This window comes from Rothia amarae (assembly GCF_042677725.1).
GTDB lineage: Bacteria > Actinomycetota > Actinomycetes > Actinomycetales > Micrococcaceae > Rothia > Rothia amarae.
The window spans coordinates 57672-173014 of sequence record NZ_JBHUCN010000015.1 but is presented as its reverse complement, the minus strand read 5'-3'; the positions used below and the strand labels follow the sequence as shown (position 1 = coordinate 173014).

Sequence of the window (115343 nt, the reverse complement as noted above, 5' to 3'; positions counted from 1 at the left end):
TTTGAAGAACTCTATTAACTCTTTCCTCTATTCCATCGCTTCGCAGGTCGATCTCTGTGGCGTCCAAGAAACTGCTAAGGATTTGCACGTATTCACGGGTAGCCCCGGAGAGAAAGTAGCTTACGACCCTAAGAACCTCTCCGGATTGATTGGTGCACAGCCAGCCTCGCCGCTCACGATGGCATCTGCATTTGCTACCTTCGCTAATGAAGGAACCTATTGCGAGCCTCAGGCAATCAATGAGGTAAAGGATCGTCGGGGCAATACCATTCGCAAATTCAACGCAAATTGTGAAAAAGCAATGGATAAGGATGTCGCTAACGGCGTCAATTATGTGCTCAAACAGGTTTTGGTCGACGGTTCGGCGTGGAGGCGCGGTATCGGCCTGGAAGATGCTTCGGCTGCCAAGACTGGTACTACCGATAATTCCACTCAGACCTGGACTGTAGGTTACACCCGTGGTCTTTCCACAGCTTCATGGGTAGGCAATCTTAACTTGGGCTCTCGCTCACTGAACAATCTTTCTATCAACGGTAAGCGCTTGGACTACGTTGACGGCGCTACCTATGCAGGTGGTCAGTGGCAGGAATTCATGCAGGCCCAGGCCAAGAAGTACAACACCAAGAAATTCAATATGCCTTCGGAGAAGGTTCGAGGGACCCAGTCCTAACGAGGAGAAAATATATTCATGGTGAATTCCACCAATGTGGCGGCTTCTGCTGTTTCTGTGGCTAAGGGCGTTGGCGCCCTGACCGCTGCGGGATCTTTCGCGGGGGCCGCCACCCTCGCTTATGCTCACTTTATTGAGCTCAACAATTTCCAGGTACGGCACGAGACTTTGCCTCTTTTGCCTGCGGGGTCTGCTGACTTCACTATCTTGCATATCTCAGATATGCATATGGTTCCCGGTCAAAAGAAGAAGCATGAATTTATGCATTCGCTGGCTGAAATCAATCCTGATTTGGTCATCAACACCGGTGACAACCTCTCACATATGAAAGCTCTGCCCTCTCTGCTGAATGCGTTGGATCCGCTGTTGGATTTCCCCGGCGTCTATGTGCCAGGGTCTAACTGCTACTACGCGCCGGTTTTCAAAAACCCCGCACGGTATCTGTGGAAAGAATCTACTTCTGATGAGGGCGTGGACCCTTCTAAGGAGCGCCTACCAACCCAAGATATGCACGACGCTTTTGACGCTCGCGGCTGGGTAGGACTCATCAACCGCTTCGACACATTGACCCTCAATGGGTTGCGTTTAGAGTTCTCCGGTGTGGATGATCCCCACCTGGAATTCGACCGTCACCCGGGGTTCTCCCCCACTGCTTTTGATACAGAACCTGCGCCGTCTGTTCGTTTGGGGGTGTGCCACGCACCCTATATGCGCACGCTCACTCGGTTTGTGGACGACGGCGCTCAAGCAATCTTTGCCGGGCACACCCACGGTGGGCAGGTTTGCCTACCCGGTGGAAAAGCCCTGGTTTCAAACTGTGATTTGGATCCATCCCGCGCGAAGGGAGTGTCCCTGCAGTCAGGCGTACCCGTGGAAGTTTCTGCGGGTTTGGGCACCTCTCGCTTTGCTGCAATTCGCTTGTTCTGCCCACCAGAAGCAGTGGTAGTGACGCTTACCGCTGCGCGTCAATAAACCAGCAGAGAAACACAAACTGTCATCAGGCTCATAGGGGTAAAGTAAATCCCTATGAGCCTGATCCACACCTCTCATCTGCCCGTTCCTCCTCCCACCGTTGTTGATCAGCCGCAAAACCTTACGCTGTGGCAGTATATGAAGCCCATTCGCGCCAAGTGGCTGACAGGTGTGGCGGTTGCGATATGCGCGTCGGTTATTGGTATTTCCATTCCGCAGGTTTTGGCGTGGATTGTGGATCATCTGGTGGCACACGAAAACCCGTCAGGTTCCACGGTGTGGGCCGGTGGTTTGCTGATGATTGGGCTCGGGCTACTCCAAGCAGGTCTCATTTATGTCCGCCGCATGCTGGTGATTGACCAGGCCTCGACCGTCGAAATGAGCATGCGGATGTCTCTCTTCGACCACCTCATGCGTATGCCTGCAGCTTTCCATGACCGCTGGCCGTCGGGGCAGTTGCTGACCCGTTCAACCTCAGACCTGTCATTGATGCGCCGCTGGATAACGTTTGGTTCTATTCAGTCCATTTCTTCCACCGTGATGCTTGCGGCTGGTCTGTTTTATCTGTTTCGAGGCTCCTGGCTGTTGGGACTGATATACCTTTGCTCAGTGCCCCTTATGTTGCTGACACTGTGGTTGTTTGTGAGGACGATGAAGAGCCTGACCCGCAGCGTACAGCAACAGTCGGGTGATTTGGCAACGTCCGTTGAAGAATCGGTACAGGGTATCCGCGTGCTGAAGGCACTGGGGCAGGGGCGAAACTCGCTCTCCCGTTTCACGGCGCAATCTGCAACTCTTATGAATACCGAAATCGCCCGCTCTCGAGCGGTGGGTAGCATGCTGGTGAAAACTATCAGCATCACAGCAGTCACTATGGCGATTTCGCTCTTTGTGGGTATTCATCAGGTGGCGCAAGAGAAAATGTCCCTCGGCGAACTCACCGCGTACTTTGCCACGACCGCAGTATTGACTCCCCAGATTCAACGTGCGGGAATGTTCATTAGTATGTGGCTGGACTCCAAAGTTGCCATGGAACGTCACCGCGAAATTATGCAGGAACCTGTGGGCGAGGATGTTCTTCTGGTCAGCGGAGTTACTACCCCGCAGGTGAGCAGGCACGATGCCGCAGGTGTAAAGTTCGAGCATGTCAGCTTCACTTTTGGCAGGGATGAGAAAGATGTTCTTCACGATCTGACCCTCGACGTCGCCCCCGGCGAAATTCTCGCGCTGGTGGGTTCTACCGGCAGCGGAAAGTCCACGGTTTTACAGCTCATCCCCCGCCTATATGCACCCACCCAAGGGAGGGTACTGCTGGATGATACCGATATCTCAACTATTTCTTTGCCTGAGCTACGCGCGCAGATGGCTATTGCTTTTGAAGAGCCCGTTCTCTTTTCCTCATCGGTTCGCAAGAATGTTCTCATGGGGGTTGAGACCGAAAAATTCAACTCTGAAGAACTGGAGTCTATCGTCGCCACAGCCTTGCGCGTGTCCGCTTCAGATTTCGTAGACGCACTGCCCGACGGCGTCGAGACTCTCATTGGCGAAGAAGGTATGAGTCTATCTGGCGGTCAGCGGCAACGCCTCTCTCTGGCACGCGCTATTGCTTGCGATCCGCGCGTCCTACTCTTAGACGATCCGCTTTCAGCGCTCGATGTGAACACAGAAGAAGCAGTGGTGGACATGCTCAAAGAGCAACTCAAGAATACGACGACAATCATTACCGCCCACCGCCCCTCTACGGTTGCGTTAGCTGATCGAGTGGCGCTCCTCGATGAAGGACGGATTGCCGCGATAGGAACCCACAGCGAATTGATGAAGAACCCTGCCTATGCCCGGTTGATGTTGCTGAACCCCAACGATTCAACAGCGAAAAACCATACTTCGCAGAATCAGGAGGTGCTCTAATGCCTCACGGTTCAATGGCTCCGCTGGCGGAAGACCGCGTGAAACTCTCGGCGCAGGAACAAAAAGAGGTTCGGGCGCGGTCGATGGCGCTTTTGAAATCCGTGCTGACGCCACTGAAGAAGGAACTGATCTGGACGATTGCGCTGGTAGTCGTCTCGGAAATCCTCTCCACCGCCATGCCCCTGCTCCTTTCCTACGGAATCAACCGCACTATTACGCCGCTGGTAGAAGGAAACGGTGCGCCCGCCACAACAGTTGTTGTGATTTATTTTGGGGTGGCCGCCGTCTCGGCTATCACGCTCTATTTCAATACCGTTTTGACCGCCCGCGTTTCTCAAAAGGCGCTCTTTGACCTGCGACAACGCATGTTTGCCCAGGCTCAAACCCTCTCTGTTGGTTTTCACGAGACATATACCTCGGGGCGGGTAGTCTCACGATTGACTTCTGATCTCGATACGCTCAAAGCCTTTCTCGATTCGGGGCTCTCGCAGGTTGCATCAACCCTGCTCTACATGTGTTTTACCGTTGTTGCTATCATTCTGCTGGACTGGCGGGCAGGGCTCGGTTTGCTCGTTGCTGCCATTCCGCTGTTTTTCCTGACGAAATGGTTCCGCAAGCATTCAACCCTTGCCTATCGTGCTCAACGAGTAGCTAATGCCCGGTTGATTGGTCGCTTTGTCGAAACATTCACCGGAATCAGCGCGGTCAAGGCATTCGGTTCAGAGGCAGAATCACGCGAGAAATTCGGTGTTGAAGCCGAAGACCTCCGCGTGAAAGTCATGGACTCAATCAAACTCAATGGCATCTACATGCCCACTCTGATTGCGCTGGGCAATATCTTTGTGGGAGCCGCCCTGATTATTGGTGGGTATGCTGTGCTCGGTGGCAGTATGCAGGTAGGTACGCTACTGGCTCTGACCATTTATTCAACCCGTGTTTTCGAACCTGTGGTGATGCTCTCTGACTTTTACAACATGTTCCAGTCAGCGGTCTCCGCATTGGAAAAAGTCTCAGGTTTCTTAGCCGAAAAACCAACGGTAGCTGATCCTGAGCATCCGATTGAACGCAGAAGCCCAGCTCAAGGAGAAGTTGTTTTTGAGAACGCTTCATTTAGCTACATTGAAGGTCGCCCGGCACTTTACCCCTTCAACCTCACCGTGCCTGCGGGGCAGCATGTCGCGCTCGTCGGGAAAACCGGGGCGGGTAAATCAACCGTAGCCAAACTCGTTGCTCGCTTTTATGACCTGACCGAAGGCAGGTTGCTACTGGATGGCGTCGATATTAGAGAGCTCCCTGATGCGCAGTTGCGCCAGGAGGTAGTGATGGTGACGCAAGAGGCATTCCTCTTTCAAGGCACGGTTGCCGATAATATCCGCTTAGCACGCCCCGACGCCAGCGATGAAGAAGTAGAAGAGGCCGCTCGCAAAGTAGGCGCCCACGACTTCATCATGTCTTTAACGGAGGGTTATTCAACCAATCTGGCGCAGCGCGGCGGACGTGTTTCTGCTGGTCAGAGACAGCTGATTTCCTTTGCCCGGGCATTCTTAGTGAATCCTGCGGTGCTCATTTTGGATGAGGCGACGGCATCGCTGGATATTCCTACCGAACGACTCGTTCAAGAAGGATTGGCAAAATTACTGGACGGGCGCACCTCGTTCGTTATTGCCCACAGGCTCTCTACCGTTCTGGATTCGGACAGAGTCTTGGTGGTGGATGACGGACGCATTATTGAAGACGGCTCTCCGGCGGAATTGACCGCTGGCACCGGCAAATTCGCCCAGATGGTTCAGGCATGGGACGACGCCATGGCAACGTAGAAATACCTATTCGGGCATATGAAAATGGCTTAATAATTCTCCATTCTCTTCCTCAAACGGGCTAGAGTGAAAGAAATATCCCCTAGTTTGCGAGGTCAATTATGCCCACCGTGACTCATACTCCTGATGCACTCAAAAATGGAGTGCAGGAGGACTTTATCAAGCTCACCTCGGCGTTGCAGGGTGCGGTGGATGAAAAGAACTTTTCGGGGCGAGAGATTGACCGGTTAGCGATTGCCCACGATGCCTCGCATTATCTTTTGGTGCCCGGCGGTATTATTCGGCCCGAAAATGCCCAGGACATCGGTAAAATTTTCGCTGCTGCCCGCGAGCATCAGATTCCTCTAGCTTTCCGTTCCGGGGGTACATCGCTGTCTGGTCAATCTTCTTCTGACGGTATTTTGCTGGATACCCGCAAGCACTTCAAAAAGATTGAAGTACTTGATTCAGGTCGGCGAGTCCGGGTTGCACCCGGTGCTACGGTCATGATGGTCAACAACCATTTGGCACCCTATGGCTATAAATTAGGGCCCGATCCGGCGTCCTGGTCCGCATGCACCATCGGTGGAGTGGTCGCTAACAATTCCTCGGGAATGAGTTCTGGCACCGAGTTCAACACCTATAACACGCTGGATTCTATGGTGTTCGTGCTGCCATCTGGCACCGTTATTGATACAGCAGACCCCGATGCCGACGCCCAGTTACACGAACAAGAACCGGAGATTCACGAAGGACTTATTCGTTTGCGCAAGCGGGTAGTAGAAAATCCTGCCTCTGTCGATAAAATCCGCCAGCAGTTCTCTATGAAGAACACCATGGGCTACGGCATCAATGCTTTTCTGGATTTTGAAAAACCTGTGGATATTCTGGAACATCTGCTGATTGGCTCAGAGGGAACCCTAGGATTTATTGCCTCGGCGACCTATCGAACCCTCCCCATTTTGCCAGCTGTCACCACGGGTTTGTTGGTTTTCAAAAATCTGATTGACGCCTCTGAGTCCATTCCTGATTTGATAGCTCACGGCACAGCTACCGCAGAATTGCTGGATGCCACCTCTATCCGGGTAGCTCAGCGAACCGGTTTGGTAGCCGATGCGCTGGCACAGATTAATGTAGAGAACCACGCGGCAGTGCTCGTAGAATTTCAGGGGCAAACCCAGGGGGAGATTGATGAGCTTTCCCACCGCGCCGAACCGCTCTGGAAATCGCTTGATTTAGCGTCTCCGGTAACAATGAGCTCGAACCCAGCAGAGCGCAATAAGCTCTGGGCTGCCCGCCGCGGGCTCTACACCACGGTTGCGGGCAACCGCCCCTCAGGTACCAACGCGCTGCTTGAGGACGTCGTCGTGCCCGTCCAACAGCTAGGAGAGACCTGTAGAAATCTCAGCGAATTGTTCGACCAGCACGGCTACCGGGACTCCGTCATCTTCGGCCACGCGAAGGACGGCAATATTCATTTCATGCTCAACGAGCAGTTTAATGATGCCGCCCAACTCAGCCGCTATCAAGCCTTTACCGAGGACATGGTAGAACTGATTCTCGGAAATGCTGGCTCGCTCAAAGCAGAACACGGAACGGGTCGGATTATGGCTCCGTTCGTGCGCCAGCAGTACGGGGATGAGCTCTATGAAGTCATGGTAGCTATCAAACGCCTCATTGACCCCACCGGCATGCTCAACCCCGGTGTGCTCATCAACGAAGATAAGCAATCACTAGTTCAGAACCTCAAGGTTGCAGAAGAAGTAGAAGATACCGTCGACCGTTGTGTGGAGTGCGGATATTGCGAGCCAGCATGCCCGTCCAAGGACCTCACGCTGACACCACGCCAGCGCATTGTGATTCGGCGGGAAATGAAAAATGCTGAGGCAGCCGGGGATACCGAGTTACTGAACCGGCTCCAGCATGACTACCGTTACTCGGGTATTGAGACGTGCGCGGTTGATGGTATGTGCCTGACACGCTGCCCCGTGCACATCAATACTGGTGACCTCATCCGAGACCTGCGTGCCAAAAATCAAAACCCTGTGGCTGCACAGGGGTGGAAGGTAGCGGCTCAGGGGTGGGGAGCTCTCGCCCCTGCTGCCTCTCAGGCGCTCAACCTCGCTCATCTGATGCCGTCGCTCCTCCCCCGCACAGCCACCCAAATCGCCCGCAAAGTGCTCGATGAAGATACGGTTCCCCAGTACAACGCACAGTTACCTGCCGGTGGACGGCGGCGCCAGCCCCGCGCGAACCCACTGGCGGAAATCGTGTTCTTCCCCGCGTGCGTCAACGCAATGTTTGGTGGCGTTGACCACCGGGGCAAGGCAGATGAAACCAATGCTTCCCAGGCTTTCGAGCTGCTGTGCGAGCGGGCAGGAATTGAGTTCAATATCCCCACAGGTATTGAGGCGATGTGTTGCGGCACGCCCTGGAAATCCAAGGGTTTTACCTCGGGATATCAGGTGATGAGCGATCGAGTCTTGCAGAATCTCTGGTTGGCGACGCGCGGTGGACGGCTACCGGTGGTATGCGATGCAACGTCCTGTACCGAGGGTCTAGAAACCATGAAGGCTAAGGTCCGCGCAGCCGCGGAGTATCAGACAGGACGTTCCCTAGACGCCGATGAGCCCGATTTCTCTCGTATTGAGTTCATAGATGCTGTAGCTTTTACTGCCGAGCAGATACTTCCCCGATTAGAGGTCAAGCATAAACTCGATTCGTTGGTACTTCACCCCACCTGTTCCATGACTCACCTGGGCATTCAGCCCCAGTTCGAGATGATTGCACAGGCACTGTCTGAGGACGCCGTCGTCCCCTTGAACTGGGGGTGCTGCGCCTATGCTGGCGACCGTGGAATGCTTCATCCTGAACTGACCGCTTCGGCTACTCGCGCGGAAACTGCAGAAGTCAATGCCCGAGAATATGCTGCCTATGCTTCTTCTAACCGCACCTGCGAGCAGGGAATGACCGAAGCTACCGGGCATACTTATCAAAATATTTTGCAGCTGTTGGAGCGCGCTACGCGCTAGCTCACACACCCCATTCTTTGCGCAGTGTGCACTTTGCGCTAAAATAGAACAGTTGCTTGCAGATTCTTCTGTGAAGTTAACAATCGGGATGTGGCGCAGCTTGGTAGCGCGCGTCGTTCGGGACGACGAGGCCGCAGGTTCAAATCCTGTCATCCCGACAGAATAGAAAAACCCCAGAAACATGAAGTTTCTGGGGCTTTTTCTTTGTCTCTGAGAGAACGGCTAGTTAGCGCACCTCGGGGCGGTCAAACTCGTTGGGAGAAACGCGCTCCTCCTTAGACAGGCGAGAGGGCCACCAAACCTTGCGTCCAATATCTTCTACTAGCGCGGGGACGAAGAAAGCTCGCACCAGCGTGGCATCGAGTAGCACGCCAAAGGCAACGATAAACGCTAGCTGCACCATGAACATCAGCGGAATTACTGCCAATGCCGCGAAGGTTGCCGCCAGCACGATACCCGCTGAGGTAATCACACCGCCGGTAGCAATCAAACCACGGCGCATACCGGGGCGCGTGCCTATCTTGAGCGATTCTTCTCGCACGCGCGTCATCAAGAAGATGGTGTAATCAATACCCAGTGCTACCAAGAAAACGAACCCGTAGAGAGGTACTGAGGGATCTGCACCGGGGAATTTGAACAGGTGGTCAAAGACCAAAGTAGCGATACCCAAAGTGGCCAGGTAAGACATCAGGGTGATGACAACCAGCAGAATGGGCGCCACGATGGAGCGCAGTAACAACATCAGAATCAGCGTAATGACAACCAAAACGATGGGGATAATGACTACTCGATCACGCTGAGCCGAAACAATCGTGTCGTGATCTGAAGCGGTGTCTCCACCCACGAGTGCATCGGGTGAGACGCTCTTTAGCTTCTCCCGCATCTGCACCACGGTATCGGTAGCTGCCTGGGAGTCAGCGGGGTCGGATAAGGTTACCTGCATTAAGATGCGACCATTAGATTCAGTAGGTTGTGCGTTAGCAATCATGGGTGGCACGTTCTTGGCGCTCTCCCCCACCGGGATGGTGCCCGACGGCGAATCTTGCGAAACTACCGCAACGGAGGAGACACCTGCAAGCTGCTCAATGGCGTCCACCGCTTTGTCTTCATCTGCCGCAGGCAGAATCACGTTAGCCGGTGTACCTGAGCCGCCGGGGAAGTGCTCAGCCAAAACTTCCTGTCCAGTTGACGCTTGGGAACCGCCCAAGACCAAATCAGACTGGCGAACACCCTCAGCTTTGAAGCCGGTGGAAACTACCACAAAAATCGCGAGCCCAACAAAGCAAACTATCCAGATGGGGCGGGGTTTTGCTGCCACAAAATCTGCAATCTTGGTCCACAGCTTCGAGTCATGTTCCACACCGTGCTCAACGGCATGGCAGTCGAATCGAGGACGCGCGGGCCAGAACACCGCGCGTCCGCACAGGGCGAGCGCTGCGGGGAGGAAGGTCAAAGATGCCAGCATTGCCAGCACAATACCGGTAGCCGCTACAGGGCCCAGTGCCTTGTTGGAAGCAAGCTCGGAGAAAAGCAGGCACAGCAAACCGGCGATGACGGTACCGCCCGATGCTGCAATGGGCTCAATCGAACCGCGCCATGCTGCCTTGGTAGCGGCAAAACGATTCTGGTGGGCGATGAGTGCCTCACGGTAGCGCGCCACGTAGAGCAGGGCGTAATCGGTGGCGGCGCCTACCACCAGGATAAGCAAAATGCCCTGAACCTGCCCGTTGATTTTCACCCAACCAGCATCTGCCATATGCCAGACCACAAAGATTGCGCCAGAGAGCGCGACCATGGAGGACATCAACACGATGAGGGGCAAGATAGGTGAGCGGTAAACAATGAGAAGGATAACGAAGACTACGGCGAGGGCTACCAGCAGTAAAATGCCATCGATGCCGGCAAACGCCTGCGTGAGATCAGAGGCGAAACCGGCAGGTCCCGTCACATAGCCTTCTAGACCTTCGGGTGCGTTCTCGATTTCCGAACGGATGGTCTCGACGTTATCTGCCAGCGCCTCAGGGTCACTTAGCGGAATGACGATTTGCGCGGCTTTGCCGTCCTCAGAGGGGATTACCGGGGACGCCTGGTCAAAGGCTACTCCGGCGTCCTTAAATTTTTCAGGCAGGGACTGCAGATAGGCGTTCTGCTCCTTGCTCAGTTTCTGATCAGATTCAAACAGAATGATGGCAGGGGCAGAATCTGAATCATAAAAGTCAGTAATCTGCTGGGCAACCTTCGTGGAATCCGAGGAAGCGGGGAGAAAGTCCGTGGAAGAGTTGGTGGAGACTTCGGAGATTTTGCCAAAGTAAGGTCCGCCAGTACCAGCTACGCCGATCCATACAATGACAAGAGCGGCGGCGAGAAGTACACGTAACCAGTTCTTCGGCCTTTGTTGAGTAGGGGCTGAGGTACTTGAAGAGGGCATGAAAAGCCTTGGTGGGGAAGACGACGATGGTTACCCTCCACCCTATACAAAGTTGGGGTATCTTACCTAGCGGCGTCCGGAAACCCATCCCAAAACGGTCTCCACAGGCCCTCGGGCTGCAAAGGTCCCACCGAGTAAACGGTGCCAAAGGTTCGCAAAGACGAGGGCGAAGATGATGAGCCCTGCCATGACCCACCATGAATCGTCAGTACCTCCCCAGCTTTTCTCTTGCGCCAGCTTCACATACCCCGCCAGCAAAGCCAGTTGAGCGAGATAGAGGGTGAGGGTCATTCGACCGGTGACAGCTAATGGTTCTAGAGCAGACGGCCGGGAGCTGAAGATACGAGCAAGGAGGGAGCACCAGCAGACGATGGCTACCGCCAGGAGCATATCGAACCCCACTTCCCAGCGGTTACCGGTATAGGGGAAGAACTCGAACTGTTGGCTGGCATACCACCACGTAGAGCCCGCCGCCAGGGTAAAGACCAGAGCGCCGGCTATGTCACCGACGGCTCCCCACCGGTGCATCAAACGAATCAGAACAATTCCAGCGCACGCCCACCCCAGCATGGTAAAGACACGATAAGAAGACCCTTCGAACATCCACAGGGTCAGATAGTGCATCCATGAGCCCGACTGATAAAGCTGCACATGCAGCTCCTCAAAAGCAGTGATAGCCCAGGGAGTAAACCACCAAAAAAGAAGGGCCAACACCGCTAGCACCACCGTCGGTAAATAAACCAAAAGAGCCGCAAAAAGACTCAACACCCCCAAATAAGGCAGAACATTATCAACCTGCGCGCCCCAGGTATCAGACCATAATCCGAGAAAAATCAGTGCGAGAGCTCTCACCACCGAACCGGCAAAAAGAGCAGAAAATGTCATGCGGTCGGCAGAAAGATCAGCAGACACACCCACTAATAGGGCAAAAAGCGCTACGGTAAGAAACTCTGTGAGATTCAGGACGCCGGCGGGACCGGGGGAAGGCGCGGTATGCGCTACAAACATACTCAATAGCGCCACACAACGTGCTATATCGATACCGATGAGTCTGCCGCCTGGGGAAAATGCAGCGGTCATTCATGGCTCCTCATAGGGTGAAACAGGGGTGACGAGGTACAGCCTACCTTGGGTGCCTCCACTTTGGAGGCAACCCGCAAAAGAGAATAGAATGTGCAGGTCTTCTCCCCGAACTCAAGGAACTCATTGTGAACACTGCTTACGCTGTCTCTCACGCTGCGCTACTCGCCAGCTCTGAAACGGCAAACACCAGCGCTTATATCTCAATGTTCTGGATTGCGCTGGCTGCGATGCTCTCGCCCTTGATTTCTTCCATGACCGGTAAGAAGTTACCCGACGTCGTCATCCTTCTAGTACTGGGCATTATCATCGGCCCCCACGCGCTAGGACTGGCAGATACGTCCAACGGTGTCTCTCTGCTGAAAGATTTAGGGTTAGGCATTCTTTTTCTTATTGCCGGTTATGAAGTCAATGCCAGCGCCCTCAAAACGCGCCAGGGCGGATTTGCTGCGGGCACCTGGTTGGTGAGTTTTGCCCTGGGGCTGGTAGTTGGCGGGGTAGTCACCGGTTGGGCGGAAGGCATCGATGAGATGGCGGTGTTTGCTATTGCACTCACCTCTACTGCGCTGGGCACTATCTTGCCGATGGTGCGTAATAACGGTAAGACGGGCACTCGATTAGGTGATGCTATCTTAATTCACGGCGCCATCGGTGAGGTACTTCCTATCTTTGCTATGGCGTTGCTCCTCTCCCGCCATAACACGCTAATTTCCGTGCTCATTCTGCTGGGTTTCATGCTGGTGGCTTTTATTACCGCAGTAGTTCCTCACCGCGCTTTCGAGCATATTCCGGGATTACGCCGCACAATGGCGGCAAACGCCAGCGCCACCACCCAAACCATGTTGCGCCTTGCCATGCTTATTTTAGTGACTCTGATGATGGCCGCTGCGGTCTTTGAACTCGATGTAGTGCTGGGGGCATTTGCTGCGGGCATCATATTACGCTCTCTCACGCCTCACGGTGCCTTTGAGCCTTTCTCTAAGCGTCTTGACGTGCTGGGGTTCAGCTTCCTCATCCCACTATTTTTCGTCTGTTCCGGCATGGGTATCAAGGTTTCAGTCCTCGCCGAAGAACCACTCGTGCTCATCGGAATCGTCTTTGCGCTCTTGACAGTGCGCGGGCTTCCCGTCGTCCTCTGCGAAATCTTCTTTAATACCCACTCCGGTTTGGAATCTACCCATGAGCGGGTTCAGCTGGGGCTCTACGCAGCGGCGGGACTGCCCATTCTGGTGGCAGTCACCAACGTAGCGCTCCATAATGCACTCATTTCAGAAAAAGCCGCCTCACTGTTGGTAGCAGGCGGGGCTCTGACCATCCTTATTTTTCCCTTGCAGGCAACAGCAATACACCGAATTTTTGGATCAACGGTTAAAGAACCACAGGTGAGTAGCACTAAAGAGAAAATTAATCGGAAAAAGAGTGAGCGCACGAAAACCGTACGCACGGTAACTTCTACGATACCGGTGGTTAAGCCTTCGAAGGCTACTGAGAAGACCAACTAAGAACCCTACTTTTTAGTTGGACTAACTACTGGTGAAAAGTACATGACCCTGGTAAAGATTTACATGTAATTATGTATCTTTACGAGGGTCATGTACTTTCACAAGATTTGTTTTACAAGCAGGTCAACCGGGGTGGTCTTGCTACTTCGCTACGCATCGCTTAAGCAAAAAGAATTCAAATTATTGGAGAATAATGACGTCCAAAGTACGCGGACCATGGACACCCTCCACACGAATTAATTCGATATCGCTTGTTGCCGAGGGACCAGAAATCATGGTCACTGGACGTTTGTAATCGATACGTTCAAACGCTTCAGGAATAAGTTCAACAATAGTGTCTTCCTTTACCACGCAAATATGATGGTCGGGAACCAAGGTAATTGCTCGACGTCCCTCATCAGAATTGGTGTTCAGGAAGATAGTGCCTGTCTCAGCGCAAGAAACGGTGGAGTTAGTCACCACAGCATTGACACTGTCGAGTTCACGAGTGGATAGAGTACCTGCCTTCTTGAGGTTACCAGCGTCAAAGATTCTCGATCGACGCGCGGTATCTTCAGGCAACCATGACTCCTTGATGCCCACAGGAACAACATAGCGGCTGGCGTCCTGTAAGAGCTCGTCAATCCGATGAGCGATGGTTTCCTCGGTAGCGTAGAAAACATTCGCCTTGTAATCAATCAGGCGATCCACCAGCATCTCCAAAGTTGCTTCTTTGGAGAGCTTGCTAGTTCGGCGATAGTTACGAATTGGCTCAGGGGGTGAAGGATGATCGCTCAATGATGAACGTATACGCCCTAAAATATCTTCTTTCGCGGTGCTCATTATTGTTCCTTCTCCTCTGCGGGGTGTGCGATGGTCTGCCCCCGTTGCTCGGCCTGCTGGTGAGCCTCCACGACTTTGCCCTTATTCTGTTCGATGAGAGCCTGGATGTCCACGCGCTCTGATGAATCACGTCGGGAAGCCTTGGGAGCTTCCTTCTTCCACCAGTTGCGGAATGATTCCTTGGGTGGCTCAGGAATATCACGATATTTAGTCCATCCACCCACCAGACCAGGGAATTTAGAAATCTTGTGGTCCTTACCAGTAACCAGCTTAGACATAGGAAGTCCCTTTTCAGCTAGAGACATGAGTTTGCCTGAGCTAAACAGTTGCTTGGCTCCAAACATCATGGCATCCATCTGGTAATGAGGGTCTTTCTTTCCGCCCTTGAAGTCACCCTGAGCTTTCTCATGGTCTACCGCTTTGCCACGGAGGTGGACGAGAACATCGGGAATATTAATCTTCACAGGGCATGCGTCATAGCAGGCGCCACACAGTGATGATGCAAAAGGCAAGGAGGAGTTGTACTCATTTTCGATACCACCGAGTTGGGGGGATAGAATCGCGCCAATAGGACCGGGGTAGGTCGATCCGTAGGCGTGTCCGCCTGCTCGCTCATAAACGGGGCAAACATTCATACATGCTGAGCATCGAATGCAGTGAAGAGCTTGACGACCAACCTCATCGTCAAGTACTGCAGTACGCCCGTTATCGATAAGGATGACGTGCATGTTCTGGGGTCCGTCTCCAGGGGTTACACCTGTCCACAGGGAGGTGTAGGGGTTCATGCGTTCACCTGTAGAAGAACGTGGCAGCAGCTGGAGGAAGACTTCAAAATCTTCGAAAGAAGGCAAAAGTTTCTCGATGCCCATGAAGGAAATCAGAGTATCTGGAAGGGTGAGGCACATACGTCCATTACCTTCAGATTCGACAATGCTTAAGCTACCGGTTTCTGCGATGCCGAAGTTAACGCCAGAGACAGCAACCTTGGACTGGAGAAACTTATCGCGCAACCGGATTCGGGAAGCTTCCGCAAGATCGGCAGGATCATTGGAGAGGTCAACACTCACTCCATCAATCTTTTTCAGGAAAATATCGCGAATCTGGGTGCGGTTGAAGTGGATTGCCGGTACCAAAATATGCGAAGGTCGATCATCTGCTAGCTGGACAATTTCTTCAGCCAAGTCAGTTTCGATAGCCTCAACGCCATTTTCACGCAGATACTCATTGAGTCCGGTTTCCGCGGTTGCCATGGACTTAATCTTGATGACTTCATCTACACCTTCCGCACGAATCAAATCGAGGGCAATCTGGTTAGCCTCTTCCGCGTTCCGTGCCCAATGTACGTGTCCACCGGCAGCAGTGAAGTTCTTCTCGAACATTTCAAGATATTCGGGAAGGTTTGCCATAACACGCTGTTTAATCATAGAACCCGCAGTACGCAAACCCTGCCAGTCAGGTAATTCACCGACCACGTGTTCACGCTTAGTGCGAATCTTATGGGTGGCAAAGCCCAGATTGGCACGGAGCTGTTCATTCGTCAGCTCTTTCGCAGCATACTTGGGGAATGCTTCGGTTTCGAAGATGTTGCCCTCACCGTGATAAACGCGGGGCATTCCAAGAGATACAGCTGTCATGGTTATTTTCCTCCTGCGATACTCAGTGAGACAGGTCCATCAATTTTTAGCGGGCTTTCCTTCGTGGAGGCAAGGATTTCAGCAAAGTGTAATGTGCGAACATCTGACTTCTTACGAGAGAGTGCTCCACCGATGTTCATAAGACAGGAAACGTCGCCTCCAGCACACACGCTGGCCCCTGTCTTTTCAATATGCATAACCTTATCGGCAACCATAGCGCCAGATGTATCAGCATTTTTGAAGGAAAAAGTTCCGCCGAAGCCACAGCACTGATCAATATCTTCAATTTGGGTGTATTCCAAACCTTCAACGGTTCTCAACAGGTCCTGCTGGCGAGTTCCTAAGTGGAGAAGGCGCATACCGTGACATGAACTATGGAAAGTTACATGGTGGGGGAAATAGGAACCTAGCTGCTCGGAAGCATTGGTGATGCCCAAAACGTCAATCAGCAAGTTTGAAAGCTCAAAAGTGCGATCGGCCAACATCTCTGCTCGTTTGGCGAGATCCTCATTGCCACCGTGACGGGCAATCATTGGCTGTTGGTGACCTAGTGAAGCTACGCAAGATCCCGAGGGAGCCACGGCTACATCAAAGTCCCATTCTTCAAATGATTCCACATGGTTCTTGACGATGGGGTAAGCGTCATCAAAGTACCCGGAGTTCACATGCATCTGTGAGCAACAAGTCTGCCCTTGGGGATACACAACTTCGTGGCCAAGACGTTCGAGGATATCAACAGTTGCCTTCGCAACTTTGGGATACATACCATCTACGATGCACGTTGAAAAGAGTGCTATTCGCATTGACTCGCTCCATAACTACTGCGATTTTGGCTTCAGCAGCGATAATTTGGACCATATTCTGTCGTAAGTTAATGTACTCATGACAAGAATTAATGAATTTACTTTTCATCTATCTAAACATGCTTGAAAGCGTACTTACGAATGCAATAAGCGCATTTTTTCTTAACTTATTAAAGACTTCAGCATGAAATGCATCAAAAAAGCTGACTTGACCGCCAAAATTGAAGAGGTTTTCACCTTCCTTCACCGCCTCTCGGTGAGATAGGCTACAGTAAACTATTCACAGATTTTCTGGTCTGACCACATCACACATCAAATAGCACCTTCGCGGAATCGCGAAGACCCCTCTCCTAGGAAAAGTATGAATACTTTCTTCGCTGAAACTGACGCGGTAGGTGGAAGCCTTGGGCTTTCCGCAGCGGTAGCAGCTCTGCCCTTAGTCACCTTCTTTATTATGTTGCTGGGTGTAAAAGCCCGTGCACACGTCGCTGGTTTAGTGTCGCTTATCGTTGCGATCTTAGTCGCAATCTTTGGCTTCAGCATGCCGTGGGATTTGGCAGGTATGTCCGCTATTCGCGGTGGACTTTACGGTGCTTTTCCCATCGTCTGGGTTATCCTCATGGCAATTTGGTTTTACCAAATTACTGTTCTCTCTGGACGCTTTGAAGATCTCCGTCGAACCTTTGATGCTATTGGCGGTGGAGATTTACGTATCCAGGCAATTCTCATCGCTTTCTGCTTCGGCGGCCTGCTGGAAGCTCTCGCTGGCTTCGGCGCACCCGTTGCAATTACTGCCACCATGATTTTGGCCCTGGGCGTTAAACCCCTTAAAGCCGCTATTACGGTTTTGATTGCTAATACCGCTCCGGTAGCTTTTGGCGCGGTGGCAATCCCTATCACTACTGCTGGCGAAGTTGGTGGCAAAGATGCAGCAACTATCGGTGCTATCGTTGGCCATCAGGCTCCTTTCTTAGCATTTTTTGTTCCCCTCATTTTGCTTTTCATCTTGGACGGAATGAAAGGCGTTAAGGATGCTTGGGTGCCTGCGGTCATCATTGGTGCTTCGTTTGCCGTTGCCCAGTGGTTTACTGCGACCTATTTCGCTTACCAACTGACCGACGTTATTGCTTGCATTGTTTCCCTTGGCGTAGCTGTAGTCTTCCTTCGGTTCTGGAAACCTCGTGGTGTTGCCGGGGTGCGCGAGCGCTACAACCTACCGCCCTTGGATATAAACGCTAAGAGCGACCTCACCCCTATGCGGGTATGGATGGCTCTTATGCCCTATGCCATCGTTGTACTCATCTTTGGTATCGCTAACCTGGCAACCGGGGTTGCTACCTGGCTCAAGACCACCAACGTTGCCGTGCATATGCCTTTGCTCAAAGAGCGACTGGTGACTGCGGCCGGTAAACCAGTCAAGTCTGATTATTCTTTTACTTGGTTGAATAACCCCGGTTCCTTCCTGCTTATCTCGGGCATCATTGTGGCTATTCTCTACATGATTTTCAACGAAAAGGGTCGCTATGCCTTGCGCTTTGGCGATGTCATTCAAGAAATCGGACGCACCGCGTATCGTATGCGTTATTCCGCTCTGACGATTGTTTTGGTTCTTGCTCTCGCTTATGTCATGAACTACTCTGGCCAAACTGTAGCCATGGGTGAATTTGTTGCAGGTCTTGGACCAATCTATGCCTTCCTAGCCCCCTCGCTAGGTTGGATTGGTACCGCAGTAACAGGATCCGACACCTCAGCGAACGCTCTCTTCTCTAAACTCCAGGTAGCAGCTGCAGATAACCTAAGCCACCAGGGCGTCACCGGAGTAACTCCTGAGCTTTTGCTAGCTGCGAACACCACGGGTGGTGTTGTCGGTAAGATGATTTCACCCCAGTCCTTAGCTATTGCGGCTACCGCAGTGGATATGGAAGGTAAGGAGTCTGAGATTTTCAAGGCGGTTTTGCCCTGGTCCATGGTGTTCCTCCTTGCGGTCTGCACCCTGGTCTTCCTCCAAACTAACGTTTTGCATTTTTTGGTTACCGGGCACTAACTCATATATTTAGTAACGCTAACCACTTCAGCGGCATTCACCCATGCAGGGAGATGCCGCTGAAGGACTTTAAGAACAAAAAATATACGCGGTAAATACACACGGCAAGGCTCAGATTACGATTATCCGGGAGTCGGAATAAGAGCTACAGTGAAAAAGCGTGGCCACTTCACGAAAAGACCCTCCAACACCAGCACAGAAATATTCTGGCTGCTGTGGAGGGTCGTGATGCTCAAGCCGCCCAAGAGGCAGTCCAAGAGCATATTTTATGGTTCTACCGACTGACCAATATCCAAAAATAAAGGCAAAATTACACCGGATTTATGCTTTGAAAGTCTCACCTGTCAAACGCTCGAAGGCTTCAACATACCGCGCGCGGGTCTTCTCAATAATCTCCTCAGGTAGCGAGGGAATAGCTCCCTTGCCGTCCCAACCTGACTCGTCTGACTTCAGCCAGTCACGGATGAACTGTTTATCAAAGCTAGCCTGTGACTGACCGGGGGCATATTTTTCTGCGTCCCAGAAACGGGATGAATCAGGGGTGAGAACCTCATCGCCCAAAGTAATTTCGCCACGGTAGGAATCAAGCCCGAACTCCACCTTAGTATCGGCAATAATAATGCCGCGCTCCCGAGCAATCTTCTCTGCAGTGGAATAAACATACAGGGTGAGCTCTTCAAGGCGCTCGCCAATGGGCTGACCTACTTCTTCGTAGAGCTGCTCGTAAGTAATCTGCTCGTCGTGTTCTCCGACCTCCGCTTTCCCGGTAGGGGTGAAAACGGGCGGGTCGAGGCGGGAGCCATCCACTAAACCAGCGGGAAGGTGAACATTGGCGATGCTGCCGGTTTCGTTGTAGCTCTGCAAGCCAGAACCGGTCAGGTAACCGCGGGCGATGCACTCTACAGGAAACATATTGAGCGACTTACAAATCATTGCTCGACCAGCAACGACGTCGGGCACGTCGGTGGACAGCACGTGGTTCGGTACGCCGTCAAGCTGCTTGAACCACCACAGCGAAAGCTGCGTAAGAATCTTGCCCTTATCAGGAATATCGTTAGGAATTACCTGGTCGAAGGCACTAATACGGTCAGAAGCAACCACCATGACAGAACCGGCGCGCAACTCCGCGTCGTCTTTGACGCAGATACCCGTGACATCGCTAGCTCCCTCATTCGGCACGTACAATTCGCGTACCTTACCCGAGTAAACGTGAGTCCAGCCGGGAATCTCAAGTGGGGTATTTCGAGAGCTCATTATTCTCCTGTGTGTTCAGTGTTGTTGAAGTGGGATAAGGAAAAAAGATAGAAGCGAAATCAGCGACCACCCTGTATGGGTAGCCACTGAAGTTTAGTGAGATGAAGTATCTGGAACGCGAATCTTGTTTTCTGCTGCAGCTTGGGCGATGTCGGAGCGGTACTGCGCGCCGTCCCAGCTGATTTTTTCGACCCCGGCGTAGGCTGCCTGGCGGGCTTCGATGAGGGTATTGCCAAGGGCAACGATAGCAAGTACGCGTCCCCCTGCGGTGATAATTTCGCCGTCTTTCTCGGCGGTGCCCGCATGGATTACGTGAACGTTTTCTAGCTCATTAGCCTCTTGTAAGCCTGAGATTACATCACCTTTTTGCGGGGTATCCGGGTAGTTCTTAGCAGCCATGACCACATCGAGGGCGGTCCGAGAATCCCACTCCAGCTCGCCTTGGACATCAAGTTTGCCACGAGCGGCTGCTAGCAAGAGTTGCCCCAGAGGGCTCTTGAGGCGGGAGAGAACTGCCTGAGTTTCGGGGTCTCCAAAACGAGCATTAAATTCAATGACGCGGATGCCGCGTTTAGTCACTGCCAAACCGCAGAACAAAACGCCATTGAAAGGAGTTCCACGCCGAGCCATCTCACCGATGGTGGGGCGAGCTACGCGTTCAACGACTTCTTCAACGAAACCTTCAGGCAACCATTCCAAGGGAGAATACGCACCCATGCCGCCGGTATTGGGGCCTTCGTCGCCGTCGAAGATGCGTTTGAAGTCTTGGGCAGGTGCTAGAGGTACAACGTTTGTACCATCAGAGAGAACAAAGAGGGAGACTTCGGGGCCATCAAGGTATTCCTCAATCACAACTGATCCACCCGCTTCAAAGCAGGCCTCAGCATGAGCAATCGCGGCGGCGCGGTCTTCGGTGACCACCACACCCTTACCTGCTGCCAGTCCGTCGTCCTTGACCACATAGGGAGCGCCAAAGGTGTCTAGAGCCTTGATAGCTTCATCGGCATTCGTTGCCACATACGCCAGGGCAGTGGGAACATCCGCTGCCGCCATAATCTCCTTAGCGAAAGCTTTAGAGCCTTCCAGCGCAGCGGCGTCCTGATTCGGACCAAATACATTGATGTCTTTCGCGCGGAGGGCATCGGCCACACCGGCAACCAAAGGAGCTTCGGGGCCAATTACAACTAAATCGACGCCAAGATCCTGCGCCAGCGAAACAGCTGCTTCAGGATTATTAGCGTCGATTTGATGTACAGGTACATCTTGGGAAATGCCCGCATTACCGGGTGCGCTGTGCACCTCTTGAACCTGTGGATCTGCAAGTAATGCTCGGATAATTGCGTGTTCGCGCCCGCCGGGACCAAGTACCAAAACCTTCATCCTCATAGGCTACCCCGAAAGAAGGGGTTTTGGTACTTGGTCGGCTAGCCTCTGCTAGTGCTTTTCGCGTTCTAGCTGGGTGCCTTCGACGTCAAGATCGGGGAGGATTTTATCGAGCCACTTGGGCAACCACCATGCCCTATCACCGAGCAGGTACATCAGCGCGGGGATGAGAGTCATACGAATCACAAATGCGTCGAACAAGACACCTGCAGACAGCGCGAATCCGATGGATGCCATCATGGGATCGCCAGCAAAGACAAAGCCGATAAATACACCCGCCATAATCAACGCCGCAGCAACCACAACGCGAGCGGAATGGTTATAACCCACCACCACTGATTTCTTACCGTTTCGACCATGCGAGTATGCCTCGCGCATGGACGAAACCAGGAATAGCTGGTAATCCATCGCCAAGCCAAAGAGCACGCCTACGGCAATAATCGGCAAGAAAGAGAGGATAGGTCCGGGGGTCGTTACCCCAAAGAGACTAGCTGCCCAACCCCATTGGAAGACGGCGGTGGTCGCACCGAATGCCGCAGCGAGGGAGAAGAGGAACCCCAGGGTTGCAGTGAGCGGAACCCAAATGGAGCGGAACACCAGAATCAACACCAGCAGGGACAGCCCAATCACAATAGCGATGTAAATGGGGAGCACCTTTGCCAGGTTCTCTGAAATATCAATGTTCATTGCGGTCTGTCCGGTCACACCAAAGGTAACTTCGCCGTCGTCCGTATCCAGCTTCAAGTCGCGGATATTCGAAACGAGATTTTCCGTGGACACCTCAGATGGTCCCGCATCGGGGGTGATTTGGTAGAGCAGAGTGGAATTATCTTTAGAAATCAACGCGGGTATAACCGCTTTGACATCGTTTTGTTCCAGGAGCTTCTGCCCTACTTCAACCTGCAAATCCTTAGCCTGATCTTCGGTAGTTCCATCGGGCAGGTTCGCCGCAGCGATGATGGTACCGTTCTGACCTTCGCCAAAGTTTTCACTAATTGCTTCGTAAGTTTGGTGAGCAGGGGTATCTTCCTTCTGGCTTGCACCGGTGGGAAGGCCCAAACGCATGTCGCTCACAGGAAGCGCCACAGCGCCCAGCGCAAGCACCACAGCAATAATAGTCACTACCGGCTTAGCCAAAATCGCCTTCAGCCAGCCAGTGGGGCGCTCTTCTTTCTCGGTAGCGGCAACATGCGCAGCTTCAGCGGTTTCAGCGTCGTCGGTATGAAGAGCCGAGCGACGGTCAATATCTACCCACCGCTTCTTGCTGATAATGCGGCGTCCTACCAGAGAAAGGATGGCTGGCGAGAGCGTGACCGCTACGGCAACCGCCATGAACACGGCAAACGCCGCAGCGTTACCCATGACCGAAAGGAAGGGAATTCCCACCACATTGAGAGCAAGCAAAGCGATAATAACCGTGGTGCCCGCGAAGAGAACAGCGCCGCCAGAGGTGCCGGTTGCCAGAGCAATCGACTTCTTCATGTCCATGCCCTGCGCCAAGTTATTACGATGGCGGTTCAAGATGAAGAGGGTGTAGTCGATTCCCACAGCCAGACCCAGCATAGAGCCGAGGGCCGGAGTAGTCGACGTCATATCCACTACGCCAGAAAGGGCCAGAGTACCCATCATGGCACCAGCAACACCAATGACCGCCATCAAAATAGGCAGACCAGCAGCAATCAACGTGCCCAGCATGACGAAGAGAATAATCAGAGCCAGAGCAATACCAATCATTTCACCGGTCATGCCCATTTCAGGCCGCTGACCAGAGAGGTTGGTATCGTACAAGACCTTAACACCGTGATCTTCTAAAGAAGAAAACGCGTCGCGAGTATTCGCCAGATGTTCAGGGCTCACAGCCATAATGTCATCGGTAAAAGAAACTGTTGCAATAGCTGCTGAACCGTTCTCAGAGATAGACGCCGCATCCGAAGTCATATCCAGAAGAGCCTGGTTTCGATCCAGTTCCTTCTTCGCCGCATCAAGTTCGGGGCGCTTCTTCTCTAGCTCAGTGCGACCGTCGTCAACCTGCTTCTGAGCATCTTTAATGAGAGAGCCATCTTCAAGCTTTGCTTTCTGAGCATCAAGCTCTTTCTGGCCTTCTTCAAGCTTCTTCTGCCCCTCTTCAAGCTGCTTTTTCTGCTCCTGCATGTCGGGAGTGAGAGGCAGGTGAAGGGTTTCAGCCATCTGAAGTTGCTGCTGGCCACCTTCAAGTTTTTGACGGTTTGAATCGATATCAGCCTGACCTGCTTCAATCTTGGCGCGAGCCTCAGATTCAAGTGAGCCATCATCGATTTTTTTCTGCGTATCGTCGAGCTGCTTCTTGGCATCAGCCATCTGCTTCTCGCCGTCGGCAACCTTGGTCTTGCCGTCTTCTAGTTGCTTCTTGCCGTCGGCAATTTTCGCAGCGGTGGCAAACGGATCAGTTACGGAATCAACCTGATCAACCCCCTCAGCACGAGAGACGGCATCAGCAACTGCCTTCTTCTGATCCTCAGTGAAAGCAGAACCATTCTCGGTCTCAAGAATCGCCTGACCAAAACCAGCAGTGGTGTTCGTATCAAACTTCTCCGAAAGAGTTTCCTGAACCTGCTGAGCTTCGGTACCGGGGATAGTGATCTGGTTAGTCATTTCACCGCGGAAAGCGGAAAATGAGCCGGCTAAAAGCGCGATAATCACTGCCCAGAGAGCAACAATAGTCCAGGCCTTTCTCGCGGCAAAATAGCCGAGCCGATACAAAAATTTAGACATAATCTTCTAACTCTTGTGAAATTTATAAGGTTCTAAAACTTCGGACGTCCGGTGCTCACCTGGGTGACTCCCCACATCATGTTCTGACGAATTTCCGAATTTGAGTACTGCGAAGGATTCTCTTGCAGCTGTGGATTTTCGTACATATATCGCACCATGCCAAAGAGCATCCCCGTGAGGAGATTCTGCAGATACAGAGCCAGCTCAACCACTCGCAAATCATCTTCTGCGAGGTAAAGTTCTTGCACATGCTGGCAGAGCGCCATACTCATGCTCTGCACGGTGGCAAAGACTTCTTGCCCAATGCTCTCCCCTATGTCTTCTGCGGAACCAAAAGTAGCCGCGAGATTGACGAAGTGGTCAAGAGCTTCAGCGCTTCGCTCCCCCTGTAAGCTTTGGATGAGAAAATCCTCGCAAGCCTGAGGCAGTTGAGAAAGCCCCACCTGAGCAGGGAAAGCATTGACATCTACCAAATCAGCCAGGTGTTGACCCAGACTGGTCAGCAAAATAGCGTCAATGTTTTCAAAGTGATTGAAGATAGTTCGCTCGGAGACTTCAGCCTCAGCCACCAACCTCTTGGTGGTGAGAGCCTGCCGCCCCTCTCGCAGAGCGAGTTCTTCTGCCGCCTGCAAAATGGCTTGATGCGTGGCGGCAGCACGGGCTTTTCGCTTGTCAGAAAAACCCTCTCGCTCGTCCGCACGTATGCAGGAATGTAGAAACTTCATAAATTTACAGTAACTGCAACAATGCAGAAACTGCAATTACTTTCGGGAGTAGTTTGTGCCACATTAATGCAGAAACTGCACAAAGTTTGAGTATCCATGCCCTTACCCTCCGCTCGGCACAGCGTCGGCAAGCGATCCTTCTCGCATGGCTCGCTAGCGCTCGCAAATGCGATTCATGCCAGACCCAGCCAGCTTGCCTCCCGCTGCGCCGAGCTATCCGTGCAAATCCTATGGAATACTTAAAACATGCAGACCTTTTCAGCCTCTGACGCCGTAGAACTCGCCCGCATCGTCCGAAGCGGATTCGTTGAATCCCGCCACGTGGGCTCCGCCGTCGCCCTCTCCCCCGAAGGCAAAGTGGTTGCCGCTCTCGGTGACGTCACGACCCCTATTTTTGCGCGCTCTGCGCTCAAGCCGTTCCAGTCGATTGCCTCGATGAACGCGGGGGCTGAACTACAGGGTGCACAGATTGCTTTGGCGTCGGGATCCCATACCGGCTCTTTTGAACATATGAAGGTGGCGCAGTCGATCCTTCAAGAAGCTTCCCTCGACGCTTCCGCTCTTCAGTGCCCCGCCGCTTGGCCCAGTGATGAGTCGAGCCATCACGCGCTGGTTTCCGCCGGACACCCCAAGCAAAAACTTGCCTTCAACTGTTCCGGTAAGCATGCGGCGTTTTTGTGGGGCTGCAAGAAGCGCGGCTGGCCGGTTGAGACTTATCTGGATGCCGAGCATCCCCTCCAAAAACTTACGTTAGAAACTATCAGTGAGTATGCGCAAGAGGAAATCTCCGCAGTGGGTGTTGATGGTTGTGGTGCCCCCGTTGCCGCCATTTCCCTCACCGGTTTAGCTCGCGCTTACTCCACGTTGGGAGCGGCTGTAGAAAACATTCGCGCCGATGCCCGCGCTGCCACGGTCGCCACCGCAATGGTGGATTATCCCGAGTTCGTGCAGGGGCATGGGGAGCCGGTCACTGTTCTCATTGAAAAACTGGATGCCGTGGTGAAGAACGGCGCCGAAGGCATTTTGGCGATTGGTCTGCGCTCGGGTGCTTCGGTGGCAGTAAAGGCTTTAGACGGTTCTTCGCGGGCAACTTCGCTGGTGGCTGTGCGACTTTTGGAAGCGTGCGGTTATATTTCTGCCGCCCTTGCCGATGAGTGCGTTGATGCGGTCGTCAGACCCATTTTCGGTGGCGGTGAGCCCGTCGGTTCGATTGAGCTAGGCTTGACAGTTGAAGAGTTGAAGGAGTCTTTGGGAGCTGATTTCTAATGGCGATTCGGCGCAGAATTTCTGAGGACGACGGTGCAGCAGCAATTTCTGCGGTTCGTGCAGCGCTATCCTCAGATTCACCGGAAGCTTCTTTTCAGGCACTTTCGCGCAACCAGCGCGCCACTGCGGTGCGCTATCTTTTGGAGGAGTTAGCCACTCTCTCCCCCGGCAACTCGGTGGAAGTCCGGGTGCCGCCTTTCGGCGTCACACAGTGTATTGCCGGTCCGCGACATACACGCGGGACCCCACCAAATGTGGTGGAAACCGACGCTTTCACCTGGTGTTCGGTTGCTTTGGGGGTATCTACGTGGGAAGAGAACGCCACTAAGATTTCCGCTTCAGGGTTACGTTCGGATTTATCAGATCGGATGCCGATTCTTTAGGACGTACGGCACCCCGCCGTCGCTACCTATGCCGCCGTCGAGAACACACCATTTGTCCACCAAGACAGCTAAAAACCGTGTGCTGTGGGCAAATGGCGAGCTTTCGATTTCGGGCACAAACCCCTGGCCAGTCTCATACGGTAACGTTAAGACCCATGAGCACCGAGCAAAATACCAGCCCCACCTCGCGCACAACACACCAGGACGATCACGGCGATCAGATTGTCAGCATTCGCCGTGCACCCTCCATCACCGCATTTGGGATTACCGGCGGAGTCATCGGACTCATTGTGGCTACCATTTTGACTTTCGCCTTTACCCCCACCGATATGTTCACTCTTGACTACTCACGTTCGGCCGTCTTCGGCGTGCTTGCAGTTGTCATTGGGGCAATTGGGGCAACTATTGGCATCGTCATTGCTCTCATTTTGGACCGTCGCTCGGCAAAACACCCCGAGACTCTGCGCGCAGTAGAAACCCCAGACCAATAAGACCACAGCTCAGCCCGCAATATTTCTCCATACGGCAGGCGCTATCAGATACACTTATTAGCGTCTGAGCAAACAGAATATAAATACTTTCTGCGAGCTTCTACCGCACCCCACAAACTCGAAAAGATGGCATTCATTGGTTCGTCCTGACGGAAAACTCACACACGATCTCGACCCAATCGACCACGGCCCCAAAGACGAATGTGGTGTCTTTGGTGTATGGGCACCGGGCGAAGACGTCGCAAAACTAACCTACTATGGTCTCTACGCTCTGCAGCACCGAGGTCAAGAATCCGCTGGTATTGCAACCAGCGATGGCAACCGCATTAGCGTGTACAAAGATATGGGTCTCGTTTCCCAGGTTTTTGATGAATCAACGCTCGCTCCGATGAAGGGGCATATGGCGGTTGGTCACTGCCGTTACTCCACCACCGGTGCTTCCCACTGGGCTAATGCGCAGCCTACTCTGGGCGATATTCCTTATGGCACGCTGGCGCTTGCTCACAACGGCAACATCACTAACTCTGCTGAACTCTACGACCGTCTGCTGGAACGCAACGGTGGTGACGCTCCGCTGCGTGGCGAGCTGGCGCAGGGCAACACTACCGACACCGCCTTGGTAACGGCACTTCTTGATAACAGCGATTTTGGTTCGCTCGAAGACGCCGTCCTCGATTTACTCCCCTCGCTTCAGGGCGCTTTCTGCCTAACGTTTATGGACGAGCACACCCTCTACGCCGCACGCGATCCGCAAGGGGTTCGCCCGCTGGTTCTCGGCCGTCTTGAACGCGGCTGGGTAGTGGCATCTGAAACTGCTGCGCTGGACATTGTGGGCGCATCGTTCGTCCGCGAAATTGAACCGGGCGAAATGATTATTATCGACCGCGAAGGTGGTCTCCGCTCACGCCGCTTTGCCGAAGCAAAGCCTGCCGGGTGCGTCTTCGAATACGTGTACTTGGCTCGCCCTGATACCACCATCAACGGACGCTCGGTCTATGAGTCTCGTGTGGAAATGGGTCGCCAGCTCGCCCGCGAACACCAAGTTGAGGCTGACCTTGTGATGCCTACCCCTGAATCCGGTGTGCCTGCAGCGATTGGCTACGCCGAAGAATCAGGTATTCCGTTTGGTAACGGTTTGGTGAAGAATGCCTACGTGGGGCGAACCTTTATTCAGCCCTCGCAGACCATCCGCCAGCTCGGCATCCGGCTCAAACTCAATCCGCTCAAATCAGTGGTCGAAGGCAAGCGTCTCATCGTCATTGACGATTCGATCGTTCGCGGCAACACCCAGCGCGCCCTGGTCCGCATGCTGCGCGAAGCCGGCGCTGCCGAAGTGCACGTTCGTATTTCATCGCCGCCCGTTAAGTGGCCTTGCTTCTACGGCATCGACTTTGCGTCCCGCTCCGAGCTCATTGCAAATGGGCTGGCAGTGGAAGAGATTTGCAATTCGCTCGGCGCTGATTCGCTGGGTTACATCTCTGAAGAGGGCATGATTGCCTCCACCAAGCAGGAACGCAAAAATCTGTGCACCGCATGCTTCACCGGCAACTACCCTATTCCGATTCCCGAGCGAATCGGCAAGAATCTCTTTGACACCAAGGACGGCTCTGCGGGCCCGCTTTCTAGCTCCATTGCCGAGGTGACCGTTGAGCGCCCCGTCGCGCACAAGCCCGAACATGCCCACGCGGTTTCGGTAGAGACCCGCCCCGGCACCGAAGAGCTGGAAAATAAGTTAGCTACCGAGCCTAACACCGCCGGTTCCTGCGAGCCCGGCCCCGATTCTGATTTAGAGAACCTCGTTCTGCCCGAAGATAAAGAACCCGCAGATCAAGCAACCACTGAGAAGGACAACTCATGAGTGAAACCCCCAACCCAGTAACTTACGCCTCCGCAGGTGTGGACGTCGAAGCCGGCGACCGCGCGGTCGAACTCATGAAAGACGCCGTCAAAGCAACTCACGGCCCCGGAGTTGTGGGCGGAGTAGGTGGCTTTGCCGGTCTCTTCGATCTCTCTGTTCTCAAGGATTTCAAGAAGCCTTACTTGGCGACCTCTACTGACGGCGTCGGCACCAAAGTTGCTATTGCGCAGGCACTCGATATTCACCACACCATCGGTCAAGACCTGGTGGGTATGGTGGTAGATGACATCGTAGTTACCGGTGCTCGCCCTCTCTTCATGACCGACTACATCGCTACCGGCAAGGTAGTTCCCGAACGCGTGGCTGATATTGTGCGAGGCGTTGCAGAGGGTTGTTCGCTCGCTGGAACCGCTTTGGTAGGTGGGGAAACCGCCGAGCATCCCGGTCTTTTGGCAGAGAACGAATACGACGTCGCAGGTGCGGCAACCGGCATTGTTGAAGCGGACGAACTGCTGGGGCCAGATCGTGTTCGTGAGGGAGATGTTCTCATCGCGATGGCATCTTCAGGCATCCATTCCAATGGCTATTCGCTGGTGCGCAAGGTGATCAACGTGGCAGGCTGGGGTTTGGAGCGTCAGGTAGACGAGCTCGGTCGCACCTTGGGCGAAGAACTGTTGGAGCCAACCCGTATTTACACCGCAGACTGCCTTGATTTGATGGAGGCTTTCCCCGTCAACGGTGAAGATGGTCAGACCGGGTCCGGTATTCGTGGATTCTCCCACGTAACCGGTGGCGGATTGGCGGCTAACCTGGCGCGCGTCCTCCCGGTAGGAACTGTTGGTTTGGTTGATCGTTCCACGTGGGAAATTCCCGCGATTTTCCGTCTCGTCGAAGAGCTCGGCGGGGTGCCCCAGGCTGATCTGGAACGCACGCTGAACCTGGGTGTAGGCATGATTGCCGTGGTTGATCCTTCAGTTGCCGATGCCGCTGTTGCGCGCCTGAATGACCGAGGGCTTTCCTCGTGGATTCTAGGTACCGTGCAAAAGGACGACGGTTCGTACTCCTCGAACTCTGATTATGTTCAGGGCGCTAAGGGTGTGGACGGCGGCGCGGCGGTTCTGCTGAACCAGTACCGCTAGGATTTTACGTTCCAACCGGTTCCCTCCCGTTGAGGTGTAAGAAAGGGTCAACTTTTCGTGAAAAAGTTGACCCTTTCTTGTACCTCAACGCTTTAGAGGCGGAGAGGCAAGATCGGGTTTCGGCGCCCGCCCCGCCACTTTGACTGTACCTAGCTAACATGCGCCCAAACCTACCCTACAGATTCGCGACGTCAACGCTAAAGCTTGGTACACACAAAAATCATGAGCGGTTGTTGAGAACCCGGAACGAACTCCGTCTTATCCCACTGTGAATACACGTGGTTCATACCGAAACCGTGCTCTTCTAGCTGGGATGATATCTCTTTATAGGTTCTGAATTGCAACCTTAACACAGTGCTGAAGTTAAGATTTTGAGTGACAAAAAAATTCTCAGATTTCAGGCAAACTACACCATTCTGGTCTGGCTGAGTCACTGATGCAGTTTCTTCAAGAAACCCTACCGATGTCTGTCTCTGATACTTTTCGTGACCCCACGATTCCCAGGCTTTTGCCTCTGGGTTTCTCGTTTCGAAGGCGAGGGTCCCACCTTTCTTGAGACCTCGTGCTATATCCGCCAATGCATTGTGCCAGTCTTCACCCAAGATATGCATGACGGCGTTCCCACTCAGAATTGCAAAATCAAACCTGTTAGTCTCAATATTTTGAGAAGTTCCTATCCTCCATTCAATTCCGCTCTCTTGAGGGCGCTCTCGCGCAATATTGAGCATTGATTCGGATGGGTCTATACCCACGATTGACCGCCCCTGTTGCGCAAATGTCACAGTAAGAATTCCTGTGCCGCACCCTAAATCTAAAAGATTTTTAGCGCTCTCCTCATCCGCCAGTTCCCGGTAAAAGTCGTGGTCCGGCCCGTCAGGATTATCTTCGTCGTAGATTCGGGCAAGCAAATCTTCATAAGGCTGGGAATCTGTCATCCGGTCTCCTCTAGATTTGTTCAGTTATTCCCATTATGGCCAGTTATTTGGCCGCCACTCCCAAATGTTTCTGACCGTCGTAGCGTGTTTTGACCAGGTATATCTGGTCAAAACACGCTACGGCGGTCATTTGTTTCTTCCAAGAAAGTATTTATTTCGCCCTGGCTAGGGAAAACCTCGCCGTAACCGTAGGATAAACCACATCCTACTTCTTCAGAAAGTGAAGTATTCCCCATGCTACGCCCCGGTCCCCGATATATGGTCTCGGTCTTATCTTTCGGTTTCTTCCTCATCGGAGGTCTCCTCACGTATTTTCAACTGCGTGCTGACTCATTTCCGCTGGCGGGCATTCTATTTCTGTGCGCCGGTATCGCGTTCACGTTTTTTGGCTTCAGGTTCTTGAAACAGAATAAGCAGGACACCGGTGGATCTTACGGTCAGCTGTCCATGCAGGGCGCATTTTCTAAAATTAATAAACCACTCTTTATCGTCACGATTCTGACGGCTATCCCCGGATTTATTCTGATTGGCGTCGCTCAAGGCATCAATAATCTGTTAGGGATTCTCGGTATGGTCCTTTTTATGATTGGGTTCGTGTGCCACGGAATTAACGTGGTTCGGGCGATGAGCCGGTAAGTTCCTGGCCCGCGCGTCGATGTCAAGTTTAGGCGCCCGCCCTGGCCCCGACCCATTACTGCTAGCTAAAGCGACGTTCTGCGCTCCATTTTTGCGCCCCAGAACGCCACTTTGACTGTACCTAGCTAACTTTCGCCCAAGCCTAACCCACTAACTCGCGACGTCGACGCGCGGGCGGCAGCTCCCCCTGCGAGGCTGCGACCGGGGCGCGGGTAGCAAAAGATGCATCCGGTCGTAAAGTTTCCAGTGCTGTCTCACGCTCGCCAAAAACCCATCGCTTCTGCGCCGCGAAACTCAGGGGAACCAGGGTAGCCTCAACCAGCACCTTGGCAACAATGAGTGGCAGACCAGCCCAGGTGAGAAGTTCCATCAGTCCAGCGTTGGTAGCGAGAATACCCGCCGCCAAAAGCCCGTAACGCACCAGGGACGTGCGGGTTGCAGGTGCCGCGCCGCCGTCGTGCAAAATCACCCGATTCAAGGCGAAATTGCATAGAGCAGATACCAAACGCGCACAGATTACCGCTGGAATCACGTGTATTCCCAACGCTACGAAACTCAGCAAAGCGACCGTATCGATAGCGAATCCAGCCAGTGAGGTAGCCAAGAACCCCAGCAGGGGAGCATAGATTTTTAAGGAATCGCGTACCGGCCGGAAATGGCTGGTGGGATTACCGGGCTCGTAAACTTTTGTAATCGCCACCTGCTCAATCAGCATGTCGGTGCGAGTGGCTCGCAGCAGCATGGTGAATTCATAGTCGTAGCGGTTTCCCGGAATCATATCGAGCCAGGGCAGCAGCTCGGGGGTAAAACCGCGCAAACCGGTCTGTGTATCAATTACTTTTTGCCCGGTAGCGAGTCTAAAGAATGCAACCGAAATGGCGTTGCCCCATCGAGAGCGCAAGGGCGCTCGGGCAGGCTCAGGTGCCAGTGGATCATCTACCGTGCGCACACCCAACACCATTGCTGAGAGACCCTGTTGAGCGCGTAACTCTGTTGCCACGCCCACCGCAAGGATGTCGGCGGCCAGGTGCTGGCCATCGGCATCGGCGGTAATGACGCACTGCCCCGCCCGGTTTTCCCGGCACCAGATGAACCCCGCGCGCAGCGCCGCGCCTTTGCCGCCGTTTTCTGCCAGGGTAAGGATGCGAACCCGGTAGCTGAGGGCTTCGGCCACGCGGAAGATGGGGCTATATTTTTCGCCTGAGCCGTCGTCCACAATGAGTATCTCAATCCGCGACTGACTTGAGGAAACGCGAGAAATGAGTTTCTTGCACAGCTCGACGAGCGATTCGTCAGGGCGATAAGCAGGAATCAGGATGATCATGATGCCGCTCCTGCAATATAGAGAATGTCGCTGGTTCCGCGTTCTTCGCCCTTGCCCAGTGGATTATTGACGAGCGAGCCGTTGAAGACCATATCGGTTGAGCCACCACCGTCGATGTTGTAAGCGGTGGTACAGCCGAGATCGATGAACATTTGGGCAAATTCGGTCATGGTGACGCCGCGGGAGTAACCTTCGGAACGCCCGTCTACTGCAAGAACCATCAGGTGGTTATCGCCGATGACGCCGATGCCCGTGCGAGGCTGCTCTCCCTGAATCGAGTGGTTGCCGAAGTTTGTATCCACTTCATAATCTTCGATACCGCTGGCAACTGCGCCGTCGCTTATCAGAGAGGGACCGAAGGAAAGAGTGTTCCAGACTCCTGCATCGACCAGGGTTTGAGCGTTTGTGGTGGTTTCATCGTAGACCTTGACCGAGCCGTCGCGGTAGAAAGCGAGACCTTCGCGAGCGCTGGCGTCACGGTATACGACGCCGTTGCGGATGACGATTCCCGTTTCGCGGAAGCCGTAGTAGTCGCCGTTGATTGCCCAGATTGCATTGTGTTCGGCGGCGATGGCGGTGGGTACGTCGATGATGTTCAAGCCGAATTCGTTGTTGGCGAAAGCCGATTTGAGAAGGGTGGCATCGTCGAGTTTGATTTCGGCGGAGAATGCGGTGACGGTATCGCTACCTGAGCCGTTGACGATTTTGTTGATGGCTATGGAACCGTTATCTGCGGTAAGTCCGCTGTCTGTCACCGAGACGTTGGTGAGCTCGGTTGTTGCAGCTTTGGTGCTCCCTGAGGATGCCGTTGCGGCGGCTTCGTAGGCGGCGACGTCGGAGATTTCGGTGTGTTCGGCGAGGTAGCGGTTGTATGCCCAGCCACCACCCAGGCCTGCTGCGGCAAGTGCGCCGACTCCTCCGAAGAGGGCTGTGCGGCGGGTGGTCTTTTTCTGCCAGAAACCGCGGTTTTGGTCGACGGCGGTGGAGCCAGTGGCTGGTTGTTGCTGGGTAAGGGGTTCAGTGGGGTGCTGTTCGGTCTTTGTCATGGTTTAAGCATGTGGTGCGTTCCCATGTGCAGGATTTGCCAAACCTATGCCTCTCCTGTGAAACACGGAAGCCTACTCTCAAGTGAGGAACACTCCCAGTTCGGCGCGGCGTCGGCAAAAGCACCTGAGCTAAATTTTGTTAAACAAAACAGCCCCGGCGCGTTGCCGAGGCTGTCTTGTGATGTGCTGATTGCCTACTATCCGGTTTCCCGGTTAGCGGCGGCGATCGGCGTAGTCGTCAGTGTACTTGTCTGCGTACGCTGAGTAGTCATCTTCGTCGTCATAGGTTGACGCCGGAGCTGCACTTGATGAATTTTTTTTGGCACTACTGAGCTCACGTTCAAGCGCAGTGTAGTCGGTCTCGGGGCTGTAGTACTTCATTTCCCGAGCCTGCCGTGTTGCTTTAGCCTTTTGACGGCCGCGCCCCATGGCGTGACCCCCTTTATCCGTCGGGTCCGCTTTTGGCTACCGTGCAGGCGCACGTAAGCCACCGGAATGCTTACAGTTTTCTTTTCTTAAGCGTACATGTTTTTAGCGTTATATGCAGATTGATATCCCGCTGGGCGAAAATTCACCTGAAGTTTTTTTGAAGCTGACCCCGAAAAATGCAGAGAATCTACACTTTTCGGGGCCAATTTATCTTTTGTAGTTACTTCAGCATGTGTTGTAAAGAACCTTAGTTATTCCAATATTCAATACATTCGTGAATTACTGAGCCGTAACGGTGCCAGCATCTTCACCATTGACCTGCAAGGTATAAGTTTCACCCGAGGTAATTCCTTCCGCAGAGGCGAAGAAAAGTTCAGTTCCCTTATCGGTAACCGTGTAGGTTGCCACGGTCTTGCCTGAAGAATCCACCACGGTCACGGTGTCACCTTCTGAAGTGCTCAAATCGGTTGATTTGATATATCCCTGGCCGTCCGCGGCGGGCGCCACGAACATATCCGAGGTTCCACCAGCCAGAAGTGTTCCGCCCGTTAGAGTAAAGTCCCCGGCGGTATCAAAGACGCCATTGCCGCCTCGTGAGGGACCGTTGACAGTCAGAGTACCTCCGCTCATGGTGGCAGTACCGTTAGAGTCGAAGCCATCGCCTTCAGCAGTCACATTGATGGTGCCGCCGGTAACAGTAATGCTGGCGTCTTCAACGGTGTCCATGCCACCGCCACCGCCCATGTCACCGCCGGGTGCCTGACCACCCATGTCACCGCCGGGTGCCTGACCGCCCATGTCACCTGAAGGCATCTGTCCCTGCTGCTGATCGGTAGTACTTGAATCGGTTGAAGTTGAGTCAGTATCAGTATCGGGCACGCTGGCGTTGACACCATCATCGTCTGATGCCACTGTGATTTCACCGCCGGCGAAAGTAATGTACTGCGCTTCAATACCTTCATTGGACTGGCTGATGGTTAGAGTTCCGCCGTCAATCTCAAGTTCCTTTTCAGCCTTGAAACCGTCATCGCCGGCAGAAATTTCTACGGTACCGCTCTGAAGACGAGTCCAGCCTCGCCCCTCTTCGTCCGAATTAGTGGCCTTGATGCCATCGCCTTCGGTAGCGGTAACCTTCACGGTGCCATCGAGAATATCTACATAGTCTTTACCCTTGATACCGCTGTTTTGAGCGGTTACATCAACGGTGCCTGAGGCAATAACGAGGCCGTCTTTGGAGGTAATACCATCATTGTAGTTGCCAGTGACGTTGAGTGTTCCCTCGCCAGCCAAGGTCAAATCTGACTTAGAGTAAATCGCTGCATCAGGGTCGTCCTCTCCCGTTGAGCTGTACTCGGAACCATCGCTAATAGTGTTGGTTGTTCCTGAATTGGAGTACAGCAGAACTTCGTTAGCGCTTTGAATATTGATTGTTGAACCGTCAGAATTCGTAATCGACGCGTTATCGAGAATCAAGCGAACCATATCTTCATCGCCTGCAGAAACTACAATCTGCCCGTCTTCAAGAGTGCCGGTGAGCTTATAGTTACCAGCGGCGGTAATGGTGATGACACCGTCCTTGACCGTCACGCCATCGGTCGCTTCAGGATTAGAGAGATCGATGGTCTTGACCGAAGAATCGTCCCAGCTCAAATCGCCCTGGCTGAAATGGGTGTCGTAGGAGAGCGTGCTACTTGAGCTAGAGGAAGCAGATGAACTTGACGAAGCAGTGGAGCTTGCTGAACTTGCGCTTACGCTCGTGGTAGAGGATGTGCTGGATGTTTCTTGAGCGGCGCAGCCCGAGAGCCCGATGATTCCTACAAAGGCGAGGGAAAGAGCTGACTTGGAGAATTTATTCTTGAGTTTCATGGTGTTTTTGCTTTCGCTTGGAGTTGTTGGAGTAAATCTGGGGACGCTGTTTAGGCGGCAAAATGAAGGCTGCGGGTTTTCTCGGTGGGGCTCAAATGGATGTTCCGACGAATCGTCCGCCGCCATTTGTTAGCGGGGAGCTGGGCGTTGAGAGCTGCCATTCCCGTAGCGAATTTGGAGATTTTTGTCGGTCTAATTCCTGCCTGCCACAGGTGTTTATCCGCTACCGAGGGGGCGGAGGAAGATTTAGTTTCGATAATCACCATCCCCTCCGCCACATAGTGCTCACCCACTTCAAAAGGTGTTGCCGGTGAGAGCGCCAGTTCGCTTAGCGGCGTCCAGGTCAAAGCGCAGTCAATGGTCATTCGGGAGTTCACCGGATTGTTTTCTGCCTCTGGCAGGAACACCGTGGTGCGGCGGTAGTTGGTAGCCAGTACCGGTTCAAAGTCGGTGACCGGGCATTCAAGCATGTCGCCCAGGGCTTCGTTCACGTATCTGCGCCCTTCGGTATTCAGACGAGCGCGATCAGCTATCTGATAAGGAATTCGTTCTTTGACCGTGACAGCTCGTGCGCCTTCGGTCTTGACTTCAAGAAAAGTATCTCCGGTATCGCAGTAGGTGCGTGTTCGGATTTTGAAGCGGTTGCGTCGCCCGTGGGCTGCTAGCCGGTAGCTTTGTAGCGCCGGGTTATCGAAGTACACCGAGTCGTAGGCGAAATCGCGTTTGCCATCCATCGTAAGCACCGCCGCCTGTGCGGGGAGCGTAGCCAGCACCTTCTGAGCCAGCTTCGCATCCACAATATATTTGCGGTCTACGCGAGTTTGCATGGCAGCCTGTGCATTGAGTTCTTCGAGGTTGATGGGGCGCCAGTGGGAGGGAACAATGGACGCCGGCGCCGCTTCATGTTGGTTCGCGAAGGTCAGGGGCTGAAGTTTGAGGGTGTTTTCATTCATGGTTTTCTCCTTAGCGATGTTGGGCAGGGGAGGTCAGAGTGGCGGTATTCGGGGTGAGGGGATGCTGGTCGGAGTAGAGCTCGGGATGATCGGGAGTATGAGGGACAGTTGCTTTATCTGCGTTGAATCGGATATCAGCTACCGTCTTATCGTTGATAAGGTCAAGTTCTAGAATGTTCACGGTTTCAATCACGTACCCCAGCTGATCTTGTAGGTAAGTGCGCAAGATGTTTTCATCGCTGATGGCGCGGTCGACCGTCACGGTTTGCGAGCGGAGGTTTGCCATGACCTGAGGCGAATCCACGGCAAGCATCGCTATCAGTAGCACTGCCATCAGCGCTATAGCCAGGCCTACAGGCTCAAGACCGATTCCCGCAAGCAGACCTAGGGCGAGTGCGGCGAAGAAGTAGGCTACCTCGCGCTGGTCCAGCTCGGTGGAACGGAGCCTGATAATCGAAAGCACACCGAAAAGTCCCATTCCCATGCCTGCGCTGGTGGCGTCGGCGTTGGCGAGAGCGACCGTCACGGCAAAGACGCCCACGTTAATCACCAGGTATGAAACCACCAGGTCGCGACGGCGATGGCGGCGAACGTACATGGCGCAGAGAGCGAGGATGGCGGCTAGGTCAAGCGCGGCGAATGCCAGAGTGAGGTACATTTTCAGGTCTTTCGAATCATGGGGAATTTGCGTTATTTATAGATTCGTACCTGTAGCTATGTTTAAGCTGTGCTGGATGTAGGGCTAACTTAAGCGTTTAAAATATGTTGTAAGGAGTCGACATCGAGATACTAGAAAAGTTCATCAGGTACCGTTTCGAGGCGGTATCTCATTCATCTTTCTGGTATCTCGCAGACCTGGAGCTATTTCAACCCGTGCCGTTGCCCCCTCTGTTCGAGTGAGGGCAGTACCCTAAGGATTAGCTGTTCTCCAGCGCTTGAAGGTTTTTCTGCCTATGATCGTTATTATTTCTATCGTTCTCGCTCTGGCGGTTATCGCCGTGGTTGCTTCCCTCGAAAACCGGGTTCGGGTTACCGCGCCTATCCTGCTCGTTTTGAGAGGTACCCCAGAGAAAGCATTGGTGTCGGAAGAACCCTCAGCCGCAAGATTTTGAGTCGGTGTCTGAACGCTCTCAGCAGCGTCTTTTCCGCAAGCAGGAAAACATGATTAAGCGCATTCGACGGGTAGGAACCACGGTTCGCTACGAGGGGGAGCGCCCGCTGACGTGGCAGCACTCGGTTATTTTGGTGCGGGCAGGTATGCGCGGTGCGGTTACCCTGGCTGCGGTGCACACCCTTCCCGAAGGAACTCCGCAGCGTTCCTTACTGATTTTTATCGCCTTTCTCGTGGCGCTTCTTTCGCTGGTTATTCAGGGCAGTACTCTCAGCGCAGTGGTGAGCTGGGTCTAGCCTGAGGGTGAAGACCCTGAACTGGTGCAGAAAGAAGCTGCGGCTTTGCTGGATGCACGCGAAATTAGCTCCTTCTCGTCCGAGGCTCTTTCACATGAGCTAGAGCGGCTCGATGCTTTCGAAATTAGCTACAACCTTTCGTCCCCTGACCGCTAAGAGTTCCGGGCTCAGAGAGCAGAATTAAAAGAGTAGAGCTCAGAAAAAAGCCGTTCACCATTTTTCGGTGAACGGCTTTTTGTTCGGAGCTAGATCAGTTGAGCTAGCCCTGCTGCTACTTCAGTGCGCCAGAGGTAATCTGCACGGGTGTCCGCGCGTCCGGGGCCACCATTCATGACGCCGATGGGTTTGCCCTGCTTCTGCGCGTCTAGCACGAGCTTGTACCCGCTCATCACCGCTACCGAACTACCCACAATGAGCAGGGATTTCGAGTCAGCTTTCATCTCTGCGACTGCAGCCTTGCGTTCGGCGGGCACGTTTTCGCCGAAATACACCACATCAGGTTTCAGGCGGGTGGAACCGCAGTTCTCGCACCCTGCCATTTTAAAATCGCAAATGAAGGTGTCTGAAAGTTCGACGTCGCCGTCGGGGTTTACCTGCAGTTCTTCACCTTCTAACCGCGCAAGGTAGCCGGGGTTGATAGCGTCGATGCGGGTGTCCATATGTGCGCGGTTTTCTAGGTGCCCGCACATCAGGCAAATCACCCGGTCAAGATCACCGTGGATCGCCACGATATTTTTTGACCCTGCCCGTTGGTGCAAACCATCCACGTTTTGAGTCACGAGACCGGCTAGCGTGCCTCGCTCTTCAAATTTAGCCAGTAGGTAGTGAGCTGCGTTAGGTTCTGCACGGCGCATATGCCGCCAGCCCACGAACGAGCGTGCCCAGTAGCGCTGGCGAGCGCCGTCGTCGTATCTAAATTCCTGATAGGTCATGGGGCGGTGTTTCTTGAGCGAACCGTTGGGACCGCGGTAGTCGGGAATTCCCGAACCGGTCGAAACTCCCGCCCCGGTGAGCACCAGCACTCCCCCGCCATCCAACATTGCCGCGATACCCTCACGAGCAAAAACTGGATCGTGAGGTGTAGCCGTTTCACTGACCACCCGCTCAATCGAGCGAATTGCCGAACGGTGCGCCATCGCAATATCGGGGCGGGCAATACTTTCCGCATCAGAAACATACGAAGACGCGCGGGAGGATGATTCAAAGTTCACCCCTCTATTATTACAAGTCATAGCAAGGCAAACATCAGCAGGCATAGAATAAAGGAATGTTAAAGATTGCAGTTGCTGGCGCCACCGGCGCTATGGGAAAAGTTATTGTTGAAAAAGCTGAAGCAGCAGGTCATGATATCGTCAAGATTTGCCGCTCCGAAGGTGTAGATTTGCTCGCTGGCGAGGGCATTCTGGAGCAGCTCGACGGCGTTGACGCTGTGATTGATGCTTCTCAGGTGGGCGATCCTGCTTCTGACGATCTGATTACCCCTATCCTCGACGACGCTAAAAACCTTATCGACGCCGCAGAAAAAGCTGGCGTTCACCGCCTCGTGATGCTTTCCATTAACGGCGTAGAAAAGCCCCAGCTCCAGGAATTCCCCTTCTACAAGGCACGCTTCGAGCAGGAACAGCTCGTTCAGAAGGCGGAGCTCGAATCTGTCGTGGTTCGCTCGGTGCAGTGGTTTGAGTTTGTGCTCAATCCCGCTGGCTCCGAAGTTTCCGATGATGAGGTGAAGGCACAGAACTGGGCTATCCAGCCAGCCCCTATGGGCGCCGTCGCAGATTTCTTGGTAGAAGCCGCGGAAGGTAAACACGGGGAAGGGCTCATCACCGTTGCAGGCGGCGAACGCCTCACCTTGCCTGAGCTGACCGAGCGCTATCTCGCAGCTACGAACGATTCCCGCAAGGTCACCACCGTGGACGCCGTCCTGCCGGCGCTTGCCGATGGATCTCTCTACGCACCGGTCGACGCCATCATCCTCGAACCCACCCTCGAACAATGGTTGAGGCAGCAGTAATCTGCTTGGATTGAGTAAAAAGCTGAGCCTAGCAGTGTTACGCGCCCCAGCTCATCTCGTGGTGGAGTGCAGGGATAAATGCGCAGGCGAGTTATAAGAGGAGGACGCCCCCCTCAGCTCCCTCGGACTAAAAGTTCCGTAAGAGCCGACCGGGCGGCGTCCTCCTCTTAATGTTTGAGCTCAAGCGTTTGTCCCTGACGAAGCCGCGACCTAGCTAGAGCGAAATATCACATAGCTCAGCCAAGCAACATTACTCAGCCGTCACCGTCAGCCCATCGATAGCAACATCGGGGTTCACATCTACCTTTACGGTATCGCCATCGTGGATGGCGCCGGAGAGGATTCCTCGTGCCAGACGGTCGCCCACTTCGGTTTGCACCAGACGGCGCAACGGACGAGCACCGAAGGCGGGGTCGTAGCCAGCAAGTCCGAGCCATTCGCTAGCGGCATCTGTAACGTTCAAATTGATGCGGCGGGCGCCCAGGCGCTGTGCCATCGCGTCAATCTGAATGTCCACAATCTTAGAGAGATCCTGAGCCGAAAGAGGATCGAACATGATGATGTTGTCCAAACGGTTGAGGAACTCGGGCTTGAACGAAGCGTTGACTACGTTCATAACCGCCTGCTTCTTGGCGTCTTCTTCCATGTTCTGATCAACCAGGAACTGTGATCCCAGGTTAGAGGTAAGAATCAGGATGACGTTGCGGAAGTCTACGGTACGCCCCTGACCGTCGGTAAGGCGGCCATCATCGAGTACCTGCAAGAGGATGTCAAAGACTTCCGGGTGAGCCTTTTCCACCTCATCCAACAGCACTACGGAGTAGGGACGACGGCGGACCGCTTCGGTGAGCTGACCGCCCTGATCGTAACCAACGTATCCGGGAGGGGCACCCACCAGACGTGAGACACTGTGCTTTTCAGCAAATTCGCTCATGTCGATACGAATCAGTGCCTTTTCATCGTCGAATTGGAATTCGGCGAGTGATTTGGCGAGTTCGGTTTTGCCGACGCCGGTTGGGCCAAGGAAGAGGAAGGAACCAATCGGACGGTCGGGGTCAGAAATGCCTGCGCGTGAACGACGCACGGCATCGGCTACGGCGGTGACCGCCTGCTTCTGTCCGATGAGTCGCTTGCCCAGCTCGTCTTCCATGTTCAAAAGTTTCTCTGATTCGCCCTGGAGCATCTTGCCAGCAGGAATACCCGTCCAAGCAGAGATGACTTCGGCGATTTCGTCGGCGGTTACTTCCTCAGAAACCATCGATTCTTTGTCAGCATGTTCAGCTTCAGCCTGCTGCGCAGCATGCAGTTCGGCTTCCAGCGCAGGAATTTCGCCGTAAAGAATACGGGAAGCATCGGCAAGATTTCCTTCACGCTGCGCCATGTCAGCTTGCGAGCGCAGTTCATCAATTTTGTTCTTGATGTCGCCGACTCGGTTAAGTCCTGCTTTTTCGGCTTCCCAACGTGCGTTGAGAGAGTCGAGTTCTTCTCGTTTGTCTGCCATTTCAGCACGAAGGTGTTCCAGGCGCTCTACTGAGGCTGGGTCGGTTTCGTTCTGAAGTGCCAGTTCTTCCATGGTCAAGCGGTCTACCTGGCGCCGGAGCATGTCAATTTCTTCGGGTGCCGAGTCGATTTCCATGCGTAGGCGCGAAGCAGCTTCGTCGATGAGGTCGATTGCCTTATCGGGAAGTTGACGCGAGGGAATGTAGCGGTGGGACAGCGTTGCCGCAGCGACCAAAGCCGAGTCTGCAATGGCTACTTTGTGGTGCGCTTCGTAGCGTTCTTTGAGTCCACGCAGAATACCGATGGTGTCTTCCACGCTGGGTTCACCCACGTAGACCTGCTGGAAACGGCGTTCTAGAGCGGCGTCTTTCTCAATATTTTCACGGTATTCGTTGAGGGTGGTAGCGCCAATCAAACGCAACTCACCGCGCGCCAGCATGGGCTTGAGCATGTTTCCGGCATCCATCGAACCTTCGGAAGCGCCAGCACCGACGACGGTATGAATCTCGTCAATGAAGGTAATAATTTGGCCTTCGGACTTTTTGATTTCATCCAAAACAGCTTTGAGGCGCTCTTCGAACTCACCACGGTATTTCGCACCGGCAACCATTGAGCCAAGATCCAAAGAGATGAGGGTTTTACCGCGCAGAGACTCAGGAACATCGCCTGAGACCATGCGCTGAGCAAGACCTTCTACCACAGCGGTCTTACCTACACCTGGTTCACCGATAAGAACGGGGTTGTTCTTGGTACGGCGAGAAAGTACCTGCACGACGCGACGGATTTCTGAGTCACGACCAATCACAGGGTCTAGTTTGCCCTCGCGAGCAATCTTGGTGAGGTCGGTACCAAATTTTTCAAGCGCTTGGAAAGTGCCTTCGGGGTCTGGGGTGTCCACGGTGCGATCTCCTCTTACCTGCGGAATGGTCTGAGCGATGACGTCGGCGCTAGCGCCGTTATCCGCCAGAGCTTTCGCTGTAGCGTCGTCGTTTGATGCAAGCCCGAGCAAAATCATTTCGGTGGAGATGAAAGTATCCCCGAATTGCTCTGCTTTGGTTTGAGCGGTTTGAATTGCACGCAGTGCGTTGCGGCTGAATTGTGCTTGCGCTACCGATGAGCCACTGCTCTTGGGCAGCTTGGCGATTTCATTGGAGGCAGCAACGGAGACGGCGTCGATGTCCACTCCTGCAGCTTTGAGTACAGCTACAGCCACGCCGTCGCGCTGATCCATGAGCGCTTTGAGTAAGTGGGCAGGTTCGATGCTGGGGTTCCCGGCGGTTTGCGCGTTCATGTTCGCGCTACTAATGATTTCTTGTGATTTAGTGGTGAATTTTTGTTCCATGAAAGTCTTCCTTTCGAGTTGAAGTTTTCTCTGTTAAAGACTGAGAAATACGGGATTTAGACCCAACCCCTGCGTTTCTATTTATCTATTAACTTGAGTCTACTCCGCTCAACTTGTTAAGACAAGAGTTTTCCACAGAATAAATTACAATAATTTTGCTTGAGAATATTCACGTGAAATGGTCCACTCGCGGGATAAAGCGAGGGGTCCACCAGGCCATGCACCATACCAACCCAAAGAAGCACCGTCAGAAATACACCTCAAAGGAAAATTTCATTTCCCCGAGGGCGTATGAAATTTGCTTTTGAGGCCATGAAAACTCAACCTTGCAAGGTTTATTCCATCTCATCCAAAAATTCATACTCGCTGTACTGACGGGCAATGAGCTCTTCGTCTTCTTCACTCACTCCTGCTGCACGTTTACGCGAGCGCCTGTTCTCACCCCACGCCACAAAGAACACAGAGAATGCTGCCACGAACGTCAAAATTCCTGAAGTATTGCCAAACCCTGCAGAGAGTCCAATAAAGTCTTCACCCAAAATTTTCGACGCCGCAGAAACGGTCTTACCATCCACCACGTCTGGGCAGAGCATTCCAAAAATGAAAGCAATTGCCCAGGTCACCAGTTGCAGAACTGCTAACGTCGACGTCGTCCCCGCCGATCCTTCGTACCGCTTGGCGTCGTGCCACATCCACCATGCAGCAACCCCCAAGATAGCCAAAAGCGCCGGACCAAAGCTGATGGCAAAAATACCCACCAGCGAACCGCCGGCGCCAAACAAAGCTCGTCCGGCAGTAATCCACAGGGCGCACAGCAAGGCGCCGGGTACTGCGGCCCAGAGCATCAGGCGCTGAAAAGCGGACGATGGACGGTGCAAAATCTGTTCAGATGACTGGTTATCCACACTGTAATAGTAGGTCATTGCCCCCTAAAGATTCAGTTCAGGATAGGCTGGAATTATGAGTAAAAATGAGAGCACATCGAACTACCCTGCAGCTATTCTCTTTGACCATGACGGCACCCTAGTGGACACCGAACCCCTCTGGGAAGCAGCCAAGCAGCGCATTGCAACTGAGCACAATGCCACGTGGACTTCTGAAGACACCCTGGCGGTGTTGGGTTATTCGATTCGCAAGACTCTTGAACAGCTCCAAAAGGTAGGTGTGAACTTGCCACTCTCTGAGCTGGAGGAAAAGCTCATTTCCTACATGATGGAGGAATTTTCACGAAGCTCTTACGATTTCCTCCCTGGCATTCGCCCGCTACTCGATGAGATTCATCAGGCAGGAATACCCATGGGTATTGTCACCAACGCGACGACGGCGGTTGCCCAGCGCACGTCCGAACTCGCGCCCGGTTATTTCACCGCTTTGATTGGCGACCAACAAACGACTCACCCGAAACCTAACCCCGAACCATACTTATTGGGAGCCAAGAAGCTCGGCGTTGATCCAACCCAGTGTGTAGCTGTTGAGGATTCCCCCTCCGGCGTGCAAAGCGCACTAGCAGCAGGAATGAAGGTCATTGTGGTTCCCGGTGAAGTGCCCGTACCGGAAGATTTAGGGCATGCTCGAATGCAACATGAAGAGCTCACACTAGCCAAAATCCTTAATATGAATAATTCAAAATAATCTTGACTTTGGGGATGCGCTTACTAAAATGGTAAGTGAACGCAGGTTCCAAGATATTACTGCGTATGTGTAATAATTTCCGAGCTCAGAAAAGGATTGAACATGCCTGCCACCAATGCACCTTATACCGTTCCTGGACTTACTGAAGCGACCGGTCATCAAGTAGGTGAACTGCTTCAAATGCGCCTGCACGCGCTCAATGACCTTCAGCTCACCCTGAAGCATGCTCATTGGAACGTCGTCGGTCCCTCTTTCATCGGGGTACACGAAATGCTTGACCCTCAGATTGAGCTAGTCCGCGGCTTTGCCGATGAAGTCGCAGAACGCATGGCAGCCCTGGGTGTATCCCCGGTGGGCACTCCCGGCGATTTAGTAGCTAAACGCTCCTGGGAAGACTACTCGGTAGGCCGCGCAGACACCACCGTACATCTAGAAGCTATCAACAAGGTTTACGACGGCGTCATTGAGGATCACCGCGCCGCTATTGCAAAAGCGGGAGAACTCGACCCCGTAACCGAGGATTTGCTCATTGGACAGACTGCCGAGCTTGAAAAGTTCCAGTGGTTTGTACGTGCGCATCTTGAAAATTCAAAGGGTGACATCAAGTAAGCGTCGTCGCTTATACCCATCCTATTTTCTCAATCTGCCCCGATTCCCCGGGGCAGATTATTTTTTGTCCCCTAAACCACCTAATAAAACCTCGATTTGGGGTAACCTGAATCGGTACCCATCAGCTTCGACTCCCCCGAAAGCCCTCCCCCCCTTGAAAATTTCACATCGCACTCCCAAAATCGTATTCGCATCGTCTCTTACTGTCCTGCTGACTTTAGGATTAACCTCCCCTGCAATAGCGGCCCCCAAAGGCGCGGACACTTCCGCACCTCACTCTCAAGGTGACCCATCGCTTACCGCAGGCACTCACGCAGAAGCCAGCGTGAAAAACGCTCCCACCGTTGAAGAAGATACCGATCAGGTGGTCGTTAAATTCAAAGAGGGCACCGCCGAAGACACCAAAGCGAAAGTTCTAGAGTCCACCGCAAAGAAATCGGCACTGGATGACTCCACCACCGAAGTAGTAAGCCAGACCGTCGCTTCAGCCGACGTCGTGAAATCTACTGCGGAGCTCTCCCCCAGCGAGCAAACAGAGGTAGTCAAGACCCTGAACGCCAATCCTAGCGTGGAATACGCTGAGGCAGATTTGCGCATCAAGAACACTGACGCCGGATATGCTCCTGTCACTCCCACTGACCCCCTGTGGTATCTGCAGTGGAACATGCGCGCCATTAACGCTCCTCAAGCTTGGGAAACTAACGTGGGCGACGGCGTGGTCATCGGCGTCGCCGACGAAGGATATTCCACACACCCCGAGTTGGACGCCCGCACACTACCCGGTTATGACTTCACCAGCTCAGAGTTTTCTCGTGACGGAAACGGATGGGACTCTAACCCGCAAGATCAGGGTGACTGGTCAAACGGTCGAAACTCGATGTGGCACGGCATGCACGTGGCTGGTATCGCCGCTGGATCAGCCTACAATCGCTTGGGCGTAGCAGGCGTTGCACCGCGCGCATCTGTTCAGCATGCCCGTATTTTGGGTGCTGGTGGTGATAGCTACGTATCAGATATGGCAGCCGGTGTCGCATGGTCAGCGGGTATTTACGTTCCCGGTGCGCCACTCAATCCCACACCCGCCGACGTCGTGAATATTTCTGCGGCTTTCCCTGCCAATACCTGCCCCAAGGTGTTTGAAGACGCCATTTGGGCAGCTCATGAACGCAACGTTCCCGTGGTGGTGGCAGCCGGTAATAACGGGGACGACGCCGGGAAGTACGCCCCCGCCAACTGCTGGGGTGCAATCGTTGTAGGTGCCACCGCAGGTAACGGCTGGCAAACCATGACTGGTTACTCCAATTGGGGCTGGCCCCTTGATATTTTGGCACCCGGCGGTGCATCGGGTACTGATATATGGTCCACTATCACCGACGGCACTCAGGGACCGGGCAATCCAAGCTACGGTCCGCTCAACGGCACCTCTATGGCGGCACCTCACATTGCAGGCGTCATTGCTTTGATGAAGGAGCGCAATCCTGACCTTCCGGTTGAAACAATCCGTTCCATTTTGCAAGGGACTGGGAGCTACGTGGGTGACTATAAATTTGTCAACGCGGAACGAGCTGTTCAGGCAGTTACCCCCACGCACGTCACGCTTCCTTTTAGCGACGTCGCCGCGAACCATCCTTTCCGGAAAGAAATTAGCTGGGCTCGCAACATGGGTGTAACTACCGGCTGGGCTGATGGAACCTATCGCGCAGAGGAAGGTATTTCTCGTGCGGCTATGGCAGCTTATCTCTACCGTCTAGCGGGCTCACCCACCTATGCGCCTCCGGTTCGCTCACCGTTCAAGGATATTCGTCCCGGTGATCCTTTCTACAAAGAAGTCTCTTGGCTAGCCAGCAAGGGAATTACAACAGGATGGGGCGACGGCACCTTCCGACCCAATGATTCTATTTCCCGTGAGGCTATGGCAGCTTTCCTCTACCGTATGGCTGGATCCCCTGCCTATACACCGAGTGCGCGCAGCCCCTTTACCGATTACCCTCGCGGCAGTAGCTTCTATAAAGAAGTATCTTGGCTAGCCAAAGAGGAAATAACCACGGGTTGGAGCGACGGCACATACCGGCCGCTGGAACCTATTTCACGTGGCGCTATGGCGGCTTTTGTTTACCGCTTCGCTCAAGCTAACTAACTTATGTTGGCAGCTGAAGACCTGCTTTGAATCCCTGTTGGGTTTCCAAGCCGGTCTTTTTTAGGTTTCATTTGAGTCACATTGAGTTCTAGTGAGAGGTTATTTTTCGCTATGCTTATGCCAGCGAAGGGGAGTAGTTCCCACAGGTTAGATGTGATTCGTTGTGGATCTCCTCTAATCCAAGCGGTTTATCGACATACTGGTTGCAGAGAATGCGCCCGGTAAACCACCTGTAGTTTCTGGCTCTCAGAATTCAGGCGAACGAGACCTTCGGCCCGAAATATATACCGTGATGTCCTTAAACCATCGCGCTATATTGCAAGCAACGGCCGAAGTCTCATTTTTAGATGATTTCGGTCTGACCCTAAGGCTCATCATGGACCGAAACGAACTTTCAGCATCAGTTACTGCCTCCAGCAGACACGTTGGCTCCCCTGACCCCACATCCCAACAGATTCGCCGCTGGCGCCGCTATTTGGCAGAGGAAATCTCCGAAGCGCGCATTTATTCGGCTCTTGCCGAGCGTTCGACGGGTCGAGACGCCGAAATTTTACGCGAAGTCGCACAGGCAGAAGAACGGCACCAACAGCATTGGCGCAACCTATTGGGTGCACACGCTACGCCGGAACCGACGCCGTCGGTCTCTGCTCGCACTCTGGAATTCTTGGCTAAGCATTTTGGTTCGGTCTTTGTGCTGGCTTTAGCGCAGCGTGCCGAGGGGCGTTCCCCTTACGCCGAAGACCCCGATGCCACCGATGCCATGGCGGCCGATGAAGCTATCCACGAAGAAATTATTCGCGCGCTTTCTACTTCTGGCCGCGAAAAGCTTTCGGGAAATTTTCGTGCTGCAGTATTTGGTGCCAATGATGGCTTGGTTTCAAACGTCGCGCTGATTATGGGTATTGGGGCATCCGGTGCGAGTTCTCAGATGATCTTGCTTTCTGGTATCGCAGGTTTGCTGGCGGGCGCGCTCTCTATGGCTACCGGAGAGTTTGTGTCTGTAAGGTCCCAACGCGAACTTTTGGATGCGTCCTCCCCCACCCAGGTGACTCTGGACGTCGCCCATCAGCTCGATATTAATCAAAACGAGCTGGAACTCATCTATAAGGCTCGCGGTATGAGTGAAGAAGCGGCACATCATCGTGCGCTAGAACGCTTCGGTCACTTGGATTGTGACTGCGACCCTTCGCTTTCTTTCAAGAATCCAGCAGAGAACCCCGACGACGAACGCAACAACGCCGCGTTGGGTACCGATATTGGCGCGGCGGCGGCGTCCTTCTGTTTCTTTGCAACCGGTGCACTGATTCCGATTTTGCCCTATATTTTTGGTGCCTCAGGATTGTTGGGAGTAGTGCTATCGCTGGTGTTGGTGTCTATCGCTCTAGGCTTTACCGGTGGTGTGGTGGGCTTACTCTCGGGAGCATCGCCTCTGAAGCGCGGGCTGCGCCAAATTGCCATTGGTCTCGGAGCGGCGTTGGTGACCTACGCGTTGGGGCTACTCTTTAATACAACTATTGGCTAGATAACATCAAGTTTCACCGGTAAGATTTACTTTATTTTGTCTGCGGGAGATTCCAGACTCTAGTGTTTTGCTGATTTCCTGTAGATAGAGATCTCGCAGTCTTAGCCTTCTATGATATAGGGCGGGGATTAGAACTTAAGTTCTAATCCCCGCCCTGATCTTTTATTCGGTGCTTAGTAAACCAGTGCTAAGAAGAGAAACTTCTGTGTAGCATTCTGGTATCCGCAGGCTTAGCTGGATTGCCTCTGAACTCAAACCACAGGAAGAAATAAACGAGCTTTCCACCTTCCGAGATAACTATTTTTGTTCCGCCGCGGGGTAATCGATGTAACCATGAGGACCGGGTGTGTAAAAAGTATCGGAATCAATTGAATTCAACGCTAGATTATTCTTCCACCGATAGGACAAATCAGGATTAGCAATTATCTCACGGCCCACCGCCACCGCATCAGCCAAGTCATCCTCCACGATATGACGAGCCTCTTCCAACTCTGTCACCACGCCAAAACCGGTATTGAGGATTGTGAAGCCACCAAAGGATTCTCGCAAATAAGCAACCAAGTCGCTTTCTGCATCATGATACAAAATAGAGAGATAAGCGATATTCAGGTCAGCAATACCGTCCAACAATGCTTTATAAGTAGCGCGAACATCATCCTCATCTTCTTCCAGGCAACCTTGGACATTATGCATGGGCGAAATGCGTAGACCGAGACGATCAGCTCCAATTTCATCTGCGATAGAGCGAACCACCTCAATGGCCAAACGAGCACGATTCTCGGGGCTACCTCCGTACTCATCTGTACGGTCATTAGAGCTAGGTGCGAGGAACTGATGAAGAAGATACCCGTTAGCACCGTGCACTTCCACACCATCCATACCTGCGTCAATGGCTCGGCGAGCGCCTTCAGTAAATTTCTGGATAACCCTTTCAATACCCTCGGCATCGAGAGCAACGGGAGTGGGCACCTCTTCTCGGGACTCTCCATCACCGTGCAAAGTGACCCCGGGGGCAATGGCGCTCGATGACTCTCCTTGGTCAAATCCATTGATAGAAGGTAGAGTAAGGCGGCCACCGTGCATAATTTGCATCACAATGTTGCTACCCTCTTCATGAACAGCCTGAGCAACCTTACGCCAGCCTTCTTGTTGTTCGGCGGTGGCGATCCCCGGCTGACCTAAAAATGCGCGGTTGATGTCTTCAAAGAATGTACCTTCAGTGACAATCAGACCGTTATTCGCGCGTTGCTTGTAGTATTCCACGTGCATATCGCTAGGAACGCCGTCTTGACCAGCACGGGAACGGGTCAAGGGTGCCATAGTGATGCGGTTGTTCAGTTCAAGGGCGCCTGCGGTGGCGGGTTCAAAAAGGGTCGGCATTTTTGTCTTTCAGTTAATGTGTTTTCTGGCTGAAAGTACAACGGAGAGCACTTGGATAATATTCCCCTCTCATTAAAGCGCGTGCCTATTTAAGAGTGCTTAAGGTACATCAAGCTTCCTAGTAACAAGGAAAAGGGAGGGAATTGGTCACCACCAATTCCCTCCCTCCCTCTTCATCCTTTTCTCAGAATAGAATTACCGAGCGGCAGGAATACTACCGTGGGGGTCGATAACGTACTTCAATGATGACCCCTTATCGAAGTCCGCGTATGCCTGAGGTGCCTCATCCAGGCTAATGACCTTGATGTTGAGCATATCTGAAAGATAAGGCATGCGATCCCACAGAATCGACATCATCAACTCGCGGTTGTAGTGCATAATGGGCGCCTGACCACCGGCGATACGAGGCGATTTAATCCAAGCATCACCGAAATTGAGAGAGTAAACACCCTCACGCTCTGCAGGAACAGGAGAGATGGGATTAGCACCGTAAACACCGATGATGCCGGTTGCTCCGCCGGGACGGGTTGCATCCAGAACCTGGTTGATAGCGTAAGACGATTTCGTCTCCTCAGCCTCTTGACCCAGGCCGTGTGCTTCGTTGCCTACATAGTCAACTGCACAGTCAACATAGGGGGTGCCGAGGATAGCTTCAATTCCATCATTGATTGAGTCGATCTCGGAAAGGTTGATGGTTTCACAACCGTTACGGCGAACCAATTCCAGACGATCCTCATAGTAATCGCCCACGATGATGCAGGATGCGCCCATGAGGCGAGCAGCAGCGGCACCGCAACGCCCAACCGGACCCGCACCTGCAATATAGACGGTAGAACCAGGCTTAACACCGGCTTCGACCAGACCATGGTAAGCAGTGGGCAAAATATCTGACAGCACTGCAAGGTCTAGGATTTTCTCCATTGCCTGATCTTTGTCAGGAAAACGAAGAAGCTGGAAGTCGGCGTAAGGCACAAACATATATTCTGCCTGACCACCTGCGAAGCCACCGAGGTTGAAGCCATATGCGGCACACGAAACCTCGGGGTTAGTAGTCTCGCACACCTCAGTGCGTCCGTTGCGACAGTTACGGCAACGACCACAGGCTACGTTAAAAGGTACAGAAACGATGTCACCTGGCTTGAGGAACTCAACATCTGACCCGATTTCTACAACTTCACCAGTCATTTCGTGCCCCATGACCATGCCTTCGGGCACAGGGAATGAGCCACGGTAGATATGCAAATCACTACCACAGATGTTCGTGGCAATAAGCTTTACGATAACGCCATGGGGTGCTTTTTTACCGTTAGGCATCTCAAGCTTGGGGAAATCAAGAGTATCCACACGCATATCTTTGACGCCGTGAAATACTACTGCACGATTTTTATCAGCCACGTTCTTCCTCACTACTTTCTTCTTTGGGAAAGCTATTGGGTATAGAAGCTAAGCTCTGGATGAGAATAACCGCTCGGGAAAGCGAATGTTTCACCAATCCCCGAGGGATTCTTAGCTGCCAAGCAAGCTTAGCATAGGGGTGGCGGACAGAAATCATAACCTACTCGTTAGAAGAGAATAAAGAATCGTCGTCATACATTCACGAAATAGACAGTAAAGTTGCAAACGGCAGGAGATTACAAAGATTTTGAGGCTACCTGCACCTTACACAGAAGCGATTGGTCAGATTTATCTATGAGCTACTTACATGAACGCATCACAGACAAGGAAACTCACATTCAACCAGATGTTCGAGTAATGGGAGCACGCCAGAACAACCTGCAAAACGTTGATCTTTCTGTGCCCCGCGATTCTCTCGTCGTCTTCACCGGTGTTTCAGGATCGGGGAAATCCTCTCTTGCCTTTGGAACCCTCTATGCAGAATCACAGCGGCGTTATCTCGAGTCGGTGGCTCCTTATGCCCGTCGTCTTATCGATCAAGCCGGAGTGCCCGAGGTTGATTCCATTACAGGGATGCCTCCCGCTGTTGCCTTGCAACAACAGCGAGGCGGACAAAATTCACGATCAACCGTTGGCAGTATCACCACCATCTCAAGTCTGGTTCGTATGTTGTATTCACGCGCCGGTCAGTATCCTGAGCACCAGAACATGCTCTACGCCGAGGATTTCTCCGCCAATACACCCCAAGGTGCATGCCCGGAATGCCATGGGATTGGCAGGGTGTATGAAGTGGAAGAAAATCAGATGGTACCCGATCCCACCAAGACCATCCGTGAGCGCGCGATAGCTTCTTGGCCTACCGCCTGGCACGGTCATCAGCTTCGAGATGTCTTAGTGGCTCTGGGCTACGACGTGGATGTGCCCTGGAAAGATCTTCCGAAAAAAGACCGCGACTGGATTCTTTACACTGAAGAAACACCGCACGTACCGGTCTACTCTCGAATGACGCTTGCCGAAGCTCAAGCAGCCAAAAAAGCAGGTGCTGAACCCTCTTACAGCGGCACCTATGTGGGCGCAAAACGCTATGTGCTTGATACTTTTGCCAACACTAAGAGTGCCTCCATGAAACGTAAGGTAGCACAGTTTCTCACTTCCATCCCCTGCCCAGCCTGCCACGGCAAACGCGTCAAGGCAGAGGCGCTTTCGGTAACGTTTGCAGGAGTAGATATTGCTGATTTCTCTCATCTACCTCTGCACGAGTTAGTCAACTTATTGGAAGAAGAAGTTGAACATGCTTCTAAGAAACTTGCCACTACTGCCCGCTTGGGAGCAGGACTCATTGAGCGCTTACGCCCCATCATAGACCTTGGGCTAGGCTACCTTTCGCTCGATCGAATGACCCCCACTCTTTCCGGTGGTGAATTACAGCGTTTGCGCCTAGCTACTCAGTTATCATCTGAACTTTTCGGTGTGGTCTATGTATTAGATGAGCCTTCTGCAGGTCTACATCCTCAAGATATTCATGCGCTTCTCGGTGTGCTTGATGGTCTCAAAGCGCGGGGAAACAGTCTTTTTGTTGTGGAGCATTCTATTGAAGTAATGCAACATGCTGACTGGATTGTAGACGTGGGACCAGGAGCAGGTGAACGGGGCGGCAGGGTTCTCTACAGTGGCCAGGTAGAGGGCTTGGCTCATGTCGCGGATTCTGCCACCCGAGGCTATCTTTTTGGTGGCGCTGGGCTGCCAAAACATACTCCTCGAAAGCCCAGTCAGTGGATGAAACTTTCGAGAGTTACCCGAAATAACCTCCATAATGTGGATATAGAGATCCCCCTCGGGGTTCTTACTGCGGTCACCGGCGTCTCAGGTTCCGGTAAGTCCACTTTGGTGAGCCAGGCTTTGCCTCAACTAGTAGGAAACCGTCTGGGTAAGAATATGACAGGAAATGAACCCCCCTTAGAGGCAGATGATCTCTTAAGCGCCGAGCAGACTGCCGCAGTCAGCGGAAACATTGAGGGAGATTTCAGCGGTATCCGCCGCGTTGTTGCAATCGATCAGAAGCCTATTGGACGAACCCCTCGCTCCAATATTGCCACCTACACCGGACTTTTCGATCATGTGCGACGTCGTTTTGCGGAAACCGTAGAAGCCAAGCGTCGCCGCTATAAACCGGGCAGATTCTCGTTCAACGTCGCTGGCGGCAGATGCCCCACATGCGAGGGAGAAGGATCCGTGATGGTTGAGCTGCTTTTCTTGCCATCGGTCTATACAAAATGCCCTGATTGCCACGGCACTCGTTATCAGTCGAGCACTTTGGAAATTTTGTGGCGAGGGAAGAACGTGTCAGAAGTTTTGGAGTTGAGTGTGGACGAAGCCTTGGACTTTTTCGAGGGAGAGTTCGATATTATGCGTTCATTGACTGCGCTGAGTGATGTTGGATTGGGTTATCTGCGTTTGGGGCAGCCTGCTACAGAGTTATCTGGTGGTGAGGCTCAACGAGTCAAACTTGCCTCTGAATTGCAGAGGTCTCAACGGGGCGACACTCTCTATGTACTGGATGAGCCCACTACAGGTTTACATTGCTCTGATGCAGACCGCTTGATGTCTCATCTTCAGACCTTAGTGGATTCCGGTAACACGGTAGTGATGGTTGAGCTTGATATGCGAATTATTGCAGCGGCAGATTATGTGATAGACATGGGCCCTGGCGCAGGAGATGACGGGGGTCAGGTTGTTGCCGCTGGCACCCCATCGCAGGTGGCGACTTCAGCAAAAAGTGTTTCCGCACCATTTTTAGCGGCGGCCTTGAAGTAAGAATATATTCATGATTTGGAAGACTTGTTTATAATCCTTCTACATTGAGTACCGTATTGAACTTTATGGGCTACCTTGTCTCCTCCTCCGGCTCATCTGACGGTCTTATAGGGGGGAGGCGGTTAGCATCTTTTGATCGCGCTAGACCGATTCGGTAACTTCGAAAAAATTTTGTAGATTTTCATCTCTCCACTACAGTTAGAATAGTAAGTTTTCTTAGTATCACTAGATTCAAGGAGCAATCATGGCTGACCTCAGCAATAAAAAAGTTCTTATTCTCGCTAGCCAGGGCGTAGAGCAGATTGAACTCACCTCACCCCGTGATGCACTCAAGGACGCCGGCGCGCAGGTTTCACTAGCAGCCCCTGAAGGTAAGGAATTTCAGGGCATGAATGGCGACTGGGAGAAAGCGGATACTTTTACCCCTGACCTCGCATTGGCAGATGTCAACGTTGAAGATTTCGATGCGCTTGTTCTCGCCGGCGGTACCCTCAACGCCGATGCAATGCGTATCAACCCTGAGGCTCGCTCCATTACCGTTCAGTTCTTTGAGGCAGAGAAGCCCGTTGCGGCAATCTGCCATGCACCCTGGTTGCTCATCGATTCCAAGAAGGTTGAAGGCAAAAAGCTGACCTCCTACACCTCGGTGAAGCTAGACCTTCAAAACGCTGGTGCCGAATGGGTTGATGAAGAGGTTGTGGAAGATGGCAATCTCATTACCAGCCGTAACCCCGGTGATCTTGAGGCTTTCAACAAGGCGATTATCGCGAAGTTGAGCTAATTCCTGAATGATAAGCCTGAACTTTCCTTGTTGATATCGCTTCTACGGTAGCGAGGAGAGTAACGTCAAGCCCCGAGCGCACTGATACATGCGCCTCGGGGCTTGACTTATTCAGCTGACGCTTAGCGCGACTGAATTCGATCACGGAGTAGTTCGGTAGGCTGGGGAAAGAAAAAACCGTCTCTTCAAAGATCGACGGGTGCCGGGCAATCTGTATGCAAAACCCGCCAGGTTTTATTCTGGGCAATGTTCCGCTGAACCACCGAACGCAAATCCGACGATTATCCTATTTCACCGCAACTCTCATCTTCGCTGAGGCCTTCCGCTTTAGTCGGAGTCAGTAGCCTCAACCCGTTGTATGCTTTCTCTGCCAGCCCCAGCTGGGAGGGCGATTTTGAGGGCTTCACTCAAAACGAATAAGCCTCATATTTTTGAATTTAATGAACAATAATTCATTCAAATGTAGATTTAATAATTTTTATTACTTAGAGGATTATTCATAAGGGGTGCCCAGCAGCCAAAAACACCAAACCCCGCACCACCGAAGACACCCGCTCATAAGACCCCAACGGCCGCCGGAAACCCGTGTGCAAAATACGCCAGGTCTTCACCTGAGCAATCACCCGCTCCACCACCGCCCGGCGTGAATTAATGAATCTGTTCACCGCCTTCACATCTGCAGGTGTCCTGCGGGTTTTATTACGCCTGGCCGGGGTAGCCAACCCCAACCCGATATAACCCTTATCAGCCAAAGTGCTCTCATCAAGATATCTTTCCAAGCCATGATGTTTGAAGGCGTAAGCATAATGCCTGGCCCCGGGCACCGGGTCTGTGATAGCCAGCAACTTTCCATCCAAGGTGCAGATGACTTGGCGGTTAACCCCGGCACGTTTGTGTTTTCCTGAGAAGTTTGTTGCACTTAGTGAGCGCCAGTTCCAGGTAGGTATGAGTGTTCCATCGATCACTAAAGATCCAGGCGTCTTTAGCGCTGATTCCATGGGTTTCATCAGAGGTTTGGGTACCCTGGCCAGTGCTTTTTCAATGCTGGTGATGGTTCTGGAAACTGTTGGCTTGGATACGCTGAAGATGCTTGCAAGCAGTTCTTCGGTGACGTTGTGCCGATGGTAGATTAGCGTCATTTTGAGTGCTTGAGTCAGGGTGAGTTTGTGTGGTTTTTCGGCTGGTTTATTCCAGGTGAGATGGTTTTTAGGGCGGTGAGCAGCGTGGCGAATTGTTCGCTGGTGAGCCCGGTTATACGCTGGTTGGGCAACGGTCTCTTCGGTATGGCTTGAGGTTATTTCTGGCGATTTAATCCTCTTATTTTGCTACTGGTGGGGCCGTTGTCTCTTGGTGGGGTGTGGTTACCCCCTTATGAATAAGCCTCAATAATTATTCTGGAATAGAGAAAAAACATGCCGGGGAGAGAAGAAAAACTTTCCTCTCTCCGCGGCATGATCTCTCAGTAATCTAAATCCGCGAGATGCCTAAAAACTAAACCTGGTTAATAGGGCGAGATTCAATATTGCTGTAGTTGTTCCATTGGGCTCTACCATTTGTTAAAGTCATAGATCGCAGATTGTATCCCGAATAAATCGTTCCACTGGAATAGCAGTAGGAGCCGCTGGTGCCCGTTACTGTAAACGCAGTTCCAGGCCAAGTTTGTGTGGCATTTTCTCCCACAACGGGGTTAGTCGATGCTCCATTAAACTGGAGAGTATAAATATCATAGTTAGTTGTATTGAACGTAGCTCCCCTAAGACCTGTGAGAGTACTCTGTTGGGCGGGTCCGGAAATTGTCCATGCGGGGTTATCCACTGTAGGGTTGTTGACCATTCCGCGGGGTACGGCAAAAGTAAAGGTTAACCCTGACAGCGTCGCAGTGGTATTTCCTACTGTGGTATTTCCAATATGACCTACGGAGAATCCAGCCACCTCAGGTGAGACGGGTACTGAAGTGCTCAAATAAAATTGGTTAATGGTACAACCAGTGCGTATGTAATTAGCAGTGACGCTTTTGCCAATATAATACTGCGGTGCCGGAGACGCCGCATAAGCAGGAACCGCTGCAGTAGCTGCAACGACGGGCGCTGCCCATGCTGCACCCTTGGCAATCTGACGGCGCGTGAGTGAAGTAGACATTAAAATCCTATTCATCGGGGGAGTGAACGAAACAAACAGAGGCCTGAAGGGTATCATTACAATTGAATCAATCTATTTATTTCAATACTAAAGCTTAAACACAATTAGCTACAAAAAGCAATAAATAAGTATAGAGGCTTATTCATAAAGGTTCCGAAGCCGCAAAGAAGATCAGCGCCCGCACCAGAAGAAAACACCGGCCCATAAGAACGAAGCGGCCGCCGAAAACCAGAATGCAGAACCCTCCACGTTTTCACCTGCGCAATCACCCACTCAACCACTAACCGCAACCGAATAATCTGACGATTATTCCCTCTCACCGCAGCCCTCATCCTCACCCCCGGCTTCCGTTTAGTCGGAGTCAGCAGCCCAAGCCCGATATAGCCGTTATCCGCCAGAGTAGATTCATCCAGGAATCTTTCTAACCGGTGAAAACGAAAAGCATGCACATCATGACGGGCCCCTGGCACCGGATCAGTGATAGCCAGCATTCTTCCATTCATTGTACAGATGACCTGATGGTTGAAACCAGCACGCTGGTGTTTACCTGAAAATAATGCCTCCCCTTGTGAAGCCCAGTTCCACACCGGAATCAAAGTGCCGTGTATTACCAGTGAGCCGGGGATATTCTGGAGAGGTTCGAGCGCGGGGCTTTCAGCTCTTTTAGCTTCAATAGTGCGCCTTTGATGTGGTGGATGGTTCTGGAGATCGTAGATTAAGAAACCCAAATGCTTCGGCTAGAACCTCTTCAGTGAGGTTATGACGGAGGTAAATGAGGGTGATTTTGAGGGCTTGGTTGAGGTTGAGGGCGCGTGGTCTGGTTGCTGGCTTGTTCCAGAGGAGGTTTTTGTTCAGGGCTGTGATGAGTGTGGCGAATTGGTTGCTGTTTAGCCCGGTTGTAGGATGGTTTTACAACGGTCTTTTCCGGTTTGGCTTGAGTATATTATTGGCTTTTATTCTCATTTTTTGTCGCTGGTGGGGCCGTTGTCTCTTGGTGGATTTTACCCCTTATGAATAAGCCTCTTAGACTGTCGGAGTAAGCGAACAAATTATAACCACGCTCGCACGTAACTTCTTCTAGCACCCCTCCCCCTCCCCGAAGAATAGGAATACTTATGTCCCCCTCCCTTACTCGTCGCCAGGTTGCCAAAGGCGCTGTCTGGGCAACTCCTGTTGTTGTTGCTACCGCTGCGGTTCCTGCCTATGCGGGCTCACGCACATGCAACCTTGATGTACTTGGTGCTGGTAAAACTTTCTTTGATTACGGCGAACGAAATATTGATCAGGCTACTAATCTCACCGATGGATATGTGGAGATTGATGACGGACGTCTTCGAGTTATCGGGCTAAATGACGGAGAAACGGTAACTTCAATTAGCTACTCTATTCAAGTTGAGGTCGCCGATGCTTCCCGTACGGCAGGCATTGATCAGGGCTACGATGACCCCAATACCAGCACAGTTGAGATTAACGACTCCGGTTTAGGAGATGGCTGGCAACTGGACGGCGGAGAACAGGCTCAGACCATAAGCACCACGCTGGAGGATGGTTCCTCGAGGGAGTATGACATGTGGACAGTCTGGTTCTCAAACAACAGCAATCCCGGTACTTACTCAACCGATGAAAATGGGTGCAATGTATTTGATTCCACTAATGTTGTGACCCGCGATGGTGGTTTTTCCATTCATTACCCCGATTTTGTTGGCTATACAGGGGATGCACAGCAAATCGTGGTCAACCAGGTCATGCGATTCACCATCCTTACTTCCCAAAACCGACGCATCACCTATTATGGCTACCTTTTTGATAACTCCGCTACCAAGGGAACCGTCACTAGAACCACGACAGTTATGTAATTAGAGAAGCATCAAACATAATTCCATTGTTTTATGAATGATGCTTAAACCACTCATTTTTCTTTTGTTTTCTTGACATAGGGTTTGAGAAAACACAATATAACAATAACGTCGACTAAAAATCGGTACTCCATTCTTTCGAATGAAGCACCGATTTTTTATCCCTCTTTTGTCTCATATACCCACAACACCCCACAACGTAGGCTTAATCATGCACCCAGTTCTTGAGGAAATAGAGATCCCTCAGATCTGAAGACTTTTCTTCGATAACGGTGAGTACGTTATGGAACGCGATCTTGCGCTCCACCAAAATAGGGGAAAATTATTATGAGCATTAATCGTCGATTATTCGTCAAGGGCACCGCATGAGCAGCACCCGTCGTCATCGCATCCGCATCTGTGCCTGCATACGCAGCTTCCCAAAAGCAGCAGTATTTCTTGGGCAGATCTTGGGTCGCCAAGACCACCTTCACCGGTACCAAAACTGGAAAGAGCCTTGCCGAAGGATTGCCCGCTCCCTCACGGGCAGGTAGCGTTCCACAGACCGTTGTAAACTTCAACCCCGACGTCTGTGCTCCTCTCTTCGATCACTACTACGTGCAGTTCTCTGAAGCTTTCACGACCGCTAACGGATACTGAGAAGACTTCACTTCAGGGTGGATTTACACTCAGGTGAAAGAAAACATCACCCCATATAAAAGCCCGGAAACAACTCGTGGTTGCTCCCGGGTTATTTATTTTAAGCTGGCTTTATCCTTCTTTGATTTTCTCGATATAAGCATCTGGATCAAAAGGCACATAATCCTCGCTGGGAGCTTTGCGGCTGTCGCGCTCGTCCAACTTGCTACCTAAGATTCGATCCACCACAAGGGCAATAGCGCCGTCACCCGTGACGTTCGTAGCAGTACCAAAGGAATCGAGTGCTATATAGGTGGCGATCATCAACGCCACCTGCTGCTCGCTAAACCCAAGCATGGACTGCAAAATGCCCACCGCTGCCATAATGCCGCCACCAGGTACACCAGGAGCTGCAACCATCACTACGCCGAGCATAAAGATAAAACCAATCCACTGCCCCGTCGTCAACCCAATATTCTGAGTAAAAGCAATCGCCATCGCAAAAGCAGTAATCTTTGAAGTCGAGCCTGCCAAGTGGATAGTGGCGCACAGAGGAATAACGAAGTTAGCGATGGGATGGCGCACACCATTCTTCAAAGTTTGACGCAAGGTAACCGGAATAGTTGCCGCCGAAGACGAGGTTCCTAACGCCGTCAGGTAAGCATCCTTCATGTTCCACAGTGCTTTAACGGGATTTACCCTCGCTACCGCACCGGCAACTCCAAACTGCGTACCCAAAATAACAACTTCAAGAATAAGAAGAACCACTACTACCGTAAGCAAAGTAGAGATAACCTGCGCTGCCTCACCAGACTGCGTAAGGTTCAAAAAGATACCAAAGATATGAAGAGGCAACAGCGGAATAACCACCCGCGAAATCAGCGCTGTAATAATTTCACGAAACTCCAAGAAACCACGGCGTAATACGCCGCGAGGCATAATGGACAGACCAATCCCTATGACAAAAGAGAGCACGAGCGCCGTCATCACTTCAAAAGGGGCAGCGATCTCGATGGTGAAGTATCCAGAAGCTGCAGCCAACGATTCTTCAGAAGCCTTCACATCTGAGAAAGTTCCCGGATTCAATAAACTCGGAAAAAGCCATGCGCACACAATATAGGTGAGCACACCAGAAAAGATGGTAGAAGCATAAGCTAGAGCGGCTGTGAGCCCAAGCCATTTTCCTGCTCCTCGCCCCAAATCGCCAATCGCAGGTATAACCAGGCCAACGATAATCAGCGGGACAGCGAATTTAAGAAACTGCGAAAAGATATCGTTATACGTGTAAAAAACACGCGAAAGACCGGTGGGGAAAAACTGCCCACACACCAAACCCAAGATAATTGCCACAATAATCCAGGGCAAAATCCCATACTTCTTGAGAGCGCTCATAAAAAAATCAATCGTTCGGAAACATGTAATTATCAAATCTTGTCACACTCCCGGCGGTGCTAAGAACTTAGGGGTGGGCATGTTCAAATACTGGTTCGGCCAAAGCCTTGCGCATAAAGAAAATCCCCGGGCTCATTCTTAGAGAACGAGCCCGGGGATTTTCTAAAATCTAAACTGATTTAGAGACTACTTGCCTGCCATCAGTTCGCGCATGAGCTGAGCAGCCTCAGAAGGAGTCTTACCCACCTTTACGCCTGCAGCTTCAAGAGCTTCTTTCTTAGCCTGTGCTGTACCAGAAGAACCAGAAACAATCGCACCAGCATGACCCATGGTCTTACCCTCAGGAGCGGTGAAACCAGCTACATAGCCAACAACAGGCTTGGTGACGTTTGCCTTGATGAACTCAGCTGCGCGCTCTTCAGCGTCGCCACCAATTTCACCAATCATGACGATGCCTTCGGTCTCTGGATCAGCTTCGAAAGCTTCTAGCGCATCAATGTGGGTAGTACCAATGATGGGGTCGCCACCGATGCCAATCGCGGTGGTGAAACCGAGATCGCGCAGTTCGTACATCATCTGATAGGTGAGGGTACCCGACTTGGAAACCAAGCCCAGCTTGCCCTTACCGGTGATGTTGCCGGGGGTGATACCAACATTGGACTGCTCGGGGCTGATGATGCCGGGGCAGTTAGGTCCGATAATGCGGGTAATCTGCTTACCGTTTGCATCGGTCTTGGACTTAGCATGTGCCCAGAACTCAGCTGAATCCTGTACGGGAACACCTTCGGTAATGACGACGACGAGGGGAACCTCAGCGTCGATTGCCTCGATAACGGCGTCCTTGGTGAATGCCGGGGGAACGAAAACGATCGAAACGTTCGCGCCGGTCTTCTCAACAGCTTCAGAAACTGAACCGAAAACGTCGAGCTCTACTTCGTTGCCCTCTTTGTTGGTGTGGGTAACGGTAGTGCCAGCCTTGCGTGCATTGACGCCGCCCACAATGTTTGTTCCGTATGCGAGCATACGAGCGGTGTGCTTTGAGCCTTCGCCGCCGGTGATGCCCTGAACGATGACCTTGGAGTCCTTGTTCAAAAAGATAGACATATCTATATACCTTCTAAATTCTAAAAATTATCGGCGAATTTACGCGTTGTGAGCGAGCTCAGCAGCCTTGTCAGCACCGGAGTCCATGGTGTCTGCCTGGTGCACGAGGGGGTGGTTAGCGTCGTTGAGAATCTTGCGACCTTCTTCAACGTTGTTGCCATCTAGGCGTACTACGAGAGGCTTAGTTGCCTTGTCGCCGAGAATTTCCAGAGCCTTGACGATACCGTTTGCTACGGCGTCACATGCGGTGATGCCACCGAAAACGTTAACGAATACAGACTTAACCTGCTCGTCGTTGAGAATGACATCGAGGCCGTTTGCCATTACCTCAGCGGATGCGCCACCACCAATATCGAGGAAGTTAGCGGGTTTTACGTTGCCATGGTTCTCGCCAGCGTAAGCAACGACGTCGAGGGTAGACATAACCAAGCCTGCGCCGTTACCGATGATGCCGACTTCGCCGTCCAGCTTCACGTAATTGAGGTCGTTTTCTTTTGCCTTAGCTTCCAGGGGGTTCTCTGCTGACTTGTCAACGAGAGCCTCGTGGTCCTTCTGGCGGAAATCAGCGTTGTCGTCCAAGGAAATCTTGCCGTCGAGAGCAAGGATCTTGCCGTCGCCGGTCTTCACCAAGGGGTTAACCTCAACGAGAGTTGCGTCTTCTTTGTCAAAGACCTCACCGAGAGTTACGAGAACTTCGGCAACCTGATCCTTGATATCTGCAGCGAAACCAGCTGCTTCAACGATTTCCTGAGCCTTTTCAGCGTCCAAGCCCTTAGCAGGATTGACCTCTACCTTAGCGAGCGCCTCGGGACGTTCCTTAGCCAAGGTTTCGATATCCATGCCGCCCTCTACCGAGCACATTGCAAGGTAGGTGCGGTTGGAGCGGTCGAGCAGAATGGAGAAGTAGTATTCTTCCGCGATGTCTGCGCCCTGGGCAATCATCACACGGTTGACAGTGTGACCTTTGATGTCCATGCCCAGGATCTGCTGTGCGTATTCGAATGCTTCGTCTGCGGTCTTAGCAACCTTAACGCCACCGGCTTTGCCGCGGCCACCGACCTTAACCTGAGCCTTAACAACGGTGACGCCGCCAATCTTCTCAGCAGCTGCTTTTGCTTCTTCTGGAGTGGAGGCAACGATGCCCTGAAGTACGGGAACGCCGTGCTTCTCGAACAGATCGCGTGCCTGGTATTCAAACAGGTCCACTGGATTCCTTCTTCGTCGAAGTATTGCTGACTGTTTCGGTGTCAGCTCTCTTACCCGAGAAGTCTGGCGGTGAGCCTCTCTGCTCAAGGTGTGTTTTTGTAAAAACGACCTTCAGTCAGAGAGGCAGACCACTAAACTTCTTTCGTCTGCAACTTTAGCGGAAATTAGGCGGTAGTGAGCAACTTTGCAGGTCTAACTCACGTTCTTGGCGAACATTAAGAAATTTTTATTCGAAATCTGCTGATTATTTACAGATAAGTCGAGTTCTGATCGGCTGGGGAGGAATACCAATCGTAGCTCGATGCGGGGAACGACCCACAAGGAGCAAAGCTGTCCCAGGCGCTGGCGGTGTTCCACCCGCTGGCCTCTATCCAGGCGTTGATGCTATCCCACGACTTGTGGTCGCCCCATTCCGAGGGGATTCTCCATTCTGAGGGGATGGACCAGTCGGTGGGAGCTGTCCAGGAGTCATCGGCAGGAATAGTTGCAGGTGCTTCTGGAGCGGACGGCGTGGGCTGAGCAGGTATGGGGGTAGCAGGTTTGGGCTCAGTCGGTTTTGGCGTAACAGGTTTAGTCGGTGCCGGATTCGCTGGCTTCGTCGGAGCAGGTTTTGCAGGCTTAGGAGTAGCGGGGGCGTCTGCGCTGTCCGATGCAGGCAACGTACCCGGTGCGTATCCCGCAAAATTCTGGGTGTAGTAAGGGGTGCCGTCTGCTCCGTAAGCAATACCAATACCGATATGAGTCGCTTTAGGATCGGTCATATTGCGGTAGTGTCCTGGAGAATTACGCCATCCAGTAGTTACCTGCCCAACCGAGTACCCCGCAGCCACATTTTCTGAAGCGGTGATCCACCCCTGGGGAAATTTACTCGCAAAGTTATCGCAGTGCGCCATATATCCCTGCGCTGCCTGCTGCTGAGAGCACCCCTGAGCCACGCTATTCAAGACATTGCTTAGTTTGAGAGGAGGAAGACCAGCTTCTGCTCGCACGCGATTTGTCTCTTTGAGAATCTGTGCCCTAGCAGCTACAACATCTGAGGTTGCAAAGGTTGACGCCGAGGAGAGAACCGCTGGTTTTTCTTCGATAGAAGGAGCTTCTTGAGCGTTGGTGACGCTCAAGGAACCTACACCTACTAAAATAGCTGGGGCAACGGCGAGGCCGCGAAGCAGTGAAGATGACATGTCATCTCTCTTTCAAAGTAGTCGATCGTTGACGAGTTACCTTTGAAGTCTAGAGAGGACTCACACTTCGAATAAAGCTCCATTTGTGCTGGTCAGACGCTACAAATGCCTCTAGTCGTCCCTAAAACTACACCTGCTGTACGCTCAATATTTGCCTTGTGGCGCTTTATGCGTCTTTAACTTCCTCAATCGCGTCGAAGACTGACACCACCACACCGGGGGTATGAGAGTTGCGGGGAACCATAAGATATTGGTGCTCACCAATACGCCACAGCATTACTTCTGATTCTCCGACGTTACAACGCCAAGCGCTGCCCTCTCCAAAGAATTTAGGAGCGTTTTCTTCAAAACTCACAGTTCGGGCGAGAACTTCTGCGATATCGGAACCGGCAAGTTCAAGCACCGACCGGTTGAACGAGACGTCTAGAACTAACCCGGGATCTTTGCCCAGGGCGCTATTGAGCGCGCGTCCCAGCTTTGCAGGATCTACCTGGCTGACCACCAAAAAAGTATCTTCATGCACCCATAGGCACGCAACAACTTTGCGGGTACCAAAGAAAATTTCCTGGGCCTTTTTATCACCGGATACTTTGCCGGGGGCTTTGGGTAGCTCAGCACCCAAAACTTTCTGCATACGGCGCGCAGCCTCAGAATAAGGGTCTACTTCAATACGCATCAAAGTCAGTGAAGGGACTTCTTGAATCTGGAGATTGTTATCGCTCAGACGATCCATGTCTTCGGCAAATTCAGACGCGGTGGAAGGAGCAATTCCTTCTTCAAGATCTGTATGCGGGAGAGGAACGGAGGTTGTTGTCATATCAATATGACGGTTTTACCCCTCCGTTCCTCACGCTAAATATTTAGTTTTTCATCGGAAAGATTGCGCTATCGGCTGTGCTTACATAGGGAACATAGTCGGTGGCAATTCTTCGTCCTCAGCCGAAGTAGTTCCACCGGGGTAAGCGGCGTAGGTGATGACGATTTGAACATTGGATTTATCCAGAGGATCAACCGGTCGAAGAGCAAACCCTACGTGGGTGTACTTGGGATCAAGAATTTTTGCCCGCTCGCTGGTCCGCTTCATCAACTTATTATCAACCGCGTCGTATGCCGAAACGCCGAAAGAAGTTGATTGTGAAGCGCTCTTCCAGCCTTTGAGCATAGAGGGTGAATTGAAGTTGTAGCAGGAGTATTCCAACCCGGAAGCTGCACGAAGGTTCAAACACTCACTTGAGACAGAATTCAACGAATTGCTGTACTTCAGAGCGGGCAAGCCTGCGGCTTCACGTTGTGCATTGATTTGGCTCAACATAGCCATTTGACCGTTGATGGTGTCGCGGTAATCCCATTCGGGATTCCACCACATCGGTGAGATAGCGATATCGCTATCCTTCTCGATCTGGATGGGAGCGGCTTGAGCGGATGCTGCACCGAAAACGCCCAGTGCAATGCTGCCCATGGCAAAGGTTGTAGCAATTTTGGATAGTTTCATAGTTTTTCCTCAAACAGTAGTCGTTATCCAGCCCAAGAAGTACGGGGGAGATTGGAGTCATCTTGCGGGAATACTGTGTTCTCGGAGTAAGAAGCAAAAGTGATTACAAAGCGTTTATCTCCCGGGGCAAGATAACCCATGCTGGAACCTACGTGGGTGAGATTAGGGTCGAGAATCTTTGCACGGCCTGAGGGAGTTGCCATTAGCTGAGGGACGACCTCATCAATCTGAGCTGCACGAACCACAGATTGACCTGCCCCCTTGTATCCCTGCACCATAGGCGAAGTGAAGTTATAGCAAGGGCGATCTAGCTGGTAAGGACTCTGAAAAATCTGACCCAGGCAGTTATTGGACGTCCACGACAAAGTGTTGCTGTACGTAACGGGCTTGAGTCCGTGCTGAGCTCTTACCTGATTGATATCTTCATAGATTCCGATTCGTGCGTGGGCAACATCCCAGATAGTCATGGGTATGGGTTCTGTAGGTGCAAAAGTGCCCTGGGATGCAGGAGTTGAAGGAGTTCCAGTAAGACCCCCTGTAAAAGCCGCCTGAGCAGGGGCAACACTCAAGAAGGCAAGAGCAACTCCAGACAAAGCGACGGTGCATTTCTTTGCGAGAGACTTCATCACAATTCTTTCGATAGAGGTCAAAAGTGACCTTTTGTGGTTTAAATTTCAGTTATCCGTACAACTGATACTCATCACTCTAAAAAGAATTTTGCCTAGTCAACTTATACTTAAGTACAAATTTTTAGCTTCTATTCAATCTTCTTCAGGGGCGCATAGCGCAACAGAAGCCGCTTCACTTCACTCGCGAATTTCACCTTGGCAACCGTCTTATCCCCAGCACCTTCCACAGCAATGACGCTGCCTTCACCAAAGGTCGAGTGCTCAACCCGATCACCCACGTTCAGCAACGGAATTTCCTTCTTTTGCTGAACCCGAGCTGCGTTCTGACCGCGTGCGGCAGCTTTCAAGCCGTAAGCTGCCGAGCCGTTGACTGCACTGGTAGACGGCTCCGCCGGACGCCGTCGCTCCCCCGCGCCGCCAGCAGGCGAGTCAAAGCGCTGTGAGTAAACTGAGTTGCCCCAAGAGGACCCAGTCGAAGCGCCAAATCCGCGATTACCAAAGCCTCGGTCAGTGCCAGCACCACTCATCCGCGAACCCATCAGGGTACCCAGGCGCTTCCATTCGATGAGTTCTTCAGGAATTTCTTCCAAGAAAGGGGAGGGCGGGTTGAACTGGCTCTGTCCCCACATCGAACGGTTTTCCGCGCGAGTTAGGTACAGGCGTTCACGAGCGCGGGTCAAGCCCACGTACGCCAGGCGACGTTCCTCACTCATTTCCCCCTCATCGGTCAGGGCCCGCTGATGGGGGAAAAGCCCGTGTTCCATACCGGTCAAGAAAACCACGGGGAATTCCAGACCCTTAGCGGTATGCAACGTCATCAGAGTAACTACGCCCTGCGAGCGCGCTTCTGCAACCTCAGCGGCGATTTGAGCGGCGGTGGGGCCTTCGCCGCCGTCGGTTGCCCGGGGTTTATTGGGGATCTGGTCAGCGTCGGCAACCAGCGCCACGTGCTCGAGGAATTCTTCAAGTGTGGAACCTGGATTTTCAGTTTCAAAATCGCGTACAGCATCGACTAACTCGGACAGGTTCTCTACGCGTGATTCGTCTTGGATATCATTTGACTCACGAAGCGCCTGCAGATAGCCGGTTTGCTCTAGCACAGCTTCGAGGCAGGTTGCAGCGGATTCTGTGGCCGCCAGCTGCGCTAAGTCATCGACCATTTGCACAAAAGCAGCAATTTTCTTCTGAGCGGCGGCACCTAAACCAGGGACGTCATGAACGGCGCGCAACGCCGCCATGAAAGAAGTTCGCTGTTGTTGGGCGAAGTCTGCAACTTTACCTTCAGTGGTAGTGCCAATCCCTCGTTTGGGTTCGTTGAGAATACGACGTACGTTGACATCGTCGTCAGGATTCACCAGCATGCGCAGGTAGCTCAACGCGTCTTTAATTTCTTTTCGTTCGTAGAAGCGTGTTCCGCCGACCACCCGGTAGGGATGGCCCATGCGCATGAGCAAGTCTTCAATGGTTCGGGACTGCGCGTTAGTGCGGTAGAAAATCGCGATATCACCGGGGGCAACATCAAAATCATCTCGAAGTCGGTCAATCTCCTGGGCGATAAATCGTGCCTCAGCGTGCTCAGATTCGGCGACGTAGCCGGTAATCTTTGCGCCGTCGCCCGACGCCGTCCACAGCTTTTTGGGGCGGCGGTCCTTGTTACGCTCAATCACTGCGTTAGCTGCGCTCAAGATATTTTGGGTGGAACGGTAATTTTGTTCCAGCAAGATAGTGCGAGCGTTCTTGTAATCCGTCTCAAAGTCAGTGATATTGCGAATATCAGCGCCACGGAAGGCGTAGATGGACTGATCTGAGTCACCCACTACCGTCAGTTCGGCAGGTTCAACTGACGAAGGATACGGAGTCTGCTCGTTTGAATTTTTCGGGTTGGTACCGACCAGCTCTCGCACCAGCGCGTACTGGGCGTGGTTGGTGTCCTGGTACTCATCCACCAGAATATGGCGGAAACGGCGGCGGTAATACTCGGCTACCTGAGGGTAAGTACGGAGGAGGTGTACGGTTTGCCCAATGAGGTCATCAAAATCTAGCGAATTAGCTGCTTTGAGCCGCTCGGTATAACCCTTATAGACGTTATTAATCGCCATATCCCAGGGGTTGGAGGGATTCATATTCCGTGAGAAATCGTCAGTATCAACCAGTTCGTTCTTGAGCTGGCTAATCTTGTTCTGCAGAGCCTTAGGAGCAAACTTCTTAGGGTCAAGGTTCAGCCCCTTAGCCACCAGGGTAATCAAGCGAAGCGAATCGGCGGAGTCATAAATCGAGAAAGTGGATTTCAAACCCAGCGCTTTTGCTTCGCGGCGGAGAACGCGCACACAAAAACTGTGGAACGTAGAAATCCACATTTGTTTAGCACGAGGGCCAATAAGCTCTTCGATGCGTTCTCGCATCTCAGCTGCCGCTTTATTGGTAAAGGTGATAGCCAGAATCTGCCCTTGATGCGCCCGTCCGGTCGCCAGCAGATAGGCAATACGATGGGTGAGCACACGGGTTTTACCTGAACCCGCGCCAGCAACAATCAGAAGTGGTGAGCCACCATGGATGACAGCTTCTTTTTGCTGCTCATTCAGTCCCTCAGTTAGATGCTCCGCGGCTGGCGAGCCGTGATCCCATTCGGACATCGCCGCGGGTGCGTACATGTCATCCATGCCGTAGCCGCCCACCTGGTAGGCAGGGGGCATAAAGTCAGCTGTTGCAATATCGTCGGGGACGTCGAAGTTCGGCATGGGCTCTTCGGTGGGTTCCCACTCAGGTTCATCGTCTGCAAAGGGCTCGATGAAGTCAGGTTCGTCTGCGCTCCCCCCGCTCGCTGAATGGGGCAGGGCGGCATGGGTAGACGCCGCGTCCTCTGCCTGGGGCGACCGCGGGGGCATAAAGCTGTCTTCTTCATCAAATAGATAGTCCATCGCATACCCAGTTTAACCCGAACGTTTATTCGAAGAGCAAGACTTTCGCCGCAGACAAACACCTAAATGTTCCATAATGGTGAAGACAGAGTTTTATAGACGGAGTGGTGATTCTTGCATGGGTCTTTCAAAAGGTCAGAAAAAACGTCTCTACGGCAACAATATTGAAGCTAAAACAACGATTGCACCGCCTGCTGAGACGGCGCACAAAGCCCGCACTCAGTCTGTACGCCATGATTCTGTTGAAGCTAACCCGGAATCCGGCAAATCCTTCATGTTCGCTGGCGTGGCTTTTGTGATTGCTGTTTTACTCATGCTTTATTACTATCTGTGGGTGCTGCCGGAGATGAGCGAGCGAGCAGGAACTACTATTTCGGAACTGAAATTCTGGTTTGATCAACAGCATGCATTAGCCGTAAACCAGGGGTTGGGGCGTGACATGCTGGTGCAATACCAGTACATCCATCGCTCCTCCGGGTTGATTTTCCCCTTGATTTTTGCTGGCGCGTGGGTAGCTATGATTTCTGCTTCGCAGTTTGCCAAAACTGTTTCGCGGCTGATGATGGCGGTGCCGGTTCTTTGGGCGCTTGTCTTTATTCTGGGCAATTTTGTTCTCGACGCCGCGCTGGCGAACCCGGCAACAGGCCCGGTAGGCGTAGCAGCTTTGTTGGTTGCTGTGCGCTGGGTTCTGTTTATTGCATGCTGGGTGCAACTGGGCTGGATGGCTGTCCGACTAGTGCAGGGCAAGATTGATGCGTTCTCCCGCGGCGCGCTGAAGGGTCAGCAGCCGATTCGGTAGGTAGACGGCGGCACGCTTCTTCAGCTCAACAAGAAACGACCACCAGAGTGCATATTTGACCAGCATATGCTGGTCAGGTTGACACTTTGGTGGTCGTTTTTAATGTTGTCGTTTGTGCCCCCGAATGGATTCGAACCATCGACACCCGCTTTAGGAGAGCGGTGCTCTATCCCCTGAGCTACGAGGGCTAGCTTTGCAAAGGATTTAGCCTTCAAAAAGACTCTCCTCAGTATAGCTACCCTTTCGGCGCAATCCCAACCGGTATGCCAGACTTGAGGCGTGACGATTTTGATTGACCCTCCCGCCTGGCCTGCTCATGGCACGGTCTTCTCGCATTTAGTTTCAGACACTTCTCTGGCTGAGCTCCACGCATTCGCCAGAGCTAATTCTCTTTCAGAACGAGCGTTCGATTTAGACCACTATGATGTCCCCGCAGAGATTTACGATCACCTCATCGAAGCAGGAGCAGTAGCGGTAGACGGCCGCGAATTGACGCGCAGGCTCATCCGCTCCGGGTTGCGGGTCCCCCTCAAAGAGCGTCCGCCAAAAATCAAAAATACGCTACTAGTGCGCTGGGATTCATTACTCCCCCACCATGAAGAACTCGGCGAGCACATCCTCGAACAGTGGAGCGCCTCAACGCGGGCTTATCATAACAGCGCACATCTACTCGAAATGCTGAATGCTCTCGATACACTCTATTCCCCCGACGCCCCACCCCGAACCGCTATACTCGCCGCGTGGTTTCACGACGTCGTCTACGACGGTAATCCCGGTCAGGATGAGCGAGCTTCCGCCGACTACGCTGCCGATACGTTAACGCCGCTGGTCAGCACTGGAGTACTTGATACGCAGGAGATTGAAGAAGTTACCGAGCTCATTAAGGCAACAATAACTCACGAGGTCTCACCCCAATTCCTAAGCACACTCTCCGCCGAGGATTTTGCTTTATTTCTCGACGCCGACATGGCGATTTTAGCTGCAGATTCAGCTCGCTACACCCGGTACGCCCAGGCGGTTCGTTTCGAATACGACCATATCAGCGATGAGGATTTCAGAGCAGGAAGAATCAAAGTTCTGAAAGGTTTTCTTGCACGAGAATCCATTTATCTCTCTCCGCAGGGTCAGGCGCTATGGGAGCAAGACGCCCGCCGCAATATACATACAGAGCTTGAGCAGCTAGCAGCTACGGCCGAGAAGAATTCTTTTTCTTCTTATACAGTCCCCGGGCAATCAGAAGGCCCAGAATAATGCCGATGCCGCCGGTAATGGAAACCCACATCGCCGCATGTCCAGCGAACATCGCAATAATAAGACCGATAATAATTCCGGGTATCGCACCACCAACCATTCCAACCGCCATATAGGTGAATTCTTGATCAGATCCGCTGGTGGGGCTTTCAAATTGAGTAGGCATGTTTTCCATTCTAATAGGTTTAGTGTGCGTATAGTCTGGACGTTCGCCCAGCGCAACTGCCTGCCTACTGGAAAAGAAGGCATAAAAAATGCGGCCCTGCTGGTCGTACTGGGCCGCACTACCGATTCACTCGGCGGGTTGTTCTTTCAGTTAAAGAAAGAAAGTTTTGAGAACACTCACTACATTAGACCAGAATGAGAGTTCATGAAAAGGGAGCTGCCGCTGGGCGAGCTCCCCTTTCAAAGTTCTAGAAACTAAACCCTAAGGCTTAGAGACCTGCAACGGTGTAGTAACCGTCTACGGGCATGAATCCGCCACCGTCAACCGAAGTCTTCAAGGTGCCCTGACCGGGGTTAAGAGCGGAGATCATTTCGCCGTTACCAACGTAGATACCAACGTGAGCGTAACCGTTAGTGAAAACGATGTCGCCGGGCTGGGGGTTAGAGGTAGGGGTCAGCTCGCCTGCCATTGCGTAGGTGTAGGAGGTAAGGTTGATGCCCTGCTGTGCGAATACGTAGGATACGAAGCCTGAGCAGTCCCAAGCCTTGTAGGACTCGCCGCCCCAAACGTAGGATCCACCGATACCATCGTATGCACCTGCAACGATAGCTGCACGCTTACCTTCAAGGTTCTGAGTCTTTGAATCCTGAGTCTTTACAGAAGCGGTGGTGTTCTCAACTGCCGCGCCGTTGGTGGAGTATGAGGTGGATGATGCGTAGTCAACAAGAGTAGGAGTGGAATCCACTGCTGCGGGGGTTGCTACTGCGAAAGCATTTGCGGGAGCTACAGAACCAATCAGTGCTGCACCAGCAACTGCTGCTGCACCTGCGTTACGTGCAATGTTGTTCTTCTTAGCTGCCATGTGACGAGCGGTGCTCTTTGCCATTTGAATTTCCTCCGTTTGCCTCACGAGGTAAGCTGTCGGGTTCGAGTAGAAGGTTCACTCGGTTACATTTAGATCTGCAACTTCACCCCAAGGGCTCTTTATGAAAGAACCCAAAGATTGGGTCCCCCGCTTCTGCCAAAACATTTTCTATAAATTTTGTGACCTCGTTGAAACAGTGGCAGAACTAGGCGTTCTGTTTCGAGGGTGCCTTTCCGACCAGTGATTGGCACGAGAAAGACATTACACAGTCAAAACCGAATTGTCACGTTTTGGTTACGAAATTTTTTTGAGCTCCTTCAAAAACCCCAAATAATCCCACAAGTCTCCAAGTTACATATTACGTATTTTTTATCGCCAACCCCACTAAAATACCGGAGATACACTGATAAAAGCACTCAGGAAAATCCCACATTCACACACAAAACCAACATCGTGAAGGTCTCGAAACGATATATTTTTTCCTAAAGGAGATAGCTCACATCATGCACTTTTGGAGGTTCTCACCTCAAAAATGCCCCTTTTAACGACCAAAGGTCACAAACATATAACTTTCATCAGCAAACTGACAATTTATCGCTTGACGACGACCGCCTGGGCAACATCAGCAGAGAGGTGAAGAGGGGCATCCTCACCATCAGCTTCTACCCGAACCTCTCCATCTGCAGCCGAAACGACCGAAACGGTAGCGCCATAGACGATGCCGGCGTCACCCAATTCCTTCAGCAACTCCATATCGGTCTGGATAGATTCAGGAAATCGAGTGACCGTAAAGCGATCTTCCGGGCCAGAATCTTGAGCTGCCACGGCCATACTCACAGTCCGCGCGTCATTTTGCTCGGACTCAGCGCCGAGTTCTTCTAAGCCGGGGATAGCGTTGCCATATGGAGAAAACTTTGGCTCATTGAGGATTTCAAGCAGACGGCGTTCCACTCGCTCACTCATGACATGCTCCCAGCGGCACGCTTCATCATGAATGTAAGCAATGTCCAAACCGATAACATCGGCAAGCAACCTTTCAGCCAAGCGGTGCTTGCGCATGACTTCTACGGCTTTTTTGCGCCCTTCAGCAGTGAGCTGTAGTGAACGATCCTCGGCAACTTCAACCAGCCCATGCTTTTCAATTCGAGCCACAGTTTGCGAAACAGTAGGACCAGAGTGATCAAGACGCTCGGCAATTCGAGCACGCATGGGAGTGACTCCCTCTTCTTCAAGCTCAAGAATAGTGCGCAGATACATCTCAGTTGTATCAATAAGATCAGTCATTATTTCCTCTGTCTCGATTCAAGCCCTATTACTACTTGTACGTATAGGCTCTATATATTTTATGCCCTACTTCTGAATGCTGGGATTCGAGGTATCCACAACTGAGAAACCGAAGCACAATGTGAGAGGTTTCCGTAACACTTTTACTCCATAGTGTAGTCGAGGGCACAATAGGAGAAAACCACATGTTGAGTCATCTCCGCAATGGATTCAGCCGAGACATTGGAGTAATCGTGAATACATTCCCCCCAGTCCCCCAGGAACTTTTACCCCAGGACGGCAGATTTGGTGCCGGCCCTTCGAAGGTGCGCCCCGAGCAGGTGGAAGCAATTTCCCGAGCAGGGGCCCAGCTTTTGGGAACGTCTCACCGCCAAGCTCCGGTGAAGAATTTGGTGAAAGAAATTCAAGAGGGGCTCAGGGAATTCTTCGGACTCCCCGAGGGATACGAAATTGTTCTGGGAAACGGTGGTGCCACTTCATTCTGGGACGCCGCTACGTTCGGGCTGGTTCGACACCGTGCTGAGCACTTATCTTTTGGCGAGTTTGGTTCCAAGTTTGCCCAAGCAACCGCTAAGGCGCCCTTCCTTGAGGAGTCGCTGGTTATATCTGCAGAGCCCGGATCTATGCCGACGCTGGAAGTTCAACCAGGAATTGATGTTTACGCCTGGCCTCAGAACGAAACCTCCACCGGAGTCTCTGCCCCGGTTCTTCGCCCCGCAGGAATCGACGACGACGCGCTAGTTATCATCGACGCAACCTCCGCCGCAGGCGGGTTAGCTGTTGATATCAGCCAAACCGACGTCTACTACTTTTCTCCCCAGAAGAACTTTGCCTCCGACGGTGGTCTCTGGTTAGCAGTATTCTCACCTGCAGCAATCGCCCGAGTTGAAGAAATTATTCAAAGCGGGCGCTGGATACCGGATTCACTCAACCTGCACACGGCGATGGAGAACTCCCGTAAGAACCAGACCTACAACACTCCGGCGCTTTCCACCTTGGTCATGCTCGCTGAGCAGGTTCGCTGGCTCAATCAGCAAGGCGGGATCGCTTTCGCCGCACAACGTACAGCCGAATCGGCGTCCAGAGTGTATAGCTGGGCAGAAAAATCATCCTATGCCGCACCCTTTGTGAAAAATCCAAAGCATCGCTCAAACGTTATCTGCACCGTTGATTTTGACGAGTCGATTGACGCTACTCGAATTTCTCAGACACTACGGCAAGCTGGCGTGGTCGATATTGAACCCTACCGAAAACTGGGAAAAAACCAGCTACGTATCGCTACTTTTACCGCGATCGAACCAGACGATGTCTCAGCTTTACTCCGCTGCATTGACTACGTGGTAGAAGACCTCGCCGCAAAGTAGAAGCACATAAAAGAGGAAGCGCTAGTCGATTTCCTTAGACTCCACGAGGTCTTCTATCTCTTCAGTGATGATAGATTCCTCGTTGAGGTCTTCTTCTACGCCCTCTTCAACATCTTCAATTTCGTCTTCTTCGCCCTCGAAATCGCCGTCAAGCTCAGCTTTTTCTGCCGCAGAAATATCTTTCGTACGCTCAGCCCAGGGGACCCAAGCAGGAGCCAACAGAGCATCATCGCCGGGCAGCAAGCCGACCTCGCACACCGTAGCGACTTTCGAGCGCGGCGCCCGAGAGAGTGTGGCAAACCAGAACCACCCACGGTAACCGGGCATAGTGCATTCAAAAAGATGAGTGGTGAGGCGCTCTTCTTCGCCCCTCATATGATGCACAGGACCAATTGCAGCGGAATCAGCGATTTCTTCGATTGCTCGCAGAGCAACATCCTTTGCTTCCGCCAGCTGGGGATCAATCTTCGATGTACGACGACGCTTCATCGGCACACCAAATACGGATTCACCTGCTGAGGCCGAAGCGTTTGCAGAGACAGCAAAAGCATCTTGCGTACCCGCAGAAGACTCATTCGCAGTGGAAAGCTGGCTCTGGGGCATAGTTTCAGTTTCTACAACAGATTCGTTGGTATTTACCGTTTCTGACATATCCCTATTAAAGCGTGAAACAGCAAGCGACGCTAAAACCGTTGGCCTTTTACAGCAAAGAGCACAACTATTCTTGTTCGGAGGATAAAGATTGATAGCTTAAAGGAATGAACGAGAAAACAACTTCACCCCGCTTTGATGGGCCTGTCCGCAGTCTAGCCATCATAGGTGGGGTACTTGCGGCAATTTCTATCCTTGCCGGCGTCGCTATGTTGCTGATGACCTGGGCACAACTCAATCCGCCCTATGTTTTAACCTGGCTTACTATGATTCTGTTGCCCATCGCTTTTCTTCTGATGCTGACCTCGTTGATTCTTTTAATGGTGCGCCGCAAAACCACCTAAGAGTTCAGGCTAAGAGCCTTCCGCTGGCCGCATCCCCTTCAGCTAACTCCAGGATTCTTCAGCTTTTAATTCAGCTAGTACACAGAATAGGTTGGCAAAATATCAGTTGTGAATACTAATCAGCCTGAAGCAAAGTTACTCGTTGTAGACGATGAGCCCAACATCCTCGAACTTCTCGCAACGTCCTTGCGGTTCGCAGGGTTTGAGGTCGTTACCGCAGCTAACGGTCGTGAAGCACTGGAGAAGGCAGAGACAGAAAACCCCGACCTTGCGGTTCTTGACGTCATGATGCCTGACCTCGACGGCTTCACTGTGGTTCGCAAACTCCGTAGCGCAGGTCGTCTCTTTCCCGTTCTCTTCTTGACGGCAAAAGATGACACCGAAGACAAAGTCACCGGTCTCACCGTCGGCGGTGATGACTACGTCACAAAGCCTTTTAGCCTGGACGAGGTAGTAGCCCGTATCCGCGCTGTGCTACGCCGCACCCAGCAGTCCGAGCTGGATGATTCCCGTCTGAGGGTAGGCGATTTGGTGTTGGATGACGACGCCCACGAAGTATTCCGTGGGGACCGCGAAATCGATCTCTCCCCCACCGAATTCAAGCTGTTGCGCTATCTGATGCTTAACCCCAACCGGGTACTTTCCAAAGCACAGATTCTCGATCACGTGTGGGAATACGACTTCAACGGCGATGCTTCCATTGTTGAGTCTTACATCTCTTACCTGCGCCGCAAGATTGATAACATGCCGGATCAGACACCGCTTATCCACACCAAACGCGGTGTGGGTTATCTCTTGCGCACCTCAAAGTAAAAAGTTCCTTTCGAACTTCTAGCGACTTTCCGTGAGTTCGGATCACCATATCAATGGAGTAACGTGACCAGGATTCGTCAAAAAATTGGCCAGCTGGGGGCGCTTTCATTGCGCACTCAGCTGGTTCTTTTAACAGCTTTTCTCTTAGCTTTAGCTATTTCTGTAACGTCGTTAGTGGCGATTTCTGCTCTACGCGGGCAAATGGTTCAGCAGTTGGACGAGGAGATGAAGTCCAACGCTCAGATGCTGACCGACTATATGGTCGATGGCAATCAGCTTCCTACCACCGGTCCTCTGATGCGGTTTCAGGCTTATTTACTAGATTCTAACGGCAAAGTAGTCAATTCAATCACCAGTATTTCCAACAACAATGTTGCCCCCAATATCAGTGGTTGGGACGCTGCGAAAGTAGATAAGTATTCCGCCAAGGCGTTCACGGTGGATTCTACGGACAGCACCTCGCAATGGCGCATTATGCCGTTCAACGCTGATGGCACCGACTATTCGGTTATTATTGCCACTCCTCTGAACCAGACCAACGCCGTCGTTGCTCTCGTTGCTATCCTCACCCTCGCTTTTGGTTTGGCAACTCTCTTTGCCTCTATCGCTATGAGTTGGGTGATGGTCACGCGTGCCTTTGAGCCCCTTGCACGAGTGGAGCAGACTGCGGCGCGAATCGCCGCCGGCGATCTCTCTCAGCGCATGGATAAGTACAACCCATACACTGAGATTGGTAGGCTGTCTTCTTCTCTCAACACGATGCTCTCGCATATTGAAAAAGCCTTTGAAGTTCAGAAAAACTCCGAAGTCAAAATGCGCCGTTTTGTAGGCGATGCGTCCCATGAACTCCGCACTCCCCTGGTATCTATTCGCGGTTATTCAGAGCTGTACCGCCAAGGAGCGCTGCAAACTGATGAGGCAGTGGCTACCGCAATGAGCCGTATTGAAGCAGAGTCAAAACGCATGGGTCAGCTGATTGAAGATTTGCTGACTTTAGCGCGAATCGATGAGCGCCGGGAAGCTGAAAACAAGCCTCTCGATTTGCTCAATATAGCCATCGATGCCGCCCAAGACGCGTTCGCCACCGCTCCTGACCGTGAGGTTGTAGTAGTTGGCTTACAAGACGATGAAGAACCAGGCTCGGCACCGATTGTGGGTGATGAGTCGCGCATCCGCCAGGTGATAGCTAATCTCATGACCAATGCCATTCGTTATACCCCCGCTGGAACTCCACTGGAAATTGCGGTGGGTAGCGATGTTTCTGAAAGTGGTCAGCAAATCTCCCGCATTCAGGTTCGCGACCACGGCCCTGGCATTCACGGGGACGAAAAACAAAAAGTGTTTGAACGCTTCTACCGCGCCGACTCATCGCGCACCCGAGAGACAGGCGGAACGGGTCTAGGGCTGTCCATCGTGGCAGGAATCGTGCAGCAACATGAAGGCACAATTGAGGTATTAGAGACGCCCGGCGGCGGAGCTACGTTCTCCCTGGATTTCCCGTTGCAGACTGAGGTTCCCTCTTCTACCGGTTCGCTTCGCGCCTAAGCTCTTTTCTTCATCTCGGTTTAGAAACCGGGTACTAGAGGTCTGTGGATAACTTTTCTACCCCGGTTTTCTGGGGCTGCTTATCCACAGATTTTTTATTTCTCGGTCGCACTCGCCATTTTCTTCTAGCGTAGAAAACATGAACAGTACTTAGCTGTTCCCCTTCATATTGATTGCTTCTATGGCCTACTTCAAGGAGAAAACTCATGGCACAGTTCGTTGTCGATTCAGAAATTATTGCGTCCAAGAGCGCTACTGCTCGCGCGCAGGTAGAGAGTATTGCCTCAGAGGTCAATGCACTCACTGCTTCTCTTCAAGATCTTGAAGGTTCGTGGACGGGCGCGGCGTCCGTCAATTTCCAGGGCGTACTGAGTAATTGGCGAGCAACTCAGAGTCAGGTGGAAGAATCAATCGCACAGATCAATCAGGCTCTCTCGCGTGCAGGTGTGAACTACGCAGATACCGAAAGTGCAAACGCTGCAATGTTCGTAGGCTAGCCAAGAGGAGAAGGAGAGACGAGGCGGGTTCTCGTCTCTCCTTTTACCTACCGTGCCGGTGGAATTGCAGTTTCCTGTCGAAATTCCAGGCACCACTCTCCTCCTGTGCGTTTCCACAGGCTAGTTCGCATCACGTTCGCGCGAGGGGTCTGCACCGTTGAAAGAATATGGACGGCATCGGGGCCCAAGCTCTGGGTGGCAATAATTTCGGGTTCCTTCACGCTTTGAAAGGCATTGAGACGAAACTGGATAACTGTATCTCGATTAATGATTTTCCCCGTCGGAGTTACCCAGGTGAAGTCTTCGCTAAGGATTCTCCGTACTGTCGATTCATCAGAAAAAACGCTTTCTTCCCAGAGATTTTTTTCTGAGTCAACAGCCGCGGCACAAGAACTATCTGCCGTTGTAGATGGCGCGTTCTCGACACTATGAGATAGAGACGGGGAAACTGCCTCTGATGTTTTATTCTCCACCGGCTCACCAAGAGTGAACCCGGGTCCCTGCGCCGGAGTTTTGCCGTCTCGATACGCTGTTGCGGCAGCGCGTGCTCGCTCGTCGGCGGCTTCATTCATGGGATGTCCAGCGTGACCTTTGACCCACTCAAAAGTGCACTTTCGCCCTACCAAAGCAGCATCTAACTCTTTGAAGAGATCTAGGTTGAGAACAGGTTTGCCGTCAGCCTTCTTCCACCCTTTTTTCTTCCATCCGTGCCTCCATTTGGTCAGTGAGTCAATGGTGTACTTCGAATCGCAGAGGATTTTCAAGGGTCGGTCGGCAACGTGGTCGGTGGATTTGAGCAGTTCTAGCACAGCCTTTAGCTCGCCCATGTTGTTCGTTCCGTGTTTCCACCCGCCTGCTCCCCAGCATTCGTCGTTGACATACCATGCCCACCCTGCAGGGCCTGGGTTGCCCAGGGCAGAGCCGTCTGCAGCAGCGATAATTTCGGAAGTCATTATTAACCTACTTTAAAGTGTTTGCGCTGAGATCGGCAAAGTGCTCAGCGAAAGATTTCTATCAGTGATTCAGAGGTGAGAGCCGATACTATAACAACTATGAGTTCTGATTCAGCTACTACGGCCTACCTCTTTGCGGTTCCCACCAGCATACTGCGTTCAGGGCACGGGATTACCTGGCTTTCGTATGTAGGGTTAGCTGAACAGATGCAAGCAGCCGAATTCCGTCAAGCAGATGATGCGTTACATTTTGCAGCACAGCACTCGCTGATGAGAGTTATTGCCGCTACAGCTTTAGGTGTGCGCCCTACGCAAGCGGCAGAAATTCCCGTTCACCGCTCGTGCCTTTTGTGTACGGCAGGTGGAGAACACGGAAAGCCTCGTATAGAGGGTATTAATTTTAATATGGCGCGCACTCCCGGTCTAGCGGTGGGGGTTTTCATCGCTGAAGATATGGCGCTCGAAGACGCCACCCAGTTGGGGGTGGACGTCGAGCGGTTGCGCGGTAGTTTTTTTGATACTTACGACCGGATCTCGCTCACTCAAGAGGAAACGGCAGCACTTAAAGGGGAGCCTCAAGAAACCGCGCAGATGATTCGGTTGATGCTCTGGACCGGCAAGCAAGCGGTACTCAAAGCAGTCGGCGCAGGTTTACCGGCAGGCTTAAACAGTGTGCGCTGTTCGATGGACGATTTTCCCCGTTCGATTGATGAAGTCTCGGGTTTCACTACTACGGCTGTTTTTGAGCGGAGCGAAGTGGAAAACAAGCTATTTCATCTCACCTGGTTGGTACAGGGAGAATATTTTATTGCAGTGGCTTTGGACCGTCCCCGCCCTGTTTCTCTCCACGCAGTTACTACCCCTGTGGAAATAAAGCGAGTGTTAGAACCTCGTTAGAGAGCGATGGCGGTGGTATCGATTCCTAGTGCTTTGCCAAAAGAGCCAAGCTTGTTAGCGGTTTCAGCATGCTCACTTTCAGGTGTTGACCCCTCAACGATTCCTGCTCCAGCAAAAAGCGTAGCCTGAGTTTCGCTGACTTCGGCGCATCGAAGTACGAGTGCCCATTCGCCGTTGCCCTGCGCGTCCATCCAGCCCACCAGGCCACCGAAGAAACCGCGATTGAAATTTTCTAGTTGCTGGATGAGGTCGAGAGCAGACTCTGTTGGAAATCCGCAAATTGCCGGGGTGGGGTGGATAGCGCGTGCCCCGTCCAAGGAGCTCATGCCCGGGCGTAATTTTCCCCAAATTTTAGTTCCCAAGTGCCACAATTGCGGGGTAGCCATCAGCGAAGGAACGGCAGGTACGTGAAGTTCTTCGGTGAGAGATTCTAGCCGGTGACGGATATCGTCGACCACCGTAGCGTGCTCTGCCCGGTCTTTAGCGGAACGGAGAAGTGCCTCCCCGAGCTGAGCGTCATCAGTGCTTCCTGCAAGGGCAGTGCGGGAGACCGTGCCCGCGAGAGGGTGAGTTGTGAATGCCCCCTCTTCGCTGTGAAAGACAAGCTCGGGGGAAGCCCCCATAAGGTAGCGATCGCTCCCGGGGAGCTTAGCGGAGAAAACGAATGCGCGGGGCTGCTGAGCTAGAAGATTAGTGTAAACCGTCTCGGGGTCCAGTGTTTGCCCCTCATACTTAGCATGTAGTAAGCGGGCTAGCACTACTTTGTCCAATTCACCGTCGTTGAGCTTTTGGACGGCGGTTGCCACCGCCTGTCTGTAGCCGGGGTTATCTATACCCTCCAGCGAAGAGGGCTGGGGCAACTTATGCACGGGGCGCTGGGGCGTAGGTGTTTTCTCCCACCGTTCTGGCACCACGAGGTAAGGCTGTGCCTGCGGGTCGAAAGGTACAAGTCCGACGACGCCGGTTCCTTGACGTTGCGCGATCTCTAAGGCGTTCTCTTCGCATACGCGAAAAAGCTCACCAGAGACGGTGAGCGTACGGTCGTTTCGAGTAAATAGAAACTCAGAGAAGTCGGGGGTGCGCAGGGTCTTCTTCTTTCGTCAACGCTAGGTTCAAAGCGTTATTTTACTCTTGAATTATTCTTGCTCAAAGATAAAGTGAAAGTATCCCTACTTACATCAAGGAGAAAACAATGAATGTAGCAGATTTATTAACCGATGCTATCTCCCGTCCTACAGCAGCAATTACCCGCGCGTTAGAAGGTCTCTCAGCCGAACAGTTGAATGCACACCCCGCAGGGCACGATAATTCGATTGCATGGCTGGTTTGGCATATTGGAAGAGAGATTGACGTGCAGGTAGAGCATCTTGGGGGTCAGGAAGTCTGGAAAACCCAAGGGTTCCGCGAACGCTTTAACCTTGGTGAGATCGGTGATTCAGTGGGCTACGGCCATAGCTCCGAAGAGGCCCGTTCGCTCGTCATTGAAGATAAAGAGCTACTGGTGGAGTACGTCAAGGCGGCCGAAGCTGCTTACGTAGATTATGTAAGCAGTCTTTCGCCCGAAGATTTGGATGAGGTCATTGATACTCGCTGGGATCCGCCGGTAACCCGCGGTGCGCGGCTGGTATCCATGATTGACGACGCTGCCCAGCACGCAGGTCAGGTAGCCTACGCTGCCGGGCAGCTGTAAATCGTTCGTTGTTTTTGTTGAGCGTTGCTCACTACGATTTCATTCTTATTTAGACGAAGAGGCTAAACATGAAGCGGTCGTAGTGGGCATCGATCTTGGCAAGGGTGGATCCGATTTTCTCGGGGGACTCCCGGTAATCGTCTTCTGCCCAGGCGCTGATAACTGCCAGGCAACCTTGGATGTGGTATTTGGCGAGGAACTTAATGTTTTCTTCTGTTTTAAGGTTCTTAACTTCTTGCCAGAAGATATCGAGGTACATCTCTTCAACGATTTCGCCCAGCTTTTGGTAGAAGACGCGTGCGTTAGCTTCCACTAAAAACATGCGAAGAACTTCTTTATTTTCATAGACAAAAGCAATGAGTTTTCCGAAGATTTCATCGGAATTCATATTTTTGCCTAGAACTGGATCGGGAGCGAAAATTTGCTCTATTTCGTAAAAAGTATTTTTTTGGATTTGTTCGAAAAGTTCATCGATGTCAGTGTAATGAGAGTAAAAAGTGGCTCGGTGAATATCCGCTTTTTCCGCAAGTTCACTGACGGTGATGGACGAAAGATTTTTTTCTCGCATTATTTCCGCGAGGGCTAGATACAAAGCATTCTGTGTTTTCCGAACACGGCGATCCGCATGATTGCGAGCTCTCAAAGAGTTCTCCCTTGCTAACTATTTAGGGGACATACTACCCCTTTTCTGTTGCGTATTCCACGGTCTCAACGGCAAATGTTTATTGCTTTAATGAAACAAATTTTTCTACTCTGACTAGTAGATACCTTTTATTCATCTTATTCCGAGAGTACTTTATGAACAGCCTCACACCCGATACTCGCCTCGATATCGCCCAACTCATTTATCAAACTCACATGAGTAAAGTACATCATCTGTGGCTACATTCCTCGGATTCACAAGCATGTGTAGCCCTTATCGCAGAAGGAATCAGCGAAGATAATCTTCTTCTGGTAACTCGACAAGGAAAACTCGTTGGCGTAGCGCTCTTTGAGACCCAGGATTTCCCCCACGCATTGAACTTCACTTTCCGCTTTTTTACTCGACATTTTGGCGTCTTTTCAAGTTTCCGAAAATGGCTTGCTTTTATTTGCTACAAAAGAGCGGAGATTAAGCTGACGCCGGAGACATTCCACATTGAGGCACTCGTCGTCTCCCCAGATTTTCAGGGGCAGGGCATTGGCAGTCAAATGGTTCGTGACGCCTCGCAACTAGCGGGTGAGCTAGGAAAGACTCAGTTGGTCGTCGAGTTACCCGAGCACTACCAGAAGATGCTGGCTTTCTACCACCAACTTGGTTTTGTCACCAAGAGCAAAGAAAAAGTTAAATGGCCGATTCTGAGCCGCTTCGCTCGTCGGGCAGATGCGTCCTCCTACTACGTTCTCGAAAAAGACCTACTCAAAGATGATCCGGCCTGTAGAAACGCAGTGCCTTCTTCCTAACGGGGCTCTACGTCGCGCTGAAGTAGCGTAATAACCTCATAATGAGAGGTCTGGGGAAACATATCTAAGACCCTCGCCGCGCGCAAACAGTAAGAAGGCATACGCTCCATGTCACGAGCAAGGGAGCGGGCGTTGCAGCTGGAATAAATGACCGTTTTGATAGAGGAATTTTCAATCCAGTCGGTCAACTCCTTACCGATGCCCCTCCTCGGCGGATTCACAACGAGGACGTCGGGGTAGTCGTCTCTGGTACTGAGAGCGAATGCCGTGGCGTCCTCAGCATGAAAATTAATAGTACGTATGCCAAGATCCTGGGCGGTTCGCCGTCCGCTCTCAATAGCCTCCGCGCTCAGTTCTACTCCGGTGACCTGAGCAGTTGATGCGAGCGCAGCATGTAGCCCAAATCCGCCCACGCCACAGTAAAGATCCCACACGCTTGCAGGTTGAACTTCCTCAATCCATTCTTGTCCCTGCCGATAGAGGGCATTGGCAATAGCCGTATTGGTCTGAAAGAAACTTTGCGGACGAAGGTGGAGGGTGAGCTGATCTAGTTGCATGGGCAAAGTCTGCTGCTCCGTCAGAATAATCTCTTCGGTTCCTTCAACCAGCGCCACAGGATCACGGAGGAGATTCACAGTCACTACTTTGAGCCCTGTAATTTCCTGTTGAAGCCACGGAATTTCAGCACGGATGGCCACGAGTAACTTTTTGGAACGTATTACAAAACGAATCATGGACTCACCGGAGGATGACACTGTCACCAGGATATTTTTTAGCTCACCTTTGCGGGTGGCAATGTTGTAAGGCGTTAGTTTCGCCCGCGTAATAAGATCTCGTAGGACCGGCATCATGGCAGAAATCGTTGGATCATATAGACCGCAGCCCGAGAGGTCAATGCCTTGCCCGTCCCGTGTCACGATCCCTAAGGTTGGGTTCTGCGCACTTCCTGCGATTACAATTTTTGCCTTATTTCGAAATTTGCTTTCCTCCGACGATTGAGGAGCCAACCAGTTTACTGAGTCATCTGGCTGAAGAAGCGCGCGGGCGTCCTCGTCTTTCGCCTGAAGTTGCTGAGCGTAGGGCACGCCCATAGCTGAACAGGAGCGGCACAGGTGGGCATCAAAATAAGAGCATTGCATAGCGCACCCCATCCTACCCGAAAGGGGTGGGGACGACGGCGCCGTGCAATGCTCTTCAAGCCAGATATGGAACCGCTATTTATTACTGCCCGATAGCGTGGCGAATTGCCCACTTCATCTGGTAAGAGACTTTCTGCACACCCGTTTCGTTCAAAATGTGGCTATCACTCTGCATATAAGGCTTGAGGTTATAACGAGTAACCCAGCCACTGGTATCTACGAAGCTTGTGCCCTCTTCAGTAACTGCCTGGTTCATCTGAGCGTTGAAAGTGTTAATCTCTGTCTCATCGTCAGCGGTCAGTACACCGTGGAAGACGATATGAGAATTAGGGTAAACCTGGTGTAGCTGTTGCGCCAAAAATCGTGCGTTCTCCAGCGTATCTTCCCGGTCTGCTTTGCTAGTTGCATCCAGCTGAGTAGTTTCCACATTCACAACCCAAGGGGTTCCTTCAGGAAGCGCAATCAGATGTTTTTCCATCAAAGACGCCAGATTATTGAATGAAGGGAATGATGCCAGAGAAGTCTCAATATATCCCGCGTCGTGAGGTTCGTATCCTGCGTCTTTGAGACCCGTAGAGACTAAATCTGCGTGGCTGGGGAACGGACCATCAATAGTAATTGAGTCAGACCAGCTGAGACCCTTACCTGAAAAATTCTCAGCATAGTCCATCACGCGGTTCTTGGCAGGATCGAATCGAAGATAGAACCGGTGATCATTCATACCGTTATCAAAAACAGTAGTGATTCCAGAGCCTGGATGAGCGGGGTCTTTCGACAAATCCATGCGGTAATCAACGGGAAGACCAATGCGGAAAATCTCGCGGCTAAAATCACTGTTCTGGGGATTGGTCCAGAAATCATAAACTTCATCGCTCATCGGATGTACCGCACCGGTGTCCATGGAATACACCAGCCAGCCCTTTTCAAAGTGCTGGGAGAACAGATAAGTGCTCAGACGATAAACGTTCGTTACGCCGGGTTCCTGTGCAGTACCCGCACCGTCTGCTTTACCCATGCCGTTTTCTTCAGCGAACTTTTTCAGGGCAACGCAGGACTGATCTGTCTGGTGCTCAGCTTTTGGCCCATTAATGATGCAGGTATCAGAGACAGGATCGCCAGTAGTACCTGTGGTAGTTGCGTATGCGGGTACCGAAGCTCCAACCAGTGCCAAAGTTGCAGCACCACCTAAAAGGGAGCGGAATGAGTTTTTCAAGATTGTCTCCAGTTGTAGATAAGCGAAATGTGAGGTGCGATTACATGAAAGTGTAACCGTATCGAGACAATTCAAAACCCGTTTCGCCTAGCAAACCCCAAGAAGTAGTCTAAAGTTCTGAAAAAATTGAGGGTGAGTCAGCGATCGGCGGAAGTGGGACCCGTTTTGGCGTAGCGAGCGGACTTTTCTACCCCCGAGATTCCGATCAGAACACAGCAGAACCAGATGGCTCCCGCAGGCCCTAAAGGTGCTGCTACAGCACCGGCAATAAGCGGAATACAGACCTGCCCCAAACGATTTCCAGTGAGTCGCACCGCCAGCGCAGGCGAACGCCAGCTGACCGGCACCTCTTTGATAATCATGGTCATGGTTAGCGGCTGGGCGATTCCTACAAAGAAAACCACCGACCACCATAGATAGAACAGAAATCCAGAGATTCTCTAAGGTCAATGGAACCAGCGCAATCACGATGGCGCTCACCAGTAACGACGCACGCACCGGCCAGAGCATGAGCGGTATAGAAATCAGTGCAAACGCCGCGCCCACCCACAGCGAAATATTAATAAGGTGCATTCGCTCGTCGCCGCTGCTGTTGCCCAGAATCAGCCCGCCCAAAAGCGGCCCCAGGAGCTGACCGGCGGAAATTCCCGCAGTCTGCCACCCAAACCCTTTGTCCAGCGTCGCGTCAGTAGAGTACCGAGGCACCGAAGCTTGCGAGGCAATCACAAATATAAGATGCCCAAAACCTAATAAGACACTGGCTAGTCCCACACCGATAATGCTGGGCGCCAGCGCCATGACAGCTGCGCCTGCGCATACAACGCCGTTTGCAAAAGAAACGCAAAAGTCACCAGAGTCCATAACCAGGCTTGCGGTCTAGATGGTGTTGCACTCGATTGCACCGGTACGTTACCCCCATAAAATTTGCGCAATATTCCGGCTTTGAGTGTACACCCGGCTATAGACCCCACCTTTAACGAAAGAAACCAGCGAGAAAAACTCGCTGGTCTCTTCTTGCCGAGAATAACTCGATTACATCATTCCGCCCATGCCGGGATCCATACCTGCAGCGGGGTTAGCGCCGGCAGGCTCAGGCTTGTCAGCAACAACAGCCTCGGTGGTCAAGAACAGACCAGCGATGGAAGCTGCGTTCTGCAGAGCCGAACGGGTTACCTTCACAGGATCGTTGATGCCTGCAGCCATGAGGTCTTCGTACTCGCCGGTAGCAGCGTTCAAACCGTTACCTGCAGGCAGACCGCGAACCTTATCAACAACAACGCCGGGCTCAAGACCAGCGTTCTGAGCAATCTGCTTCAAAGGAGCGTCGATAGCAACCTTGACGATGTTTGCGCCAGTTGCCTCGTCGCCGGTCAGCTCGAGAGAATCAAGAGCCTTCACACCAGCCTGAATCAAAGCAACGCCACCGCCGGCTACGATGCCCTCTTCAACAGCTGCCTTTGCGTTACGAACGGCGTCCTCAATACGGTGCTTGCGTTCCTTGAGTTCAACCTCAGTTGCAGCACCTGCCTTAAGAACTGCGACGCCGCCAGCCAGCTTAGCCAAACGCTCCTGGAGCTTCTCACGGTCGTAATCAGAATCAGAGTTCGCGATTTCGCCGCGAATCTGAGCTACACGACCCTCGATAGCAGCCTGATCGCCTGCACCTTCGATGATGGTGGTTTCGTCCTTAGTCACAACAACCTTGCGGGCGGTACCCAGCAAATCGATGGTTGCCTGATCCAAAGACAGACCAACTTCTTCAGTAATAACCTGGCCACCGGTGAGGATAGCGATATCAGCCATCTGAGCCTTGCGGCGGTCACCGAAGCCGGGAGCCTTTACAGCAACCGACTTGATGGAACCGCGCATCTTATTGAGCACGAGCAGTGCAAGTGCTTCGCCCTCGATGTCCTCAGCAACAATCAACAGGGGCTTGCCCGACTGCATGACCTTCTCAAGAACAGGAACAAGATCCTTCACATTGGAAATCTTGGAGTTCACAATCAAGATGTAGGGATCTTCAAGAACTGCTTCCTGGCGGTCAGGATCGGTGACGAAGTAACCGGAAAGGAAGCCCTTGTCGAAGCGCATACCCTCGGTGAGTTCGAGTTCAAGACCGAAGGTGTTGGACTCCTCAACAGTGATAACGCCTTCTTTACCGACCTTCTCCATTGCCTCAGCAATGAGCTTACCGATTTCCTTATCGCCAGCGGAGATAGATGCGGTTGCTGCGATCTCTTCTTCAGTTTCAACTTCCTTAGCGGAAGAAAGAAGCTCAGCGGTAACAGCCTCTACAGCCTTCTCAATACCGCGCTTAAGGGAAAGAGGATCAGCACCAGCTGCCACGTTACGCAGACCCTCGCGAACGAGTGCCTGAGCCAAAACAGTTGCGGTGGTGGTGCCGTCGCCAGCGACGTCGTCAGTCTTCTTAGCAACTTCCTTGACGAGCTCTGCGCCAATCTTCTCGTAAGGATCTTCGAGTTCGATTTCCTTAGCGATAGATACACCGTCGTTGGTGATGGTGGGAGCGCCCCATGCCTTCTCCAAAACAACGTTGCGACCGCGAGGGCCAAGGGTTACCTTCACGGCGTCTGCAAGGGTGTTGAGACCCTTTTCCAGACCGCGGCGTGCTTCTTCATCAAATGCAATAAGCTTTGCCATTTTTACTTAATCCCTCCTGGACTAAGAGAATTCTTACCTCTCTCAGCGGTGCCCGCGACGGACGACGCCCCGTACTCGCGCTCTTCACGAGCCAGTTGCGCCTCACCTACTGAAAGCAAAATTATTTCCCAAGGAAACTGCTACACCTAGCACTACGATTTAGCAGTTAGACTCCTCGAGTGCTAATTCAATCTTGACACTTGAAGCGAGCGAGCGCAAACATTCGCGGCCCCTACCCCTGCTTAATCGCCGTGAGCGCACAGGGCTTCCCCTGCCTCCCCAGCACTAGGGCGCCGGAGCCTCGCTTGCAGTTGCCGACGCCGTGGCGGTTTCCTGAGCAGCCACATTTTCTTGAAAGCTTCCTTCGGGGATTCCAGCAAAATCTGGTCCCAAAACTACCGAAATATCGGCAGGCGCGTCCTTTTGTTCCTCAAAGTAAGAGAAACCCAAACCATCTGCCACGGTGTTAGCTTCTGCAATGAACCCGTTGGCGTAGTAAACCATGGAATAGGGGATGCTCTCGCCCTTCCAGTTCGATGTACCCGTGACGTTATAGCCAGCTTTTTTCATTTCGCGTTCAACTTCAGAAGCTGCACCGGGATAGGTGCCCGCGTTATAGATTTTCACGTTTATTTCTGAAGGGTCTTTAGGCGTTTGTTGGCTTTCGTTGGAGCTCTCCGAGGCAGGGTCGCTCACTGCCGCCGAAACGTTATTGGGAGCATCGGGGGCAAGCGTACGCGGCTGCACCACGAACATCACAGCGCCGAGAAGAAGCCCTAAAATACCCACGCATAGTATGGCAATCGTTCCCCCACGGGAAGTGGATTGATCGATTTGTTGCCCGCGGTAGGCTCCACGGCGGGCTGAGTCTTCGGGAACGTCATCGAATTCGTCACGGGGGTATGAGTTCACTGGGAATCTTTCGTTGTCAATCTTGCTACTCTCTAGGGTACACAGCAGGTCTAGGAGTCGCGGTGCTCACGCAGACGGCGGGTGAGTGCGGGCTCGATACGGATAGCGCGGGGGTCATCAATGAGTACATTAAGTTTCTGATAATAAGCAATAGGCCCCAGGTTAAGTTCTGCCAGAATAGCCTGTTCTTTGGCACCGGGGTATTTCCACCGTCGTTTCTCTAACGCCAGGATGGACCGTTCGGTGTCAGTCAGTTCCGCCCCTGCTTGATTTTTATCGCTCAATGACGCGCCAAGATCTTCCATATGCTCTGCACCCTCCCCTCGGTTAGTATTCATAGCCTAATCTTAAAACAGATTAATTTTTCATGTGCCCCTAAGGAGTAACCATGCCCGCTCAACCGCTCGATCAAATTATGGCAGCAGACTGGGCAGAAGCTTTAGCTCCGGTCGAATCCAATATTCGCGCTATGGGAAATTTTCTTCGCGAAGAACATCTAGCGCAACGGGTCACGCTACCCCCTGCACAAGATATTTTCAATGCTTTTCAAGCACCGCTAGCCGACGTGAAGGTTTTAATCATCGGTCAGGATCCTTACCCCACTCCGGGTCACGCTATGGGGCTCTCTTTTTCCGTGCATCCAGAAGTACGCCCGCTCCCTCGCTCGCTCCAAAATATCTATAAAGAACTTCATGCTGATTTGGAAATTACGCCTCCTGCCCACGGCGATCTTTCGGCGTGGAGCGAGCAGGGTGTCATGTTGATGAACCGCGTTCTTTCGGTAGAAGCTGGAAAAGCCGGCTCGCACCGTAACCTGGGCTGGGAAAAAATCACTACCCGCGCCATCGAAGCTCTTGCTGAGCGCGGCACACCTCTGGTTGGGCTATTGTGGGGGCGCGACGCTCGTAATTGCCGGCAAATGCTAGCGAACTACCCTTGCGTGGAGTCGGCGCATCCTTCTCCACTTTCCGCCTCGCGAGGGTTCTTTGGTTCTCGTCCGTTCTCTAAAGTGAATGAGTTATTGGTACAGCAGGGAGCGCAACCTATTAATTGGGCGCTACCTCTTTAGTTGCCCGAACTACTTTGTCCAAAAGATAGTGCACCATGTAAGACCCTAAAACCACTCCCGATGCCATCGCGATAATCGTAGAAAAAGCACCCACCAGATTCGACATGCCAGCAATAGGGCTGGGGTCAATCACCACTGAATACAGCCCGCGGAAAATCGATAGACCGGGAAGCAAGAAGAGGAAACCCGGCACATAAAACGAAATTTGTGGCGCATGAGTTTTGAAGGCGATGTAAGCACTCAACGCGCCAACAACGAACGCGGCAAAAGCAGTATTGAAAGTGTTGGGCGCCGTATGGGTTAATGCGGAGAACCCGTAGTAAATCATCTGTCCGGCACCAAAAACTATTAGAACCCATAGCATGTTAGCCACGGTTCCCTGAGATACTGCAACCGCTGCCATAGAACCTACCCCTAATGCGGCCAGGGAAAGCCATATCGGAGGCGGATCAAAAACTGCCTGTTGAACATCCAATGTTGCCGCATCGAAGTAACTCATCACCGTGAGCGCCATGGCGATGCCCACGACTAGCCCCAGAAAATCAAGAGCAGTGGTCACGAACTTTCCCGCAGCCGTCAACGGATAGCCGGTGAGAGCGTCTTGTGCAGAAGACACCATGGTGGAGGTAGGTAAGAGTAGCAACAGCCCTCCAGCCACAACGTGGGGACTTGAGACGTAAAACCCCACATTTTGAGCTAAAGACCCTTGGCTACCCACCCACAAAGCGCCTGCAGTGATGATTCCGGAGCCGATTGCCATCATGAAGAAGCTGGGCAAACTCATTTTGGAGGCAATACTCATACCGGTAACAGCCACCACCGCAATTACCACCGCGGCCAAGGCAGCTCGCCAGCTACCACCCAAGCCCAACGTAAAACCGCCAATCGTCAAGAGCTCTGCGCAGTTAATTACCAGAGGAGAGTATAGCTTTCTCGAACGGTTAATTTCCTTTAACCGCCGTTCCGCTTGATGACGGGAAAGCCCCTTCTCGGTGATGCTGTGAATCAGACCGTAAATTGCCGTTAGGGAAGAATAGTTTTCCGAACGAGTACGCACCACACGCACTACCGTGTGGCTAAATCTCTCTCGCGTTCCGTTAGCTTCCACAGCGATTTGTGCAGTATCCGTATGCTCGGGATCAGACACATAGTTGACGATGACGGACTGGTTAGTCACGTTCACCTCAACATTATCCAAACCATAGGAAGCACAGATAGCCACGATAGCTGAATCAACATCTCGGGTGTCTGCGCCGAAGTGGAACATAGTTTCCGCTAATCGGACGGTGAAGTTAAGTACCTCGCGGGCTTGTTCTTTTTCTTGAACGTACTGCTCGTGGCGTTTATGGGCTGAAAGAGTAAATTGGCGCTGAGCTACACTGGCAACTCCGCGGAGGGGTTGAGTGAAGTTTTGTTGGGAGCTAACAAACGAGCGCAGCGATTGCCCGAGGCGAGAGCGGTTTCCCGCTTGCTTGGGTTTATATTCCGGTAGCGGAATACTCGCTGTCTGAGGAGATGCCGAGGGGTAGACTGTCGGCTGCAAGGATGTAGTGGCAGAGTCTAAGGATGGCGTCCCAAACGCATTCTGCGACGTCTCTGCAGATGCAGATGACCTAGCAGGCGCGCCAGAGAATTTCGCGCGAAGCGCCGGATCAGCAATCTGATCAGGTGTAATAGCAGGGAAAGCGCTCGTGTATATTGAGCGCGAACGCCCCTGTGCTACCGTTGCCTCCTGCAGTACCGGCGAAGAACCAGAATGGTCTTCCGCTGAATCCATTGAAAAGGCGGTGGACTCAGAACTCTCTTCTTCGCTTTGCTGGACGAAGGCGGCTGGAACTTGGGCAGAATCTGGAGTAAGCCCACCGGGAAGAGTTGCCGGTGCACCAAATGCACTTGCGGCAGGGGTTTCATCGGAGAAACTGTCAAAAGCTGAAGGGTACCCCGTGGGTTGTAGTCCCTGCTTGTTTGGAGTGCTCATGAACCCCTTTCCCTTTTTCTGCACAATTTTTCTGCGCCATGCGAGCTAGTGTTTTTTGACCGCCATCATCATGCTGGTCAGCGGCATGGTTTCTAGCATCTCAGATTTCATAAATTTTTGCAGAAGATACTGCATAATGAAACCGCCCAAAACCACACCGGCAGCCATACCAAAAATAATGGTAGCGGCTGTTAGCAAACTGGGAAGACCTGCCCCCTGGTTGCCCTGAACGGTAAAGAGATAGAGGCCGCGAAACATTGAAAGACCGGGGAGCAGAAAGGTTAGGGAAGGCACATAGAACATGGATGCCGGCGCCTGAAGTTTAAAAGCAAGATAGGTGCTCATCATGCCTACTACTACCGCGCCTAAAATCGCATAAGCGCGCCCTGCGCCCTCCCCCAAAACCGCCACGTAGACGTTAGTGAGGCAAATTCCGCACGTCGAAATCAGCACAATCCACAGCAGCGCTTGACGGCGGGCGTAGTAAATGACGCCGATAGAAACCGAGGCAAGCACCATAAAAATAAGGTTCTTGAAACTATTGAGCGGATGAAATATAGCCTCTTGAATCTGCAAAGTACCCAGCCCAAACACTTGCAAGAGAGCTACCGCAGAAGAAAGACCTATGCCTATTCCCAACAGGGAGAGTCCTGCGGAAACAAACTTTCCCGCCGCAGTCAAAGGAAAACCCGTTAGCGCGTCTTGCACCGTAGAAATCATGCGGGAGGTAGGTAGCAGCATGAACATTCCCGCAGCCACAATAAACTGGGCTTCAACATGCACACCGATTTTAGCCAACACAGATTGCTCGTCTGCCAGGTATAGTCCCATCAATGTAACTAGCAATGAGCCCACCAGCATGTTAAAGAACTCCGGCACCTTCATTCGGTCTATCAGCGTATTAATCTGATGAACCAGAGAAAATGTAATTCCAGAAATAAGCGCTGCGGGTGCAGAGCCACCAATACCTACTGTCAACGACGCCGCAGTCATAACGTGCGCTAAAGTCAGCACTAACGGCGAATAAGGCTTACGGGCTTTCACCAGATAATTAAGTCGTTTCTGAGCTCGTGAGCAGCTCAGTTTGCGTTGCGTAATGTTGCCAATGAGCCGGTAAATATCTTCCAACTCTGCATAGTTTTCAGACCACGAACGCACCACACGCATCACGGTGTAGGCAATACGCTCGTTCTCGATGGCTGCTGTATCACTCTCCCCGGGTGAATCAGGCGTCACCAGACCGATAGCGCGAGTCTTATCGTTGACTACGTCAACATCAGAAACATAATTGATAATCACCGACTGGCTGGTGATGTCCACTTCGACGTCGTCCAACCCATAAGCAGAGCAGACCGAAACCACCGCCGAATCGACGTCAATCGTATCTGCACCACAGTGGAACATCGCCTCTGCCAACCGCAATGCAAAGTTGAGTATCTGGTGGATTTCCTCTTTTTCGCGGATACGCTGATCCCGGTTCTGCTCTGCGATATGTGCAGAAAACTGTTTTTGAGAAAGACGAGCGACTCCTCGCACCGGTTGCTTCAGCGCTATATCCGCCTTCACCAGGGATTTCAGAGAAGAGCGCACGCCCTTCGGAGAACGAGAAACGCCAACCGGCTGCACGGCGGGGGCAGTCTCTGGCGATGCCGAAGGATAGGACGGCGGTAATATGCCGGTGCTCTCCACCGGGGCTTCCCCGTTGTCACTCAGAGAAAGAAAGTTCACCGATGGTTCGGAATCTTGTGGCGTGAGAGGAAGGGCAGAAGTTCCAAGCGCCGCCTCTGCAGGCTCAAAAGCAGATGCGGAGGGGTACTGCTGAGGCAACTCTGAAGAATTACTCAAGCAATACACCTCCGCATCAACGAAGCTCCCTAGCGGGAGAGTTTTTAGTAGAAAGGCTGACCGGTCTTCCGTACCCAGAGTCCGCGCTGAACCTTCTCAGCGAAACGAGTCCACAGCTCATACTTAGCCGGTGAAAGAACCTGATCCCATACACCAACGTAATCAATAACGTCCTTGGTAAAGGACGTTTTGAAGAGTCCCAGACCGTAGTAGTGGTGATCCTTGTTCTTCAACTCTGACTTAGGCGGAGTACCGCAGAAGTCGTAAGACTTAATATCAAAGTCCTTCTTCAAATCAGTCAAAGCGGTCCACTGAACCTGGTGGGAATCACCGTACTGTTTACGGCGGGGCTTAGAGCCGCCGTCCTTATAGGTTCCCTTATCGCCGTAGGCAATAACGTACGCACCGACCGAAGGTTCGCCGTCTTCGTAGGTGAAGTAGAGACGGCCCTGGCCCGCTTTTTCGAAGGTGGTCCAGAAGTCTTTGTAGTAGTCGTAGGAACGCAGGTTTACCTTGGCATTTCCCTGACCCACAGTGTCCATCAGAGCATACATTTTCTGCATGTTCTCTTCGGTCAGTTCCACGCGCTCGACTTCGCAACCTTCGCGCTTGGAACGACGCACAGCGTTGCGACCGCGGGAGCTCAGCGACTTCAGCACATCTTCTTCGCTCTTGTCGGTATCAAGTACTGCGGTGGAGTCATTAGGCTGAATATTGAAAGCCTTCTTCAAACCGGTTTTCGCCAAGAAAGCAGAGTTCTGCTCACTATCAATCAAATCCGGCTCAATCTTAATCAGAAAGACGCCAAGCTTATTCGCTTCGATAAATTCCTTGTTCGCATCCATGAGGGCGGGAATCTCTTCAACGCTGTTCACGTCGGGTCCCTTAATCATGTACCACACCTTGCCTAGTGCAGGTACAGATTTTTCAAGGATGAGGTTATAGCTTTTGAAAGGTGTATCTTCCCCGTTAAGAACGGTAGTACCCTCGTAAACCATGTGCAGAGGCTTCCAGCCGTGCTTAGCCTTCACCGATGCGAAAGACGCCGACTGTAGCAGGTTACCGCCGTTAGGGTTAGCGGTAACGTGGTCATCCCATGCACTGATTTCTTCATCGGTCGCAAAGCGTGCTGTAAATTCTCGCAAGAGCCTCAACTTCTTTTCCATGCGCGGAGATTGCCACGCTCTCAAACTTTTTGCTTCGGTGTCTAAGTCTAGCGAGGTCACCGCGATGAATACAGCACATGTTGCGTGAGTAATTGCTCAAGATACTTTGGCACCCCCCACAGTAGGGTACGAAAAAGTCCCGCATCCCTTCGATGGGTTGCGGGACTTTTAAACCTTGTGAGGCTCAGTGATTACTCAGCGTCGTGATCGGTTTCGAGAATCTTGACCAAGGTGTCAAGAGCTTCTTCAGCGCCGTCGCCTTCTGCACGAAGTACAACTTTGTCGCCGTGCTTAGCACCGAGTGACATCAGTGAGAGGATTGAAGCTGCGTCCATAGCCTCGTCTGCGGGCTCGCCTTCAGCTGCAATGGTGACCTCAACGGGCAGGTCGCCAGCTGCTTCAGCGAAGATAGCTGCTGGGCGTGCGTGCAGGCCAACGCGGCTTGCAATGGTGGCGATACGTTCTGCCATGATTTTCTCCTTGAATAGAGTTCGGGAAGTTGTCTCTTCCACTATTGAGTCTAGTAGAGGTTCAGTTCCATTTGCGAAACCGAACCATCACAATTCGGTATATATTACAGTCCGAGTTCGTCCAAGATCGGTAGCTCTTCGCGAGCTGCTGTCTTAGCTTCTGCAGATGAAATCTGGGACAGAGCCTTCACTGCAATCTGCTGAGCCTTTTCCTTGGTGACGGTCTTGAGAACAGCAGATACTGCTGCAATCGCGCCGGCATTCATGGAGAGGGTGTCAACGCCCAAGCCCACTAAAACGACGGCAAGTGCGGGGTCAGCTGCTGCCTCGCCACATACCGAAACATATTTCTTGGTGCCGTGCAGTACAGATGCACGCTGAGCGCCTTCAACGGTCAGCTTAATCATCTTCAGCACTGCAGGCTGCCAAGGGTTATTCAGGTGCGCGAGATCGCCCAGAAGACGATCTGCTGCCATGGTGTACTGGGTGAGGTCATTGGTACCGATGGATACGAAATCTACTTCACCGAGAATTGCTTCAGCATTGACGGCAGCGGCAGGTGTTTCCACCATAACGCCCTTAGTCTGAATGCCAGCTTCATCAAGCATCTTGCTGAAGGTACGTGCTTCAGAGGTGGTAGAAATCATCGGAGCCATCACCCAGATGTCTGCTTCTGATCCCTCAGCAGCTTTGTTAATAGCTTCTAGCTGACGGTTCAAGACGCCGGGCACGGTCCAGTCGGTACGGAAACCACGCACGCCCAGTGCAGGGTTTTCTTCTTCCTTCACGTTCAAGAAGGGAAGGGGCTTATCAGCACCGGCATCGAGGGTACGAACCACAATGTGCTGACCGGGGAAAGCATCAAACACAGACTTGTAAGTCTCTGCCTGAGTTTCTACCGAAGGCTCAGAGTCGTTTCCGAGGAAGCCGAATTCGGTGCGCAGAAGACCAACGCCCTCTGCGCTTAAACCTGCAGCCTTTTCAGCTGATTTGCCGTCGCCCACGTTAGCATACAGAGGAATGGAAGTGCCATCCGACAAAACACCCTTGCCATCAAAAGCAGGGAGAGGCTGACGGTTAGCATACTTCTCAGCAGAGCTCTTCTGCTCTTCGGTAGGTTCGGTATCAACCAAACCTTCGTTGGAATCAACATAAACCAAGGTTCCATTAGCAATCTCGGTAACACCTTTAGCTGCAACGACAGCAGGCAGACCCAGCCCGCGAGCCAAAATCGCAGTGTGAGCCTGAGGACCCCCATCGGAAGTAATCAGAGCAATAACCTTTGAAGGATCCAAAGTAGCGGTATCAGCAGGAGCCAAATCAATAGCTGCCAGGATGAACGGTTCGCTAGCTACGGGAATGCCGGGAGCCTGCTGGCCGGTTAGCTCAGCAACGATGCGGGCACGCACGTCCTGAATATCAGTCACGCGCTCAGCCATGTAACCGCCGAGAGCTTCCATCTGCTTCATGAAGTCGCTAGCGGCCTCCCAGATAGCGCGCTCGGGAGCCATGCTCTGCTTCTCCACGAGCTTCTTTGCGCCCTTGAGCAACGCACGGTCAGTTGCCATCTGCGAGGTGGACTTCAGAACCGCTTTGCCGTCACGACCAGCATTTTCAGCACGCTCTAGAAGGTCAGCTTTAACCGACTCAGCTGCTGATTGAATACGGGCACTTGCCGACTCTACGGTCTCGCCCTCAGCAAGTTTCAAACCTGCTTTAGGCTCTTTGATTGGCTCTGGCATCTGAAGCACAGGGCCAATCACACGGCCAGCATAAACGCCAACGCCTTTATAAGTAGTCATATCCTTATGTTCCTTACTGTAGGAAGACTCAGAGTAATTGAATTGGTTGCAATACTACCGGTATTTAGGCAACAGCTTTAGCAGACTCTTCTTTTTTGCTCGTCATCATTTTGAGGACGATATAAATCACTGCGGTTACCGCAGTGCCGGCAAGAACTGCTACCAGGAACATGGGCCAGTTTTCCATCAAAGCAATAACCCAGATACCACCGTGAGGGGCGGGAGAAGCTACGCCTGCACCCATCGAGATAGCGCCAGCTACAGCAGCGCCGATGACTGAGGAAGGGATAACACGCAGCGGGTCAGCGGTTGCAAAAGGAATCGCACCTTCAGAGATGAAGGATGCACCGAGTAACCAGGCTGCCTTGCCGTTTTCGCGTTCAGGCTGGCTAAACAGGCGAGGACGCACGGTAGTTGCCAGCGCCATAGCCAGAGGGGGAACCATGCCGGAGATAATAACGGCTGCCATAATCTGCTGGTTAGCCAGTTCTCCCGATGCAAGACCGGCAGTTGCAAAGAGGTAGGCTGCCTTGTTCACAGGACCGCCCAAATCGAAGCCCATCATGGCACCCAGAACCAGACCAAGAAGTACAGCAGAAGCACCGGACATGGACATCAGCCAGTCCTGCAAACCGTTCATAATCCAAGCGATAGGACCGCCCAGAACGAAGAACATGAGCCCGGCTGCAAAAAGAGTTGCTATCAGCGGAGTGATAACCACCGGCATCATTGAACCAAGCCAGCGTGGAAGCTTGGGCAAAGAAAGCCAGTAGGCGCACAAACCAGCAAGCAAACCTGCAACGATACCGCCGAGGAAGCCGCCGCCCACCAGGAGAGCAACTGAACCGGCGATAAAACCGGGAGCAATACCTGGGCGTTGTGCCAAACCGTAAGCAATATAAGCAGCGAGTGCAGGAACCATCAGTCCCAGACCGTAACCACCGATGGTGTGCAATGCTGCACCAATGTAGAGGCTCAGCGGAGTATCGCCGAGGTTCCACAGGGACGCGTCCTTCAGAATCGCAGCGGGGTCAACCTCACCCAAGTTCGGTACGGTAATCGCTTCGAGCATGAAACCCAGCGCCACGATGATACCGCCAGCGGCAACGAAGGGGATCATGTAAGAAACGCCGGACATCAGCGCCTGGTATATACGAGTGCCCCAGGGCTTGCCAGCATCCGAAGTAGATTCTTCAGCGGAAGTACCGTGAGCTGCTGCTACGCGGCGTCCATTGGGAGTCGAAGCCTCCGTGAGAGCGTCCTCAATCATCTGTTTGGGATCGTCGATACCGCGTTTAACGGGACCTTCAACATAGGGCTTGCCAGCAAAACGCTCGCGACCGCGAACGGGCACATCTACAGCAAAGACAACGGCGTCAGCTTCTTCAATATCTGCGGCAGTGAGCTTGTCGCCACCGGAGGAACCCTGGGGCTCAACCTTGAAGTCGTATCCTAATTCTTCAGCGGCGTATTTGAGGCCGTCTGCAGCCATGTAGGTGTGTGCAATGCCGGTGGGGCAAGCAGTAATCGCTACGATTTTTTTGCGGGTAGAAGATGAGCTTTCCGTGGCAGCAACCGACGATGCCGCAGTAGCAGCAGCTGTAGCGCTCGTCTGAGCGGCAGGAGCAGACTCTGCGGTCTTTGGTGACCCGTCTGCGTTGACTCCCAAAGCGCCGTTGACGAGATCAACTACTTCCTGAGCACTCTTTGCCTCGCGCAGAGCCGCGGTGAAGGTCTTTTTCATCAGCGAACGCGCCATCGTGGAAAGAATTTTCAGATGCGCCTGATCTGCCCCATCGGGAGCAGCAATGAAGAAAATGAGGTCGGCGGGACCGTCTTTCGCTCCGAAATTAATCGGAGGATGCGGACGCGCCATCGCTAAAGTAGGTTCGGTAACTGCGGCTGAACGGCAGTGCGGAATCGCAATACCACCGGGAATACCGGTATCTGTTTTTGATTCGCGCGCTTTAGCATCCGCATAGAGAGTGTCGAAGTCAGTAGCTCGGCCAGCTTGCGTGACCATCTGGGCAAGACGGGAAATCACATCAAAGCGTGAATCGCCCAGATTTTCATCTAAGCTCACGAGATCTGCAGTAATGACAGCAGACATAGGTTCTCCTCAAATAAAAGGTACATTCGCAGTTCGTAAACCGCCCTCGAGCGGTCCCCTATCGTTGACGAACAAATGCACCGCATGTGCGATAGGCGAAATCTAGAGTGAAACCGGAGTGATAGTCACTTTATCCGGTGCGGTCTGGGCAAGGGTGGGCACCTGGGTACCTGCCAAAGACGCCGCAGCTGACCCGTGGGCAACAGCTTGTGCTAGGCATTCCTCCACGGATTTACCCTGCTCATGGGCAATGAGGTAGCCAGCCAGGGAGCAATCTCCGGCGCCAACGGTGCTTCGAACCTGCACCGGTTCGTGCTTAGCATGCCATGCGCCATCGCGGGTCACAAGTACCGCTCCTTCACCGCCAAGGGTAGCTAACACGGTATCAATTCCACGCTCTACTAGTTCCTTAGCTGTGCGTGCGGTGAGTTCGATATTCCCCTCAAGCTCTTCCCACTCATCGGGGCGTCCCACCAGTTCAGCGAGTTCTTCGGAGTTGGGCTTGATGAGGTTGGGCATTCCATCCTGCCCGTTCACGGCATCCCGCAAAGCGTGACCTGAGGTATCCACGGCAATCAAAGGAGCTTTTTCTCCCAATGCTTCGCGGATAGCACGACCTACCACCGAGTAGTAATCGCTCTGGACGCCGGGAGGCAGCGACCCTGCCAAAACCAGCCAGGAAGCGTCATGAGTTTCCTGAATAAGCAAGCGGGTAAGTTCCTGTTGAGCTGCCCCATTGAGAGGTTCACCCGGGGCGTTGAGCTTAGTGGTCGTTCCATCGGGCTCTACCACGGTGATGTTAGAGCGGATAGCCGCCCCAGTGGGCATGTTGGTATATTCAACGCCCTCTTCTTTCAACCCCATCAACACGGGGTCTTCGTTATCACCGGGCAAAACCGCCACGGTATCAAAGCCAGAAACCTTCAATGCGCGGGCGATATTGACGCCTTTACCACCAGAATCCTGGGCAGTTCGTTCAGCGCGCATCACGGTTCCCCGCTTCAGTTCTGAAGGGAGCTCCACCGTGCGATCTAAGCTGGGGTTAGCGGTTAGCGTGACAATCATACGATTACAACCTCTACATTGGATTCTTCAAGCGCAGCCGCGAGGTCTCCCTCGGGTGCCTTATCAGTGATTAATGTGTCGACGTCTTCCAAGCCGGCAAAACGAATCAGTGATTCCTTACCAAACTTTGCCGAATCGCACAGAAGAACTACACGACGCGCCGACTTAACAATCGCCGTCTTAACTATTGCCTCGCTCAAACCAGGAGTGCTTAGACCGAACTCTGCGTCCAATCCGTTCACGCCTATGAAAGCAATATCAGGGCGGATAGTGGAGAAATGTTCTGCGGTCTGAGCGCCGATGGCAGCCCACGTCATTTTTCGAACCTGTCCGCCCACTAGATCCAGAACAATACCCTCAGCTTCAGCTAACTTCACGGCGATGTGAAGCGCATGAGTAATAATGAGGCGATCTGCACCAGATTTGAGACTGAAGTTCTCCGAGGCAATTCGGTCAGCCAAAATTTCAATAGTGGTTCCAGCATCCAGCACCACAGCGCCCGCATCTGCATCAAGCAACAGCTCATAGGCTTGCATAGCAATGCGCTGTTTTTCAGGAGTGTTGAGGCTCTGGCGGAGAGCAATAGACGATTCAACTGATGTTGACTGCTCTACAGTGACGGCGCCGCCATGAACACGGCGTAGTTTGCCCTCTGCCTCAAGGGCAGCGAGGTCGCGTCGTACAGTTTCCATCGTCACTTCATAGCGGCGGGCCAATTCGGCACCGTTCACTCTTCGCGCGGATGCTACTAATTTAGCGATCTCGGCGCGGCGTTCCTCTGCGAACATAAAGAACATCACCTAACACAGTGGGGGATGGAATTGCATACAACCTTGCGCCTTGATTTTATGTGGGTTTATGTTGTTTCGTCAATGTAAATTGGCTTTTATCCCACGCAGTAATTTATAACGAAGCAGAATCTTTCAGCTTTTTAGAGCGGTAGATTCCCCACAGAATCGCAAGAGCAGCAGCCCATCCCAAGGTTCCGCCTAAGGTATTTGCCACAATATCCCACAGCGAACTGGTGCGCCCGGGCATCCATAATTGAGTGAACTCGATGCAGGCGGTAGTAGCCAGCGCCAATAGAGGCACCCATCGTCGCGTGCGATTTCTCAGAAGTAGGGTCAAAAGAAAACCACCGGGAGTAAACATCAGCACATTAGAGAGCCACTCGACGGTTTTATACGAGAACCAAAGAGGTAGCCAGCCTTGATTGTGCCCCGTTCTCAAAAAGGTTTTCACCAACTCACCGCTGGGATTATCGTCCACGTGTACTGGCCAAAAGACGACTAAACCGACCGCCACAATATATACGCCCAGGAGCATGTACCCCGCCAGGCGCCACTTTTCATAACCGCCACGAGCCCGCAAAGGATTAGAAGTGAGATGAACAGGAGTAAACATTACTTCTTTCCAGTCAGCAAGGGTTCATTCTCTTCACTCCAGGCAAATAGACCCTCCAAAGGAATTTCTAAAGGCTGAGCATTGGGCACCGGAGTGGCCCATTCTTTACCGTGAGCAGCACTGAGCACCCGACGAATCAGCGAACCGTGGGATACCGCAATGATGCGCTGACCGGGATACTGGCGGACGACATCCTGCAAAGTCTTCACCCCGCGCACGTAGACCGAACGCTCGGATTCCACGCCCTCATAAAAAGCATCGGGTTCGGCCCGCGCCTCTACAGAAATGTCCAGTCCCTCGGCTTCCCCATAGTGCCGCTCAATGAGCCCCTCAAAAGTTTCAGAGACTTCTAGCCCCAGTTCCTTTCCCACAATCTGTGCTGTCTCCAACGCACGGGAAAGAGGAGACGCCACCAGCACCTCAAATCCCAGGTTGAGCTCTCGCAGACGCTGGCCAATTTCCACCGCCTGCGCACGTCCGACCTCATTGAGAGGGATATCCGAAGACCCCTGCATCAAATGTTGCTTATTCCAAGCGGTCTGACCGTGGCGGATAAGAGTAAGGGATCCTGAAAGGTCCAAGTGTTCGGTAGTCATTGGTTCTCCTTTATCAATCAGTGGTTCGGGGAGGGAATATTAAATAGCTTGCGATGAGGGAGACTCTGTTGAAGAGAAGTCTGTAGAACGGTGTTCCAAAAGTTCTAGAGGCAACTCGGTGATAGCGCCGTTAACGGGAAGAACCATGTCTTCACCCGTAAGTTCCTCCATCACCTGGGCTATCCACAGACCGTGAGCCACGATAATTACGTTCTTTCCCCGGTGTTCAGATAGAGCAACGTTCAATGCTGCAATGCCTCGTTCCCGCAGATCTTCCAACGGCTCGATACCGTTAAAACGAGCTTCTAAATCACCCCATATTTCGGGGGTAACCACCACACCCTCAGCTTCACCGAACGAACGTTCCTGCATGCCATCGTAGGTTTTAGACACCTCTAGCCCTAGCGCATGAGCAATAATCTCACCCGTCTGAAAGGCACGCGATAAAGGGGATGTAAGCACTGCATCCCATCGAAAATCAGGTTGATTCTCTTGCTCTGCTGCGGCAAATGCCAGCAAGTTTTCAGCAGCTTCCCCAGCTTGTTCCCGACCGGTTTCGTTCAGAGGAATATCAACCTGACCCTGGAACCTATGCTCAAAATTCCAGTCCGTTTGTCCGTGCCGAATAAGCACTACTCGGGCAGTCTGATCAGTGGTCAAAGAAGCATTCTCGGTAGAAGTCATTCCCCTATTATCGCAAACCACTCCCTTCTCTTCCCAGGAGATTATCCCGAAGCAGGCTGAGATAACGCCCTCATTCCCCGGCAGCAACTATGCAATCGTGAAAGAATAGAACCATGTTTTCTTCTTCAGTTGATACCCAGTGGTTCCCCACCTGTGCCGTCTTCGATTGTGACGGCGTCCTTCTCGATTCTGAGACAGTGTGGGGTGACATCCAAGAAGAAATATTCGCAAAATATAACGTGAACCCTACCGCTGAAATTCGCCAACGCCTGGTGGGGTCAGCGGCATCCGACCTAGTAGATGCCATCGTTGAACTGACCGATCTCTCCGCTGCCTCCGACGACGAAAAGCAACAATTTCGCGCCAAGGTTGAACATGACGTCCACGAGAGTGAAGCCAACATTATCGAGCGTGGAGTAACCACCATCCCCGGAGCCCTCGATCTCATCAAGAAACTTTCTGCAGTGATGCCCGTTGCCGTGGCATCCAACTCATCATCAGAGTTACTCACCCGTAAGCTCACGAAATTTGGCCACCGTGAGTTCCTCACCACTTGGGTAGGCGCCAATGACGTCGAGAGCCCCAAACCTGCCCCCGATATGTACACCGAGGCAATCCGCCGGCTGGGCGGGGACCCCGCACGAACCTTTACCGTAGAAGATTCAGCCGCTGGCTCCCAAGCCGCACGGGACTCAGGTGCAGTTACTTTCATCTTTACCCACGACCAGGAGAACGCACCCGAGGGTCGCGGATACTTCGATTCATTTACTGACCCCCAGTTCCTCGCCACTATTGACACCTGGATAGACCAGCTCAAAGCACACCAGGAGTAACTATGTCAGAAGGACAGAACGGTTCGCCCCAATTCGGACTTCGCTTCGAAGACATGAGCGAAGAAGAGCTCGAACACTACCGGCAATTCTGGCAGGAACCAGAACCCCAAGCAGGCGAGCCCGGATACCGCCTCCCTGAGCAGGACGCCGTTCGGGCACGCACTCGTATGGCAACCGGTCTGAGCTTCACACTTCTCCTCTTCGGCGTACTCCTCGCTCTCATTTGCATGATTGCAGGAAACGAGTTGCTTGCTTTGACGTGTGGGGTTGTCGTTCTCGCCGGGCTGGGATTATTGATTGCGGTACGTCGCCGTCTTTTCCCTTCCCTCCGAGTTCATGGACAAGGCCCCTTACGTAAAAACAAGAAAGCCAAGTGGTTCTGGCTTCCCCATTCACTCGTCATTGCGGGAATTCTCTGCGCAATCGCCAGCTTCACCATCATCCCTGAACTGGATGCAGGTAAAGACCCGATTGTGTTGCGCACACACGTCCTGATGCTCAACGAAATCACCATGCTGTGCTTGCTAACCGCCGCGCTTCTCTACGGACTGCTCTCACTCGCTATCTACACCCCCGAAGATAACGACGACTCCCTCGTTCGCCCCACCGACTACGCACAGCAACAACTCCAACGCGATATCGACCGCAATAAACGCCGCGACGACGACTTCTACGACTCCTCCTGGATAACCGGCAAAGACCGCTAAATAGTAATTAGCGAGACTTAATAAGCCTCAATCAATACAAAAAACCGCGCCGCTCTGAATAAACAGGACGGCGCGGTTTCTCATCTACACGCTCGGAACCGGCACGGCACTCGCTACGCTCGTAGCAACCAATTCGCTTGCCTCTTACCAGCCTCGTCACCTCAGCTGATTCCGCAAAATTTTATACTCCTCGCACGCTCGGAAAATTTTGCTTCATTCGCACGCTCGGAACCGGCACGGCACTCGCTACGCTCGTAGCAACCAATTCGCTTGCCTCTTAATTCCTCGCACGCTCGGAACCGGCAAGCTCATCGCCTCAGAACCTTGCGAGCCAGAACGTTACCAATGAGCTGAATCAGCTGAACCATCACAATAATCACAAGAACAACTGCCCAAGTAATCAAATCGTTGAAACGCTGATAGCCATCAACCAACGCGACCTTACCCAGACCGCCGCCGCCAACATAGCCAGCCATAGCCGACATATCGACCACACCAATAATCAAGAAGGTGTAACCCAAAATCAGCGGACCAAGAGCCTCGGGAATCATCACGGTAAACAAAATCCGTGACTTAGAAGCCCCCATCGCGCGAGCCGCTTCAATCACGCCCGGGTCAATAGAGACCATATTCTGCTCAACAATACGAGCAATAGCGAAAGTTGCAGCAAAACACATCGCAAAAATCGCCGCGTTAACACCCAAGCGAGTACCAACGACCATCGACGTCACCGGTCCCAAAGCCGCCAACAAAATGATGAAAGGAATGGGGCGAACAAAGTTCACCAATAGATTCAAGAAAATATTTACCGGGCGGTTCTGCAAAATGTTGCCTTGCCGCGTGGTGTACAAAAGCGCACCAATTACCAAGCCCAATAAGCCGGCAATCACCATGGTTACAGAAACCATGTAAACGGTGTCGAAAATGGCGGGAACAAGTTTATCGGGGATAAATTCGTTCCAATCCACGGTGTTCGCAGCAACTAGTTTGCCCGATGCAACATTTAAGCTCATGAGCGAACCTCCTTCACGGTGGTTACGGTGGCAAGTTCAGCCACTACGGCGTCCAAACTGGTGATATCGCCCAGCAATTCAAGGGTCAGATTGCCGTAGCTCTTGCCCTGAAGAGTTTCCAAGCCACCCTGCACGATATTGAAATGCACCCCACGGTTGCCCAGGTAAGAAAGTACCTTGCCGATTCCCGTATTACCTTCGGTGATTTCAATATTGACCAGGTAACCACGGTGGCGGCGTTTCAACTCAGCCGCTTCAAAAGCGTTAGGAGCCTGCTTGACGGTGGTGGATACGAAACGGTGCGCAACGTCGGTCTGTGGATTCGAGAAAACGTCATAAACGTTGCCCATCTCCACGACTTTGCCCTTTTCCATCACTGCCACACGGTCAGCAATAGAGGAAACCACATCCATCTCGTGGGTAATAACAACCACGGTAATGCCCAGTTCGTCATTGACCTTCTTCAAAAGCCCCAAAACTTCCTGGGTAGTTTCAGGGTCAAGAGCTGAGGTGGACTCATCTGCCAACAACAAAGAGGGCGACGTCGCCAACGCACGGGCAATGCCCACACGCTGCTTCTGACCGCCCGAGAGCTGGTCAGGGTAATACTTCGCTCGATCTCCAAGACCGACGAATTCGAGCATCTCCTGAACACGAGCACGACGTTTAGCCTTATCCCAGCCCGCAACTTTCAAGGGAAATTCAATGTTGCCCGCGATGGTACGAGAATTCATCAGATTGAACTGCTGGAAGATCATGCCGATATTCTGGCGAGCTTCCCGTAGCGCCGATTCTTTCTGCCCGGAAATACGGTGCCCTGCCACAGTCAGAGTGCCTTCTGAGACGCTCTCTAGACCGTTAATGAGGCGAACCAAGGTCGATTTTCCCGCACCGGAATAACCGATGATGGCAAAGATTTCGCCCCGGCGGACGGTCAGCGACACGTTGTCAACGGCGGTGAGGTTCTCTTTACCGCTCTTGAAAACTTTGCTTACGTTCTCAATGACAACCATGTCTTCGCTGGCTTGGGGAGCCGGTGTTGAAGCTACGCTCATAAACACTCTTTCGCGTTGGTGTGGTGGATTTTGCTAGATAAACGGCATAAGAGCGATAACCATCCAGGGCGCTGTGAGAACAATGCCGCAGTAGTTACCGCTCTTTGCCATCAAAATTTATTACTTGCGCAGTGATTCTTCTGCATCTGCAAGAGTTGAGCGGAGCTCAGAAACGTCGGTCTTTACCTCAACAGCAGTACCGGCGGTTTCCTCCTGAACAACTTCCTGAACCTCAGAGCTGTGGAAGAGCTCTACAACCTTTTTGTAGGTTTCGTTGTCTTTGTCTTCATCCTGAGAAACGAAGAGGTTGACGTAAGGCTTCGCGTAATCGTTGGAGGGATCATCCTGAGCCAAGGCGTCCTTGGGGTTCAGTCCGGCGTCCTTAAGGAAGTCGTTGTTGATAACCGAGCCATCTACGGATTCCATGGAAACCACGGTCTGAGTTGCGTCAACAGCGGTAACCTTCACCTTGGATTTGTCGGTGTCGACGTCGTCAATGGTGGGACGATCGGTATCAGATTTGAAGGTAACCAACTTGTTAGCTTCAAGGAGCTGCAAGGCGCGGGCTTCGTTTACGGTGTCGTTAGGGATTGCAATTTCGCCACCCTGAGGAATCTGGTCCAAGGAATCGTGCTTCTTGGAGAACAGGGCCATGGGGTAGATAACGGTGGGACCAACAATGTTGAGATTATCGTCTGCGTTCACGTTGTAATCCGAGAGATAGGCGATGTGCTGGAACCAGTTCATATCGATATCACCGGACTTCAGCGCGGGGTTGGGCTGGGAGTAGTCAGTGAATTCTTGATACTCAATATCGATGCCGTCTTTCTCAGCAACTTCTTTGAGCTTGTCATTGACGGGATCGCGGCCAACGATGCCGATTTTTACGGTCTCAGAGTCGCCTGATGCCGAATCGCTGGAGCCGCATGCTGCAAGACCGAAAGCTAGGGGTACGAGAGCCAAAGTGGCAACAAATTTCTTCACGGCTATGAATCTTTCTGTTGGAATGTGTGAAGCGACCACGTCTGAAGCGAACGGCACGATGCACTGAAATGCTGTCGAAGTGGCGGTTCTTCAAGGTATCTAAAAGAACTTCTCTAATTCAAACACGTCTTAGGATGTGGTGCGATGTCTGAGGCTTTTTCTACTTTTTTTGACAGCACACTTCTTCACATCGTAACAAATCGTAATATAAATGAAGCCTCGAAAACACGCGGTTTTCGGGGCTTCATTTTTACGTCATAAACGATAAACAACCTGGTCAGAGCAAATATTTACTGCTCACCGTATTTCTCCTCCAGTTGCTTGCGCACTTCGCGTCGCAGGGTCTTTCCCAGCATAGAGCGCGGCAAATCCTCGACTTCAAAGACCTTGCGGGGAACCTTATAGCGAGTGAGACGACCATAGCAGTGCTCACGTAACTCTTCCTGGTCGATGGCATACCCCTCAGTGGGAATAACTGCTGCCACCACGGTTTCTCCCCCGCCCTTGCGAGGAAGACCCACCACGGCGGCGTCCTTGACCGAATCATGTTGGCGCAAAGCCGCTTCTACCTCAGAGGGAGACACGTTGAACCCCCCGGTAATAATTACTTCTTTAATGCGGTCAACCACATAAATAAAGAAATCTTCATCAACCTTCACGATATCCCCGGTGCGTAACCATCCTTCGGGAGTGATCGAGCTACGGGTCTCTTCTTCACGCTTCCAATATCCCTTGAAACGCTGGGGGCCCCGTACCCACAGTTCGCCTTCTTCCCCAAAGGGAACGTCCTCTAAGGTATCGGGATTCACAATTCGCAAATCGGTGGAGGGGAACGGGACGCCGATAGAACCCGCACGTCGTGTTCCGTTCAGCGGATTACACGCCACCAGGGGCGCGCATTCAGTGAGGCCGTAGCCCTCTACTAAGAAACCACCGACGGACTCTTCCCATTCGCTCACCAATTCAGGGGGAAGATTCATTGCGCCAGAGACCGCATAGCGGATTCCCTTCAGCGAAATGTTGCGGCTTTCCGCCTCATCAAGAAGACGGCGGTACACAGGAGGCACGGCAGGCAAAATAGTTGGCATTACCTTTTTCATTGCCTTGAGCATCAAATCAACATCCACCGTGGGGAAGATGACAAGACGGGCCTGACAAACCATCGAGATGCTCAGCCCCAGAGTCATACCGTAAGCGTGGAAAAGCGGAAGCACAGAGTAAATAACCTCATCATCCCCCGGCTGAATCCACTCTTCGCCCATGCGGGCATTTGCCTCCAGGTTTCGATGCGTCAGCATCACACCCTTAGGTGAGCCAGTGGTGCCCGAGGTATAGAGCAGCAGGGCGAGATCGGAAGCAGTTGGACGGTGATGGTTCGCGTCCAACGGAGCAAATTTTAGAAGAGACTTCCACTGCTTTGTGCCGGGTGCGGACCCCTCTAGTTTTTCGCGAGATTGACGTGCAGACTTCAAGGGAAGCTTCAGCGCCGCTCGCATATGCATCGGCATCGCCTCAATCATGTTCACCGCAAAAATGGTTTGTGGGCGAACATCAGAAGGCAAAGCCGTAATGTTATCGGCGACCTTGTCCCACACAATCGCCACCTTGGCGCGGTGATCTTCGAACATATGGCGCAGTTCGGTGGAGGTATAGAGCGGATTATGCTCAACTACTACGCCGCCCAAACGCAACACAGCATAAAACGCCACCACATGTTGCGGGCAGTTGGGCAAAATAATAGCTACACGGTCGCCCGCGTTGACGCCTGCCTGGCGCAAGCCCTCGGCGACCCTACGAACTTCTTCCCCCAGCTGGAAGTACGTCGTCGTTGCTCCAAAAAACTGGAGAGCAACTTTTTGCGGAACCTCTCGAACCGCTTTTTCCAGTAAGTAGACCATAGAAGTTTCGGCGAGATCTACGTTGTGAGCTGTCTTCTCGTTATAGTTCTTCGTCCAAGGGCGGTGTGCCAAAGGAAATGAATCACTGTGCTGGGTCTTTTCGGCTTCATGCATACATAAGATTCTGCCATGAAGCATAGGGGTTTGTTCATAAGCTGCTTTGTTGCCCCCATTTTCCCCCTTTTTCCTGCGATACTAGGGAGATGGCTAAGAAGAAACAGCCTCCGTATACCGAACAAGAAATACGCGAGGTCATGCACGAAATCATTAAAAGACTCATCATTGCTGGTCTCGTCCTCATTGCGGTGGGCCTTTTGATTATCGTGGCGCTGAAAATCTGGGGAGGATAACGTGGCGGAACGACAGTTTGATTTGATGATAGCCGGTAAGGCATATAAGCCTGACGCCGAGTGCGTGGCTCTCTACGAGAACGCCGCTCGGTTAGCTCACCGCTACACCGAGGTTTACTACAGCGGTTCCTCCGAGCGTCGCGAAATTCTCGAACAGCTCTTTGGTTCCATTGGCAAAGATGTTGAATTTCGCCCCACTATTCAGGTTGATTACGGCATCAACACTTTCATTGGCGATGGCTGCTTCTTCAACTACAACACCGTAATTTTGGACGTCGCACCCATAACTTTCGGCAAAGGGGTTTTGGCTGGCCCTAATTGCCAGTTTCTCACCCCCACGCATCCGCTGAATCCCGTAGACCGCAAGAACCTCTGGGAAGGTGGGCTTCCCATCACCGTGGAGGATAACGTCTGGTTCGGAGGAGGAGTGACCGTCCTTCCCGGCGTCACCATTGGAGAAAACTCAGTAATCGGTGCCGGGGCTGTGGTTACCCGCGACATTCCTGCGAATTCGGTCGCCGTGGGCAATCCTGCGAAAGTTATTAAAACGATTGACCCCAATGAGCGCCCCGCCAGCGGTCAATTTAACCCTGCCGAGCTCGGTCTATAACTCCCTCTCTATGGGGCTTAGGAAAGTAAACTCATGTCTGAACCTTTTAACTATCGTTTTCAACGCGACAAAAAGCGTGCCGCCCGAGACCAGTCTGCGGAAGAATGGGATTCAGTTTTTTCTGACGAGAACCCCACCCGTGTTCTCTCACCTCAGGAATCTCACGCCGATGACTACTCGGCCGGTTCCTATCGCTCAGAGCCGCAAGACTTTGGCAACGATTTTGATGACCGAACCGAGGTTCTCAACAGCAACGACATCGAGAACCCTTCTACAGAAGACATCTCGGCAACGCGCAAGCGTCGAACTTCGCCCTCTAACGCAGCCACGTGGAGCGATGCAGATCGTACTGAGCCACTCTCCCCTGCAGATTATTCGCCAGAAACCGCTTCTTATCCCGCCACCGAAGACACGCGAGTGCGCCCGGTAGCTGCTGAGCCGGCATATGCGCCCGCCCGCACTCGAAGTGCTGGGGCTTACGAAGACGAAATGCCCTTGAGAGGTATCTCTGAGGACGCCGCTAAAGCCCGCAATTCACGTATTCATTTCTTCCCAGCATTTTTAGGCTGGCTTGCCACCTATTCGCTACTCACCTTCAGCGTTTTCTTCCACAGACTCATCAATCAAATCTTCGGGCTAGAGAACTTTTCGAGTTTCCCCCAAGCTTTTGCTCAGGCAATCGGTCTTTTACCCGGTTCAGGTAGCGCTCCGTGGACCTGGTTTATCATTGCCTCAATTTTGATTGTTCTCAGTGCCGGTTGTGGAGGCTACGCCGCCGCCCGCATGGCTCGCTTTGCCCCGGCAAAGCAGGGTTTCGGCGTCTGGCTGTGGCATCTGGGGATGGTGCTGTTGGCAACCATCATGACTTTCTTTGCAGGTTCACTGATGGGGACGGGCGAGCCCCAGTTGGCACTTCAAACTCAGCTAGACGGTGCTGCCGGACAGAACATCTTGGGCATCTTGGTGGTGATTGGTCTGATTCTGATAGGTGCACTTCTGGGGTCTTTCTTTGGACCGCGCTACCACCGCAGAATTGTTCGTCAGTCCCAGCAACAGAGGTAAATAATCCCGGAAAAATACGCAACCACAGCCGTCGTTTTAAAGCTGTGCCGAGCTACCTCTCCAATTTTTCTCACCTAGAGAAATTCCGTTTCATCCGAAAGTATCATCTTTTGCACTACAGGTATTATTTTGCGGTATTGTTTCCCACAGACAAACCTGCGCCATGCTTACCGCTATAAAATAGCTGGCATAGACAACACACATGGATAGCAACACCGCACAGAGCCTGTGCACTTATTTGGGGGAAAAATGAACGTTACACGCGTAGCAATTGTTGACGATCACGAAGTCGTACGGGAAGGCATGCGTGCGGTTGCAGAAAAATCTGAAGAAGTAGAGCTAGTTGGAGCTTCCCCTACCGTCAATGATTTGCTCGTCGCGCTAGGTCGCAATCCTCGTGATCCCGGCTCCGCGGATCTGGGGAAAATCAAGCGTGAATGCGACGTCGTGTTGCTTGATCTATCGCTTCAAGACCGTTCACGCCCTTCAGAAAACGTTGATTTGTTGCGTCAGGCTGGCATCAAAGTTCTAATTTTCTCTATCGGTGAGAACCCCGCGTTGATTCGTGAAGCGCTGAAGTCAGGTGCGTTGGGCTTGGTTCGTAAGTCTGAGCCTCTCGAGCATGCGCTAGGTGAGGCTAAAAACATTGCCGAAGGCAAAGCTGTAGTAACTAAAGAGCTCGCTGCTGCAATTGATGGCGACCATGAGTTCTCCCGCGCTAATCTTTCTCCTCGTGAGCAAGAAACCCTCCGCCTCTACGCTTCCGGTTTTGCGCAGGTACAGGTAGCTCGCCGCATGGGCATCAAGCAGTCAGCAGTAAAGACCAACATCGACCGCATCCGCGAAAAGTATGCTCGCGTTGGCCGCCCTGCTCCCACCAAAATTGACTTGCGTATCCGCGCCATCGAAGACGGTCTGGTAGATACGATGGAAGACGTCAAGAGCGCCGAACGTTACTTCTAATCCCAGCACACGGTGAGTTGGCTTCCTCTTCAGAGCTAACTCACCTTTTCTTCTGGAGATTAATGTTGGTTAATCTCTTCTCCCCCTGATTCGCCCCGCAATCTTCACGAGGTCCACTATTGGAACAGGTTCGCACCGGTGCAACTAAAGACCTTGCTCAGTCTCTGAGAACTACCCCTTGGCGGTTTCCCCTCCCCCTTGCTAGCGGACAGAGACATTTAGCTGGTCCTTCTAGCTTCGGTCTCATCTACGCCATGGAAGTGTTTTTCTCGCTCCTTGCCGTAGCGATACTTTTCCAGGCGTTTATCCCGCTCACTACTAACCCCCTCAACTTCGCGTGGTGGCACACCATTTTTGTGGCAGCCTTTCTCTTCCACGCTGCATGGCTAATTTATGTGGGGTTAAGACGGGAATATTCTGCTGGATCAGTTGCTCCTGCCGCTTACATTACATACGGGGCATACGTCTTTTGGCCCTTTGCTCTCACTGACAATGCTTACAGCGCTCACCCTTGGTGCTGGCTCATTGGGCTCTACGGAATGATAGTTCCGCTATGCATGGGCGGTTTTAAAGCCATCTTCCTTAATGTGCTGGGATATTCTTTCGCCTTATCGTTTGCTCTTATTGGCGGCAAGTTAGCTCTCGGATTGCCTGTGGAATGGGCAGAGGTGGGAACTCAAGTTTTCTATCTCGCCACGCTTGCAACCATGCTCGGAACTGTTTTTGGGGTAGCTCGAATCTACGCTGAACGCTCTGATGTGTTTTATGCAGAAACACTCGCAGCCCAGCTACAGCTCACCCGAACCAGAGACCAGTCTCAGGACCTTCAAGAGTTCGACAAACTGGTTCACGATAACGTCATGGCCGCGCTCTTGGATGCTAGCCGTAGCGAAGGCCCCATTGCCAATCGGACCCGAGCCCTCGCCCGTCGTGCTATTGGAGTGCTAGAAGAAGAAACTAACAAGGTACAGCCCATGCGGCCGGTGACCTTCCAAGA

Annotated in this window: 104 protein-coding genes, 2 tRNA genes and 1 riboswitch (2 of these 107 cut by a window edge); of the genes, 45 read left to right on the top strand and 61 right to left on the bottom strand. The window is 52.4% G+C overall.

The genetic code is table 11. The features are described 5' to 3' along the window. The 6 genes from ACFR81_RS10495 to ACFR81_RS10470 form a co-directional block, all read left to right on the top strand. A protein-coding gene (locus ACFR81_RS10495; protein ID WP_343876414.1) for a transglycosylase domain-containing protein crosses the window boundary here: on the top strand, positions 1–670 show its end. 1457 nt of this gene lie to the left of the window's left edge; 670 of the gene's 2127 nt are visible here — the last part of the coding sequence; its start codon lies off the left edge, out of view; it ends in the stop codon at positions 668–670. Positions 671–688: 18 nt separating this feature from the next. Continuing rightward, positions 689–1642, top strand: a complete 954-nt coding sequence (locus ACFR81_RS10490) for a metallophosphoesterase (RefSeq protein WP_343876413.1) — start codon at positions 689–691, stop codon at positions 1640–1642. Positions 1643–1696: 54 nt separating this feature from the next. Next, the gene (locus ACFR81_RS10485) at positions 1697–3550 is read left to right on the top strand and encodes an ABC transporter ATP-binding protein (RefSeq protein ID WP_343876412.1); all 1854 of its coding nucleotides are present in this window, start codon (positions 1697–1699) and stop codon (positions 3548–3550) included. Next, positions 3550–5367, top strand: a complete 1818-nt coding sequence (locus ACFR81_RS10480) for an ABC transporter ATP-binding protein (protein ID WP_343876411.1) — start codon at positions 3550–3552, stop codon at positions 5365–5367. The genes ACFR81_RS10485 and ACFR81_RS10480 overlap by 1 nt, the downstream gene beginning before the upstream one ends. A gap of 101 nt (positions 5368–5468) precedes the next feature. Then, positions 5469–8378 carry an FAD-binding and (Fe-S)-binding domain-containing protein gene (locus tag ACFR81_RS10475; protein WP_343876410.1) on the top strand — a complete coding sequence of 970 codons (2910 nt, stop codon included), beginning with the start codon at positions 5469–5471 and terminating at the stop codon, positions 8376–8378. An 84-nt stretch (positions 8379–8462) separates the two neighbouring features. Beyond that, a tRNA-Pro gene (locus tag ACFR81_RS10470) sits at positions 8463–8536 on the top strand. A gap of 68 nt (positions 8537–8604) precedes the next feature. On the opposite strand, the gene ACFR81_RS10465 is transcribed toward ACFR81_RS10470, so the two are convergent. Beyond that, positions 8605–10806 (bottom strand): MMPL family transporter, encoded by a 2202-nt coding sequence (locus ACFR81_RS10465; protein WP_343876409.1) that lies wholly within the window; start codon positions 10804–10806, stop codon positions 8605–8607. 66 nt (positions 10807–10872) lie between these two features. After that, positions 10873–11886: a hypothetical protein gene (locus ACFR81_RS10460; RefSeq protein ID WP_190617884.1), complete on the bottom strand. Its 1014-nt coding sequence runs from the start codon at positions 11884–11886 to the stop codon at positions 10873–10875. A 128-nt stretch (positions 11887–12014) separates the two neighbouring features. Between ACFR81_RS10460 and ACFR81_RS10455 the strand changes: the two genes are divergently transcribed. Beyond that, positions 12015–13388, top strand: coding sequence for a cation:proton antiporter (locus ACFR81_RS10455; protein WP_238398013.1), 1374 nt, complete (start codon positions 12015–12017; stop codon positions 13386–13388). Positions 13389–13568: 180 nt separating this feature from the next. Here the strand turns inward: ACFR81_RS10455 and ACFR81_RS10450 are convergent, their stop codons facing one another. From ACFR81_RS10450 to ACFR81_RS10440, 3 genes are read right to left on the bottom strand one after another with little or no spacing between them, the layout of a single operon-like run. Next, positions 13569–14210, bottom strand: a complete 642-nt coding sequence (locus tag ACFR81_RS10450) for a LutC/YkgG family protein (RefSeq protein ID WP_145173676.1) — start codon at positions 14208–14210, stop codon at positions 13569–13571. Then, positions 14210–15844 (bottom strand): LutB/LldF family L-lactate oxidation iron-sulfur protein, encoded by a 1635-nt coding sequence (locus ACFR81_RS10445; protein WP_190617882.1) that lies wholly within the window; start codon positions 15842–15844, stop codon positions 14210–14212. The genes ACFR81_RS10450 and ACFR81_RS10445 overlap by 1 nt, the downstream gene beginning before the upstream one ends. Before the next feature lie 2 nt (positions 15845–15846). Next, positions 15847–16647: a (Fe-S)-binding protein gene (locus tag ACFR81_RS10440; protein WP_068170584.1), complete on the bottom strand. Its 801-nt coding sequence runs from the start codon at positions 16645–16647 to the stop codon at positions 15847–15849. Positions 16648–17008: 361 nt separating this feature from the next. On the opposite strand from ACFR81_RS10440, the gene ACFR81_RS10435 reads away from it, so the two are divergent. Further along, positions 17009–18691 (top strand): lactate permease LctP family transporter, encoded by a 1683-nt coding sequence (locus ACFR81_RS10435; RefSeq protein ID WP_145173681.1) that lies wholly within the window; start codon positions 17009–17011, stop codon positions 18689–18691. Between the two features lie 95 nt (positions 18692–18786). Continuing rightward, positions 18787–18993, top strand: a complete 207-nt coding sequence (locus ACFR81_RS10430; RefSeq protein WP_145174217.1) for an FCD domain-containing protein — start codon at positions 18787–18789, stop codon at positions 18991–18993. 19 nt (positions 18994–19012) lie between these two features. Here ACFR81_RS10430 and ACFR81_RS10425 read toward each other — a convergent pair whose 3' ends face one another. From ACFR81_RS10425 to ACFR81_RS10410, 4 genes are all read right to left on the bottom strand, one after another. Continuing rightward, a complete protein-coding gene (locus ACFR81_RS10425) occupies positions 19013–19945 on the bottom strand; it encodes a phosphoribosylaminoimidazolesuccinocarboxamide synthase (protein ID WP_145173685.1) in 933 nt (310 codons plus the stop codon). Positions 19946–20038: 93 nt separating this feature from the next. Then, positions 20039–21325: a phosphoribosylamine--glycine ligase gene (gene purD, locus ACFR81_RS10420; protein WP_343876408.1), complete on the bottom strand. Its 1287-nt coding sequence runs from the start codon at positions 21323–21325 to the stop codon at positions 20039–20041. 54 nt (positions 21326–21379) lie between these two features. Continuing rightward, a complete protein-coding gene (locus ACFR81_RS10415) occupies positions 21380–24079 on the bottom strand; it encodes an MMPL family transporter (protein ID WP_318275014.1) in 2700 nt (899 codons plus the stop codon). A 32-nt stretch (positions 24080–24111) separates the two neighbouring features. Next, complete coding sequence (locus ACFR81_RS10410) at positions 24112–24804, bottom strand: TetR/AcrR family transcriptional regulator (protein ID WP_343876407.1); 693 nt, start codon at positions 24802–24804, stop codon at positions 24112–24114. A gap of 246 nt (positions 24805–25050) precedes the next feature. On the opposite strand from ACFR81_RS10410, the gene ACFR81_RS10405 reads away from it, so the two are divergent. From ACFR81_RS10405 to purM, 5 genes are all read left to right on the top strand, one after another. Beyond that, positions 25051–26070, top strand: coding sequence for an asparaginase (locus tag ACFR81_RS10405; protein WP_343876406.1), 1020 nt, complete (start codon positions 25051–25053; stop codon positions 26068–26070). Continuing rightward, the gene (locus ACFR81_RS10400; RefSeq protein WP_145173697.1) at positions 26070–26453 is read left to right on the top strand and encodes a sterol carrier family protein; all 384 of its coding nucleotides are present in this window, start codon (positions 26070–26072) and stop codon (positions 26451–26453) included. Before ACFR81_RS10405 ends, ACFR81_RS10400 begins: the two co-directional genes overlap by 1 nt. A gap of 155 nt (positions 26454–26608) precedes the next feature. Then, the gene (locus ACFR81_RS10395; RefSeq protein ID WP_343876405.1) at positions 26609–26944 is read left to right on the top strand and encodes a potassium transporter Trk; all 336 of its coding nucleotides are present in this window, start codon (positions 26609–26611) and stop codon (positions 26942–26944) included. A 136-nt stretch (positions 26945–27080) separates the two neighbouring features. Next, a complete protein-coding gene (gene purF / locus ACFR81_RS10390) occupies positions 27081–28802 on the top strand; it encodes an amidophosphoribosyltransferase (protein ID WP_343876404.1) in 1722 nt (573 codons plus the stop codon). Next, positions 28799–29941, top strand: a complete 1143-nt coding sequence (purM, locus tag ACFR81_RS10385) for a phosphoribosylformylglycinamidine cyclo-ligase (protein WP_190617873.1) — start codon at positions 28799–28801, stop codon at positions 29939–29941. Before purF ends, purM begins: the two co-directional genes overlap by 4 nt. Before the next feature lie 197 nt (positions 29942–30138). Here the strand turns inward: purM and ACFR81_RS10380 are convergent, their stop codons facing one another. Beyond that, positions 30139–30876, bottom strand: coding sequence for a class I SAM-dependent methyltransferase (locus ACFR81_RS10380; RefSeq protein WP_343876403.1), 738 nt, complete (start codon positions 30874–30876; stop codon positions 30139–30141). Between the two features lie 399 nt (positions 30877–31275). Between ACFR81_RS10380 and ACFR81_RS10375 the strand changes: the two genes are divergently transcribed. After that, on the top strand, positions 31276–31512 hold the full coding sequence (locus ACFR81_RS10375; protein ID WP_190617868.1) for a hypothetical protein: 237 nt from the start codon (positions 31276–31278) through the stop codon (positions 31510–31512). 142 nt (positions 31513–31654) lie between these two features. Here ACFR81_RS10375 and ACFR81_RS10370 read toward each other — a convergent pair whose 3' ends face one another. The 6 genes from ACFR81_RS10370 to ACFR81_RS10345 all read right to left on the bottom strand — a co-directional run bounded on the left by ACFR81_RS10370 (position 31655) and on the right by ACFR81_RS10345 (position 37788). Continuing rightward, on the bottom strand, positions 31655–32836 hold the full coding sequence (locus ACFR81_RS10370) for a bifunctional glycosyltransferase family 2/GtrA family protein (protein WP_343876402.1): 1182 nt from the start codon (positions 32834–32836) through the stop codon (positions 31655–31657). Further along, positions 32833–33882, bottom strand: coding sequence for a phosphodiester glycosidase family protein (locus ACFR81_RS10365; RefSeq protein WP_343876401.1), 1050 nt, complete (start codon positions 33880–33882; stop codon positions 32833–32835). Before ACFR81_RS10365 ends, ACFR81_RS10370 begins: the two co-directional genes overlap by 4 nt. A gap of 213 nt (positions 33883–34095) precedes the next feature. Then, complete coding sequence (locus tag ACFR81_RS10360) at positions 34096–34311, bottom strand: DUF3073 domain-containing protein (protein WP_068169103.1); 216 nt, start codon at positions 34309–34311, stop codon at positions 34096–34098. 279 nt (positions 34312–34590) lie between these two features. Beyond that, positions 34591–36177, bottom strand: a complete 1587-nt coding sequence (locus ACFR81_RS10355) for a carbohydrate-binding domain-containing protein (protein WP_343876400.1) — start codon at positions 36175–36177, stop codon at positions 34591–34593. A gap of 50 nt (positions 36178–36227) precedes the next feature. Next, positions 36228–37130: a polyphosphate polymerase domain-containing protein gene (locus ACFR81_RS10350; protein WP_083147146.1), complete on the bottom strand. Its 903-nt coding sequence runs from the start codon at positions 37128–37130 to the stop codon at positions 36228–36230. A 10-nt stretch (positions 37131–37140) separates the two neighbouring features. Continuing rightward, positions 37141–37788, bottom strand: a complete 648-nt coding sequence (locus ACFR81_RS10345; RefSeq protein WP_343876399.1) for a DUF4956 domain-containing protein — start codon at positions 37786–37788, stop codon at positions 37141–37143. 295 nt (positions 37789–38083) lie between these two features. Here ACFR81_RS10345 and ACFR81_RS10340 point away from each other — a divergent pair, with 295 nt between their 5' ends. The 3 genes from ACFR81_RS10340 to ACFR81_RS10330 are packed head-to-tail and all read left to right on the top strand — an operon-like array spanning position 38084 to position 38693. After that, entirely contained in the window at positions 38084–38242 is a 159-nt protein-coding gene (locus ACFR81_RS10340) for a hypothetical protein (protein ID WP_343876398.1), read from the top strand. Between the two features lie 4 nt (positions 38243–38246). Then, a complete protein-coding gene (locus ACFR81_RS10335; protein ID WP_343876397.1) occupies positions 38247–38537 on the top strand; it encodes a cation:proton antiporter domain-containing protein in 291 nt (96 codons plus the stop codon). A 24-nt stretch (positions 38538–38561) separates the two neighbouring features. Continuing rightward, positions 38562–38693: a hypothetical protein gene (locus ACFR81_RS10330; RefSeq protein WP_343876395.1), complete on the top strand. Its 132-nt coding sequence runs from the start codon at positions 38562–38564 to the stop codon at positions 38691–38693. Positions 38694–38782: 89 nt separating this feature from the next. On the opposite strand, the gene ACFR81_RS10325 is transcribed toward ACFR81_RS10330, so the two are convergent. Beyond that, positions 38783–39673 (bottom strand): Sir2 family NAD-dependent protein deacetylase, encoded by an 891-nt coding sequence (locus ACFR81_RS10325; RefSeq protein ID WP_343876455.1) that lies wholly within the window; start codon positions 39671–39673, stop codon positions 38783–38785. A gap of 131 nt (positions 39674–39804) precedes the next feature. Between ACFR81_RS10325 and ACFR81_RS10320 the strand changes: the two genes are divergently transcribed. Further along, positions 39805–40548 carry an SDR family oxidoreductase gene (locus tag ACFR81_RS10320; RefSeq protein WP_343876394.1) on the top strand — a complete coding sequence of 248 codons (744 nt, stop codon included), beginning with the start codon at positions 39805–39807 and terminating at the stop codon, positions 40546–40548. Positions 40549–40798: 250 nt separating this feature from the next. Here the strand turns inward: ACFR81_RS10320 and clpB are convergent, their stop codons facing one another. Both clpB and ACFR81_RS10310 read right to left on the bottom strand, forming a co-directional pair. Beyond that, positions 40799–43390, bottom strand: a complete 2592-nt coding sequence (gene clpB / locus ACFR81_RS10315; RefSeq protein WP_343876393.1) for an ATP-dependent chaperone ClpB — start codon at positions 43388–43390, stop codon at positions 40799–40801. 335 nt (positions 43391–43725) lie between these two features. Then, positions 43726–44313: a hypothetical protein gene (locus tag ACFR81_RS10310; RefSeq protein ID WP_151145283.1), complete on the bottom strand. Its 588-nt coding sequence runs from the start codon at positions 44311–44313 to the stop codon at positions 43726–43728. Positions 44314–44350: 37 nt separating this feature from the next. Between ACFR81_RS10310 and ACFR81_RS10305 the strand changes: the two genes are divergently transcribed. From ACFR81_RS10305 to ACFR81_RS10290, 4 genes are all read left to right on the top strand, one after another. Continuing rightward, a complete protein-coding gene (locus tag ACFR81_RS10305) occupies positions 44351–45022 on the top strand; it encodes an HAD family hydrolase (protein ID WP_343876392.1) in 672 nt (223 codons plus the stop codon). Between the two features lie 102 nt (positions 45023–45124). Beyond that, complete coding sequence (locus ACFR81_RS10300; protein WP_343876391.1) at positions 45125–45631, top strand: Dps family protein; 507 nt, start codon at positions 45125–45127, stop codon at positions 45629–45631. Positions 45632–45956: 325 nt separating this feature from the next. Further along, complete coding sequence (locus tag ACFR81_RS10295) at positions 45957–47768, top strand: S8 family serine peptidase (RefSeq protein WP_343876390.1); 1812 nt, start codon at positions 45957–45959, stop codon at positions 47766–47768. Positions 47769–48144: 376 nt separating this feature from the next. Next, positions 48145–49290, top strand: a complete 1146-nt coding sequence (locus ACFR81_RS10290) for a VIT1/CCC1 transporter family protein (protein ID WP_343876389.1) — start codon at positions 48145–48147, stop codon at positions 49288–49290. A gap of 297 nt (positions 49291–49587) precedes the next feature. Here ACFR81_RS10290 and ACFR81_RS10285 read toward each other — a convergent pair whose 3' ends face one another. After that, positions 49588–50670 carry an alkene reductase gene (locus ACFR81_RS10285; RefSeq protein WP_343876388.1) on the bottom strand — a complete coding sequence of 361 codons (1083 nt, stop codon included), beginning with the start codon at positions 50668–50670 and terminating at the stop codon, positions 49588–49590. Between the two features lie 195 nt (positions 50671–50865). Further along, entirely contained in the window at positions 50866–52065 is a 1200-nt protein-coding gene (locus ACFR81_RS10280) for a glutathione-independent formaldehyde dehydrogenase (RefSeq protein ID WP_343876387.1), read from the bottom strand. Between the two features lie 294 nt (positions 52066–52359). Between ACFR81_RS10280 and uvrA the strand changes: the two genes are divergently transcribed. Beyond that, positions 52360–54879 (top strand): excinuclease ABC subunit UvrA, encoded by a 2520-nt coding sequence (gene uvrA / locus ACFR81_RS10275; protein ID WP_343876386.1) that lies wholly within the window; start codon positions 52360–52362, stop codon positions 54877–54879. Between the two features lie 244 nt (positions 54880–55123). After that, a complete protein-coding gene (locus ACFR81_RS10270) occupies positions 55124–55660 on the top strand; it encodes a type 1 glutamine amidotransferase domain-containing protein (protein WP_068169058.1) in 537 nt (178 codons plus the stop codon). Between the two features lie 497 nt (positions 55661–56157). Here ACFR81_RS10270 and ACFR81_RS10265 read toward each other — a convergent pair whose 3' ends face one another. From ACFR81_RS10265 to ACFR81_RS10255, 3 genes are all read right to left on the bottom strand, one after another. Continuing rightward, positions 56158–56817: a transposase family protein gene (locus ACFR81_RS10265; RefSeq protein WP_343876454.1), complete on the bottom strand. Its 660-nt coding sequence runs from the start codon at positions 56815–56817 to the stop codon at positions 56158–56160. A gap of 334 nt (positions 56818–57151) precedes the next feature. Beyond that, positions 57152–57799: a hypothetical protein gene (locus ACFR81_RS10260; protein WP_343876385.1), complete on the bottom strand. Its 648-nt coding sequence runs from the start codon at positions 57797–57799 to the stop codon at positions 57152–57154. Between the two features lie 104 nt (positions 57800–57903). Continuing rightward, positions 57904–58527: a transposase family protein gene (locus ACFR81_RS10255; RefSeq protein ID WP_343876384.1), complete on the bottom strand. Its 624-nt coding sequence runs from the start codon at positions 58525–58527 to the stop codon at positions 57904–57906. 387 nt (positions 58528–58914) lie between these two features. On the opposite strand from ACFR81_RS10255, the gene ACFR81_RS10250 reads away from it, so the two are divergent. After that, positions 58915–59655, top strand: coding sequence for a hypothetical protein (locus tag ACFR81_RS10250; protein WP_343876383.1), 741 nt, complete (start codon positions 58915–58917; stop codon positions 59653–59655). 399 nt (positions 59656–60054) lie between these two features. Beyond that, complete coding sequence (locus ACFR81_RS10245; protein WP_343876382.1) at positions 60055–60294, top strand: hypothetical protein; 240 nt, start codon at positions 60055–60057, stop codon at positions 60292–60294. 111 nt (positions 60295–60405) lie between these two features. Here ACFR81_RS10245 and ACFR81_RS10240 read toward each other — a convergent pair whose 3' ends face one another. The 8 genes from ACFR81_RS10240 to pcrA form a co-directional block, all read right to left on the bottom strand. Then, the gene (locus ACFR81_RS10240; RefSeq protein ID WP_343876381.1) at positions 60406–61665 is read right to left on the bottom strand and encodes a dicarboxylate/amino acid:cation symporter; all 1260 of its coding nucleotides are present in this window, start codon (positions 61663–61665) and stop codon (positions 60406–60408) included. Between the two features lie 186 nt (positions 61666–61851). Then, positions 61852–62769 carry a succinate--CoA ligase subunit alpha gene (sucD, locus tag ACFR81_RS10235; RefSeq protein ID WP_145173760.1) on the bottom strand — a complete coding sequence of 306 codons (918 nt, stop codon included), beginning with the start codon at positions 62767–62769 and terminating at the stop codon, positions 61852–61854. Positions 62770–62808: 39 nt separating this feature from the next. Further along, positions 62809–63975, bottom strand: a complete 1167-nt coding sequence (gene sucC, locus ACFR81_RS10230) for an ADP-forming succinate--CoA ligase subunit beta (protein WP_068169186.1) — start codon at positions 63973–63975, stop codon at positions 62809–62811. A 248-nt stretch (positions 63976–64223) separates the two neighbouring features. Then, on the bottom strand, positions 64224–65156 hold the full coding sequence (locus tag ACFR81_RS10225; protein WP_343876380.1) for a CAP domain-containing protein: 933 nt from the start codon (positions 65154–65156) through the stop codon (positions 64224–64226). Between the two features lie 166 nt (positions 65157–65322). Next, on the bottom strand, positions 65323–65973 hold the full coding sequence (locus ACFR81_RS10220) for a sarcosine oxidase subunit gamma family protein (protein ID WP_068169192.1): 651 nt from the start codon (positions 65971–65973) through the stop codon (positions 65323–65325). 81 nt (positions 65974–66054) lie between these two features. Then, the gene (locus tag ACFR81_RS10215; RefSeq protein ID WP_343876379.1) at positions 66055–66648 is read right to left on the bottom strand and encodes a CAP domain-containing protein; all 594 of its coding nucleotides are present in this window, start codon (positions 66646–66648) and stop codon (positions 66055–66057) included. Positions 66649–66671: 23 nt separating this feature from the next. Next, the gene (locus tag ACFR81_RS10210) at positions 66672–67274 is read right to left on the bottom strand and encodes a CAP domain-containing protein (RefSeq protein ID WP_343876378.1); all 603 of its coding nucleotides are present in this window, start codon (positions 67272–67274) and stop codon (positions 66672–66674) included. Between the two features lie 131 nt (positions 67275–67405). Further along, a complete protein-coding gene (gene pcrA / locus ACFR81_RS10205; RefSeq protein ID WP_377148946.1) occupies positions 67406–69928 on the bottom strand; it encodes a DNA helicase PcrA in 2523 nt (840 codons plus the stop codon). A 385-nt stretch (positions 69929–70313) separates the two neighbouring features. Here pcrA and ACFR81_RS10200 point away from each other — a divergent pair, with 385 nt between their 5' ends. Continuing rightward, entirely contained in the window at positions 70314–70994 is a 681-nt protein-coding gene (locus ACFR81_RS10200) for a hypothetical protein (RefSeq protein WP_343876377.1), read from the top strand. 115 nt (positions 70995–71109) lie between these two features. On the opposite strand, the gene ACFR81_RS10195 is transcribed toward ACFR81_RS10200, so the two are convergent. Continuing rightward, positions 71110–71182 (bottom strand) — tRNA-Arg (locus ACFR81_RS10195). A gap of 91 nt (positions 71183–71273) precedes the next feature. On the opposite strand from ACFR81_RS10195, the gene ACFR81_RS10190 reads away from it, so the two are divergent. Next, positions 71274–72245, top strand: coding sequence for a DUF4031 domain-containing protein (locus tag ACFR81_RS10190; RefSeq protein WP_343876376.1), 972 nt, complete (start codon positions 71274–71276; stop codon positions 72243–72245). On the opposite strand, the gene ACFR81_RS10185 is transcribed toward ACFR81_RS10190, so the two are convergent. The 3 genes from ACFR81_RS10185 to ACFR81_RS10175 form a co-directional block, all read right to left on the bottom strand. Then, on the bottom strand, positions 72181–72411 hold the full coding sequence (locus tag ACFR81_RS10185; protein ID WP_145173776.1) for a hypothetical protein: 231 nt from the start codon (positions 72409–72411) through the stop codon (positions 72181–72183). The genes ACFR81_RS10190 and ACFR81_RS10185 overlap by 65 nt on opposite strands. Before the next feature lie 268 nt (positions 72412–72679). Then, positions 72680–73297, bottom strand: coding sequence for a C40 family peptidase (locus ACFR81_RS10180; protein ID WP_151145248.1), 618 nt, complete (start codon positions 73295–73297; stop codon positions 72680–72682). Positions 73298–73301: 4 nt separating this feature from the next. Then, a riboswitch (cyclic di-AMP (ydaO/yuaA leader) is annotated at positions 73302–73448 on the bottom strand. Positions 73449–73867: 419 nt separating this feature from the next. Then, on the bottom strand, positions 73868–74560 hold the full coding sequence (locus ACFR81_RS10175; protein WP_068169214.1) for a metal-dependent transcriptional regulator: 693 nt from the start codon (positions 74558–74560) through the stop codon (positions 73868–73870). Positions 74561–74793: 233 nt separating this feature from the next. Between ACFR81_RS10175 and serC the strand changes: the two genes are divergently transcribed. After that, positions 74794–75924 carry a phosphoserine transaminase gene (gene serC, locus ACFR81_RS10170; RefSeq protein WP_343876375.1) on the top strand — a complete coding sequence of 377 codons (1131 nt, stop codon included), beginning with the start codon at positions 74794–74796 and terminating at the stop codon, positions 75922–75924. Positions 75925–75945: 21 nt separating this feature from the next. Here the strand turns inward: serC and ACFR81_RS10165 are convergent, their stop codons facing one another. Further along, complete coding sequence (locus ACFR81_RS10165; RefSeq protein ID WP_190617838.1) at positions 75946–76575, bottom strand: DUF3027 domain-containing protein; 630 nt, start codon at positions 76573–76575, stop codon at positions 75946–75948. Positions 76576–76682: 107 nt separating this feature from the next. Here ACFR81_RS10165 and ACFR81_RS10160 point away from each other — a divergent pair, with 107 nt between their 5' ends. The 4 genes from ACFR81_RS10160 (at position 76683) to ACFR81_RS10145 (ending at position 79774) form a co-directional block, all read left to right on the top strand. Beyond that, positions 76683–76919 (top strand): hypothetical protein, encoded by a 237-nt coding sequence (locus ACFR81_RS10160; protein WP_145173787.1) that lies wholly within the window; start codon positions 76683–76685, stop codon positions 76917–76919. 108 nt (positions 76920–77027) lie between these two features. Further along, positions 77028–77732, top strand: a complete 705-nt coding sequence (locus tag ACFR81_RS10155) for a response regulator transcription factor (RefSeq protein WP_369796753.1) — start codon at positions 77028–77030, stop codon at positions 77730–77732. 63 nt (positions 77733–77795) lie between these two features. Continuing rightward, positions 77796–79277, top strand: coding sequence for a sensor histidine kinase (locus tag ACFR81_RS10150; protein ID WP_343876374.1), 1482 nt, complete (start codon positions 77796–77798; stop codon positions 79275–79277). A gap of 206 nt (positions 79278–79483) precedes the next feature. Next, positions 79484–79774, top strand: a complete 291-nt coding sequence (locus ACFR81_RS10145) for a WXG100 family type VII secretion target (protein WP_068169223.1) — start codon at positions 79484–79486, stop codon at positions 79772–79774. A gap of 47 nt (positions 79775–79821) precedes the next feature. On the opposite strand, the gene ACFR81_RS10140 is transcribed toward ACFR81_RS10145, so the two are convergent. Further along, positions 79822–80727: an RNase H family protein gene (locus ACFR81_RS10140; RefSeq protein ID WP_151145233.1), complete on the bottom strand. Its 906-nt coding sequence runs from the start codon at positions 80725–80727 to the stop codon at positions 79822–79824. Positions 80728–80826: 99 nt separating this feature from the next. Here ACFR81_RS10140 and ACFR81_RS10135 point away from each other — a divergent pair, with 99 nt between their 5' ends. Continuing rightward, entirely contained in the window at positions 80827–81624 is a 798-nt protein-coding gene (locus ACFR81_RS10135) for a 4'-phosphopantetheinyl transferase family protein (protein WP_190617836.1), read from the top strand. On the opposite strand, the gene ACFR81_RS10130 is transcribed toward ACFR81_RS10135, so the two are convergent. Next, on the bottom strand, positions 81621–82535 hold the full coding sequence (locus tag ACFR81_RS10130; RefSeq protein ID WP_238398010.1) for an isochorismate synthase: 915 nt from the start codon (positions 82533–82535) through the stop codon (positions 81621–81623). The genes ACFR81_RS10135 and ACFR81_RS10130 overlap by 4 nt on opposite strands. Before the next feature lie 281 nt (positions 82536–82816). Here ACFR81_RS10130 and ACFR81_RS10125 point away from each other — a divergent pair, with 281 nt between their 5' ends. Further along, on the top strand, positions 82817–83314 hold the full coding sequence (locus ACFR81_RS10125; RefSeq protein WP_190617835.1) for a mycothiol transferase: 498 nt from the start codon (positions 82817–82819) through the stop codon (positions 83312–83314). Positions 83315–83363: 49 nt separating this feature from the next. On the opposite strand, the gene ACFR81_RS10120 is transcribed toward ACFR81_RS10125, so the two are convergent. Beyond that, entirely contained in the window at positions 83364–83882 is a 519-nt protein-coding gene (locus ACFR81_RS10120) for a TetR/AcrR family transcriptional regulator C-terminal domain-containing protein (RefSeq protein WP_190618574.1), read from the bottom strand. Between the two features lie 230 nt (positions 83883–84112). Here ACFR81_RS10120 and ACFR81_RS10115 point away from each other — a divergent pair, with 230 nt between their 5' ends. Beyond that, a complete protein-coding gene (locus tag ACFR81_RS10115; protein WP_190617834.1) occupies positions 84113–84757 on the top strand; it encodes a GNAT family N-acetyltransferase in 645 nt (214 codons plus the stop codon). Here the strand turns inward: ACFR81_RS10115 and rlmC are convergent. From rlmC to ACFR81_RS10085, 6 genes are all read right to left on the bottom strand, one after another. After that, on the bottom strand, positions 84754–85896 hold the full coding sequence (gene rlmC / locus ACFR81_RS10110; RefSeq protein ID WP_190617833.1) for a 23S rRNA (uracil(747)-C(5))-methyltransferase RlmC: 1143 nt from the start codon (positions 85894–85896) through the stop codon (positions 84754–84756). The genes ACFR81_RS10115 and rlmC overlap by 4 nt on opposite strands. A gap of 82 nt (positions 85897–85978) precedes the next feature. Beyond that, complete coding sequence (locus ACFR81_RS10105) at positions 85979–87109, bottom strand: SGNH/GDSL hydrolase family protein (RefSeq protein WP_343876373.1); 1131 nt, start codon at positions 87107–87109, stop codon at positions 85979–85981. An 87-nt stretch (positions 87110–87196) separates the two neighbouring features. Next, the gene (locus tag ACFR81_RS10100) at positions 87197–87970 is read right to left on the bottom strand and encodes a hypothetical protein (RefSeq protein WP_343876372.1); all 774 of its coding nucleotides are present in this window, start codon (positions 87968–87970) and stop codon (positions 87197–87199) included. Positions 87971–88141: 171 nt separating this feature from the next. Next, positions 88142–89770, bottom strand: a complete 1629-nt coding sequence (groL, locus tag ACFR81_RS10095; RefSeq protein ID WP_068169257.1) for a chaperonin GroEL — start codon at positions 89768–89770, stop codon at positions 88142–88144. 285 nt (positions 89771–90055) lie between these two features. After that, entirely contained in the window at positions 90056–90682 is a 627-nt protein-coding gene (locus ACFR81_RS10090; RefSeq protein ID WP_145173819.1) for a LytR C-terminal domain-containing protein, read from the bottom strand. Between the two features lie 50 nt (positions 90683–90732). Further along, the gene (locus ACFR81_RS10085; protein ID WP_343876371.1) at positions 90733–91020 is read right to left on the bottom strand and encodes a DUF3263 domain-containing protein; all 288 of its coding nucleotides are present in this window, start codon (positions 91018–91020) and stop codon (positions 90733–90735) included. A gap of 50 nt (positions 91021–91070) precedes the next feature. On the opposite strand from ACFR81_RS10085, the gene ACFR81_RS10080 reads away from it, so the two are divergent. Continuing rightward, positions 91071–91751, top strand: coding sequence for a uracil-DNA glycosylase (locus ACFR81_RS10080; RefSeq protein ID WP_343876370.1), 681 nt, complete (start codon positions 91071–91073; stop codon positions 91749–91751). On the opposite strand, the gene ACFR81_RS10075 is transcribed toward ACFR81_RS10080, so the two are convergent. From ACFR81_RS10075 to ACFR81_RS10025, 11 genes are all read right to left on the bottom strand, one after another. Next, positions 91729–93729: a threonine/serine exporter family protein gene (locus tag ACFR81_RS10075; protein WP_141669359.1), complete on the bottom strand. Its 2001-nt coding sequence runs from the start codon at positions 93727–93729 to the stop codon at positions 91729–91731. The genes ACFR81_RS10080 and ACFR81_RS10075 overlap by 23 nt on opposite strands. A 45-nt stretch (positions 93730–93774) precedes the next feature. After that, entirely contained in the window at positions 93775–95574 is a 1800-nt protein-coding gene (locus tag ACFR81_RS10070) for a threonine/serine exporter family protein (RefSeq protein ID WP_343876369.1), read from the bottom strand. A 44-nt stretch (positions 95575–95618) separates the two neighbouring features. Further along, positions 95619–96719 carry a lipid II:glycine glycyltransferase FemX gene (locus ACFR81_RS10065; protein WP_068169331.1) on the bottom strand — a complete coding sequence of 367 codons (1101 nt, stop codon included), beginning with the start codon at positions 96717–96719 and terminating at the stop codon, positions 95619–95621. 212 nt (positions 96720–96931) lie between these two features. Next, positions 96932–97210, bottom strand: coding sequence for an HPr family phosphocarrier protein (locus ACFR81_RS10060; RefSeq protein ID WP_068169273.1), 279 nt, complete (start codon positions 97208–97210; stop codon positions 96932–96934). Positions 97211–97314: 104 nt separating this feature from the next. Next, entirely contained in the window at positions 97315–99012 is a 1698-nt protein-coding gene (gene ptsP, locus ACFR81_RS10055; RefSeq protein ID WP_151145207.1) for a phosphoenolpyruvate--protein phosphotransferase, read from the bottom strand. A 64-nt stretch (positions 99013–99076) separates the two neighbouring features. After that, a complete protein-coding gene (locus tag ACFR81_RS10050) occupies positions 99077–101122 on the bottom strand; it encodes a PTS fructose transporter subunit IIABC (protein WP_068169278.1) in 2046 nt (681 codons plus the stop codon). 102 nt (positions 101123–101224) lie between these two features. Beyond that, on the bottom strand, positions 101225–102187 hold the full coding sequence (locus ACFR81_RS10045) for a 1-phosphofructokinase family hexose kinase (protein WP_068169281.1): 963 nt from the start codon (positions 102185–102187) through the stop codon (positions 101225–101227). Then, positions 102184–102975: a DeoR/GlpR family DNA-binding transcription regulator gene (locus ACFR81_RS10040; protein WP_068169283.1), complete on the bottom strand. Its 792-nt coding sequence runs from the start codon at positions 102973–102975 to the stop codon at positions 102184–102186. Before ACFR81_RS10040 ends, ACFR81_RS10045 begins: the two co-directional genes overlap by 4 nt. A gap of 115 nt (positions 102976–103090) precedes the next feature. Further along, positions 103091–103591 (bottom strand): VanZ family protein, encoded by a 501-nt coding sequence (locus ACFR81_RS10035; protein WP_145173834.1) that lies wholly within the window; start codon positions 103589–103591, stop codon positions 103091–103093. Then, the gene (locus ACFR81_RS10030) at positions 103591–104187 is read right to left on the bottom strand and encodes a histidine phosphatase family protein (RefSeq protein WP_233125955.1); all 597 of its coding nucleotides are present in this window, start codon (positions 104185–104187) and stop codon (positions 103591–103593) included. The genes ACFR81_RS10035 and ACFR81_RS10030 overlap by 1 nt, the downstream gene beginning before the upstream one ends. Positions 104188–104226: 39 nt before the next feature. Continuing rightward, positions 104227–104871: a histidine phosphatase family protein gene (locus tag ACFR81_RS10025; RefSeq protein WP_343876367.1), complete on the bottom strand. Its 645-nt coding sequence runs from the start codon at positions 104869–104871 to the stop codon at positions 104227–104229. Positions 104872–104984: 113 nt separating this feature from the next. On the opposite strand from ACFR81_RS10025, the gene ACFR81_RS10020 reads away from it, so the two are divergent. Continuing rightward, positions 104985–105704, top strand: a complete 720-nt coding sequence (locus ACFR81_RS10020) for an HAD family hydrolase (RefSeq protein ID WP_343876366.1) — start codon at positions 104985–104987, stop codon at positions 105702–105704. A 2-nt stretch (positions 105705–105706) separates the two neighbouring features. Further along, positions 105707–106411 (top strand): hypothetical protein, encoded by a 705-nt coding sequence (locus ACFR81_RS10015; RefSeq protein ID WP_145173840.1) that lies wholly within the window; start codon positions 105707–105709, stop codon positions 106409–106411. A 308-nt stretch (positions 106412–106719) separates the two neighbouring features. Here the strand turns inward: ACFR81_RS10015 and ACFR81_RS10010 are convergent, their stop codons facing one another. The 4 genes from ACFR81_RS10010 to ACFR81_RS09995 form a co-directional block, all read right to left on the bottom strand. Then, on the bottom strand, positions 106720–107424 hold the full coding sequence (locus ACFR81_RS10010; protein ID WP_343876365.1) for a methionine ABC transporter permease: 705 nt from the start codon (positions 107422–107424) through the stop codon (positions 106720–106722). Next, complete coding sequence (locus ACFR81_RS10005) at positions 107421–108479, bottom strand: methionine ABC transporter ATP-binding protein (protein WP_343876364.1); 1059 nt, start codon at positions 108477–108479, stop codon at positions 107421–107423. The genes ACFR81_RS10010 and ACFR81_RS10005 overlap by 4 nt, the downstream gene beginning before the upstream one ends. Positions 108480–108599: 120 nt before the next feature. Continuing rightward, positions 108600–109463 carry a MetQ/NlpA family ABC transporter substrate-binding protein gene (locus ACFR81_RS10000; protein WP_145173847.1) on the bottom strand — a complete coding sequence of 288 codons (864 nt, stop codon included), beginning with the start codon at positions 109461–109463 and terminating at the stop codon, positions 108600–108602. A gap of 290 nt (positions 109464–109753) precedes the next feature. After that, a complete protein-coding gene (locus ACFR81_RS09995) occupies positions 109754–111475 on the bottom strand; it encodes a long-chain-fatty-acid--CoA ligase (RefSeq protein WP_343876363.1) in 1722 nt (573 codons plus the stop codon). A gap of 89 nt (positions 111476–111564) precedes the next feature. Here ACFR81_RS09995 and ACFR81_RS09990 point away from each other — a divergent pair, with 89 nt between their 5' ends. From ACFR81_RS09990 to ACFR81_RS09970, 5 genes are all read left to right on the top strand, one after another. Further along, positions 111565–111711, top strand: a complete 147-nt coding sequence (locus tag ACFR81_RS09990) for a hypothetical protein (protein WP_158004390.1) — start codon at positions 111565–111567, stop codon at positions 111709–111711. Between the two features lies 1 nt (position 111712). Beyond that, a complete protein-coding gene (locus ACFR81_RS09985) occupies positions 111713–112321 on the top strand; it encodes a sugar O-acetyltransferase (RefSeq protein ID WP_318275020.1) in 609 nt (202 codons plus the stop codon). A gap of 33 nt (positions 112322–112354) precedes the next feature. Continuing rightward, positions 112355–113383 (top strand): hypothetical protein, encoded by a 1029-nt coding sequence (locus ACFR81_RS09980; RefSeq protein WP_343876362.1) that lies wholly within the window; start codon positions 112355–112357, stop codon positions 113381–113383. 249 nt (positions 113384–113632) lie between these two features. Beyond that, positions 113633–114346 carry a response regulator transcription factor gene (locus ACFR81_RS09975; protein WP_151145199.1) on the top strand — a complete coding sequence of 238 codons (714 nt, stop codon included), beginning with the start codon at positions 113633–113635 and terminating at the stop codon, positions 114344–114346. A 119-nt stretch (positions 114347–114465) separates the two neighbouring features. Then, on the top strand, positions 114466–115343 hold the 5' portion of the coding sequence (locus tag ACFR81_RS09970; protein ID WP_343876361.1) for a sensor histidine kinase. It continues 448 nt past the right edge of the window; 878 of the gene's 1326 nt are visible here — the first part of the coding sequence; its start codon is at positions 114466–114468; the stop codon falls past the right edge of the window.

Bases quoted from the DNA above. Each gene is read 5' to 3' on its own strand.
- ACFR81_RS10060 (WP_068169273.1), bottom strand. From the start codon at position 97,210: ATGGCAGAACGTATCGCCACCATTGCAAGCCGCGTTGGCCTGCACGCA.
- ACFR81_RS10325 (WP_343876455.1), bottom strand. From the start codon at position 39,673: ATGGCGCACCGTTCGGCAATTCGCTCGATTGAGCGGGTGGTCAGTGAA.
- ACFR81_RS10210 (WP_343876378.1), bottom strand. From the start codon at position 67,274: ATGAAGTCTCTCGCAAAGAAATGCACCGTCGCTTTGTCTGGAGTTGCT.
- ACFR81_RS10355 (WP_343876400.1), bottom strand. From the start codon at position 36,177: ATGAAACTCAAGAATAAATTCTCCAAGTCAGCTCTTTCCCTCGCCTTT.
- ACFR81_RS10440 (WP_068170584.1), bottom strand. From the start codon at position 16,647: ATGCGAATAGCACTCTTTTCAACGTGCATCGTAGATGGTATGTATCCC.
- ACFR81_RS10115 (WP_190617834.1), top strand. From the start codon at position 84,113: ATGAACAGCCTCACACCCGATACTCGCCTCGATATCGCCCAACTCATT.
- ACFR81_RS10345 (WP_343876399.1), bottom strand. From the start codon at position 37,788: ATGTACCTCACTCTGGCATTCGCCGCGCTTGACCTAGCCGCCATCCTC.
- ACFR81_RS10260 (WP_343876385.1), bottom strand. From the start codon at position 57,799: ATGTCTACTTCACTCACGCGCCGTCAGATTGCCAAGGGTGCAGCATGG.
- purD (WP_343876408.1), bottom strand. From the start codon at position 21,325: ATGAAGGTTTTGGTACTTGGTCCCGGCGGGCGCGAACACGCAATTATC.
- ACFR81_RS10030 (WP_233125955.1), bottom strand. From the start codon at position 104,187: ATGACTACCGAACACTTGGACCTTTCAGGATCCCTTACTCTTATCCGC.
- ptsP (WP_151145207.1), bottom strand. From the start codon at position 99,012: ATGACTACTTATAAAGGCGTTGGCGTTTATGCTGGCCGTGTGATTGGC.
- ACFR81_RS10035 (WP_145173834.1), bottom strand. From the start codon at position 103,591: ATGTTTACTCCTGTTCATCTCACTTCTAATCCTTTGCGGGCTCGTGGC.
- ACFR81_RS10185 (WP_145173776.1), bottom strand. From the start codon at position 72,411: ATGCCTACTCAATTTGAAAGCCCCACCAGCGGATCTGATCAAGAATTC.
- uvrA (WP_343876386.1), top strand. From the start codon at position 52,360: ATGAGCTACTTACATGAACGCATCACAGACAAGGAAACTCACATTCAA.
- ACFR81_RS10490 (WP_343876413.1), top strand. From the start codon at position 689: ATGGTGAATTCCACCAATGTGGCGGCTTCTGCTGTTTCTGTGGCTAAG.
- ACFR81_RS10480 (WP_343876411.1), top strand. From the start codon at position 3,550: ATGCCTCACGGTTCAATGGCTCCGCTGGCGGAAGACCGCGTGAAACTC.
- ACFR81_RS10360 (WP_068169103.1), bottom strand. From the start codon at position 34,311: ATGGGGCGCGGCCGTCAAAAGGCTAAAGCAACACGGCAGGCTCGGGAA.
- ACFR81_RS10285 (WP_343876388.1), bottom strand. From the start codon at position 50,670: ATGCCGACCCTTTTTGAACCCGCCACCGCAGGCGCCCTTGAACTGAAC.
- ACFR81_RS10270 (WP_068169058.1), top strand. From the start codon at position 55,124: ATGGCTGACCTCAGCAATAAAAAAGTTCTTATTCTCGCTAGCCAGGGC.
- ACFR81_RS10160 (WP_145173787.1), top strand. From the start codon at position 76,683: ATGAACGAGAAAACAACTTCACCCCGCTTTGATGGGCCTGTCCGCAGT.
- ACFR81_RS10025 (WP_343876367.1), bottom strand. From the start codon at position 104,871: ATGACTTCTACCGAGAATGCTTCTTTGACCACTGATCAGACTGCCCGA.
- ACFR81_RS10290 (WP_343876389.1), top strand. From the start codon at position 48,145: ATGGACCGAAACGAACTTTCAGCATCAGTTACTGCCTCCAGCAGACAC.
- ACFR81_RS10450 (WP_145173676.1), bottom strand. From the start codon at position 14,210: ATGAGCACCGCGAAAGAAGATATTTTAGGGCGTATACGTTCATCATTG.
- ACFR81_RS10050 (WP_068169278.1), bottom strand. From the start codon at position 101,122: ATGTCTGCTGTCATTACTGCAGATCTCGTGAGCTTAGATGAAAATCTG.
- ACFR81_RS10395 (WP_343876405.1), top strand. From the start codon at position 26,609: ATGAGCACCGAGCAAAATACCAGCCCCACCTCGCGCACAACACACCAG.
- ACFR81_RS09995 (WP_343876363.1), bottom strand. From the start codon at position 111,475: ATGCATGAAGCCGAAAAGACCCAGCACAGTGATTCATTTCCTTTGGCA.
- ACFR81_RS10410 (WP_343876407.1), bottom strand. From the start codon at position 24,804: ATGAAGTTTCTACATTCCTGCATACGTGCGGACGAGCGAGAGGGTTTT.
- ACFR81_RS10300 (WP_343876391.1), top strand. From the start codon at position 45,125: ATGCCTGCCACCAATGCACCTTATACCGTTCCTGGACTTACTGAAGCG.
- ACFR81_RS10340 (WP_343876398.1), top strand. From the start codon at position 38,084: ATGATCGTTATTATTTCTATCGTTCTCGCTCTGGCGGTTATCGCCGTG.
- ACFR81_RS10350 (WP_083147146.1), bottom strand. From the start codon at position 37,130: ATGAATGAAAACACCCTCAAACTTCAGCCCCTGACCTTCGCGAACCAA.
- ACFR81_RS10015 (WP_145173840.1), top strand. From the start codon at position 105,707: ATGTCAGAAGGACAGAACGGTTCGCCCCAATTCGGACTTCGCTTCGAA.
- rlmC (WP_190617833.1), bottom strand. From the start codon at position 85,896: ATGCAATGCTCTTATTTTGATGCCCACCTGTGCCGCTCCTGTTCAGCT.
- groL (WP_068169257.1), bottom strand. From the start codon at position 89,770: ATGGCAAAGCTTATTGCATTTGATGAAGAAGCACGCCGCGGTCTGGAA.
- ACFR81_RS10405 (WP_343876406.1), top strand. From the start codon at position 25,051: ATGCAGACCTTTTCAGCCTCTGACGCCGTAGAACTCGCCCGCATCGTC.
- ACFR81_RS10165 (WP_190617838.1), bottom strand. From the start codon at position 76,575: ATGTCAGAAACGGTAAATACCAACGAATCTGTTGTAGAAACTGAAACT.
- ACFR81_RS10415 (WP_318275014.1), bottom strand. From the start codon at position 24,079: ATGTCTAAATTTTTGTATCGGCTCGGCTATTTTGCCGCGAGAAAGGCC.
- ACFR81_RS10425 (WP_145173685.1), bottom strand. From the start codon at position 19,945: ATGAGCTCTCGAAATACCCCACTTGAGATTCCCGGCTGGACTCACGTT.
- ACFR81_RS10475 (WP_343876410.1), top strand. From the start codon at position 5,469: ATGCCCACCGTGACTCATACTCCTGATGCACTCAAAAATGGAGTGCAG.
- ACFR81_RS10085 (WP_343876371.1), bottom strand. From the start codon at position 91,020: ATGAATACTAACCGAGGGGAGGGTGCAGAGCATATGGAAGATCTTGGC.
- ACFR81_RS10120 (WP_190618574.1), bottom strand. From the start codon at position 83,882: ATGCGAGAAAAAAATCTTTCGTCCATCACCGTCAGTGAACTTGCGGAA.
- ACFR81_RS09990 (WP_158004390.1), top strand. From the start codon at position 111,565: ATGGCTAAGAAGAAACAGCCTCCGTATACCGAACAAGAAATACGCGAG.
- ACFR81_RS10215 (WP_343876379.1), bottom strand. From the start codon at position 66,648: ATGAAACTATCCAAAATTGCTACAACCTTTGCCATGGGCAGCATTGCA.
- ACFR81_RS10370 (WP_343876402.1), bottom strand. From the start codon at position 32,836: ATGATCATCCTGATTCCTGCTTATCGCCCTGACGAATCGCTCGTCGAG.
- ACFR81_RS10380 (WP_343876403.1), bottom strand. From the start codon at position 30,876: ATGACAGATTCCCAGCCTTATGAAGATTTGCTTGCCCGAATCTACGAC.
- ACFR81_RS10310 (WP_151145283.1), bottom strand. From the start codon at position 44,313: ATGACCTACTATTACAGTGTGGATAACCAGTCATCTGAACAGATTTTG.
- ACFR81_RS10460 (WP_190617884.1), bottom strand. From the start codon at position 11,886: ATGACCGCTGCATTTTCCCCAGGCGGCAGACTCATCGGTATCGATATA.
- ACFR81_RS10225 (WP_343876380.1), bottom strand. From the start codon at position 65,156: ATGTCATCTTCACTGCTTCGCGGCCTCGCCGTTGCCCCAGCTATTTTA.
- ACFR81_RS10005 (WP_343876364.1), bottom strand. From the start codon at position 108,479: ATGAGCGTAGCTTCAACACCGGCTCCCCAAGCCAGCGAAGACATGGTT.
- ACFR81_RS10135 (WP_190617836.1), top strand. From the start codon at position 80,827: ATGAGTTCTGATTCAGCTACTACGGCCTACCTCTTTGCGGTTCCCACC.
- ACFR81_RS10365 (WP_343876401.1), bottom strand. From the start codon at position 33,882: ATGACAAAGACCGAACAGCACCCCACTGAACCCCTTACCCAGCAACAA.
- ACFR81_RS10435 (WP_145173681.1), top strand. From the start codon at position 17,009: ATGAATACTTTCTTCGCTGAAACTGACGCGGTAGGTGGAAGCCTTGGG.
- ACFR81_RS10220 (WP_068169192.1), bottom strand. From the start codon at position 65,973: ATGACAACAACCTCCGTTCCTCTCCCGCATACAGATCTTGAAGAAGGA.
- ACFR81_RS09975 (WP_151145199.1), top strand. From the start codon at position 113,633: ATGAACGTTACACGCGTAGCAATTGTTGACGATCACGAAGTCGTACGG.
- ACFR81_RS10250 (WP_343876383.1), top strand. From the start codon at position 58,915: ATGTCCCCCTCCCTTACTCGTCGCCAGGTTGCCAAAGGCGCTGTCTGG.
- ACFR81_RS10400 (WP_145173697.1), top strand. From the start codon at position 26,070: ATGGCGATTCGGCGCAGAATTTCTGAGGACGACGGTGCAGCAGCAATT.
- ACFR81_RS10125 (WP_190617835.1), top strand. From the start codon at position 82,817: ATGAATGTAGCAGATTTATTAACCGATGCTATCTCCCGTCCTACAGCA.
- ACFR81_RS10140 (WP_151145233.1), bottom strand. From the start codon at position 80,727: ATGACTTCCGAAATTATCGCTGCTGCAGACGGCTCTGCCCTGGGCAAC.
- sucD (WP_145173760.1), bottom strand. From the start codon at position 62,769: ATGTCTATCTTTTTGAACAAGGACTCCAAGGTCATCGTTCAGGGCATC.
- ACFR81_RS10100 (WP_343876372.1), bottom strand. From the start codon at position 87,970: ATGGACTCTGGTGACTTTTGCGTTTCTTTTGCAAACGGCGTTGTATGC.
- ACFR81_RS10080 (WP_343876370.1), top strand. From the start codon at position 91,071: ATGCCCGCTCAACCGCTCGATCAAATTATGGCAGCAGACTGGGCAGAA.
- ACFR81_RS10320 (WP_343876394.1), top strand. From the start codon at position 39,805: ATGTTAAAGATTGCAGTTGCTGGCGCCACCGGCGCTATGGGAAAAGTT.
- ACFR81_RS10045 (WP_068169281.1), bottom strand. From the start codon at position 102,187: ATGATTGTCACGCTAACCGCTAACCCCAGCTTAGATCGCACGGTGGAG.
- ACFR81_RS10180 (WP_151145248.1), bottom strand. From the start codon at position 73,297: ATGGCAAAGAGCACCGCTCGTCACATGGCAGCTAAGAAGAACAACATT.
- ACFR81_RS10240 (WP_343876381.1), bottom strand. From the start codon at position 61,665: ATGAGCGCTCTCAAGAAGTATGGGATTTTGCCCTGGATTATTGTGGCA.
- ACFR81_RS10465 (WP_343876409.1), bottom strand. From the start codon at position 10,806: ATGCCCTCTTCAAGTACCTCAGCCCCTACTCAACAAAGGCCGAAGAAC.
- ACFR81_RS10175 (WP_068169214.1), bottom strand. From the start codon at position 74,560: ATGACTGATCTTATTGATACAACTGAGATGTATCTGCGCACTATTCTT.
- ACFR81_RS10485 (WP_343876412.1), top strand. From the start codon at position 1,697: ATGAGCCTGATCCACACCTCTCATCTGCCCGTTCCTCCTCCCACCGTT.
- ACFR81_RS10145 (WP_068169223.1), top strand. From the start codon at position 79,484: ATGGCACAGTTCGTTGTCGATTCAGAAATTATTGCGTCCAAGAGCGCT.
- pcrA (WP_377148946.1), bottom strand. From the start codon at position 69,928: ATGTACGCACCCGCGGCGATGTCCGAATGGGATCACGGCTCGCCAGCC.
- ACFR81_RS10020 (WP_343876366.1), top strand. From the start codon at position 104,985: ATGTTTTCTTCTTCAGTTGATACCCAGTGGTTCCCCACCTGTGCCGTC.
- ACFR81_RS10305 (WP_343876392.1), top strand. From the start codon at position 44,351: ATGAGTAAAAATGAGAGCACATCGAACTACCCTGCAGCTATTCTCTTT.
- ACFR81_RS09980 (WP_343876362.1), top strand. From the start codon at position 112,355: ATGTCTGAACCTTTTAACTATCGTTTTCAACGCGACAAAAAGCGTGCC.
- ACFR81_RS10075 (WP_141669359.1), bottom strand. From the start codon at position 93,729: ATGAGCACTCCAAACAAGCAGGGACTACAACCCACGGGGTACCCTTCA.
- ACFR81_RS10040 (WP_068169283.1), bottom strand. From the start codon at position 102,975: ATGTTCGCAGAGGAACGCCGCGCCGAGATCGCTAAATTAGTAGCATCC.
- clpB (WP_343876393.1), bottom strand. From the start codon at position 43,390: ATGGAACAAAAATTCACCACTAAATCACAAGAAATCATTAGTAGCGCG.
- ACFR81_RS10445 (WP_190617882.1), bottom strand. From the start codon at position 15,844: ATGACAGCTGTATCTCTTGGAATGCCCCGCGTTTATCACGGTGAGGGC.
- ACFR81_RS10200 (WP_343876377.1), top strand. From the start codon at position 70,314: ATGGGTCTTTCAAAAGGTCAGAAAAAACGTCTCTACGGCAACAATATT.
- ACFR81_RS10010 (WP_343876365.1), bottom strand. From the start codon at position 107,424: ATGAGCTTAAATGTTGCATCGGGCAAACTAGTTGCTGCGAACACCGTG.
- purM (WP_190617873.1), top strand. From the start codon at position 28,799: ATGAGTGAAACCCCCAACCCAGTAACTTACGCCTCCGCAGGTGTGGAC.